This is a genomic window from Streptomyces sp. NPDC037054 (assembly GCF_055606745.1).
In genome coordinates this window covers 621,108-734,864 of sequence record NZ_JBVJSJ010000001.1, presented here as the reverse complement: position 1 = coordinate 734,864, position 113,757 = coordinate 621,108, and the positions used below count along the sequence as shown (strand labels likewise).

The following is a 113,757-nucleotide window of genomic DNA, read 5'->3' as shown; positions in this document are numbered from 1 at the left end:
TCGGCCACCTGCGGCTCGGCACGCGGAAGGGCTGCGTCCGGTGGGGCATGATGGGCGCATGGGGACCGAGGGGGCCGGCGCCCGGATCGTCGCGGGACGGTACCGGCTTGAGGCGAAGCTCGGGCGTGGCGGCATGGGCGTGGTGTGGCGGGCCACCGACCAGTTGCTCGGCCGGCGTGTCGCCGTCAAGGAACTCCCCTTCGACGACACGCTCACCGCGGAGGAGGCCCGGCGGCAGCGGGACCGGACGCTGCGCGAGGCCCGCGCGGTCGCCCAGTTGCACCATCCGCACATCGTCGTCGTGCACGACGTCGTCGAGGACGACGAACGGCCCTACATCGTCATGGAGTTGATCGACGGCCCCACGCTCGCCGACCGCATCGCCGCGCGCGGCCCGGTCGACGCCGCCGAGGCCGCGCGGATCGGCATCGCGCTGCTGAGCGCGTTGCGCACCGCGCACGAGGCGGGCGTGCTGCACCGCGACCTCAAACCGGCGAACGTCCTGCTGGAGGACGGCACCGACCGGGTCGTCCTCTCCGACTTCGGCATCGCCCAGGTGCCGGGCGCCAGCACGCTCACCGAGAGCGGTTCCTTCGTCGGCTCGCCCGAGTACACGCCGCCGGAGCGGATCGCCGGGGCCAGGACCGGGCCCGCGTCCGACCTGTGGTCGCTCGGCGTGCTGCTGTGCGCGGCCCTGAGCGGCGAGTCGCCGTTCCACCGCGACTCGCTGGGCGGGGTGCTGCACGCCGTGGTGTCGGGCGAGATCACCCCGCCCGAGCAGGCCGCGCCGATCCTGCCCGTCGTACGGGGCCTGCTGGAGCGCGATCCGGAACGGCGGCTGGAGGCGGCGCGGGCCGAGTGGATGCTGCGGGCGTTCCGCGAGACGGGCCGGACGCCCGTGCCCCCGGCCGACGGCACGCCCCTGCGGACGCCGGGCCGGGCCGGGCAGCCGCGGCGTTCCGGGCGGCTCGGGCTGTCCGGGCGTACCCGGCGGGGTGTGCTGGTGGCCGCGCTGCTGGTCGCCGCGACGGCCGGGGCGGGCCTGTCGGCGGCGGCGTTGCTGATCCACGGCGACGGCGACGGCGGCGGCGCGCCGACCAGCCCGGCGCCGGGCCCGACCACCCGGCCCGCCACGCCGACGCCGACCTCGACGTCCACTCCGACTGCCACACCCACACCCACACCCACGGCCACGGTGACGGTGACCCGCACGGCGGCCCCGGACACCGGCGCGGGCGGCCCGGCGTCCCCGGTCGCCGGCGACACGCCCCAGGTCGACGGCTCACGGCGCCCGGCGGGGTGACCTGCGCCACGAGCACACGGCACCGCGCGAGGTAGCCCCCGTACGCGCATAAACGGGAGATAAGCCCCAGTCCGCGTCACGACTCCGTGACCACCCGCCGTCCCCGGTGGCTCCGGGGGTGCCCGGCGCGATAAGGATGGAGCCATGAGCAACAACGGGGGAGCCCACCACGGGTCCGACGAGCCCACGAGTTTCGGTCTGCAACCGCCGAACCCGCAGGCGGCCGTGCCGCATCCGAACAACCCGTACGCGGCGCACACCCAGGTCGTCCCGCCCCGTCCGCAGCCCGCGCCCGACCCGGGCACCGGGCGGCTCATCGGCGGGCGCTACCGGCTGCTCGCGAAGCTCGGGCACGGCGGCATGGGCACCGTGTGGCGGGCCAAGGACGAGACCGTGGACCGCGAGGTCGCCGTCAAGGAACCGCGCGTCCCGGACCACCTTCCGGAACGCGAACGCGCCAACGCCTTCGAACGGATGCGGCGCGAGGCGCGGGCCGCGGCCCGTCTCGACCACCCCTCCGTCGTCAACGTGCACGACGTGGCCGTGGTCGACGGCCAGCCGTGGATCGTGATGGAGCTGGTGCAGGGCCGCTCGCTGGGCGACGCGCTCCAGGAGGGCACCCTCAGCGCGCGCGAGGCCGCCCGGATCGGCCTGGAGGTCCTCGGCGCGCTGGAGGCCGCGCACGCGGCGGGCATCCTGCACCGCGACGTGAAGCCGGACAACGTGATGCTCGGCCGCCACGACCGGGTCGTCCTCACCGACTTCGGCATCGCGCAGATCGAGGGCGAGACGAACCTGACGGACACCGGCGGCTTCGTCGGCTCCCCCGAGTACATCGCGCCCGAGCGGGTGCTCGGCCAGCGCCCCGGCCCCGCCTCCGACCTGTGGTCCCTCGGCGTGGTGCTGTACGCGGCGACGGAGGGCGTCTCGCCGTTCCGCCGCACCAACACCCCGGCCACGCTCCAGTCCGTGCTCAACGCCACGCCCGCGGCGCCCGCCGCCGCGCAGGGCCCGCTCGCCGAGGCCATCACCGGCCTGCTGCAGAAGGACCCGGCCCGCCGGCCGGGCGCCGCCCAGGTGCGGGCCCTGCTGGAGGCCGCGGCGAACCCGCCCGCCCCCGTGCCCACGCAGTTCGTGACGGTCGCGGGCCCCGGCGGGGCGTACGGCTCCGGCGGCGCACCCGGTCCAAGTGGCGCGCCCGGCCCCGGGATCCACGTCGGCCGCAGGACGCTGCTCGGACTCGGCGCCGCGGTCGTCGCCGCGGCGGTGGCGGCGTACCTGGTGATCGCGGACCCGTTCGCGGGGCCGCTGCCGGACGACTGGAAGACGCGGCAGGAGAAGGCCCTCGGCGCGACCCTGGCGGTGCCTTCCCACTATGTGCGCCAGGTGCCGGAGGAGCCGAACGACGGCCACTGGGTCCGCTACTCCGACCCGAGCGGCAGCCTCTGGATCGGGCTGAAGCTGGACAAGAAGGCCGAGGACACCGCCGGCAACATCGCGGAGTCCGCCGCCGCCGAGATGTACGAGGACGAGGCCGCCTTCAAGGACCGGGGCGACTACGACCTCGACATGGCCGAGGACCCGAAGACGGCCACCCAGGAGACCACCTACCAGGGCAAGAAGGCCGCTCGGAACACGCTCGAGTACGAGACGGACGACAGCGAGAACCCGTTGCCCCGCGAGCTGCAGATCTTCTACTACAAGGACTCCGGCGGGAACATGTACAAGCTGACCGTCGACTACCCGCGCAAGAGCGACTTCACCGACCGGGGCCGCGAGGTCGCGAGGACGGCCATCGCGAACCTGGACATCGACAAGCTCTGAACCCGTCACGCGGGAAGAACGCGCGTCGACAACCGGGCGTTCCGCGCGGTACTGATGGGGCATGAGCAACGACGGGGACGGGACGGGCGTCCAGGGGCGGCTGGTGGCCGGGCGTTACCGCCTGGTCGAGCGGATCGGCTCCGGAGGCACGGGCACCGTGTGGCGGGCCCGGGACGAACGCGTCGGCCGTGAAGTCGCCGTCAAGGAGCCCCGGTTGCCGGGTGATCCGGAGCAGGAGACCCACCGGCGCGCCGCGCACCGGCTGTACCACGAGGCCCGGGCCGCCGCCCGGGTCGACCACCCCGCCGCCGTCACCATCCACGACGTGGTCGTGGAGGACGGGGACGGGCCGGACGGACTCCCCTGGATCGTCATGGAGTTGGTGCGCGGCGAGTCCCTGGACGAGGTGCTGCGCGGCGGCCCGGTCGACGCGCGGGAGGCCGCCCGCATCGGCCTCGCCGTCCTCGGCGCCCTGCGCGCCGCGCACGCCGTCGGCATCGTGCACCGGGATGTGAAACCGGCCAATGTGCTGCTCGGCCCCGGCCGCCGCGTCGTCCTCACCGACGTCGGCATCGCCCACGTGAACGGCGACGAACCCGCCACCGCCGAGGGGGAGTCCGGCGACGCGCTGGAGTACGTCGCGCCGGAGCGCATGTCCGACCGGACCGCCGGCCCGGCCTCCGACCTGTGGTCCCTGGGCGTCCTGCTCTACGCCGCCGTCGAGGGCGCCTCCCCGTTCCGCCGTACGTCTCCCGAGGCCACGCTCGCCGCGATCCTCGACGGCGACCCGCCCGAGGCGGAGCACGCCGGGCCGCTCGGGCCGCTGATGGCCCGGCTGCTGGCGCGGGAGCCGGAGCAGCGGCCGGACGCGGAGGAGGTCGGCAAGGTCCTGGAGTGGGTGGCCGGACCGGAGGGCGGCAGCGACGTCGGGGCGGCCGAGCCGCGCGGGACGGCGCCCGCGACCGGGCCGGACGAGGGCCCCAGGGCCCCGCGGCCCGCCACCGGCACCCCGCCCGCGCCCGACCTCGCTCCCGACCCCGCGCCGGATCCCGCCCCCGACCCCGCGCCCCCGTCCCTCGGCCGCCGTCTGCTGCGCACGCTGCCCTTCGCCTTCCGGTCGTGACCGTGCCGAGATGGTGAGCGACTGATTTCCGACCGAACAACGCCCTGATCAGCGCGTTTGTTGCCAGCGATCACTGGCGTCGTGTGAGCAGTCCGTGAATGCCTGTTACCGACGGGTACACAAAGCGTTCCGTCCGGCATACTCTGCCGCCCATGACGGACGCGCAGGCCCTCGAAAAGACCGGCACGACGAACCCCATCGCCCCCGCCCCGGCGGGCGCCCGCACCGCGGACGACGTGGTGACGCCCGAGTTGGTCGCCCAACTCGTCAAGGGCGTGGCCGGATCCGGGACCACCGCCAACCACACGCCGTTCACCGGGGAGAAGCTGGCCGACCTGCCCGAGTCGACCCCCGAGGACGTGGCGCAGGCCTTCGAGGCGGCCCGCGCCGCGCAGGCGGTCTGGGAGCGGATCCCGGTGCGGCGGCGCGCGGCCGTCCTGCTGCGCTTCCACGACCTGCTGCTGGAGCGGCAGGCCGAGGTGCTGGACCTCGTCCAGCTGGAGACCGGCAAGGCCCGGCTGCACGCGCACGAGGAGGTCCAGGCCGTCGCGGTCGCCGCCCGGCACTACGGCCGCAAGGCCCCCTCGTACCTGCGGCCCCGGCGGCACACCGGCGCCGTGCCGACCCTCACCAAGGTGACCGAACTGCGCCACCCGCGCGGCGTCGTGGGCCAGATCGCGCCGTGGAACTACCCGCTGGAGCTGTCCGTCGGCGACGCGCTCCCGGCGTTCGTCGCGGGCAACGCGGTCGTGATGAAGCCCGACACCGAGACCTGCCTCACCGCTCTGTGGGCGCGTGACCTGCTGATCGAGGCCGGGCTGCCCGCCGAGGTGTTCCAGGTCGTCATCGGCGACGGCCCCGTCGTCGGCCCCGAGGTCGTCAAGCACGCCGACTACGTGTCCTTCACCGGCTCCACCCGCACCGGCCGCGAGGTCGCCGAGCGAGCCGCCTCCCGCCTGGTCGGCGTCTCCCTCGAACTCGGCGGCAAGAACGCCATGCTGGTGCTGGAGGACGCCGACATCGAGAAGGCCGCGGCCGGCGCCGTGCGCGCCTGCTTCTCCTCCGCCGGCCAGCTGTGCATCTCCATCGAGCGGCTCCTCGTCCACGAGTCGGTCGCCGACGCCTTCCTGGAGCGCTTCGCCGCCCGCACCCGGGCCATGCGGCTCGGCAACTCCCTCGCCTACGGCGCCGAGATGGGCTCCCTCGTCGGCGAGCGGCAACTGGAGACCGTCAAGCGGCACGTCGAGGACGCCGTCGCGCGCGGCGCGCGGATCGTCACCGGTGGCGTCGCCCGCCCGGACATCGGCCCGTACTTCTTCGAGCCCACCATCCTCGACGGCGTCGAGCCCTCCATGTCCGTGTGCGCGGAGGAGACCTTCGGCCCGGTCGTGTCGGTCTACCGCTTCAGCGGCGAGGACGAGGCGGTCGAGCGCGCCAACTCCACGGCGTACGGGCTCAATGCGTCGGTGTGGACGAAGGACGCCCGGCGGGGCAGGGCGGTCGCCGCCCGGCTGCGCACCGGCACCGTCAACATCAACGAGGGCTACGCGCCCGCCTACGGCAGCGTGCAGTCGCCGATGGGCGGCATGAAGGACTCCGGGCTCGGCCGCCGGCACGGGGCGGAGGGCATCCTCAAGTTCACCGAGGCGCAGACCGTCGCCCACCAGCGGCTGCTGCCGATGGCCCCCTCGCTCGGCATGGACGACGAGAAGTACGCGGCGTTCATGAGCGCCAGCCTGCGCCTGATGAAGGCGTTCCGTTTCCGCTAGACCCCCGGCCGTTCGACGTCGACCCCGGCGGTTCTCAACGAGGAGAGCACGTGTCACAGGAGATGTATGACTACGACGTCGTCGTCGTGGGCTCCGGCTTCGGCGGTTCCGTCACCGCCCTGCGCCTGACGGAGAAGGGTTACCGGGTGGGGGTGCTGGAGGCGGGCCGCCGCTTCACCCGCGAGACGCTCCCGAAGAACTCCTGGGACCTGAAGAACTACCTGTGGGCCCCCAGGCTCGGCATGTACGGCATCCAGCGCATCCACCTGCTGGGCAACGTCATGGTCCTCGCCGGCGCCGGCGTCGGCGGCGGTTCGCTCAACTACGCCAACACCCTCTACGTGCCGCCGAAGCCCTTCTTCGAGGACCCCCAGTGGAAGGACATCACCGACTGGGAGGACGAGCTGCGGCCGTACTACGACCAGGCACGGCGCATGCTCGGCGTGCGGCTCAACCCGACCATGACGCCGTCCGACGTGCACCTGAAGGCGGCGGCCGAGCGGATGGGCTGCGGCGACACCTTCCACATGGCGCCGGTCGGCGTGTTCTTCGGCGACGGCGAGGACGCCGGCAAGAGCGTGCGCGCCGAGCCCGGCGAGGAGGTGCCCGACCCGTACTTCGGCGGCGAGGGGCCCTCCCGGCGCGCCTGCAACGAGTGCGGCGAGTGCATGACCGGCTGCCGGCACGGCGCGAAGAACACCCTCAACGAGAACTACCTGTATCTCGCCGAGAAGGCCGGCGCGGTCGTCCACCCCATGACCACGGTCGTCTCGGTCACGGAGGACGCCCGCGGCGGCTACGCCGTCGCCACGCTCCCCACCGACGAGCGCCGCAAGGGCGCAGGCCGCACCTTCACGGCCCGGCAGGTCGTACTGGCCGCCGGCACGTACGGCACGCAGACCCTGCTGCACCGCATGAAGTCGGGCGGCCAACTGCCCCGCCTCTCCGCGAGGCTGGGCGACCTCACCCGCACCAACTCCGAGGCGCTGGTGGGCGCGCAGACCGACGACCGGCGCTACCGCAAGGCCACGGGCGAGCCGAAGGCCGACTTCACCAAGGGCGTCGCCATCACCTCGTCGATCCACCCCGACCCGAACACCCACATCGAGCCGGTCCGCTACGGCAAGGGCTCCAACTCGATGGGCGGCCTGTCCATCCTCCAGGTGCCGTACGCGCCCACCGGCAAGGGCTCGGCGCGCGTCCTCGGCTGGCTGGCGAACGCGGCCCGGCACCCGCTGCTGGTCCTGCGCTCCCTGTCCAACCGCCGCTGGTCGGAGCGGACCATCATCGGCCTGGTGATGCAGTCGCTGGACAACTCCCTGACGACGTACCTGAAGCCGAAGGGCCTCGGCAAGGGCCTGCTCACCGCCCGGCAGGGGCACGGCTCGCCCAACCCCAAGCAGATCAAGGCCGCGACGGACGGCGCGTCGGCGCTGGCCGCCGAGATCAACGGCTTCGCCGGCTCCAACGTCGGTGAGCTGATGGGCACCCCGCTGACCGCCCACTTCCTGGGCGGCTGCCCGATCGGCGCCTCCCCCGAGACCGGCGTCATCGACCCGTACCACCGGCTGTGGGGCCACCCGGGCATCTCGGTCGTCGACGGCGCGGCCGTCTCGGCGAACCTCGGCGTGAACCCGTCCCTGACGATCACGGCACAGGCCGAGCGGGCGATGTCGTACTGGCCCAACAAGGGCGAGACGGACCCGCGTCCCGCGCAGGGCACGGCGTACGAGCGTCTGAAGCCGGTGGAGCCGCGGCACCCGGCGGTCCCGGCGGACGCTTACGGCGCGCTGAAGCTGCCGTTCCTGGGGATGCCGACGGTGCCGCCGAAGGAGGCCTGACCCCCGCGGAGTCCCGGACTCCGATTGGTTGCGGGCACGTCCCGTCTGCAAAGATCGCGGACGAGACGATGCTCAAGTGGGCAGTGCATTACGCCCATTTGTGCCAAAACGGGGAAAGGCGAAAACGCATGCGCAAGTTGTCCCGCGTTGTCCCGGCCGCTCTGGCCGCCGTGGCACTGACGGTGGCCCTGACCGGCTGCAACGACTCGGACTCGGATTCGGACTCGGGCAAGTCCGGCAAGGGCCGCACCGGCTCGTCGTCGGCGGGTTCCGACTCGTCGTCGGGTTCGGAGGAGGCCAAGGAGGACAAGACCAGCTTCGCCCTGGGCGAGGCCAGCCCGCCGCAGAAGAGCGAGAGCACGAAGTCGAAGGGCGCCACGTACACGGTCACGCCCACCGCGGTGGAGACCGGCACGAAGGCCGACATGGACAACTCCGGCCTCAAGAAGGACAAGGGCGACGGACCCCAGGTCCCGGTCTACGTGTGGGCCACCCTCACCCACGAGAGCGGCAAGCCCATGGCGCTCGGCGACATGGACGACGACCTGGTCGTCCGCACCGACCAGGACAAGCGGACCCGGGCCCTCATCGTCCTGCTGGGCGAGGCCAAGTGGCCCAACTGCCCGAAGTTCGACAGCGACAAGGAGCTGAACCCCGGCGAGTCGGAGAAGATCTGCAAGGTCTTCCTCATCGACGAGGGCCAGAAGGCCGCCGCGGTGGAACTGATGCAGGGCTTCACCACGCCGCCGCTGGAGTGGCCGGTCAAGAACTGACCGACGGCACCGACGGCACCACGAACAGAAGGACCTGCGCCCCCCTCCGAGCGCAGGTCCTTCTGTCTGTGCGGTGCTATGTGCTGCGTGCTGCGTGCTCCGTGCTCCGCGTTACGTGCTCCGTACTACGCGACGCCCTCGGCCTTGCGGCGGCGCACGACGAAGATCGCACCCGCACCCGCGACGACCGCGACACCGCCGACGAGGCTGATCACGGGAAGCGCGGAGCTGGAGCCGGTCTCGGCGAGGCTGCCGGTGACCTCGGGGGTGGTGCCGCTGGGCTTCTTGTCGGTGACGGGCGCCTTGCCGCCTTCCTGCGGCTTGGTGCCGTCCGTGTCCGTGCCGGGCGCCACGATCTCGAAGCGGTAGGCGACGTCACCGAAGCCGACGCACTCGTTGTCGGCGTCGCCGTAGATGGTCGCGCCGAGCGTGAAGCCCGCGCCGACCGGGGCGCTCGCCTTGACGTTCAGGCGCATCGGGATGTTGACGACGTAGTCGGGCTCGAGGACGTCGGTGTAGCCGACGTAACCGACCGCGTAGCCGCCCTCGTCCAGGTCGACCCAGGTCTTGCTGTCCGGGTCCCAGGCCTGCAGCTGGACCTGCTTGCTCTCGAACAGCTCGGAGCCGTCCCGGTCGGGGGAGGCGCCGGCGAAGAAGTCGAGGTCCTGGAGGGTGTTGTCCGAGGAGTTGAGCACGTTCAGCGAGAACTTGTGCCAGCCGCTGCCCGCGGAGATCTTGCCCGGCAGACCCGTGATGCTGACGTCGACCTGCGAGTCCTCGCAGACGGACGGCTCGGGGTCTGGGGACTCCGACTCGGACGCGGACGTCGACGGAGCCGGCGAGGTGGCCGGGGCCGAGGTGCTCGGCGAGGTGCTCGGCGACGTGGAGGTGGAGGCGGTGGCGGACGGGCTCGTGGAGGTGTCGCCGCCCGGCTCCTTGTCGCCACCGTCGCCCTCGCCCGTGCCGGTGGACTCCGACGTGGACGGCGACGGGTCGGCCGAGGTGTCGTCCCCGGGCGTCTCGGAGGCGGAGGCACTCGGCGTGCTGTCGGTGCTCTCGGTCGCGTACGCGGCGGGCGCCGCGAGGAGCGCCACCGGGGCGATCACTGCAGTCGCAGCCGCTGCTGCCATGGCGCGGCGAAGCTTCATGAAGACCTCAAGAGTCCGGCGTACCGCGGTGCAGTACGAACGTTGGAGGAGGCCGGCCGCGTGTGGGGCGCGTGGCCATTGATTCGTGAGGTTTGATCACCGAGGCATGCGAATGGTTGTGCCCATATTCACGGAATTCTTATGTGAGCCGGGTCACCCGGCGGAAGTCGCCTCCCGCGCCGGTCGCCGCTTGGCGCATGCGAAGGGCCCCGCGGGACGTCTGCCGCGGGGCCCTTCCACCGTCAGCACCGGCGTCAGGGCAGCGCCGGTGCCCGGGGGAGCGGCGCCGGGGGAGGAGGGTGCGCCGCTGGTCGGTGAGGTCGAGCTGTGTAGGTGTGTGGGGTGGGGGGCGGTGTGGGACGGTCCCGCCGGCCGGCCCCGGGCGTCCCCGGAGCCGGCCGTTCTCTGGGTGACCGGGCTGCTGTCCCCTGCCGTCCGGTCACTTCCCTGGAGCGAGGTCCCACGACACACGGCACGATCCGTACGTCTCATCGCTCCAGCGAGCCACGCGTGGTTCTTTCGGGCCCGCCCCTGGCTGGCACGGACACCGGGACCAACGAAGCGGCCCGCGAGGCGTCACGCGCCGTACGGGTGAGAGGCGATGCGTACGTCTGTCCCGGCGAACGCCCGGTTGCCCCGGCGAACACCCGGTCAGATCCTGCCCCGGCACAGCTCCAGCAGCGTCATCGCGAGGGCCGTGCCCGGCTTGCCCAGGGCGTCGCGGAAGTGGCCGAGGACCTCCATCTCGCGGGACAGGTTCACGCGCCGTCCGCCGGAGGAGATCCGTGCCTCCTGGATGACGGCGGACACGGCCATCCGTTCCTGGATCAGCCCGATGATCCGGTCGTCGAGCGCGTCGATGCGCTCACGGGCTCCGGTGATCAGGCCGGCGGCCTCGTCGGTGCGGGCGCCGGTCTGCTCGGTGGTGGTCTTCTCGGCGACGGCCTTCTCGAAGGCGGCGGTCTGCTCGCTGGTGACGGTCATGTGAGGCTCCTCATCGGGCGGGATGCGGTGCCCCGGGGGAGAGAAGGTCCCGGAAAACGCCAGACGCCCCGGGCCTTGAAGCCCGGGGCGCCTGGGAAGTCGCTTGTCAGTTGCTCAAGCAGCACGACCATGGCAGCCGGCGGGCCGGTTGCCATAGGTAAAGACGAAGGTCTGGTGCGTGAGCATGGCGGCCAGTGTACCCGGTGGACGAGGCCCCGCCGCACTCGGTGCGGAACGGTCACCCGCCCCACCTCGGTAGAATCGGCAAGCACAAGCCCCCGCCCAACCGCCGGAAGGCACCCCGTGTCATCAGCGACTCCCGCTGCCGCCGCCCCCGACACCGTCCTGGTCGTCGACTTCGGCGCGCAGTACGCCCAGCTCATCGCCCGTCGCGTCCGTGAGGCCCGGGTCTACAGCGAGATCGTGCCCAGCACCATGCCGGTCGCCGAGATGCTCGCCAAGAACCCGGCGGCCATCATCCTGTCCGGCGGCCCTTCGTCCGTGTACGAGGAGGGCGCCCCCCGCCTCGACCGCGAGCTGTTCGAGGCCGGCGTCCCCGTCTTCGGCATGTGCTACGGCTTCCAGCTGATGGCGCAGACCCTCGGCGGCACCGTCGACAACACCGGCGCCCGCGAGTACGGCCGTACCGAACTGCACGTCTCCCGGCCGTCGTCCACCCTCTTCGAGGGCACGCCCGCCGAGCAGGCCGTGTGGATGTCGCACGGCGACGCCTGCTCCGCCGCCCCGGAGGGCTTCACGGTCACCGGCTCCACGGACGTCGTCCCGGTCGCCGCCTTCGAGAACGACGAGAAGAAGCTGTACGGCGTGCAGTACCACCCCGAGGTGATGCACTCCACGCACGGCCAGCAGGTGCTGGAGCACTTCCTCTACCGCGGCGCCGGGCTCACCCCCTCCTGGACCACGGGCAACGTGATCGACGAGCAGGTCGCCGCGATCCGCGAGCTGGTCGGCGACAAGCGCGCGATCTGCGGCCTGTCCGGCGGCGTGGACTCCGCCGTCGCCGCCGCCCTCGTCCAGAAGGCCATCGGCTCGCAGCTGACCTGCGTGTACGTCGACCACGGCCTGATGCGCAAGGGCGAGACCGAGCAGGTCGAGAAGGACTTCGTCGCCGCGACCGGCGTGCAGCTGAAGGTCGTCGACGCCGAGGAGCGGTTCCTCAAGGCGCTCGCCGGGGTCAGCGACCCCGAGCAGAAGCGGAAGATCATCGGCCGGGAGTTCATCCGCGTCTTCGAGCAGGCGCAGGCCGAGATCATCGCGGACGAGGGCCCCGAGGTCGCCTTCCTGGTGCAGGGCACCCTCTACCCGGACGTCGTCGAGTCCGGCGGCGGCACCGGCACCGCCAACATCAAGTCCCACCACAACGTCGGCGGGCTCCCCGAAGACCTCGAGTTCCAGCTGATCGAGCCGCTGCGCAAGCTGTTCAAGGACGAGGTCCGCATGGTCGGCCAGGAGCTGGGCCTGCCGGAGGAGATCGTCCAGCGCCAGCCGTTCCCCGGCCCCGGCCTCGGCATCCGCATCGTCGGCGAGGTCACCAAGGAGCGCCTGGACCTGCTGCGCGAGGCCGACGCCATCGCCCGCGAGGAGCTGACGGCGGCCGGCCTCGACCGCGACATCTGGCAGTGCCCGGTGGTCCTCCTGGCGGACGTCCGCAGCGTCGGCGTCCAGGGCGACGGCCGCACCTACGGCCACCCGATCGTGCTGCGCCCGGTCTCCTCCGAGGACGCCATGACGGCCGACTGGTCGCGCCTGCCGTACGAGGTCCTCGCGAAGATCTCCACGCGGATCACCAACGAGGTCAAGGACGTCAACCGCGTCGTCCTCGACGTGACGAGCAAGCCGCCGGGCACCATCGAGTGGGAGTGATCCCCGGCGTCGGGTCGTCCCCGGCGACGGGCGCTTCGGGCCCTGTGCGGGCTATGCGCGCCTGATCGTGCGCAGCGGCTCGCCGGGCTTCCAGACCTGGAGGACGAGGTACTTGTCGTCCTCCACGGAGGTCCGCACGACCTCCGTCAGCTCGGTGCGGAAGAGGTGGAACGGCTCCGGCGGTTCCACCTCTTTCCCGTACCCGGACTTCGTCGCCGCGTCCTCGACCTCGATCGCGCGCCCGCTGATCCGTACGTCTCCGCCGCCCATCGACGTGCCCTCGCCCGGGTTCGCCTGGAGCGCGAAGCGCGGGTCGCGGCGCAGGTCGAGCGCCTTCAGCGAGCCCGGCATCATGCCGAGCCACAATTCGCCGTCCAGGAACCGCACCTCCAGGCCGGTGGTGCGCGGCGACCCGTCCCGGCGCAGGGTCGCGAGGACGTGATGGGTGTGGGCGGCGAACCGCTCCTCGACGGTGCGCGCGAGGTCCGGTTCGGCGGCGCGGAAGAGCGCCCAGTTCTGCTGGCTCATGAGCGCCAGTGTGGTCCCCATACCCGACATCTTCTGTCGGGTATCGACACGACTTGACCCGACTGTGCCCGATCTTCACAGCACGCCTCTGTCCTCACCGGCTCACGGAGGGTAATTTCCGGCCCTGAAACGGAACACCGCTGGAGGACCTATGCACGGGCCCACGCCGCCCCTGCCGCTGCCGACCGACCGGTTGCAGTTCGCGATGCCGCCGATGCACGAGTCGGTCGAGGACGAGCGCCGGCACCGCAAGGAACGGCTCGCGGGCGCCCTGAGGATCTTCGGACGGTACGGATTCGAGGACGGCGTCTCGGGCCACATCACCGCCCGGGACCCGGAGTTCACCGACTGCTTCTGGGTCAACCCGTTCGGCATGCCGTTCAAGCACGTCACCGTCAGCGACCTCGTGCTCGCCAACTCGGACGGCCAGGTCATCCAGGGCCGCCACCACGTCAACCAGGCCGCGTTCACCGTGCACGCCCAGGTCCACGCCGCCCGGCCCGACGTCGTCGCCGTCGCCCACTGCCACTCGGTGCACGGCCGCGCCGTCGCCGCCCTCGGCGAACTCCTCGACCCGATCACGCAGGAGAGCTGCGCCTTCTACGAGGACCACGCCGTGTACGAGGCCTACTCCGGGGTCGCCGTCGACGCCGAGGAGGGCCGCCGCATCGCCGCCGTGCTCGGCAGCCGCAAGGCGCTCGTACTGCGCAACCACGGGCTGCTGACGGTCGGCGACTCGGTCGACGCGGCGGCCTGGTGGTTCCTGTCGATGGAGCGGTCCTGCCAGGTGCAGCTGTCCGCGAAGGCGGCGGGCCGGCCGGTGCTGATCGACCACAAGGCCGCCGTGGCCACCCGCGAACAGGCCGGGGGAGACCTCGTCGCGTGGATCAACTACCAGCCGCTGTGGCAGGACATCAGTCGCAGCGAGCCGGACCTGCTGAGCTGAACACGCGGGGTCGCGGGCGCGGAGATTCCCGCCGTCCCGTCAACCCGGCGCCGCACGGTTCACTCCCCCTGACGGACCTGTCGGACGTGAGCGGGGTGCCGTAGGGCACAATTCGCTGTCGTCACGGGGCAGTTGGCACGGCGGTCGGCGGGGCAATCGGCCGGTCGGCACACACGTCGATCGGCAAGTCAATCGGCAGGGCATCAGGACGGGAAGGCGGGCTTCGGGCGTGGCGGTGCAGGAGGCGAGGCAGGACGGCGCGGGCGCCGGCGCGCACAAGGGCGGCTGCACCTGCGGGGACTGCCCGCACGGGGCGCGAGCCGGGCATCGGCGGGCGGTCGCCGAATTCCTGGTCCGACGCGACGAGTTCGCCGCCGGACAAGGACTTCCGGCCGCCGTCGCCCACTCGGCGTCGGCCTCCCGCCAGTGGGTCTCGGAGGAACTGACCCAGGCCGCGGTACAGGTCGCCGAACGCCGCCGCGCCGAGGGCGAGGCCTGGCTGGCGAGCCTGTGGCGCCGCACCGCCTACGTGGTCTGGGGAGCGGTCGTCCTGCTGCTGCTCGTGCAGGCGCTCACCGCGGTCGGCACGGGCTGGACGGTGGCCCGCACCGCCGGGCTGCTCGCCGCCCTGGTCGTCGCCGGCGGACTGACCGCGGCCTCCTGGTTCCACCGGGCGCGCGGCGGCGCGCTCGCACCGGTGATCGGCGAGGACAACCGCCTCTCCACGTCCCGCGCCGTGGCCGCCGCGTGGGTGCTGTTCCTCGCGTACGCGGTGCTCGTCCTGGTCGGCCGCCTGGCCGCCGCGTCCGGGCCGCGCGAGCGCGACGACCTGCTCGCCGGACTCGAACTCGCCCGCGGCGCCGGAGTGGTGACCGTCCTCGCCGTCGTCTGCGGCATCGCCGTCCTGGTGCGCCGCGTGGTGGGCCTGCGGGTCCTCGGCCAGCGGCTCCAGAAGGTCCGCGCGGACCGGCCGCGCGCCGCCGACCTGCTCACCGACGACTCCGGGCGCGGCACCTTCGCTGACATCCAGTACGTCGTGATCGGCGCCGTCGCCCTCGCCTTCGCCGCCGTACGGCTCGCCCGCCGCCCGGACCAACTGCCCGACCTGCCCTGGGGCCTGGCCGTCCTGGTGCTGGTCTCGGCCGCCACCTACGTCGCCGGCAAGTACGCCGAGGGCGGGCGGCCCGTCATCCTGTCCGTCGTGCGCTCCCGCGAGGCCGGCGATCTGGACGCGCCGATCCGCACCGGCGACGACATCGAGATCCGCGGCGCCGGCTTCGTCCCGCCCGGCGCCCAGACCGCCGACCGCCTGTCCCGCATGGTCGTCCGCATCGGCACGGTCCACGTCCACGTCCCCCTCGTCCCGGTCACCGGCGGCTTCAGCAACCCGACGGACACCCTCCTGACGGTCCCGGTCCCGGCCGACGTGGAACCCGGCCGACTGGAGGTCCAGGTGGTGACGGCGGCGGGGGTGGAGACGAACCGGTACGGGATCGATGTGACGGACTGAAGCGCCCACATCCCACGTCCGCCACGGGGGCAGTCGGCGCGTCCGCCACCGGGGCAGTCGACGTAAGGGGAACCCTCCCCGAGGAAAACCCGGCGCGCGGGACTGAGCGTCGTCGGCCCGGCTTCCGTATCGTCTGATGAGAGGCCCGGCAGGGCGGGTGAGAGGTGGCTGGCAGCGATGACTCACGGTATGCGGACGGACACGCACGACCCCTACCTCGACGGTGGTGGCCGACGCGGCTGGCGGGACACGGCCTCGCACTACGCACTCCTTCCCCTCCGGGTGTTCCTCGGCGTCACGTTCATCTACGCCGGGCTCGACAAGCTGACCGACAGCGCCTTCATGAAGGACTCCGGCCCCGGGTCGGTCGGCGACCTGATGCGCAGCGTCCGGGACTCCTCGGCCATCCCGGCCCTGGTCGACCTGGCCCTGGAGAACCCGCCCGGCTTCGGCTACGCCATCGCCTTCGGTGAACTGGCCGTCGGCATCGGCATCCTGTTCGGCCTGCTCGCCCGCCTCGCGGCCCTCGGCGGCGCCCTGATCTCGCTCAGCCTGTGGCTGACCGTGAGCTGGGCTTCCGACCCGTACTACTACGGCAACGACCTCGCCTACCTGATGGCCTGGACTCCGCTCGTCCTGGCCGGCGCGCCCTACCTGTCGATCGACGCGGCCCTGCGGTCACGGCGACGGCAGCGGGCGGGCCGGTACCAGTAGCCCCGACGGCCGTCCTGCCGACGTCGACGGTCGGCTGCCTGGCCGGCCGGCGGGCCGCCCGGGCCGGTTGGTCCGGCCGGTCGGGGTGCGGGTGCCCGGCCGGTCGGGGTGCGTGGCGTCGGTTGCCGTCCCGTCGCCGGGGACGTGCCCTGCGGGGCATGCCCGCCCGGTCTCGTGTGACCAACGGGCCGGTCGGTCGGTGGTCGGCAGGCGGGCGTCAGCCGGGTGTGCCGGCCTCCTCCGGCCTGCCCCGGCGTGCCCCGCGGCGGCGTCTGCGTATGCCGCCCGCGACCATCGCCGTCACGCCGGCCAGGCACAGGCCGCCCGTGACCAGCGGGATGAGCACGAACCACGGTGTGTCCCAGGCCCCGCCCGCGTCGCCGGCGTAGAGCGCGCCGGCGAGGGTGAGGACGAGACCGGCGACCAGCCTGCCCGGCTGGAACTCATGCCGCAGCACGGGCCACCTCCACCTGTCCGGCGCCGACCTGGAGGTCGAGCACGAGCGTCCCGGTCTTCTTGCCGCCCGTGATCGGGGGCAGGGTGGCTTCCCGGCGCTTGCCCGGTTCCACGTCCACGTCCTGCTGCCGGTCACCCGGCAACTGGATGTCGCCCACGCCCACCTCGATGCTGAGGCGCACGGTCACGTCGCGGGGCACGATCACCTTTATTCGGCCCAGCCCCACGTCGGCGCGCGTGGTGACCGACTTCCCGTCGGGCACGCGCAGTTTCGACAGGTCCAGCGTGCCCACGCCGGTGCCGAGGTCGTAGTGGTCGCGCACCTGCGCCACCGCCGTCGGCTGCCACGTCTCCCGTATCCACTGCGTGCCGATGTCCTTCGGCACCGCCGCCGAACCAGCCAGCAGGCCCGCCGTGACGATCGCCAGGAATATCGACCCCGCTCCCGTCCGCCCGAGGAACGCGCTGACCGCGATGCCGAGGCCGAAGACCACGAGCGCGCAGGACAGGCCGGCCTGGAGGCTGGTGCCCAGCGGGTGGTGGTCCCAGGTGAGGCCCGTGCCGAGGCCGCCCGCGAGGAGGGCCAGGAGGAACACCCAGCCGCCCACCCAGCGGGGGCCGCGTGGTTTCGGCGGCCGGGGCCGTCCCCAAGGGGTGTCCTCGCGGCGGACGTCCTTCGGGAGGCCGCGGCTGATGTTGACGGCAGCCGCGATGTCCGGGTGGACGGAGCCGGGTGGGCCCCACAGGTAGCCCGTACCCCCGACGTGCGTGCCGTCCTTGACTATGGGGTCGCGCCACCACGACGGCCACGTCGTGGCCACCGGTGGGGCTTGGGGCTCGGGAGGGGCGTCCGCGACGGCCTGCGACGCCAGCGGGTCCGGGCCTGGGGTGCCGCGCTGCCGCGACCAGTAACCCGCGCCCGCGAGCAGCAGGGAGAGGATCACGGCGAACGTCAGCACGCCGCCGTTCTTCAGCATGGTCAGGAACACGCCGCAGCCGACCAGCGCGAACAGCACCGCCGCCAGGGCCTGGCCGTCGACGCGGCCCGTGAGCAGCTTGCGCAGTTCGTTCTCCTCCTCGTCGTCGTACGGGACGAAGAGCCAGGCGAAGCCGTAGAAGATGAGGCCGATGCCGCCGGTCGCGGAGAGCACCGCGAGGGTGATGCGGAAGATGACCGGGTCCATGTCGCACTGCCGGCCGAGGCCCGCGCACACGCCGCCGATCAGCTTGTGCGGCCGGTCGCGGCGGAAGCGGTGCGGCGGTCCGAGGCCGTCCGCCGGAGCGGCCGCGTCCGTCCCGGGGTCCGGCGCCCGCTTGCTCCCCTTCTGCCGCGCGCCCGCGTGCCCCTGTGCGCGCGAGCCCGCGCCCGCGTCGCCCGGCGGGGCAGCGCCGGGCCCGCGGGAGGCATCCGCGGCGGGCGCGGCATCCTGCGGCCCGGCGCCCAGCGGGGGGCGCGGGCCGGAGCCGGGTCCCGGACCCGTCGCGGCGTGCTCGTGTTCCGTCATGCGTCCATGGTGACGGCCGAGCCGCCTCGGCGGGAGTCGGAACGACCCTGGCCGGACCCTGATATCGGCCCTGAGCCGGCGCCCGGGAAGCGTTCGAGCACATCCCGGGCCGAAGATCAGGGGTGTCTCGGGGACGGACCCTGATGCCCGGCTCGGCCGGTCGTGTGACCATCAGTGGCATGCCGGAAGCCGCAGCAGCGCCCCTCGCCGAACCGCGGCCGCCGCGCAAGCTCTACCGCAGCAGCGACGGACGCTGGCTCGGTGGTGTGGCGCGGGGGCTCGCCGGGCATCTCGGGCTGCCCGTGATCTGGGTCCGGCTGGTCTTCGTCGGGCTGTTCATGGCGGACGGCCTCGGCGCCCTGCTCTACGCGGCGTTCTGGTTCTTCGTGCCGCTCGGAGTCGGCGGCGTCGACGCGCAGAAGCCGCCCTCCCTCGTCGGCTCGGAGACCTCGCCCGACGGCCGCCGCAGACTCGTCGCCCGCAAGCCCGACCGGGGCCAGATCGTCGCGCTGCTCCTCATGGTCGTGGTGGCCATGGTCTTCGTGGGCAACGTGAATCTGAGCGGCGGGGCCCGCGTCTATCTGTGGCCCATGGTCCTCGTGGGCGCCGGCGTCGCCCTGGTGTGGCGCCAGGCGGACAACGCCCGGCGGGCCCGCTGGGCCGAGGTCGGCCGCCACCGGCGCACGGTCACGCTGCTGCGGGCCGTCGGCGGCGTGCTGCTGGTGACGGTCGGTATCTCCGGCATCTTCGTCCTCCAGGGCTCCGCCGCCCACCTCGGTTCCCTCCTCCAGGCCGCCCTCGCCGTCCTCGTCGGGATAACGCTGCTGGCAGGCCCTTATCTGGTGCGCATGACGCAGGACCTCTCCGAGGAGCGTCTGATGCGCATCCGCGCCCAGGAGCGCGCCGAAGTCGCCGCCCACGTCCACGACTCGGTGCTGCACACCCTGACCCTGATCCAGCGCAACGCGGAGAACGCGAGCGAGGTCCGCCGCCTCGCCCGCGCCCAGGAGCGCGACCTGCGCACCTGGCTCTACAAACCCGAAGGCACCGGCAAGGACGAGGAGGACGAGCCCACGACACTCGCCGACGCGGTGCGGCGCAACGCGGCGGAGGTGGAGGACAAGCACGGCGTCCCCATAGAGGTCGTCGTGGTCGGCGACTGCCCGCTGGACGAGAAGACCTCCGCACAGATGCAGGCCGCGCGGGAAGCAATGGTGAACGCCGCCAAGTACGGTGGCGAGGGCGGCGCCGTTCAGGTCTACGCCGAAGTCGAGGGCAGGACGGTCTTCGTGTCCGTCCGGGACCGCGGCCCCGGCTTCGACCTCGACGCGATACCCGCCGACCGCATGGGCGTCAGAGAATCGATCATCGGCCGCATGGAGCGAAACGGCGGCACGGCCCGGCTGCGGGCGGTGCCGGACGGCGGCACGGAGGTCGAGCTGGAGATGGAGAGGGCGGAGAAGACGTCATGAGTGACCCGACCGAGACGAACGGACCGACCGGAGCGGCCGAAGGGGCGGGGCCGGCGGAGGTCCCCGGCGCCGGCGACGGCACGTCCGCCGGGCGCCACGTCCGCGTGGTCCTCGTCGACGACCACCGCATGTTCCGCACGGGCGTCCAGGCCGAGATCGGCCAGACCGCACAGACCGGCGTGGAGGTCGTCGGCGAGGCCGCCGACGTCGACCAGGCCGTCACGGTCATCACCGCCACCCGCCCCGAGGTCGTCCTCCTCGACGTGCACCTGCCGGGCGGCGGCGGCGTCGAAGTACTGCGCCGCTGCGCCCCGTTGATGGCCGACGCCGAGCAGCCCGTCCGCTTCCTCGCCCTCTCCGTGTCGGACGCCGCGGAGGACGTCATCGGCGTGATCCGGGGCGGCGCGCGCGGCTACGTGACGAAGACGATCACCGGCACGGACCTGATCGACTCGATCTTCCGGGTCCAGGAGGGCGACGCGGTGTTCTCCCCGCGCCTCGCCGGCTTCGTCCTCGACGCGTTCGCCTCCACGGACGCCCCACCGGTGGACGAGGACCTCGACCGCCTCACGCAGAGAGAACGGGAAGTCCTCCGCCTGATCGCCCGCGGCTACGCGTACAAGGAGATCGCCAAGCAACTGTTCATCTCCGTCAAGACGGTCGAGTCCCACGTCTCGGCGGTCCTGAGGAAGCTCCAGCTGTCGAACCGGCACGAGCTGACTCGGTGGGCTACGGCTCGGCGGTTGGTGTGACCGTGCCGTAGGCGTGTCCGCGATCACACCGTTACGCTGTGTGCCACGGGAGGAGGGCCGCATGCTGCTGCGATTCCGTACGGCGAACGTACGGTCCCTGCGCGACGAGCAGGAGCTCTCCTTCGTCGTCCCGCCCGGCGAGGAATCCGACGCGGCGCGTACCGTCCGGCTGTCCGACGGCAAGCAACTGGCGATCTACCCGGTCGTCGGAGTCTTCGGAGCCAACGCCTCGGGCAAGTCCAACGTGATCACGGCGTTGAAGAAGATGCGCAGCGCGGTTCTGGACTCGTACGGATTGTGGACTTCCTACGCGGGCGTTCCCGAACGTGAGCCGTTCGCTCTCGACACCGCGTCGGCCGAAGGCAGTTCCTTCTACGAGGTCGACTTCATCCTGGACGACGGCGTGCGATGGACCTACGGATTCGAGCTGGGCGACCGACGGGTCGAGACGGAGTGGCTTCATGCCTACCCGAAGGGCCGCCGACAGGTCTGGCTCGACCGGGATGCCTCACGCAAGGACGTCTTCGATTTTCCGGCCGACCGTGTGCACGACCGGGCTCGCCTGGCCCGTTCCACGCGTCCCAACGCGCTGCTCCTCAGCCGCGCGGCGAGCGACAACCACCCACAACTGTGGCCCATTTACGACTGGTTCCGGTCGAACCTGTGGGACATCACCCCGGAAACCGAATTGCGGGACCGGGAAAGCTACACCGCTCAGCAGCTCCTCGACGACCGGAACAAGGAGCGGGTCAGGGAGCTGTTGAAGGTCGCGGACCTGGGGATCCAGGGGGCGGAGGTCGAGCGTCGCCCCGGTGACCAAGTCCCCGCCGTGAAACTCCTGCACGGAAGCGATCCCGACACCGCGGTGGCTCTGGAATGGGCGCAGGAGTCGTTCGGTACCCGTTCCTGGTTCGCTCTGATCGGACCGCTGCTGCTGGCGCTCGACAGCGGCGCGGTCCTCCTGATCGACGAGTTGGACGCCAGTCTGCATCCGCGGTTCGCGGCCGAGGTGGTCCGGTTGTTCCAGGCTCCTTGGTCCAATCCGAAGGGCGCCCAGTTGCTCTTCACCTCCCACGACGCGTCCTTGCTCAAGAACCCCAGGGGCGGAAGGCCACTGGAACCGGCGCAGATCTGGCTGACGGAGAAGGACAAGAGCGGAGCGACGGAGCTGTATCCGCTCAGCGACTTCGAGCCCAAGCCGGAAGAAGACCTGGAGGACTCCTATCTGGCCGGTGCCTACGGGGCCGTTCCGAACGTGGATCAGGGGCAGATCGGACGCATGGTGCTCGCGGCACTGGCGGGGGAGGCAGAGCGTTCCTGATGGCGAGGGACAGGGGGCGGGAGAATCCGGCGCGGACCAAGAAGCGTCGGCAGGTGCGCCGCGAGGTGTACGTGTTCACCGAGGGCATGGTCACGGAGCCGGGTTTCGTCACGTTCGTGACGGACAACGGAATCCGTAAGGAGCCCGGTCGTGAGATCGTCTGCAAGGTCGAGAATCGCGGTGCGCCGAGCAAGCGCCGTAAGCCGCTGCCCTTGGTCGAGGACGCCATCGCGAAGTGGCACGAGGTCCGGCGCACGGCGAGCAAGGCGGGCATCAAGCCGGAGGACTGGAACTGGCCCCAGGTGTGGTGCCTGTTCGACCGGGATGAGCACGAGGACATTCCCGCCGCGTTCGCCAAGGCCAAGCGGGAGGAACTCCACATCGCCTACTCCCACCCGTGCTTCGAACTGTGGCGGCTGCTGCACTACCAGAACTACACGGGCACCCTCGGCGGAGTGTGCGGCACGGCCGCGAAACTGCTCAAGCAGCAAGAGGGCTTCGCGCGGACCTACGGTCCCACCATCCGATCCGTGTCCGACGAGCAGGCGAAGCACATCAAGCAGGGACAGTTGAGCGGCCGTTACACAACCGCGCGACGCCACGCGGAGAAACTCGCCGGCCGCCACGAGCGCAGCCCCGACCCGAACCAGTGGGACCCGTACACGAACGTATGGACATTCGTCGAGGACGGCTTGGACGTCATCGACTACTGACGAGTGCAGTGCAGGAAGTACCGGGGAGATTCGTACGTGGCCACGCTCACGCTCGCGCAACTCGAACGTCATCTCTTCACGGCCTCCGACATGCTGCGCGGCACCATGGACCTCGCGGAGTGCCGCGACCTGATCGTGGCATTGCTTTTCCTCAAGCGTGTCAACGACCAGTTCGACGGAGCACGAGGGCCGGATGCCGACCGGGGGGTCTTCGCCGTTCCGCCGGAGGCCACGTGGCAAAGGGTCGCCTCGGCCGAGGACGACGTGGTGGTGGACCGCCTTCGGCAGGCTTTCGCGGCACTCGAATCCCACCAGGACAACCGCGTGTTGCGCGGCCTGTTCGACGACATCGGATGGCACAGATTCGGTCGGGGCAGCTGGGCGGGTGAGCGCGTCGCGGCGCTCGTCGGCTACTTCGGCTCCCTTCGGCTGTGCGACGAGGATCTCGAATCGCCCGATGTGATCGGTGCGGCTCATGAGTACCTGATCAGGGCCATCGCCGATTCCGCCGGCCTCCAGGGCGGCGAGTTCTACACGCCGCGTGCCGTCGTCCGCATGATGGTGGAACTGGCGCGTCCGCACGAAGGCATGAGGGTGTACGACCCTTGCGTGGGATCGGGCGGCATGCTGGTCCACGCCATCGAGTACGTCGACGAGCACGGCGGTGACTCCCGTGGCCTCGGCCTCGCCGGGCAGGACGCCAACGCCGGCTCCTGGCGGCTGGCCATGATGAACCTGCTCTTCCACGGGGCCAGGAACTTCTCCTTGCGGACCGGCGACAGCCTCACCGATCCCCGCCACCCCGAGGGCGGTTTCGACCTCGTCCTCAGCAATCCGCCCTTCTCGATGGACTACTCGAAAGACGCGGTCCCTCGCCTGAAGCAGCGCATGCCGTACGGCGCGACGCCCGAGCGCGGCAAGGCCGACCTGATGTTCCTCCAGCACATGCTGGACATGGTGAAACAGCGGGGCGGCTCGGTCGTCACGGTCATGCCTCACGGGGTCCTCTTCCGAGGCGGTGCGGAGAAGGAAATCCGCGAGGAACTGCTGAAGGCCGACGTGATCGAGGCGGTGATCGGTCTCGCTCCCAACCTGTTCTACGGGACGGGCACACCTGCCTGCGTCGTAGTTCTCAGGGCACCGGGCCGGAAGACGGCCGAGCGCCGGGGCAAGGTGCTGATCGTCAACGCGGACCGTGAGTTCCACCGGGAGCGCGCCCAGAACGTCCTCCTTCCCGCACACGTAGGGAAGATCGTCTCTGTCTTCCATGCCTTCGAGGACGTTGAGGGCTTCGCGAAGGTCGTGTCGGCCGACGAGGTGAGGGCCAACGACTCAAGCCTCGGCATCGGCAGGTATGTCGACAGCTCGCCGCCCCCGGAGTTCCAGGACATCCGGGCGTATGTCGAAGGTGGCGTGCCCCTTGCCGAGATCGAGACGAGCAGACCGCTTCTGGACGCGTACGGGCTCACGGTGGAGGATCTGTTCGCCGTGCGGCCGGGCGATGCCGCGTACGTCGACTTCCGGCCGGAGGACGAGCAGGCGGTCCGGGAGAGATTGACCGAGCTGACTCGTGGGGCCGAGCAGCGGCTGTGGACCGCCTTCGACGAGTGGTGGCAGACGGCGTCGGCGGAGGTCGCGGCGCTCGCTCCGGCCGGGGAGGACGACGGTGCGGGACTCGATGCCGGGACCGGGCTCGCCCGCCTGCGCGGAATCCTGACGGTCTCCTTGGTGGAGCACCTTCTGACGGTGGGGCTCCTGGACCGTCACGCACTCGCAGGTGAGACGGAGGGCTGGTGGCACGAGACGAAGCATGAGTTGAAGGCACTGTCGACCGTCGGGTTCCACGGTGTCGTGGACGGATGGGTCGACACGGTGGAAACACTGTTCGGGCCCGTGGAGGATCCGGTCTCCAGCGGGCGTGCCGCGCACCGGTCGTCGGTACGATCGCAGGCGTTCGAGCACAAGGTGGTCAAGTCCCTCGTGCCGGACTTCCTGGAAGAGCGGGCGTCGGTGGGTGGCCGCCTGGCCGAGCTGACGCAGAAGGTGAAGAAAGCGGAAGCCGCGCTGGCCGGTGCTCAGGAGGCCGCGGAGGCCGACAGGGAGGAAGCGGGGAGCGGCACGACCGACGTGGCCGAGCCGCTCGAAGTGACCGCGGCCAGAGACAGGTTGCGCGCGATCAGGCGGCAGCGGGCCGAAGCCCGAAGGACCCTCGAGGCTCTGGAAACGGGCTTCCTGTCACGGCTTGCACAGGCACGCCGTGAACTGATGGCCACCGCCGGAGAACGTCACCTCGTAGGGGAAATCCTGCGTGCCGGCCTGGCCGGCAGACTTCAACAACTGCTGGTGGCCAGACGTGGGGAGCTCATCCGGACGTACGGCCGCTGGCAGGAGAAGTACCGTCTGTCCTTCCGCGAGATCGAAAAGCAGTTGTACGGCACCTCACAGGGTGCGGCGCAGAACAACCCGTGGTCGCAGCGGCGTGCCTGGAACCTCACCGCGCAGAGCGCGCGGACCGTCTCCGGACGGCGGGAGATGGCAGCCGTCGTCCACGAGCTGATCGACGCCGAGAAGGTGGTCGAAGCCGCCTTGGCCAAGCTCGAGTTCGACGAATTGGTGGAACCACTCGCGTTGCTGGCCCCGGGGGCGTTGGACGAGGACGGTGTGAAGAGTGTGCCGTTGCGCGATCTCCTCGTGTCGGCGCGTTCGGGCAGCGCGGGCGGACCGGCAGACGGCGATGTCCTGCTGTCTGCCGTGAGGACGGACGAGGGCTTCGCCGTCGACCTGTGGCAGGGCAGCCCGGACCGGGGGGCGCCGTCTTCCCACGCCATCCGTCTCAGGTCCCGTACCAATCTGTTGTCCCCGCAGTACCTGGCGGCCTGGCTGAGACTGCCGCATGTACAGGATCGCCTGGTCGACGTGGCCCGGACAGGAACGACCGACAGGGTGGTCCTCAGTCCGGGGCGTCTGCTCGATGTGGAGGTGGAACTGCCGAGCCGAGCGGCTCAGCGGGACTTCGAGCAACGCTATCTGCCGCTGCATGAACAGAAGCTCGTACGGCGGCGGCAGCTGGCCAAGCTACGGCTGATCAGAGGCGTCGTCACGGACGCTCTCACTCGGTGACGTCGCGACGGTGAACCAGACGGTCTTGCCGATGCCGCAGGCGCGGGCTTCGGCTCCCCAGTCGTCCGCCAGAGCCGCCACCAGCGCGAGACCCCGGCCCGAGTCGTCGTCCGGCGTGGCCTCCCTCGGCTTCGGCAGTGTGTCGTCCGCGTCCGTCACCGACACGCGCAGGTGATCCGGGTCCAGCACGCAGCGCGCCCAGATCTCGCGTCCACGGGGCACCTTCGCGTGGCGGTACGCGTTGGTCATCAGCTCGCTGAGCAGCAGTACCGCCGTGTCCGTCACGCCGTCCGGGAGCTTCCAGGCCGTGGCCTGTTCACGCAGCAGCGTCCGTGCGCGGCTGACACTGCGGGGGTGGCGGGGCAGGTGCCACTCGATCTCCAGGTCGATGTCCGACTCGGGCTGCGCGGGAGGCGTCGGCATGTGGGGTTCCTTGCGTGTGATTTCCCGTCAGTTCCGCTGACCAGCCTGGATTTCTGTCCCTACGCTCGCGAGGAGCGGAGCGGGTACACAGTGCGGTTGTACCCGCCGTGTCGGTGCGAGGTGGTGGGTGGCGTGGTGTCCGGGGAGTCCCAACAAGCCCAGCAGAACTGGCGGTACTGCGGCGGCCAGGTCAAGCTCTGGCGCGAGGAAGCGGGCGTGAGCCGCCAGGCGCTGGCCGACGAGGCCGGGTACGACTACGAGTACGTCAAGTCAATGGAGTGCGGGCGCCGCAGGCCGACGTTGCGGTTCTTGCAGGTGGCGGACCAGATGTGTGGGGCGCGGGGGAAGTTGGTCGCCGGTCATGAGTTCCTGAAACCTGAGCCTTACCCCGCTCGGTCGCAGGAATACATGGCCATGGAGGCCGAGGCCATCGCCGTACACGACTACTCGCTCGCGTTGATTCCAGGGCTTCTGCAGACCAGGGAGTACGCCTGGGCGCTGATCAGTGACAGTTGCCCACCGTTGGACGACGAGACGGTGGAAGCGCGCGTGCAGGCGCGGCTCCGCAGACAGGAGGCGCTGGCCCGCCGAGTGAACACGGTGTACGGCTTTGTCATCCACGAGACCGCCCTACGCACGGGCGTGGGCGGGCGGGACGTCATGCGGCAGCAGCTGTGGCAACTTGTGGAGCTCGGCGCCCTGCGCAACGTGTCGATCCAGGTGCTGCCCTTCGGCAAATGTGGCGGGCTTGCCCTCAACGGATCCTTCATCTTGCTGGAGACTGTTGACCACGAGCGTTTCGCATACGTCGAAGGGCCGGAGGCAAGCGTGCTGCACACAGGTGGCGACAAGGTCAGTGATCTGGCCCAGGTGCATGGCATGATCCGCATGCAGGCGTTCGGAGTTGAGGAGTCGGCGGCGTTCATCAGGAAGGCGGCAGAGGAGCTATGACGGAACCGTTGGATTGGTTCAAGTCCAGCTACAGCGACTCCCAAGGCGGCGCATGCCTAGAGGTCGCCTACGCCTGGCGCAAGTCCAGCTACAGCGACGACCAAGGCGGCGAATGCCTCGAAGTCGCCCCCTGCCCCCACGCCGTCCACGTCCGGGACTCGAAGCTCGGGGACGTCGGTCCGACCTTCGCCGTCGCCGGGGGCGCCTGGGACACCTTCGTCGGGCATCTTCGCGCCGGGGCCTGAGCTCCGAGCTTCGCGGTTCGGGATTCGAGCCTCTTTTGTAAGGAATGGGTGGCTGGGTTCAACCCACCACCCACCCTTCCCTCGCCGCTCTGCCAGGCAGGATGACTATTCGTGATCGGGTTGCGACGGCGTGTCGTCACCCTCTAGCGTGCGCAGCAACGAAACAACCCCGGTCGGGTGCGCCAACACCCGCCGGGGTCTCACCCCAAGATCGGAAAAGGCGATCTCGTGGCTTACGAAAACTGTATCGCTGCCCCTCCTGCACACGCAGCCCATCCCATGGCCAAACCCGGGTACGGCAAGCGCTCCGTCCCCGGTCAGTCGCCCTCCCGGCCCGGCGACTTCACTCATCTCCCGCCCCGTGAGGCGTACCTCGCGAGTCTCCTCGACCGGCTCTGCGACAACGCCGCGATGGACGCCAAGACGATCGCCAAGGCCCAGCCGCTCTACGGTCAGCAGGCCGTACGGTCCGCGTTGAACGCGCTGGGCAGGGCCGGCCACCTGCGGCGCGTACGGTGCCGTGTGGAGCCCACCGACGGGGTCACTCACGGCACCCGGTGGGTCTTCCGGACCTTTTGGTCACGGATCGCCCGGCAGGACGACTGGTGGGCGCGATTCCTCGACGGCGACGCGGCGGATGCCGGAGCCGACCTGACTGCTGCGCCCGCCGCGGAACTCAAGGACACCGCCGTCGAATCCCCCGCCCCGGCTGCCGTCGTACCCTCTCCGAGGCCGCACGTTTCCACCCCTTCCACCGCCCACCTCACCCTCGCCCGGCTCGGCCTCAGCGACCCGCGTCTCGCGCTGTCGTCCGACGACTGCGCCGCGCTGGAGCCGCTGGCCGCGGACTGGCTTGCCCGTGACGTGAGTCCGGATCAGCTTCTGCGGATCCTCGTCGCCGGGCTGCCCGAACAGGTCCACTCACCACGGGCGTTCGTCCGGCGCAGACTCGTGGACAAGATGCCTCCGGTGCCGGAAATCCCGGCCGTACAGCCGCGTCGCTTGCTCATGGAGTGCACGGACTGCGGCGTCCCCGGCCGCCCCGAAGCCCTCCCCGGCGGCCTCTGCCGAGCCTGCCGCGACACCAACGCCGCCGCGGGCGCGGGAACCGGCCTACGGAAGGAGCCGACACGCATGGATCCCGCCGCCGTGCACGCCCGGACCGCTCACCTGCGTACCTCGATCCGTTCGCCGAGGCTGGTCACACCACCCGCGTCGCCCCCGCGAACGGCATTTCGCTGATCGGGGACACCCGGACCGTGGACGACGGGTTCGGGGCGTGGATCATTTTGCCGTTGCCGATGTAGAGGCCCACGTGGCTCAGGCCCGAGTAGAAGAAGACCAGGTCGCCCGGGGCCAGTTCGGCGCGGGAGACGCGGCGGCCCGCGTTGATCTGGGTGTACGTCGTGCGGGGCAGGGAGATGCCCGCCGCGCGGTACGCCGCCTGGGTCAGGCCCGAGCAGTCGAAGGCGTTCGGGCCGGTCGCGCCCCAGACGTAGGGGGCGCCGATCTTGCCGTAGGCGTACGCGATGGCCGCCGCCGCGCGGGAGTTGGCCGCGCGCGCCGGTGCGGACGCCGGTGTGGCGGCCTGTTCGCCCGCCGCTGGCGCCGTCGGTGCCGAGGAACGTGACGCCCGTTGCGGGGCCAGTGTCCTGCGGGCCCGTTCCTCCGCCGTGAGGCGGGCCAGGAGGCGGCGCGCCTCGGACAGCTTGCCGGTGACGGTCCTGCGGTGGCGGTTCTGGTCCGCCTGACGGGACTTGAGCGACGCCAGTTCGACGCGCGCCGCGCCGCGCAGCTTCTCCACCTCGCGCACCTGCTCGCGCATCCGGGCGAGTTCCGCCCGCTGCCGGACGCCCACCCGGTCCACGAACTCCGCCCCGTCGAGGTAGCGGTCCGGGTCGGCGGAGAGGGCCAGTTGCAGCGCCGGGTCCAGTCCGCCCGCGCGGTACTGGGCCGCCGCGGCCGAACCCAGCGCCTCCCGCGTCTCGTTGACCCGGTCCTGCTTGCGCGCCGCCTCGTCCCGCAGGTCCCCGAGCCGCCGTTCGGCCGCCTCCGCCTTCTCCTTCGCGCCGTTGTACTTCTCGGTGGCGACCTCCGCCTCCCGGTACAGCCGGTCCACCTCCGCCCTGACCTTCGCCGGCGTCGGCCGCGGCTCGGCGTGCCCGGTCCCGTCGAGGACCGTCGCCGTCGCCGCGCCCGCGAGGGCGATCGTGGCCGCCGTACGGGATCTGCCGCCGCCCGGCGCGCGTTTTCGGGGCTTGCGATGCGCTGCCACCTCGGAATCCACGTCCTTTCGCCGCCCGCCGCGGGGGCGGGTTCCGCGTCCGGCGGCGGCCCGTAAGGGGGGAGCGTGCCGCCGCCGGACTTTCTGGAGGAGGTGTCCGGCCGCCGCCCCCGCCGGGCGGCCTGTGGAGCGCCGGTCACCTGGGACAGGACGCTAGGCGCGGTTGCGCGGTCCGGGCCGGGCGTTGCACGGAACTGGTGGGAGGGGATCGTTCCGTGCCCGGAACCGACCGCAGTACCGTTCCGCCACGGTCGACTTCCCGCAGCGCCGTGACCGATCCGCCCGATTCGGCGGCGGGAGGGCGCGGCGCGGTGTTATGGAGTCCTTCAGCGAGGCTGTGCCGCCGGGGCCGCCCATGGCCCTCGCGACGCCCCGGCTAGGCTCCGGGACCATGGACGTACTCATCCATCTCTTCGTCGGCCTGCACATCATCGGCATCGCCGCCCTGCTCGGCGGCTTCCTCACTCAGATGAAGGCCATGGGGGCGGGCACCGCCCGCTTCACCCCCGCCATGCTGCACGGCGCCGTCACGATGCTGGTCACCGGCATGGTCCTGGTCGGCCTCAACCAGGCCGACGACCAGACCGTCGACAACATCAAGATCGGCGTGAAGCTGGCCCTGCTGATCGTGATCCTCGGCCTGGTCTACGTGAAGCGCGACGAGGAGAAGGCCGACAAGAGCCTCTTCGGTCTCGTCGGCCTTCTGACCACGGCGAACATCTTCATCGCCGTCCTGTGGACCTGAGTCCTGGGGATCCGGTGACGCGGTCGGCGGCTCAGGCCGGCCGCACCACGCTGTGGATCGACGACTCGCCGTCGTAGAAGATCGACTCCTCGCGGACGTACGTGCCCGGCTTCGGCGCGTGGATCATCATGCCGTTGCCGATGTAGATGCCGACGTGGCTGAGGTCGTCGTAGAAGAAGACGAGGTCGCCGGGCTGCGCCTGGGAGACGGGGACCGTCGTGCCGGCGTTGACCTGGTCCCACGTGGTGCGCGGGATGCTGACGCCCGCGGCCTGCCAGGCGTCCTGCGTCAGGCCCGAGCAGTCGTAGGAGTCGGGGCCGGTGGCGCCCCAGACGTACGGCTTGCCGATCTGGGCGCGGGCGAAGGAGACGGCCTTCTCGCCCTTGCTCGCGTACGTCGGGTCGGTCGTGGACGAGTCCGAGCCGCCGGTGCCGGTCTCCGTGGAGCCGCCCGTCGAACCGCCGGTGGAGCCGCTCTCCTGCTCCTGCTCCGCCGCCTCGGCCGCCGCGGCCTTCTCGCGGGCCTCGCGGGCGGCCTCCTCCTGCTGGCGGGCCAGTTCGGCGGCCTTGCGGGCGGCCTCCTCCTGCTTCTTCTTCTCGATCGCCGCGAGCCGCGCCTTCTCCTCGGCGGTCAGCTCGGACAGCAGCTCGCGCGCCTCGGAGAGCTTCTTCTGGACGGTCGCCTTCGCCGTCCTCAGGTCGGTCTGCGAGTCGGTGAGCGTCTCCAGGCTCTTGGTGGCCTCCTGACGCTTCTTCATCGTCGCGGACTGCTGCGTGAAGTACGCGTCGACCGCTTCCTTCTGTCGGCCGGTGAGCCGGTCCATCAGCTGGGAGCGGTCGAAGAAGTCCTGCGGTGTGTCCGCGAGCAGGAAGGTCGCGGTGTCGGGGACGCCGGCGCCGGTGCGGTACTGGGCGGCGGCGTAGGAGCCGAGCTCCTCGCGGGCCTCGTTGAGTTCCTGGGTGCGCTTGGCGATGTCGTCCAGGAGGGTGTCGACCTGCTTGCGCTGCTTGGCGGTCTTCTCCTTGGCCGAGTTGTACTTCTCGGTCGCGGACTCCGCCTGGCGGTAGAGGTCGTCGACCTTCTTCTCGACCTCTTCGAGGCTCGGTCGGTCGTCTGCGGGCGCGGCGTTGGCCGTCTGGGACAGCAGTGCCACGGACGTGAGGGCCGCCGTGGCGAGGGCGGGGGTCCGTATGCCCGCGACGCGCGCCTGGGCGGGACGTGGCTTGCGGTGCGACGCCAAGGGAGGCGACTCCTTCCGTGTTCCGCCTACCGAGTTAGCTGTCGGGTTCGGGCGGTTGGGTCGGAAGGTGTGCCCTACGGCCGGCTCACGAGGGAGCTCGGCCGATTCACCCCAAGGTCGGTGGGTCCCCGGCTCCGGACGCCGTTCGGGCGCGCCGGACTCGGCGGAGGCCGCGCGGCCCGGCGACCTTCGCCGGTGGGGGTCGTGCGGCCTGCCCGGCACGGTAGCCAACCCGTGTGGTGCCTGTGAAGGTTGGTGGGTGATATGCCCGATACATTTTCGTGACCTTCGGTCAGGGCCTTGCGTGGAGTGGTCTATCGGGAGGATTTGCGCGCAGTGGTCTATCTGGAGGGATTTGGGCGGGTTCGGACGTGGTTTGAACGTTACAAGGCGCTTATCCCGTTCCGGGTCGCTACTTTCCAGCCAGCCACGGTGCGGTGCCGTGGCCGCTGAGAGAGGTAGGGCATGTACGGCATGAGAAAACCCAGAACGCGAGCCGCGCTCGTCGTCGCCACGGGCGTCGCGCTCGCCGTCTGCGCGGGCGTCGCACCCGCCGGCGCCGACGGAGGACGTACGGCCGGCGCCGACGGAGGACGTACGGCCGGCAAGCCGGTCGTCAAGGTCGTCGCGACCGGTCTCGACAACCCCCGGCAGCTCTCGTACGACCACGGGAACCTGTACGTCGCCGAGGCGGGACGGGGCGGCAAGAAGTGCATCGGCCAGGGACCCGAGGGCGAGATGTGCATCGGCCTGACCTCCGCCGTCACCAAGGTGCACTGGCACAAGGGCGCGTGGAAGCACCACCGGGTGGTGAAGGGGCTCCCGTCCATCGCGCAGCCGGACGGCGGCTTCGCCACGGGCGTCGACGGCGTCTCCGCCCTGCACGGCCGCCTGTGGGCCGTCGAGACCTACGCCCCGCCCGGCTCCGGCGTCCCCACCACCCCGCCCTGGAACACCCTCGGCAAACTGCTGAAGATCAAGCACGGCAAGGCGAGGATCGCCGCCGACATCACCGCCGTCGAGCTGCGGCACAACCCGCACAAGACGTCCGTCGAGTCCAACCCGTACGCCGTGCTCGCCCTGCCCGACGGGCGCAAGATCGTCGCCGACGCCGCCGGGAACGACCTCGTCGAGGTCTCGAAGTCCGGCAAGGCCCGCCCCTTCACGGTCTTCCCCGACCACGACGGGCGTGAGGCCGTCCCCACCTCCCTCGCCCTCGGCCCCGACGGCAAGCTCTACGTCGGCGAGCTGAACGGCCTCACCGACAAGCCCACCGCGCGCGTGTGGCGCGTCGACGTCCGCACCGGCAAGATCCTCGACTGGAAGTCCGGCTTCGGCCCGATCACCGGCGTCGCCGTCAACCGCAAGGGCGACCTCTACGTCAGCCAGCTGTTCGGCGGCGTCGTGACGAAGGTCTCGCACTACGCGAAGGGCGCCCACACGAAGGGCGCCCACACGAAGGACGCGCGTGTGAAGGACGCGCGCGCCCACGAGCGGCGCACGAACGTGAAGGTGCCGTTCCCGGCCGGCCTCGCCATCGACCCGCACGACGGCAAGCTCTACGTCTCCGCCTGGTCCGTCGCGGACCGTGACGGCACCGTCATGGAGGGCAAGAAGACGCCGGGCGGCCAGCTCTGGAAGATCCTCAACTTCTGAGTCCCGGTCCGCCCGTCCGGTGCGAACCGTGTGATGTTCTCGAGGTGGCGGCGGGCTGTCAGTGGGGCGCCCTAGACTCGTAGAGCGATGAGCAGCCTCTTTGACGACAGTTTCCTGGCGAGCCTCCAGGCCCCGAGGGCCCACGAGGAAGAGCCCCCGCCGCCCCCCGAGGACGACCACGTACCGGAACCGGTTCCGGACGACCTGTTCGGCGGGAAGTTCGACCTGCCCCCGGACCGCGACACCCACTACCGGGACGGCGCCCCCCGCCCGGTGATCGACGCGGCGGCGCTGCTCGAAGGGCTGAACGACAACCAGCGCGCGGCCGTCGTGCACTCCGGCTCCCCCCTGCTCATCGTGGCCGGCGCCGGCTCCGGCAAGACGCGCGTGCTCACGCACCGCATCGCCCACCTCCTCGCCGAGCGGGGCGTCCACCCCGGCCAGATCCTCGCGATCACCTTCACCAACAAGGCCGCCGGTGAGATGAAGGAGCGCGTCGAGCAGCTCGTCGGCCCGCGCGCGAACGCGATGTGGGTGATGACGTTCCACAGCGCGTGCGTGCGCATCCTGCGCCGCGAGAGCAAGAAGCTCGGCTTCACGTCGTCGTTCTCGATCTACGACGCCGCCGACTCCAAGCGTCTGATGGCCCTGGTCTGCCGCGACCTGGACCTCGACCCCAAGCGCTACCCGCCCAAGTCCTTCAGCGCCAAGATCAGCAACTTGAAGAACGAGCTGATCGACGAGGAGGACTTCGCCGCCCAGGCCGCCGACGGTTTCGAGAAAACTCTCGCCCAGGCGTACGCGCTGTACCAGTCGCGCCTGCGCGAGGCCAACGCGCTCGACTTCGACGACCTGATCATGACGACGGTCAACCTGCTGCGCGCCTTCCCGGACGTCGCCGAGCACTACCGCCGCCGCTTCCGGCACGTCCTGGTCGACGAGTACCAGGACACCAACCACGCCCAGTACGCCCTCGTCCGTGAACTCGTCGGCACCGGCGCGCACGACGAGGACGTACCCCCCGGCCCCGACGACCTCGGCCCCGCCGAACTCTGCGTCGTCGGCGACGCCGACCAGTCGATCTACGCCTTCCGCGGCGCGACCATCCGCAACATCCTCCAGTTCGAGGAGGACTACCCCGACGCGACGACGATCCTGCTGGAGCAGAACTACCGCTCCACGCAGACGATCCTGAGCGCCGCCAACGCGGTCATCGAGCGCAACGAGTCCCGCCGCCCGAAGAACCTGTGGACCAACGCCGGTCAGGGCGCCGCCATCACGGGGTACGTCGCCGACACCGAGCACGACGAGGCGCAGTTCGTCGCCGACGAGATAGACCGCCTCACCGACGCCGGCGAGGCCAAGGCCGGGGACGTCGCCGTCTTCTACCGGACCAACGCCCAGTCCCGTGTCTTCGAAGAGGTCTTCATCCGCGTCGGCCTGCCCTACAAGGTCGTCGGCGGCGTCCGCTTCTACGAGCGCAAGGAGGTCCGGGACGTCCTGGCCTACCTGCGGGTGCTGGCCAACCCGGAGGACTCGGTGCCGCTGCGCCGCATCCTCAACGTCCCCAAGCGCGGCATCGGCGAGCGCGCCGAGGCCATGATCGACGCCCTCTCCCAGCGCGAGAAGATCAGCTTCCCGCAGGCGCTGAAGCGCGTGGACGAGGCGTACGGCATGGCCGCGCGCTCCACGAACGCGGTCAAGCGGTTCAACACGCTGATGGAGGACCTCCGCACGATCGTCGAGTCCGGCGCCGGACCGGCCACCGTCCTGGAGGCCGTGCTCGAACGAACCGGGTACCTGGCCGAGTTGCAGGCCTCCACCGACCCGCAGGACGAGACCCGCATCGAGAACCTCCAGGAACTCGCCGCCGTGGCCCTGGAGTTCGAGCAGGAGCGCGCGGAGGGCGAGTCGGCCTCGCTGTCCGACTTCCTGGAGCAGGTCGCGCTGGTCGCCGACTCCGACCAGATCCCGGACGAGGAGGACGGCGACGGCGTCATCACCCTCATGACCCTGCACACCGCCAAGGGTCTCGAATTCCCGGTCGTGTTCCTCACCGGCATGGAGGACGGCGTCTTCCCGCACATGCGCGCCCTCGGCCAGACCAAGGAACTGGAGGAGGAGCGCCGCCTGGCCTACGTCGGCATCACGCGCGCGCGTGAGCGGCTTTACCTGACGCGCTCCACCCTGCGCAGCGCCTGGGGCCAGCCGTCGTACAACCCGCCCTCCCGCTTCCTGGAGGAGATCCCGGGCGCGTACGTGGAGTGGAAGCGGACCGGGGCGACCGCGCCCCTGGCGTCCGGGCCCGCGTCCGGAGTGGCCGCGTCACTGTCCTCGTCCCGCTCCCGCTCGTCGGCGTCCGGTGCCTCCGGCTTCGCCACGCGCCGTACGGCGGACGAGAAGCCGGTCGTGGGGCTCGCGGTCGGGGACCGGGTCACGCACGACCAGTTCGGGCTCGGCACGGTGGTCGCGGTGAAGGGCACGGGAGCGAACGCGGAAGCGACGATCGACTTCGGCGACGCCAAGCCGAAGCGGCTGCTGCTGAGGTACGCGCCGGTCGAGAAGCTGTAGAAGGCAGGCAGGCAGGCAGGCGAGGAGAGGGGCGTCACCCGTCGGGTACGGGGTGGCGTCCCGGAGCTTCCGCTCCGGCGGGTCGTCCCGGGGTTTCCGCTCCGGCGGGTCGTAGCCTACTGCGGGTCGAGGCCGTGGCTGCGGAACCAGCTCAGCGGGTCGATCGCCGAACCGCCGGCCGGGCGGACCTCGAAGTGCAGGTGCGGGCCCGTCGAGTTGCCCGAGTTGCCCGAGTACGCGATCGGGTCGCCGGCCTTCACGGTCGCGCCGGAGGAGACGCGGTAGGTGGAGAGGTGGCAGTACCACGTCTCCGTGCCGTCCTTCGCGGTCACGATCATCATGTTGCCGTACGCGCTGTTCCACTGCGTGCGGACCGTGCCGTCGGTCGCGGCCATCACCGTCGTGCCGTACGAGACGGGGAAGTCGATGCCGCTGTGGACGGACATCCAGTTGATGCCGGCCTGGCCGTAGTAGGCGCTGAGGCCGTGCTGTGCGACCGGCAGGGCGAACTTGGGGCGGAGGCGCTCCTTGCGGGCCGCCTCGGCAGCCGCCGCTTTCCGCTCGGCCTCCTGCTGGGCCTTGAGGTCGATGCGCTCCTGCGTACGGCTGGCCCGGTCGGCGAAGTCGTCGGCGCCGGCGGTGAGGCTCTCGAGCTGGGTGTCCAGCTTGTTGTTCGCGGCGGCGGGCTGCACCGGCTTGGCGTCGGCCGCCGAGGTGTTGGTCTCCTGGGCGCCGTCCTCGGTCAGGCCGCTCACCGAGGCGGCGGCGATACCGGCGACACCCATCACGCAGGCGGAGGGCACGGCGACGGTCATCAGCGCCGAGCGCTTGGCGGGGGAGCGGCGCCGGGAACGGGCACCGGCGCGGGCGGCCGCGCGGCCCGTGACGACGACCTCTTCCTGCTCGTCGAGGAGCGGCTCACCGGTCGAGGCCCCGCCGGCGGCGGTGAACGGCTCGCCACCGTCCGGGCTTTCCGTGTGGTCCGGGAGGTCCCGGGCCGGGTCGTCGTACGGGGAGTGGGCCTGGGCGTCGGTGGCTTCGTCGTACGGCGTCGTCGCGTCGAAGGCCGCGTCGGGCTGCCCGTCGTAGGGCTCGCCGTGCGGCTCGTAGTGCTCGCCGTGGCCGGACGTGTCCGTCTGCTGCTGCGGCGTGCCGTCCGTGTTCCACTGCGTCGCGTCGTACGCGCCGGTGTCGAAGGCCTGCGTGCCCCATTCCCAGTGCTGGGTCTGGTCGGCCGGATTGCCGGACTGGTCGGGCTGCAGCCAGGAGCCCGCCTCCCACTGGCCGGTGGCCTCGGGGGCGGTGGCCTGCTGCGGGACGACGGGCACCTGCTGGTAGCCGGACGTCCAGGCGGTCGCGTCGTAGGCGCCGGTGTCGTACCCGGCGTGCTGGGCGGCCTGCTGCTGGGCGGCGTAGGCGTCGTAGCCCGGTACGTCGTGGCCGCCGGTCGTCCACTGGGTGGCGTCGTAGGTGCCGGTGCCCGTCGTGGTGTCGGCGCCGGGGAGGTCCCCGAAGAGGGGGTCGGCCGCGAAGGTGGTCGTGGCGTGCGCGCCCTGGTCGTAGCCGGGGGCGGCGGCAAAAGCGGTGGCGTCGTAGGCGCCGTACGTGGTGAAGTCGCCGTACTGGGCTTCCGGTGTGCCATAGGACGCGTAATCCGCGGAGGCGGCGTCGGAAGCCGGAGCCGGGGTGGTCATGGTCCCCGACGGGTGACGGTCGTTCACCAACTTCTCTTTCGCCTCGACAACAGGGGCTGCCAGAGCAGTGCGGCGACTGTACCCGGCGGTACGCGGGCGCGACAATCTTCGGCAGGTTTCGCGCTCGCAGGAAACGGGCATTCGGCCGTGTTTCGGCGGACGACGGGCACGACTTTGGTGTTGTGTTCGACGGGCGTTCGATAGTGACCGGCTTCCGGTCTGTTGTGGATCACCTTTGTTCGGAACGCAGTTCGGACGCCGGCGGGCCCGTGAGCGCGCGGGTTTCTGTGGGGGTTCGGGCGTGTTGCGGGGCTTCGAGGTCAGGCCACCGTCCGGCCGTCCTCGTGGGGTGCGGCGCCCGTGTCCGGGCCCGCCTCGTCGAGGGCCCGGCGTATCCCCGTCGCGACCGCCGGGTGGACCGGCAGGGCGAGGTGGCCGATCCCGGTCACCCGGACGTTCTCCACGATCAGGTCCGGATGATCGAGGCAGGCCGCCTCCACCGGGTCCATCACGTGGTCCAGGTCGCTCCAGAAACAGACGAAGCGCGTACGGCAGCCCGGCGCCGGCCCGCTCAGTTCGTCGATCACCGGTGACCCCGGACGCATCTGGCGCACGATCGGGTGCGCGTTCGCCAGCGGCACGGCCCGGGTGCCGGAGTGCGGCGTGCCCAGGGTCACCAGCGTGCGGACGCGGTGGTCACCGCCGAGCCGCTGCACGTAATAGCGCGCGATCAGGCCGCCGAGGCTGTGCCCGACGATGTCGACCCGCGGGCTGCCGGTGCGCTCGCAGATCTCCTCCACGTGCCGGCCCAGCAGTTCGGCGGCGGTGCGGATGTCGCACGTCAGCGGCGAGTAGTTGAGCGACGCGACGCGCTGTCCGCCGTGCCGGGCGAGGCTGCGGCGCAGCAGGACGAAGACCGAGCGGTTGTCGATGAAGCCGTGCAGCAGCACGACCGGGGGCCTGGTGTCCGACGGCAGCCGGGCGGCCGTGCCGTCGCGCTGTCCGGGAAGCGGGGGCCGGGCCGGGGTGCGGCGCTCCTGCGCGATGCCGCTGGGGTACAGCGCGAGGTGCGCGGTCAGGATCGCGACCTCCAGGGCCGTGGCCTTCAGCAGCGCCGCGGACAGGTTCGGCAGCAGCCGCCGGCACAGCGGGAGAAGGGGCAGATCCGACCCGGTGACCTTCATGGCCGACCTCCTGTTGGCGCGCGGAGGGCGGCTCTGTCCCCCGGTGCCCTAGTGGAGAGCCGCGGCGCGTCGCGCGACGGGCGCGGCACCTTCGCCGGACGCGCCGGTCGCGCTGGATGCGCCGTACCGCCACGGCGCGCGGCCTCGGCGTGGCGGTACGGCGACCTCGTGCGGCTCCCGTGAGAGCTTCGTCCCGGTGGTGAGGGCCCCGTGTCGCGGGCGTGCGCGGCGCGTGCCGCGCGTGCGGTGTGGGGCCGTCGGATCCGGGAACGGTGTGCGATGAACGTGTCCCACTGTGTGATTTCCCCCTCCCTCCGCACCGCGAAACGGACGGTTGCGGGATGCTGGAGATAACGTTCGTTCACTTCCCGGCCGGTGTGGGACCGGGTGCCGTAGGTTCCATACGGTTCCTTACCGGATGGTGCAGTCGTTCATGGAGGCAGTGATGGGTGTGGCAGCCGGTCCGATCCGCGTGGTGGTGGCCAAGCCGGGGCTCGACGGCCACGATCGCGGGGCCAAGGTGATCGCGCGTGCGCTGCGCGACGCCGGTATGGAAGTCATCTACACCGGGCTCCACCAGACCCCCGAGCAGATCGTCGACACCGCGATCCAGGAGGACGCCGACGCGATCGGCCTGTCCATCCTCTCCGGTGCGCACAACACGCTCTTCGCGGCCGTGATCGAGCTGCTGAAGGAGCGGGACGCGGAGGACATCCTCGTCTTCGGCGGCGGGATCATCCCCGAGGCGGACATCGCCCCGCTGAAGGAGAAGGGCGTCGCCGAGATCTTCACGCCCGGCGCGACGACCGCGTCGATCGTGGACTGGGTGCGCGCGAACGTGAGGCAGCCGGCGGGGGCCTGATCCGGCCGTGGGGGTGCCGGGGCCCGGCCACGGGTGACCGGGGCCGGCGCCGGGCGGAAGCGCGGCCGGTGCTCGCTGCTCATGGGTGACCGGCGTCGGTGTCGGCGCCGGTCGGCGTCGGCGGGCGGAGTTCGTCCGTCATCGCCGCCCGCAGGCGCAGCGTCGTGACCAGGCGCTGAAAGGCCTCCGCCCAGTAGCCGACGGCGCCCGGCGAGGCGTCCTCCGGTTCGTCCGGGACGGCGAGGAGGCCGTCCAGGCGGCTCGCCTCGGCCGGGTCGAGGCAGCGCTCGGCCAGGCCCATCACACCGCTGAAGCTCCACGGGTAACTGCCCGCGTCCCGCGCGATGTTGAGCGCGTCGACCACGGCCCGGCCGAGCGGCGGGGCCCACGGCACCGCGCACACCCCGAGCAGTTGGAACGCCTCGGACAGCCCGTGCGTCGCGATGAACCCCGCGACCCACTCGGCGCGCTCACCGGGCCCCAGCGTGCCGAGCAGCTTCGCGCGTTCGGCGAGGGAGACCGCGCCCGGGCCGCCCGCCTCCGGCGCCGTCGGCTCCCCGAGGAGGGCCCGCGCCCACGCCGCGTCGCGCTGGCGCACCGCCGCCCGGCACCACGCCGCGTGCAGCTCGCCCTGCCAGCCGTCCGCCACCTCAAGCGCGACGATCTCCCGCGGCGTACGGCCGCCCAGTCTGCGGGGCCACACCCCGAGCGGCGTCGCCTCCACCAACTGGCCGAACCACCACGAGCGTTCACCCCGCCCGGCCGGCGGCTTGGATATCACGCCGTCCCGCTCCATCGCGGCGTCGCACTCGTGGGGCGCCTCGACGCCGATGGTCGGCGTGCTGTGCGTGTGGTCGACGGCCACGCACGCCTCGGCCCTGGCCGCCATCCGCGCGGCGAGCGCCGACTCCGGCAGGGCGGACAGGAGCTCCGCCGCCGTCGCCCGCACGTTCCGGCTGCGGTCGGCCAGCGCCCGCTCCAGGAACGGCTCGTCCCGCGAGGTCAGTCCCGTCCGCAGGGAGTCGAGGAACATCAGCCGGTCCTCGGCCCGCTCCGTCGCCCACGTCGACTCCAGCAGCTCACGCGCGGCGGCCGGGTCGCGGGAGCGCAGCGCGCAGAGCAGGGTGACCCGCTCGGCGAACAGTCCCTCCCGCCACAGGCGGCGTATCCGCTCCGTCTCCTCCGGGTGGGGCAGGGCGGTGCCGCCGCCCGGGGTCGCGCGCAGGGCGAAGCGCCAGTCCGGGTTCAGACGGGCCAGCCACAGGGCTCGCGGCCCCGCGAACGTCAGCGCCGCCGGACGCAGGTCGGTCCTGCCTCGGGCCGCGTCCAGCAGCGCGGGCAGCGCCTCGGGAGGGGCCGCGTAACCGTGGCAGTTGGCGGCCGCCAGCCACTGCGGCAGCAACTCCATCAGATCCGGTGCCGACCCTCTGCGGCCTCCGCCGGACGTGCCCGACCGGTCCGCCAGGAGCATCGCCAGCCGGCGCGCGGCGGCGGGCGGCAGCGACGGACGCGTGTCCTCGGGCGCCGGGGCCGGACGACGCGCGGCACGCGCGGGCCGCAGCCCGGACCGGCGCCGCACGGTCGCCTCGGCCGCCGCGTCCAGCAGCGCCGACGGCGCGTCCGGGCCCGGCGGACACCCGGGCGGAGTCCGGCGCCCGGTCCCGAGCAGCGCCGCGGTGACCAACTCCTCCCAGACGGGGGGCGACGTGGCGGCCGACATGGTGGCCGGCCCGGCGGCCGGCCCGGTGGTCGACGTGGCGGGGGACTGGGCGGCTGGCCCGGTGGTCGACGTGGCGGGGGCGGCTGGCCTGGTGGCCGGTTCGGTGTCTGGTCCGGTGGCGGACGTGGCGGACGTGGCGGACGTGGCGGACGTGGCGGCGGACCGCGTGGCTGGTTCGGTGGCCCGTTCGGTGGCCGATGTGGCGGCTGGTCCGGTGGCTGGTCCGGTGGCGGACGTGGGGGTGGACTCGGTGGCCGGTCTGGTGCCTGGTCCGGCGGCCGACGCGGTGGCGGGTCCGGTGGGCGACGTGGTGGCGGGTCCGGTGGGCGACGTGGTGGTGGTCGGGGTCTTGTTCATCTGCCTCTTCCTCTGTCCTTCCCTCGGCCCGTGCGCGGGGCTGGGCACGCGGCTGCTCATGGGCCCTTCCTTCTCCGCAGCCGGTCAGCACAGGGGGACCGCGGTGCCTCCCTTCTCCGGCCAGGCCGTCAGCGGGGTGAAGCCCTGGTGGCCGCACTCGCCGAAGACCCTGACGGGGGCGCCGCCCGACAGGGCGACCAGACGCCACAGGCCCGGGCGGGCACGGGCGGCCGGGGTCAGTGGCAGCGCCGTGTCCGCGTCGGCGTCGGCCAGTTGCCACGCGTCACCGTCCGGGGTCGGCACGACCCGGTCCAGCGTCACCGGCACCGAGTCCAGCCACGGGTCGTCCCGCAGCGCCGTGCCGTACCGGGCGGCGGCCTGCGGCGTGGAGATGCCCGGCGGGCGTATCTCCGTGGCCGTCGGCGCCGCGAACCGCTCGCCCAGTGCCGCCCGCTGCCGGGCCCCGCCCGGGTACGGCGACACCTCCGCCTCCAGGGTCAGCCCCACCGGCAGCGCCAGCTCGGGGGCGCGGCCGGCGGCGCCGTAGGAGAGGAGGAGCGCGGTGCGGTGCGACTCCGCGCCGTACAGCCAGATGCGGCGGGTCGTCAGGCGACTGTCCGCCGTGTCGTACTGGGCGAGGACCAGCCACCGGTCCCGTATCGGCGGGCCCGACGCCGTGGCGGGCAGGCCCGTGCGCGAGCGGACCGTGGCCGCGAGGCCGTCCGGCAGCGAATCACGACGGAGCCATGCGCGGTTGAGAAGGTGGAGCAGCGCGCACTCCTCCAGCAGCCGCACCGGCCAGTCGGGGCCGGACGACGGGATCGCCCCCAACTCCCGCACCCGCGAGGCCAGCCCGGACGCCTGGGCGTCGACCATGCGGGCCGCCGTCTCCTCCCACATCCCGTATCCCGCCTGTTCGGCGCCCGCCAGGCCGGCGCGCAGCAGGTCCGCCAGCCGCTGCTCCAACTCCAGCGTGCCCGCGGTGATCCGCTCGGCCCTGCGCTCCGCCCTGCGCCGCGCCGCCTCGGGATCGGCCGCACCGGACGCCGAACCGGCCTCGCCCGCCTGCCGTTTGTCCGCCGACCGCTCTCGTCTCGCGGACAGCCACTGCGCCGCCCAGTCCGGCGGCGGCCCCGGCGGCACCGCGTCGGCCGCGCCCGCCCACAGCAGCAGAAGCCCCAGGGCGTGCTTGCACGGGAACTTCCGGCTCGGACAACTGCACCGGTACGCCGGGCCGGCCGGGCCCGACAGGTCGACCACCGTTTGGTACGGCCTGCTGCCGCTGCCCCCGCACAGTCCCCACACCGTCCCCCCGTCCTGCCCGGTCCCCGACCACGGACCGGCCGTGCCGAGCCTGCTCCCCGCCCTGCGTGACGCGTCGTCAGGCGCCAGTGCCAGCACCTGGTCCGCGGTCCAGCGCACCCCCTGCTGAGTCATGCCTCCGAAGGTAGATCCCCCCACTGACAATCGGCCCCGGCGACGGCGTTTGCCCAGGTCGGAACGCGTTGTCAGTGCCGTGGTGCACGGTGGAACCAGATCCGAACCGGCCGAGCTGGAGGGGGACTCAGCCATGCCAGTTTCCGTAGCGACCACATCCGCAGATCCCAGTCGGAACGACTCCTCGCCCGCCGTCGCGGGCCCCGCGGGAGACCCGCCCGCGACGCCCGGACCGGAGGTGCTGCGCCCGCACGCCGAGGACGCCTTCGCCGACGAACTGACCGCGCTGGCCGCGCACGACGACCGGCCGCGCCCCGCCCGCTGGAAGCTCTCCCCGTGGGCCGTCGCGACCTACCTGCTGGGCGGCACCCTGCCGGACGGCACCGTGATCACACCCAAGTACGTGGGCCCGCGCCGCATCGTCGAGGTCGCCGTCACCACGCTCGCCACCGACCGCGCCCTGCTCCTGCTCGGCGTCCCCGGCACCGCCAAGACGTGGGTGTCCGAGCACCTCGCCGCGGCGGTCAGCGGTGACTCGACGCTGCTGGTCCAGGGCACGGCCGGCACCCCGGAGGAGGCGATCCGGTACGGGTGGAACTACGCGCAGCTGCTCGCCCACGGCCCCAGCCGCGACGCGCTCGTGCCCAGCCCGGTCATGCGGGCCATGGCGGAGGGCATGACGGCCCGCGTCGAGGAGCTGACGCGCATCCCGGCCGACGTCCAGGACTCGCTCATCACGATCCTGTCGGAGAAGACGCTGCCCATACCGGAGTTGGGCGGCGAGGTGCAGGCCGTGCGCGGCTTCAACCTCATCGCCACGGCCAACGACCGCGACCGCGGGGTCAACGACCTGTCCAGCGCCCTGCGCCGCCGCTTCAACACGGTCGTCCTGCCGCTGCCCGAGACACCCGAGGCGGAGGTCGACATCGTCTCGCGCCGCGTCGACCAGATCGGCCGATCCCTCGACCTGCCCGCCGTGCCGGAGGGCGTGGAGGAGATCCGCCGTGTCGTGACCGTCTTCCGCGAGCTGCGGGACGGGGTCACGACGGACGGGCGGACGAAGCTGAAGTCGCCCAGCGGCACCCTGTCGACGGCCGAGGCGATCTCGGTCGTCACCAACGGGCTCGCCCTCGCGGCCCACTTCGGCGACGGCGTGCTGCGGGCCGGTGACGTCGCCGCGGGCCTCCTCGGCGCCGTCGTCCGCGACCCGGCGGCCGACCGGCTCGTCTGGCAGGAGTACCTGGAGACGGTCGTCCGGGAGCGGGACGGCTGGACGGACTTCTACCGCGCCTGCCGGGAGGTGAGCGCGTGATCCGTGACCAGAGGACGAGGACGAGGACGACATGGACGGCGGCGGGCTTCCCGGGCGCGTCCGACGACGACTCGTCGTGGCCGCTCACGTCCGTGGCCGACGACGACTCCCGCTGGCCCCGAAGGGGAGGAGGACGGCGTGACGGGCGCTGAACGGCCCGGCGGCGCGCCCCTGTTGCTGGGGGTGCGCCACCACGGGCCGGGATCGGCGCGGGCGGTCCGGGCGGCGCTGGACGCCGCCCGGCCCCGGGTCCTGCTGATCGAGGGCCCGCCCGAGGCCGACGACCTGATCCCGCTCGCCGCCGACGAGGCCATGCGCCCGCCGGTCGCGCTGCTCGCCCACGCCGTGGACGAGCCGGGCAGCTCGGCGTTCTGGCCGCTGGCCGAGTTCTCCCCGGAATGGGTGGCGATCCGCTGGGCCCTGACCCACGAGGTCCCGGCCCGCTTCATCGACCTCCCGGCCGCCCACACGCTGGCCTGGGAGAAGGAACGGAACACTGCGGTCGGGGACGTGCCGGACCGGCCCCGGAGCGAGGACGAGCAGGACCGCCGGGAAACCGTCCGCGTCGACCCCCTCGCCGTACTCGCCGAAACCGCCGGCCACGACGACCCCGAACGCTGGTGGGAGGACGTGGTCGAGCACCGCGGCGGCGCGGACGCCGACCCGCTCGCGCCGTTCACCGCGCTCGAGGAGGCGATGGGCGCGCTGCGGGAGACGTATGGGGACGGCGGCCGCGAGCGGGACGCCGCGCGGGAGGCGGCGCGCGAGGCGCACATGCGGCTCCAGGTCCGGGCGGCGCGGCGGGAGTTCGGCGACGAGGTGGCCGTGGTGTGCGGGGCGTGGCACGTGCCCGCGCTGCGCCGCAGGACCACCGTCGCCGCCGACCGCGCGCTGCTGAAGGGCCTGCCCAAGGTCAAGGCCGACATGACGTGGGTGCCGTGGACGAACCGCAGGCTCGCCAGGTCCAGCGGGTACGGCGCGGGCATCGACTCGCCCGGCTGGTACGGGCATCTGTTCGGCGCCCCGGACCGGCCGGTCGAGCGCTGGATGACCACGGTCGCCGGGCTGCTGCGCGCCGAGGACCGGATCGTTTCCCCGGCGCACGTCATCGAGGCGGTGCGGCTCGCGGAGACGCTCGCCGCGATGCGCGGCCGTCCGCTGCCCGGCCTGGGCGAGACGACCGACGCGGTGCGGGCGGTGATCTGCGACGGCTCGGACGTGCCGCTGGCGCTGGTGCACGACCGGTTGGTCGTGGGGGACGCGATGGGCGAGGTGCCGCCGACGGCGCCCGCGGTGCCGCTCCAGCGGGACCTCGCCCGGGCGCAGCGCAGGCTGCGGCTCAAACCGGAGGCGGCGGAGCGGGAGGTGGAACTCGATCTGCGCAAGGACACCGACGCCGGGCGCAGCAGACTCCTGCACCGGCTGCGGCTGCTCGGCGTGGACTGGGGCGAGTCGGCGGCGTCGCGGGGCAGTACGGGGACGTTCCGGGAGACGTGGCGGCTGCGCTGGGAGCCCGAGTTGGCGGTGCGGGTCGCCGAGGCGGGTGTGTGGGGGACGACCGTGCTCGCCGCGGCGACCGCCAAGGCCGAGGCGGACGCGGCCTCGGCGCCGGGGCTGGCCGACGTGACCGGGCTGGCCGAGCGCTGCCTGCTGGCCGAACTGCCGGACGCGCTTCCCGCGGTGATGCGGATCCTCGCCGACCGGGCGGCGCTCGACACCGACGTCGGGCACCTTGCCCAGGCGCTGCCCGCCCTGGTCCGCGCGCTGAGATACGGCGACGTGCGCGGGACGGGCACCGACGCGCTCGGCGAGGTCGCGGCGGGGCTCGCCGAGCGGGTCTTCGTCGGCCTGCCGCCGGCCTGCGCCGGGCTGGACGCCGACGCCGCCGAGGAAATGCGGCGGCACGTGGACGCGGTGCACGGGGCGGTCGGCCTGCTGGGCGACACCCCGGCGTCCGGGCACGACGACATGCGGGGCCGTTGGCAGGGCGTGCTGCGGACCCTGTCCGTGCGGGACTCGGTGCCGGGCGTCGTCCGGGGGCGTGCCGTGCGGCTGCTGCTGGACGACGGGGAGTTGGGGCAGGACGAGGCGGCCCGGCTGATGAGCCTCGTGCTGTCTCCGGGCACCCCGCCGGCCGACGCCGCTGCGTGGATCGAGGGCTTCGTCGGCGGCGCCTCCGGGGGAGGGATGCTGCTCGTGCACGACGAGCGGCTGCTCGGCCTGGTCGACGCGTGGCTGACCGGCGTGCCGGCGGACGCGTTCACGGACGTACTGCCGCTGCTGCGGCGCACGTTCTCGGCGTACGAGCCCGGGGTGCGGCGCACCCTCGGCGAACTGGTCCGGCGCGGGCCGGGCGCGCGGGGGAGAGCCGGGGCGGCCGGGGCGGCCGGGCTCGGCCTCCCCGGATTCGCCGCCGACCTGGACGCCGACCGCGCGGAAGCGGTGCTGCCGGTCGTGCGGCTGCTGTTGGGCACACCGGGCGCGGCGGAGCAGGGGACGGGCCGCGCCCTGGCGCACAACGACCTCGTGGGGGTGGGACATGACAGTCCGACCGACTGAACCGGGCGGCCCGCCCGGGCCGGGCGATCCGGGCGACCCCGTGGTCGAGCGGCTCAGGCGCTGGCGGCTGGTGTTGGGGGGCGGCGGCGGTGACGGTGCCGATGGCACGCAGTGTGTGCTGTCGGGGCGGGACGCGGCGATGGACGGAGCGCTCGCCGCGCTCTACGGGAAGGCGGAGAAGCCGCGGGCGGGCCGGGACCGTTCGGCGGGCCTCGGGGCGTCGGCGCCGTCGGTGGCGCGCTGGCTCGGCGACATCCGCGCGTACTTCCCGTCGTCCGTCGTGCAGGTCATGCAGCGCGACGCCATCGACCGGCTCGGGCTCGCCACGCTGCTGCTCGAACCGGAGATGCTGGAGGCGGTGGAGGCCGACGTGCACCTCGTCGGCACGCTCCTGTCGCTGAACAAGGCGATGCCGGAGACGACGAAGGAGACGGCACGGGCCGTCGTGCGCAAGGTGGTCGACGACCTGGAGAAGCGACTCGCCACCCGCACCCGGGCCACGCTCACCGGCGCGCTCGACCGCAGCGCCCGCGTCAGCAGACCGCGCCACCACGACATCGACTGGAACCGCACGATCGCCGCCAACCTCAAGCACTACCTGCCGGACCGGCGCACGGTCGTGCCGGAGCGGCTCGTCGGCTACGGGCGGGCCTCGCGGTCCGTGAAGAAGGACGTCGTCCTCTGCGTCGACCAGTCGGGATCCATGGCGGCGTCGGTCGTGTACGCGTCGGTGTTCGGGGCGGTGCTCGCGTCCATGCGGTCGATCAGCACGCGGCTCGTCGTGTTCGACACGGCGGTCGTCGACCTCACCGACCAGCTCGACGACCCCGTCGACGTCCTGTTCGGCACCCAGCTCGGCGGCGGCACGGACATCAACCGGGCGCTGGCGTACTGCCAGTCGCGGATCACGCGGCCCGCGGACACGGTGGTCGTGCTGATCAGCGACCTCTACGAAGGGGGCATCCGCGACGAGATGCTGAAGCGGGTGGCGGCGATGAAGGCGTCCGGGACGCAGTTCGTGACGCTGCTCGCGCTGTCGGACGAGGGGGCTCCGGCGTACGACCGGGAGCACGCGGCGGCGCTCGCCGCACTGGGCGCGCCGGCCTTCGCCTGTACGCCGGATCTGTTCCCGGAGGTGATGGCGGCGGCGATCGAGAAGCGGCCGCTGCCGATACCGGACAGGGAGTTCGGCCCAGCAAATCGGACATGAGCCCCCATCGGTAACGGGGGGCTTGCACAACCTCAGGAGGCGCATGCAAGGATCGGCGCGCGGTCACTGCTCGTGACACCTCAACCGTTTCGCCGTACGGGAGGAAGCTCCCCGTCTTGGTCTGGTCGGCAGCCCTGTCCGGAGCCGTCGCGCGCGTCATGCGCGGGACGGCCGGGCGGCGTGCCCTCCAACTGGCGCTGCTGGTGGGTGCGGTGTTCGCCCTCGGGCTGGTGTGCGGGGAGCGGGCCCAGGCGGCGGAGAGCGTGCCGGTGGTGAGCGGCTCGGTGGCGAAGGCGACCGAGGCCGTTGCCGAGCCCGGCTCCACCGAGACGACCGAGCCCGGCTCCACCGAGACGACCGAGCCCGGCTCCACCGAGACGGCCGAGTCCGGCTCCACCTCCGTCGAGCGGGCCGGTGAGTCGGTCGGCGAGTCGGCCGGTGAGCACGTCGGAAAGGCGACTCAGCGTCTGACCGACGGACTGACCAGTGGCCCCAGTGGCCTGGCGAACGGTCTCACCGGCGGTCTGCGGGACGGTCGTGAGCGGGTCGAGGGCGGTCTCGGGGACGTGCGGGACAAGGTGACGTCGCCGCCCGCCGCGCTGCCGACCCTGCCTCGGTTGCCGCTGCCCGACCTGCCGTCGGCCCCGCAGCCGCCCTCCGTTCCGGTCGCCGGAGTCCCGGAGCCGGCCCCCGCCGACGAGACGTCCGTGGACCGGCACGAGGCCGACGCCTCCGATGCCTCCGACGGCAAGGCGGCGGAGCGCGCCGCGCACGGGCCGGTCCTCCCGGTCGCCCCGGCGCAGAACACCTGGCACACGGCGCGCGACCACAGGTCGGCGCCCACCGCGCACGCCGGCGCCCCCACGCCCCTCCAGCAGCCGCCCGGCGGCGAGCCGGACGGAGTGCTGGGCAACCGCGCCGCCACCGACGGCAGTGGGCCGCGGTACGGCGACGCGCACGCCCTCACCCCCGAAGACCGGGCGCCGCTCGGGCTCGTGCCCGGCGCCGCCGCGCGCGTGGACGCGGCCGAGACCCGGGACCGGTACCGGGACATTCCGGTTTCCCCCGCCTAGGACGGGCCCACCCCCGCCGTAGACCTGCCGCGCGGGGGCGGACACAGGTCTGCCCGTACGTCCGGAAACCGTTCGGAACCCGTCCGGAAAACCCGTAAGGAACCCGTCCGGAACCCGTCCGGAAACCCTTCCCCCGGACAGCAGCCGCAGGGGCCGCGACCGATCGCAACGGTTCGCGGGGCCCCCGGCCCGGAATTGTCCCCAAGCCTTCCAGAGTCCCGGAGTTCCCCTGGAGCTCCGGCACCGTGGACTAAGGATCTGACGCACGCATGAACAAGAACATCCGACGCTCCATCGTCATAGCCGCCGGTGTCACCGGCGCCTGGGCGCTGGGCTCCGCCACCGCGAGCGCCGACGAACTGCCCGCCTCCTCCCTCTCCGTGCCGGACGCCACCACCGAGGCCGGCGCGAGCACCTCGGACGCCGGCGGCCTCCTCGGCGTGGTAGCCGGCACCGTCTCCGACACGGTCGACGGCGTCGTCAGCGACGTGAACGACACCGTGTCCGGCGCGTCCGGCGGCGCGTCCGCCACGGTCGGGAACACCGTCGGGAACACCGCCGACGTGCGGGGCACCCTCGACGGCGCGACCCGCACCGCCGAGCGGACCGCGGACACGCCCACCGACGCCGCCGAGCAGGCCCGCCGTTACGTCGACGCGAAGGTCACCGTCCCGCAGGCGAAGGTCCGCGGCGCCGAGGCCATCCAGGGCGCCAAGGCCGCACGCGCCGCCGCCGAGGCCCAGATCGGCGTGAGCGCCGAGCAGGGCGGGGCCGCCGCCGACCAGGTGACCGGCGCCGTGTCCGACAGCGTCCCGGACGCGCCGCAGGACGCCGTCGACTACCTCTTCGGCCCGCTGGCCGCCTTCGCGCCCGAGCTGGAGCAGGCCCTGGCCGCCGCCGGGACGAAGCTGCACGGCGCCCGCTCCACCGCGCAGGCCCAGGCGCGGGGCGTCGAGGGCGTGCTGCGCACCAAGGCGGCCCAGACCCTCGCGGGCGCGGACCGCACGGTCACCGCCACGACCGGCGCCGCCCGCGCCACGGCCGACGGCGCCGAGTCCCGCGCCACCGGCGCCGCGGGCACCGTCCGGGGCGCGGCGGGCGCGGCCGAGGCGTCCGTCTCCGCCGTCCCGAGCCACGTCACGGGCACGGTCGGCGGGGTGCGGCAGCACGTCGTCGGCACGGTCGCCACCGTCCCCGGCACGGTCACGCCGGTCGTGGAGGAGACCGCCCAGTCGGCCGTGCCGCCGGTGGCGGGCGCCGCCGTGGACGGGGCGCTGCCGGTCGCCGACCGTGCCGTGTCCGGTGCCGTGCCGGCCGCCGAGCACGCCGTCGCCGGGGTCCGCACCGTGGCCGAGGGCACGGTCGCCGACGTGCGGCCCGTCGCCCAGGGCGTCGCCGAGGACGTGCCGTCCTACGCCACCGGGCTGGCCGGTCGGGTCGCCGCCGACGCCACGGGCGCCGCGCTGCCGCCGCTCGCGCACACCGCCGTGCGGGGCGCCGTCCCCGTCGCCGAGCAGGCCGTCGCCGACGCGAGCGGACTGGCGTACGGCGTGACGGGCGAGGTGGGGCCGTTCGCGGGCGACACCGTCGGCTCCGTGGCGCCGCTGGCGTACGGCGTCGCGGGGCAGGCGGGCGGTTTCGCGGAGGGCGTCGCGGGCGAGGTGCCGCCGTTCGCGTACGGCGTCGCCGGGGCCGTGCAGCCCGTGGTGGACACCGTCGCGGACACCGTGCAGCCCTTCGCGTACGGCGTCGGCGACAGCGCCACGACCCTCGCGTACGGCGTCACGGGCCACGCCGAGCCGTTCACCGAGGCCGTCGCGGGACAGGTCGCGCCGGTCGCCGGGCAGGCCGTGCCGTTCGCGCAGGACCTGACCGGCACCGTCCAGCAGGCCGCCGGCCCTCTCGCGCACAACGCCGTGACCGGCGCCGAGGGCCTCACCGACTCGGTCACGCCGGGCTACGCGCAGGACGTCAAGGGCTACGCGCAGGACGTCAAGGGCTACGCGTACGACGCCCAGGGTTACGCGTACGACGCCCAGGGTTACGCGTACGACGTGCGGGGCTACGCCCAGGAAGCGCAGGGCCACGCCCAGGACGTGCCGGGCGGCCACACGACCGACCTCCGGTACGGCAGCCCGTACGGCATCTGACACCTCCGCCACGGCAGCCCGTACGGCATCCGACAGCCGTAGGGCGCACAGGCTCCGCGGGGGTGGCAGGACCCGGACGGCCGAAAGCCGTCGGTCCGTCCGGCCGAAGCCCTCGCGGACGGTGCGCGTCGGCCCCACTGGGGTGGGGTCCGGCCGCACCGCGCTCCGGGGAGCAGGACGTTCGACCGCTCCTCGGGGGAGTTTCGACGGGCCTCACCGGGTCAACCCCAGCCCGGTGAGGCCCCTCACCCGCGGCACGGCGTGCCAGTGATTCCGGCATCATGTGACAGGTATCACCGCTCAGGTGTGAGATGCGATTTAGAGACGTTCCGGTTGCGGCGATAACCTGCGAGACGGACATGCCGCGCGCTCGGACACCGTGTGCGCCCCCCTTGTGACACAGCGGTCGTCACGTTGCCCTTCGCGGCACGCCCACGCATCCAACGAACCGCGAGATCACTGATAGGGACGGAAGCGCGTGGACCTGTTCGAGTACCAGGCGAGGGACCTCTTCGCCAAGCACGATGTACCGGTGCTGGCCGGTGAAGTCATCGACACGCCTGAGGCGGCCCGCGCAGCCACTGAGCGCCTCGGTGGCAAGTCCGTCGTCAAGGCCCAGGTGAAGGTCGGCGGGCGTGGCAAGGCCGGTGGCGTGAAGCTCGCCGGCACCCCGGACGAGGCCGTTGCCCGGGCGACGGACATCCTCGGCATGGACATCAAGGGCCACACGGTCCACAAGGTGATGATCGCCGAGACGGCTCCGGAGATCCTGGAGGAGTACTACGTCTCCTTCCTCCTGGACCGTGCCAACCGCACCTTCCTGTCCATCGCGTCCGTCGAGGGCGGCGTGGACATCGAGGAGGTGGCGGCCACCCGTCCGGAGGCCGTCGCCAAGACGCCGATCGACGCCAACGAGGGCGTGACCCCCGAGAAGGCCCGCGAGATCGTCGAGGCCGCGAAGTTCCCGGCCGAGGTCGCCGACAAGGTCGTGAACGTCCTCGTCAAGCTGTGGGACACCTTCATCAAGGAGGACGCCCTCCTCGTCGAGGTCAACCCGCTGGCCAAGGTCGCCTCGGGTGACGTCATCGCCCTCGACGGCAAGGTGTCGCTGGACGAGAACGCCGACTTCCGCCAGCCGGAGCACGAGGCGCTGGTCGACCACGCGGCGGCGAACCCGCTGGAGGCGGCCGCCAAGGAGAAGAACCTCAACTACGTCAAGCTCGACGGCGAGGTCGGCATCATCGGCAACGGCGCGGGTCTCGTCATGAGCACCCTGGACGTCGTCGCGTACGCCGGTGAGAAGCACGGTGGCGTCAAGCCCGCCAACTTCCTCGACATCGGCGGCGGCGCCTCGGCCGCGGTCATGGCGAACGGCCTGGAGATCATCCTCGGCGACCCGGACGTCAAGTCCGTGTTCGTCAACGTCTTCGGTGGCATCACCGCCTGTGACGAGGTCGCCAACGGCATCGTGCAGGCGCTGCAGCTGCTCAAGGACAAGGGCGAGGAAGTCACCAAGCCGCTGGTCGTCCGGCTGGACGGCAACAACGCCGAGCTGGGTCGCAAGATCCTCTCCGACGCCAACCACCCGCTGGTGCAGCGCGTGGACACCATGGACGGCGCGGCCGACAAGGCCGCCGAGCTCGCGGCTGCGAAGTAAGGAAGAGGGACTCAGACAGCCATGGCTATCTTCCTCAACAAGGACTCCAAGGTCATCGTCCAGGGCATGACCGGCGCCACGGGCATGAAGCACACCAAGCTCATGCTGGCCGACGGCACGAACATCGTCGGTGGCGTGAACCCGCGCAAGGCGGGCACCTCCGTCGACATCGACGGCAACGAGATCCCGGTCTTCGGCACCGTCGCCGAGGCGATGGAGAAGACGGGCGCCAACGTCTCCGTCCTCTTCGTGCCGCCGGCGTTCGCCAAGGCCGCCGTCGTCGAGGCGATCGACGCCGAGATCCCGCTCGCGGTCGTCATCACCGAGGGCATCGCCGTCCACGACTCGGCCGCGTTCTACGCGTACGCCGTGTCCAAGGGCAACAAGACCCGCATCATCGGCCCGAACTGCCCCGGCCTCATCACGCCGGGCCAGTCGAACGCCGGCATCATCCCGGGCGACATCACGAAGCCGGGCCGCATCGGCCTGGTCTCGAAGTCCGGCACGCTGACGTACCAGATGATGTACGAGCTGCGTGACATCGGCTTCTCCTCCGCCGTCGGCATCGGTGGCGACCCGGTCATCGGCACGACGCACATCGACGCGCTCGCCGCGTTCGAGGCCGACCCCGACACCGACCTGATCGTCATGATCGGTGAGATCGGCGGCGACGCCGAGGAGCGGGCCGCGGCCTTCATCAAGGAGAACGTGAAGAAGCCGGTCGTCGGCTACGTCGCGGGCTTCACCGCGCCCGAGGGCAAGACCATGGGCCACGCCGGCGCCATCGTCTCCGGCTCCTCCGGCACGGCCGCCGCGAAGAAGGAGGCCCTGGAGGCCGCCGGTGTGAAGGTCGGCAAGACCCCGACCGAGACCGCCAAGCTGGCCCGCGAGATCCTCGCCGGCTGAACCGGTTCGGCCGTCCAGCGGCCGAGGGGAAACACGGACGGGCCCGTCCCCGGGTGGGGGCGGGCCCGTCGTCGTGTCCGTGGCTTCCGTCGTGTCGGTGACGCCCGTCGTGTCCGTGGCGTCCGTCGTGTGGATGGCGTCCGCCGTGTCCGGGCGGCTCAGCCGGGCAGGGGAGCCAGCCGCTCCGGTCCGCTCGTCAGCTGCGCCCGCAGCTTGCCGCGCAGTTCCCGCTCCGCCTCCGACAGCGGGCCCGGCGCGATCCGCGGCGGGATCCCGCGCACCGTCGAGCCGGGCGGCACCGGCGGCTCGTACCGCGTCGGCGCGGACCTGAGCGTGAGCGCGGTCGTGCCGATCAGGGCGACGGTGAACGCGATGGCGGCCCGCGTCCAGAACTGGGCCCGGCGTTCGCTGGTCCAGCGCACGCGCGGTGGTTTGGCGGCGCGCAGCCGCTCGGCGGAGGCCAGTTCCGCGAGCCGGTGGTGCAGGACGTCCGGGTCCGACAGCTCCGGCAGCCGTGCGGCGACGGTCTCGCGCGCGTGCAGCAGCCGGTTGGCGGCCGCCGGTGTGGTGGCCTCCGTCTCCGCCGCCGTCTCGGGCAGGCCGAGGCCCACCCCGTCGTACAGCAGGAGCGTGCGGCGGTACGGGGGCGGGAGCGTGAGCAGGACGTCCAGGAGGGCGCGGGCCGAGGGGTCGGCGGGCGGCGGCTCGGGGTGCCGGTAGCGGGGGCGGAAGCGGTGCCAGGGGGACAGCGCGTACTCGTACGCCGTCGCGCGCACCCAGCCCGCCGGGTCGCGGTCGCGGGCCACCTCCGGCCAGCGCTCCCAGGCGACCTGGAAGGCCCGCTCGACCGACTCGCGGGCCAGTTCGCGGCGTCCGGTGAGCAGGTAGGCCTGCCGCACGAGGGACGGCGCGCAGAACGCGTAGAGCGCGTCGAAGGCCTGAGCGGGTGTCAGCGGAGGTGCGCCGTCGGCGGCCGCCTCCGGGTGCGCGACGTGGTCCGGGAGGGGCTCGGAGAGCGGTTCGGCCAGGAGCTTCGCCAGGGCCTCCGGCTCGGCGCCGGCCCCGGTGGACGGCGCCTCCTCGGTCGGTACGGCGGTGACGGGCCCGGCGGGCGTCGCCTCCGCCTCGGCGGCCAGGCTGTGCAGCAGCTTCGCGTACGCCTCCCGTTTCCGGCCCCGCGGCGTCGTGCGGCCGGTCTCCCACGCGCGCACCGTCTCGCGGGGGACGCCGAGCCGGGCGGCGAGCTGAGTCCGCGTCAGGGAGGCGGCCTCACGCAGGCGTCGGCGTTCCTTGGGAGGGGGGAGCGGGATGGTGGGGCTCCGCGTCACAGGTCGCCCCTTCGAACGAAAAAGAACATAAACGTATATTGAGCGACACATCCGAGCTTCGCCTGTTACGACGGGAAAGCGCGTGTCGTTGGGAGCATGGCGGGCGTGACCGAGATGACCGCCCGCCGACCGTCGCTGCCGTCCCTGCGCACCCGGCTGCGCGACCGTTCCCCCGGACTCGCCGCGGGCCTGTTCGGCGGCGTGCTCGCCGCGGGCCTGGGGCTCGGCTCGTCCGCCGTGCTCGTGATGGTGCTGTGGATCAGCTCCCCGTACCCCGACAGCGGGCCCGACGGCGCCCTGCACGTCGCCGCCGCGCTGTGGCTGCTGGCGCACGGCGCCGAACTCGTCCGCCTCGACACGCTCTCCGGCACCCCCGCGCCGATGGGCGTCACCCCGCTGCTGCTCCTGGCGCTGCCGGTGTGGCTGGTGCACCGCGCGGCGCGGGACGCCACCGACAGCGGCGACGGCGGCCCCCTGCTGCCCGCCCGCTCGGCCTGGGCCGGTGTCGTGCTCGGCTACCTCGGTGTCGCCGCCGCCACGGCGGTGTACGCGGCCGGGGGCCCGCTGCGGCCGGCGTGGCCCTGGACCTGTGTGTGCCTGCCGCTGCTCGTCGCGGCGTCGGCCGGGGCCGGGGTGTGGACGGCGTACGGCCGGCCCGGCAGGCCGGTGCGACGGGCGCTCGGCGTGCGCGGGCTGCTGCTCGCGTCCGACGGGCGCTTCGGCGTCGCCGCCCGCGCCGCTGCCGCCGGTACGGCGGTCCTGGTCGGCGGCGGGGCACTGCTGCTCGCGGTGTCGCTGGTGTGGCACGGCGGGGCGGCCCGGGTGTCGTTCCTCCAGCTCACGGAGGGGTGGTCGGGGCGGTTCGCGGTCCTGCTGCTGGGGCTCGCGCTGGTACCGAACGCGGCGGTGTGGGCGGCGGCGTACGCACTCGGCCCCGGCTTCCTGCTCGGCACCGGCCACGTCGTGAGCCCGCTCGCCTCGGCCCCGGCGCCCCTGCTGCCGCCGTTCCCGCTCCTGGCCGCCGTGCCGGACGCGGGCCCGGGCACGCCGCTGACCTGGGCGACCTCCGCCGTGCCGGTGCTGGCGGGCGTGACGGTGGGGTGGTTCACGGCGAGGGCGGCGACGGGGGGACGGCCGGGCGACGCCGAGGACGGCCGCACCGGCGCGGACACCGGGACCGGCGTCGGCGCCGGACGCCACGCCGCGCACAGCACGGCGAGCGACGACCCCGGCGACGCCCTCACATCCCGTGGCGCGACCGCCGCCGCTGCCGCCCTGGCCGCCGTGCTGTGCGCGGTCCTGCTCGCCGCGCTCGCCGCACTCGCGGGCGGCGCGCTCGGCGTCGACGCCCTCGCCCGGTTCGGGCCGGTGTGGTGGCAGGCGGGCGGGGCGACGCTGCTGTGGATCACGGCCACCGCCGTGCCGACGGCGGTCGGGGTACGGGCCTGGCGACGCCGGGACCGGTCACCGTCACCCCGAGCCGTACTGCCCCGGCAGGGCACGCACGAGACGGCGGCCGCCGAAACGCCGGCCGGGCGGGAGCGAGGCGGACGACGGCTGTCACCCCGCCGCTGGTTCACGCGCCGCACGAAGCCCGGAGCCGGGGAGCCCGAGCCGCCCTCGGCCGACGTCACCCCGGACGCCCCCTACGACCAGGACGACGCGTACGGACCCCTCGGCACGGACGACGACTTCTTCGAGCCGTACGACTTCCTCCCGGCCGACCCGAGGTCGGAACCGAGGCCGGACCCGAGGCCGGACCCGACGCCCGGCCGGACGCCCGAGCCGATCCCCGGCCCGCAGCCCGCTCTGGCACCCGACCCGCAGCCCGCCTCGGCTCCCGAGCCGCGGCGGGATCCGCGCCGGCAGTCGGACGACGGCGAGGAGTCCTGAACCCCGCCCCCGGCCCCGGCCCCGCCCGTGCCCCCGCCGAACGCGCGCCCGTGCCTCAGTCGCTCGTCCCCAGGAACCCGCGCAGCTCCTCCGGAAGCAGGTCCGTGCAGGCCTCCTTCGCCTGGTTCGTGAGGGCGTCGTTCGTGCACGTGTAGTAGTCGCTGTAGACCATCTGGGCCGTGAACGACGCCGCCACCAGGGCGAGTGCCAGGGACCCCGTGACCAGGCCGCTGATCGCGGCCGTCGTCTGCGGGCGGCCGGACTGCTGCTCCGGCGCCGGGCGGTCCGGGTCCGGCGTGCGCGGCTTGGCGCGCAGGGAGGAGACGCCCCAGTACAGCGCCAGCGCGCCGAGCAGCAGCGCCACGTACGGCCAGCTGAAGAGGGCGAAGAAGAAGGCCCACATGCCGCACAGCAGTGCGTAGCGGGCGCGCCGCTGCACCGGGTCGGTGGGGTCCCAGCGCGGGCCGGCGGCGGGACCGCCGCCCTGGCCGTCCTGGCCGGGCGACGCTCCGGGGCGCTCGCCGAAGCCGCCGCCCGAGCGACCGGGCTGGCGATCGCTCCAGTTCCGGCCCCAGGGGCTGCGGCCGCCGCCGCGGGAGCCGTCGCCCCCCTCGCCGTCGTCCGACGGGCGGCGGGGCTGCCAGGGGCGGTCGGGGGTGCCCTCCGGCGGCGGTGCGAAGGGGTTGTCCTCCTGGGTCCGGCCCCGCTCGTCGCCGTTCTGCCCGCCCGAGGGGGCGTCCGGCGGCGAGGCGGGGCGCTCCCGCAGGAAAACGCCGCTGCGCTCCCCTCCCTGAGCCGACGGCTGGGGGAGCATGAGGAGTCGCGGGCTGCGGTCCGGCATCAAGTGAGCGTCTTCCCCTTGGTGACGTGGTGAACCACGACTGATCGATACGACTGGCGGACGACCGAGCCGGAAGCGGTTCCGCCGGCTCTCCGGGCCGGGGTCGTCACTCCGAGAACGCGTAGCGCTCCGGGCGCGTTCCCGGACCGGCTCCTCCCAGACGCTACCTTCCGGCCATCCCCCCGTCCCGCGGGGGCCGTCCGGTGTGCCGGTATCGTTGCTGACGGTCGGCCGCTTCGTAGGCTTCCCCGTATCCGGGAACCCGAAGCATTCGTATGAATATACAAAGCGCCGTGCGAGCCGACCCGTACGGACGCTCCCCGAGAAAGGGCCCCACCGTGGCCGCCAAGCCCGTGGCCAAGCGCCTCGTCGTGCTGGTCTCCGGATCAGGCTCCAATCTGCAGGCGCTGCTCGACGAGATCGCCGCCGTCGGAGCCGAGGCGTACGGAGCCGAGATCGTCGCCGTCGGAGCCGACCGCACCGGCATCGAGGGGCTCGCCCGCGCCGAGCGCGCCGGGCTGCCGACCTTCGTGTGCCGGGTCAAGGACCACGCGACGCGGGACGAGTGGGACGCGGCGCTCACCGACGCGGTCGCCGCCCACGAGCCGGACCTCGTCGTCTCGGCCGGGTTCATGAAGATCGTGGGGAAGCGGTTCCTCGCGCGCTTCGGCGGGCGGGTCGTCAACACCCACCCCGCCCTGCTGCCCAGTTTTCCGGGAGCCCACGGTGTACGGGACGCGCTCGCGTACGGCGCCAAGGTCACCGGCTGCACCGTCCACTTCGTCGACGACGGCGTCGACACCGGGCCGATCATCGCGCAGGGCGTGGTGGAGGTCCGGGACGAGGACGACGAGAGCGCTCTGCACGAGCGCATCAAGGAAGTCGAGCGAAGGCTGCTCGTCGATGTCGTGGGCCGGCTCGCCCGCCACGGCCATCGCATTGAGGGACGAAAGGTAGTTATCCAGTGACCGCCACCGCCGAGAGCACCCAGCGGCCCATCCGTCGCGCGCTGGTCAGCGTCTACGACAAGACCGGTCTCGAGGACCTCGCGCGCGGGCTCCACGAGGCCGGCGTCGAGCTGGTCTCCACCGGGTCCACCGCCTCCCGCATCGCCGCAGCGGGCGTTCCCGTCACCAAGGTCGAGGAGCTGACCGGCTTCCCCGAGTGCCTGGACGGCCGGGTCAAGACCCTGCACCCGAAGGTGCACGCGGGCATCCTCGCCGACCTGCGCCTCGACAGCCACCGGCAGCAGCTCGACGAGCTGGGCGTGGCGCCGTTCGACCTGGTCGTCGTCAACCTCTACCCGTTCCGCGAGACCGTCGCGTCCGGCGCCTCGCCCGACGAGTGCGTGGAGCAGATCGACATCGGCGGCCCGTCGATGGTGCGCGCCGCGGCCAAGAACCACCCGTCGGTCGCGGTCGTCACCAGCCCGGCCCGCTACGGCGACGTGCTCGGAGCGGTCCGCGCCGGCGGCTTCGACCTGACCACCCGCAAGCGGCTCGCCGCGGAGGCCTTCCAGCACACGGCGGCCTACGACGTGGCCGTGGCGAGCTGGTTCGCCTCGGAGTACGCCCCGGTCGACGAGTCGCGGTTCCCCGACTTCCTCGGCGCCACCTGGGAGCGCGAGCACACCCTGCGCTACGGCGAGAACCCGCACCAGCCGGCGGCGCTGTACGTGTCCGGCACGGGCGGCCTCGCCGAGGCCGATCAGCTGCACGGCAAGGAGATGTCGTACAACAACTACACGGACACGGACGCCGCGCGCCGTGCCGCGTACGACCACGCCGAGCCCTGCGTCGCGATCATCAAGCACGCCAACCCGTGCGGTATCGCGGTCGGTTCGGACGTCGCCGAGGCGCACCGCAAGGCGCACGCGTGCGACCCGCTGTCCGCGTTCGGCGGCGTGATCGCCGTGAACCGGCCGGTGTCGAAGGAGATGGCCGAGCAGGTCGCCGAGATCTTCACCGAGGTCATCGTGGCCCCGGACTACGAGGAGGGCGCGCTGGAGGCCCTCACCAAGAAGAAGAACATCCGCGTGCTGCGCTGCCCGGAGGGCCCGGCCGCGCCGGTCGAGGTCAAGCCGATCGACGGCGGCGCGCTGCTCCAGGTCACCGACCGCCTCCAGGCCGACGGCGACGACCCGGCGAACTGGACGCTCGCGACGGGCGAGGCGCTGTCCGCCGACGAACTGGCCGAGCTGGCCTTCGCCTGGAAGGCCTGCCGGGCCGTCAAGTCCAACGCGATCCTGCTCGCCAAGGACGGCGCCTCGGTCGGCGTCGGCATGGGCCAGGTCAACCGCGTCGACTCCGCGAAACTGGCGGTCGAGCGCGCCGGCGCCGAGCGCGCCCAGGGCTCGTACGCGGCGTCCGACGCGTTCTTCCCGTTCCCCGACGGCCTGGAGATCCTCACGGCGGCCGGCGTCAAGGCCGTGGTCCAGCCGGGCGGTTCGGTCCGCGACGAACTGGTCGTGGAGGCGGCGAAGAAGGCGGGCGTGACGATGTACTTCACGGGGACGCGGCACTTCTTCCACTGATCGTTCCAGGGTGCATGGGGGTCCCCGTCGAGGGGACCCCTTAGCGCATCCCGCTCCTGGCGGTACCTGGATTTCCCTAGGCTCCCCTGTCGCGCAGGGCCTCCTACGGTGGCGAATGCCGCACACCGCAGGCACCGCGCCCGGTGACCACCGGGCCGCGGATTCCGATCAAGTCCGCCGCAAGCGGCGGGCGAGGAAGCAGGGGGAACCAGATTCCATGCGTATGAAGAGCAAGATGTGGCTCATGGCCGCCGCCGGAACCGTGTCCGTCCTGGGCATGACCGGGCAGGCGCTGGCCGCCGCTCCGGCCCAGCAGGGCTTCGCGGCCGAGGCGGCGCGGGCCGGGCTCAGCGGGAGCGAGGCCGCCGCACTTCAGAAGCAGGTCGACGCTCAGCTCACTCGGACGCCCGGCGGGGAGCAGACCGGCGTCAACGAGATCTCCTGGCGGGACGGGCAGACCGTCATGACGCTTCCGCTGCCCGGCGAGAAGCAGGCCCGTGCCGTGGACGAGCCCGTCGGCACCCTCGGAACCGCGAACTGCAGCAAGTACTACACATGCCTGTACGAGCACTCCAACTTCGACGGGCGCCGCCTGTCGTGGAAGGACTGCGCCTTCCACCACCTTTCGGACTACGGGTTCAGCGACAAGACGTCGTCGTACCACAACAACCAGTCCAGCGGCACCAAGACGCACGTCTACAACTGGACGTCGGACGGGTGGACGCTTCTGTGGACGTCGACGGCGCCGTCCTGGAGTTCCTACGTGGGCAGCACCAAGAACGACAAGGCGGACGGCATCACGGTGTGCTGATCGCCTCCGTGGTCCGGTGACCGCGGTGGCCGGGCGCACGCGAGCCCGGCCACCGCGTTTCACGTCGGGGCCGGTTGCCCCGCCGAACGGCCCAGCAGCGCCGACGCGTCCGCGGGACGGTCGGTCCCGGAGCGGGCCAGGCACGCCCGGACGATCTCGCGCCACGCGGCGGGCAGTCGCCGGGACAGCCGCAGTGTGTCGGCACCCAGCGCGTAGCGCGCCACCGCGTCGCGACGGCACTGCGGAGTGCCACCAGGGAACGGAAACGCGCCGGTCAGAAACATGTGCGCGAGCACGCCGAAGGCCCAGACATCGGTGGACGGGCGGATGCGGACGCCCCGTTCGTCGCTCTCGGGCCACAGCATTTCCGGAGGCGTGTAGTCCGGGGTGGCGAACAACGGGGCGTAGGCGTGGCAGCCCTCCAGTGCGGCCACCGTGCCGAAGTCGGCCAGCCGTACCGAACCGTCCGGCATCAGCAGCACGTTGGCCGGCTTCAGATCGCCGTGCACCCAGCCCGCCCGGTGCAGGTGCGCCAGCCCTTCGCAGATCTGCGCGAGTACCGTGCCGGGCGCCGGGACGGGGTGCGGCACGGCGTCCAGGGATCTCTCGGCCTGTTCCAGGACGAGGACGGTGGCGCCGTCGAGTTCCGGGTGGTGCGGGTTGTCGACGGTGAGGGCCTCGTACATGCGGATCAGTCGGGGCGAGTGAACCCGGCACAGGAACTCCGCCTCCCGCTCTGCCAGTTCGCGCAGAACACGCGGTCGGCGCGCGCCCGTGGGAAGGATCTTCAGGGCTGCCCGGCGCGGGACTTCCGGCAGAGCCTCGCCGACGAGCCGCCCCGCGTACACGGTGGCGAAGGCGCCCGAGGCGAGGGGCTCGACCACCTGCCAGCGCCCGATCCGGTAGCCCGATGGGACGGCGACCGCGGGCTGCCGGCCGTCGTTCACACCCGCGCCCCACCCATGGGCGCCGTCAGCACGACGAGGTCGTCCTCGCGGACCAGGTCGAAGCGCAGCGCCAGCGACACGAGGGACTCCTTCTTGCCGTTGAGGCGCCGGCCCGGCTGCCCCGTGTCGGGGCTCGGCCGCAGCCGCACCTTGAGCGCGAGGTAGTCGATGTTCCAGTAGACCGTGGACCGGCTGACCGTCGGCCACACCGGGGCCAGCCGCTCCACGAGTTGGTCGACCGTCGGCAGCGGCGCGTGCGGTTCACCGCGCAGACGGGGTTCGCACAGGGCGGCCAGCACCGCGAAGTACCGCCGGGTGCGGTCGAGCGTGAACGCCGGGGACGTGGCGGTGCCGGACAGCCCGTGCCGGGTCACGCTGCGGAACGTGTGCCGCGGGGCCCAGACGTCGAAGGTCAGCAGGTCGCCCGCGGCGGGCAGGACGACCCGCGCGAACTCGAACGGCACCGGTGCGTCCATCCGGCCGGGCGCGACCTTGATGTGCTCGCCCGCGCCCTCCGGGTTCTCGACGACATAGGTCTGGTCCTCGCTGTGGTTGTTCAGCAGCCAGAAGTTCTGGTGCGCGGTGATCTCCCCGGCGACACGCGGTACACCGTCGTGCGCGATCGTGAGGCCGCCGTCGGCCCTCTCGCCCCTGCCGAACACGAGTTGCTCGCCCGTGGCGAGTCTGATCTGGTCGGCCGGCCGCGCGCAGGCGGGCGGCACGACGATGACGCTGTGCATGGATTCGTTCCCCCTGTCGGATCCATTACGGTCACTCGATCCGACTTTAGGAACGCCCTTCGAGGGCGGCCATGCGCACGGTGCGCAAGTACGGGCGGGCGACTGTTCACGGTGCGCAGTCCGCGATGCGGAACGCGAGGACCAGATCGTGCGTGCCGGGGCCCGGGGCCAGGAGGCCGCGGTTCAGGAGCTGTTCGGCGGCGCACAGGTGCGCGCGGACGGTGGCGCGGCTGATGCCGAGTACGCGGGCCGCCTGCTGCGCGTCGGTGCCGGCGTCGATCCAGGCGCGCAGGGTGGGGTGAACGGTGCGGGCAGGACCGGTCCACAGCGGCTGGAGGAAGGCGCGGGCCCAGGCGACGGCCGCTTCGGTGGACAGCAGGTCCTCCGTCGACGGCGCGTCCGGGGCGGGTTCGCCAGGCGGCGGCAGGGCCGTGATCGCCAGGGCCAGGGCGAGTTCGGCGCGGCTGCGGGGATCGCGCAGGTCGAGACCGAGGGCGCCCTGGACACGTTCTAGGTGGGCGGTGACGGTGTTGCGGCTGACGCCGAGCAGCCGCGCCACACCGGAGCGCGGGAAGTTCAGGGCGAGGCCGGCGATGTCGACCGTGAGGCGGGGCGCCTGCCCGAGCGGTGCCAGGAACGCCCTGGCCCAGGCCAGCGCGGGTTGGCGGGGGAGCAGTCCCGCCAGCGGCGGCCGACCGTGGTGGTCGGCGACCCGTTCGGGCGCGTGGCGGGCGACGGCCAGGGCGTGGCGGGCCTGGTCGTAGGCCCGCGCGGTGTCCGGCAGGGGTGCGGGGGCGCTGATTCCCAGCGCGTAGTGCGGGTTGTCGCGAACCAACTCCCGCAAGAGCGCGGGTGTGTCGCCGTCGGTGCCGGGCTCGTCGTGGTCCGCGGGCAGGAGGCAGATGAGGTGGTCGTCGTAGACGGGGCAGCGCACCAGCAGGCCGCGCCTCCGACGGTCCGGTTCGTCGTGGTGGGCGTCGACGAGCCTGTCGCGGTGCGAGGGCGGGCAGCGCAGCAGGTGGACCCGCAGCCGGTCGGCGTCGAGCAGGGCCGGGACGGCGCCGGTCGTCATACGACGGGCCAGCGTGACGTCCCCGGCCATCAGGGCCATGAAGACCGCCAGGCGCAGTCGTGCCGCCGCCTGCCGGTGGCGGACCGCCAAGTCGTCGGCCCGCCGGGCCCGCAGCGACACCTCCACCAGGGTGCCGACGTGGGACGCCAGCGTCATCGACATCGGCGTGAGCGGCGCGGGACCGGCCACCACCAGCACGGGACGCGGCATGTGCCGTCCCAGCGCCTCGCACCGCACGTGGACCGTGCCCACCTGCGACGCCGCGGCGGCCAGGTGCCCGTCGGACAGCCGCGCCAGCAGCGGCCGGACCTCGGCGAGGACGTCCGGCGCAAGCCCGGCAGTGGACGCCTCCAGGGTGCCCGAGCGGTCGACCAGCGCCACCGAAGCACCGATCTGCCACCCCAGCCAGTCGATCAGCGCCCGCACTTCACCGTCGGTCTGCCGACCACCGCGCGGCCTCAGCGCGCGCAACAACTCGTCGACTTCCGCCGGTGTCGGCACGGCGTCCTCCGTCAGTTCCTCGTCAGCCTTCAGCAAGCCTGGACGGGCCCATTGAGCGCTCGTACAGCTCCTGTTGATGCGTGCCTTCTACGTTCGCCTGAGCCGGCCGTGCCTGACCAGCATGTTGCGCCGGGGAGCAAAAGCTCGGTTCAGAGGGGAAGAACGAGATGCTCCGCATTCACTTCAGCGACGCCGACCTGGGCAGGACCAAAGTCGCCACCGCGCCCGACCCGCTCTCGGAAGTCGCTGCCAGCCTGCACCGATTACAGTCCCGGCGGGGGCGGTGGGCCTACGCCGGGTGGTATCGCGAGGCACGGCAGCGGATCAGGGAGCAGGGGCTGGAGCGCCTCGTCCGCCGTGTGCTCCTGCCGCTGTACCCGCGGGCCGCGTACTTCCCGGACTTCCTGACGCCCGCCCAGGGAGTGGGCGACTGGGACACGGGCGCCGAGGCGCTGCTGGCCACCCCGGCGCCGCGCGTCCGGGAGGAGGTCGTCCTCCTCGACCGGACCGTCGGCGCACCTCCGTGGGCCGCGCAGTTGGCGGGGCTGAAGGAGCGCAGGGAGTTCGTGGGGATGCTGCGCACGTACTACGAGGCCGTCGTCGTCCCGTACGAGGAGCAGGTGCGGGCCCGCATCGAGGGCGAGCGGGCCGCGCGCTGCCGTGGGCTGCTCGACGGGGGAGTCGAGGGCATGCTCGCGGGCCTCGGGCCGATGATGCGCTGGCGTCCCCCGGTCCTGGAGGTCTCCTATCCCCGGCAGGCGGCGGACCGGGACCTGCACCTCAACGGCCGTGGGATCACGCTCGTCCCGTCCTACTTCAACTGGGGCGAGCCCGTCGCCTTCGCGGACCCCGAACTGCCGCCCGTGCTCTGGTACTCGCTGCTCCACGAACCCGCCGCGCCGGACGGTCCCGGTGATGCCGACGGCCCGGCACGGTCCTTGTCGAACCTCCTCGGGCGCGCCCGCGCCATCGCCCTGCACGCCGCGTCCACCGGCGCCACGACCGGCGAGATCGCCCGCGCCGCCGGCGTCTCGGCGTCCGCCGCGAGCCGCCACGCCACCGCCCTGCGCGACGCGGGCCTCCTCGCCACCGTCCGGCACGGGCCGTCCGTACTGCACACCCTCACCCCGACGGGTGCGGCGGTGCTCCGGGCCGCCACCTCGGCGCCGGACGCGCGCTGAACAGGTCACACCTCGCACCAGACCGTCTTGCCGTCCCGCGTCAGCCACACGCCCCAGCGCCGCGCCACCGCGTCGAGGAGCAGCAGACCCCGGCCGTGCTCGTCGTCGTCACCGGGGTGACGTGCGACGAGCCAGGCGTGCGGGTCGGGGTCGGTGACCTCCACCCGGACGCCGTCGTCCCGGCCGGGGGCCAGACGGACCGTCACCGGCGTGCCCTCCCCGACGTGGGCGATCACGTTGGCCAGCAATTCGCTGACGCACAGCTGCACTTCGGGACACGGCGTGCCCAGGCGCTCGCGGACCGCGCGACGTACGTCGGGTACGGCCTTGGGGAGCGCGAGCAGTTCGAGGGTGAGGAGGGGCTCGGTCACTGGTCCGCCGCCTTGCGGAGAGCGGCGGTCAGGGCGCGGGCGGTCGCCGTGTTGCAGTTGCCGAGCGACACCAGGGGCGCGGTGGCGTAGGAGGAGGCGAAGGTCGGCAGGTCGGTGCCGAGGGAGGGGAGCGTGATGCCGTTCGCCGCCAGGGCGGTGCGGAGTTCTTCGACGCAGGCGTCGGTGTCGTCGTGGGGGTGCATGAGGGCGCGTCTCCGTCGTGTGCGTTCCGTGATGAAGTGCTCACAGCGTGACGTCGGGACGCGTACCGTGGAAGGTGTTCGTGGTGCGCACGGGCAAGTAGGAAACGGCGGTGGTGAGTTGTGCCCGCGAAGAAGGATCCGGACGCGTCGGTGAGCGTTCCTTGTTTCTACGGGGCGGAGTTGCGCTACCGGAGGGAGCAGGCGGGGCTGACGCTGGAGCAGTTGGTGGAGGGGAGTTTCCGGGGCGTCTCGTTCCTGAGCCAGATCGAGCGCGGCGAGCGGGGGATGCCGATCGACTTCGCCAAGCATGTGGACGTGCGGCTGGGGACGGACGGGTTCTTCGAGCGGCGGTGTGAAGACGCGGCGCGGGCGCGGCGGTCGGGGCACGCGTGGTACTCGGCCGACGTACCGGATTTGGAGAAGCAGGCGCTGACGCTTGAGGAGTGGTCGCCCGCTGCCGTCCCGGGGCTGTTGCAGACAGAGGCGTACTTTCGAGGGCAGGTCCGGTACCAGGACCCGGAGGTGCCTCTGGAAGCGGTTGAGGAACGCCTGCGTGCTCGCTTGGCGCGCGCGGAGCTGTGGAACCGCCAGGACCGGCCCACCTATTGGGCCATTCTGAGCGAGTCGACCATCCGGAGGACGCCGCTTCCTCCGGCCGTGATGGCCGAGCAGGTGGAGCACATCCTCAACGTGATCCGGTCCACGGGGAGTGTTCTGCAGATCGTTCCGGAAACCACCCCGTGGCACCCGCTCACGTACGGCTTCGCCAAGATCATGACCTTCGCCGACGCCCCGCCGCTGGTGTACGTCGAGGGCGACATGACCGGCCAGATCATCGATTTCCCGGCCCAAGTGAAGGAGTACCGTCGTAGATACGATTGGGTCCGGGCCGTCGCTCTGTCACCCGAGGCGTCCCTGACCTTGATGGACGACGCAGCGAGGACCTACAGACATGAAGCGAAGCAAGGGAATTGATCTGAGCTCCGTGGCGTGGCGCAGGAGCAGCTACAGCAACGGCAACGGGGGCGACTGCGTAGAAGTCGGCGACAACCTCCCCGGCGTCATATCCGTCCGCGACTCCAAGCGCCCCGAGGGTCCCGCCCTCGTGTTCCCGGCCGGGGCCTGGGCCCGGTTCGTCACGTCGCTTCCGTTCGGAGCATCCGGTTCCTCCTCGTAGACCTGGGCTTTTGCGGCTGAGGTCAACACCGTGGCCGGTCCCGGCCCGGCCGCGGGATGCTCAGGTCGCCCGGTGACTACGGGAGTTCCCGGGTGAATCGGAGGGGAATCACATGCGCGTTTCACGGACGGCCGCAGGACTGACCGCCCTCGTCACCGCCGCCCTCGGGCTGAGCCTGGCGGGCGCCGGGTCCGCCTCGGCCGTCGAGGCCGGCAGCTGGCGTGCCTACGGCAACACGAACCCGATCACCTCCAGCTCCGCGACGTGGCGTTGCGCGAGCACCAAGGCGCTCGCCACCAACGTGGGCGCGCAGGTCTGCGCGATCAGGTCGGCGAGCGGGGCCTCCGTCCAGGCGGCGGTGATCGTCCGGAACAACCGCTCCACTCTCTACTCCGTCCAGGCGGCGATGGACCTCTACAACGCGTCCGGCACCAAGCTCGGCGACTGGGTGTGCTCGTCGTCGGGCGTCGGGGCCAACTCGTGGTCGGTGTGCTTCGGACGGACCCTGTCCCACAGCGGGTCGGTGGACTCGGTCGGGGCCGCCAACGGCGTGAACCTCGGTATCTCGCCGCGGGTGTGAAACACCAGGGCCGTGTCCCCCCGAGTGGGTGGGACACGGCCCGTGGTCGTGAGGTGTGCCGTCGTGGGTCAGTAGCGGGGGCGGCTGAACCAGGCGGACGCGGCGCTGTTCACCATCGAGGCCAGGATGATGCCGGCCATGGCGAGGGAGATCAGACCGCCGAAGGTGGCGGAGCCGTTCGCGCCGTTCACGATGTTGAGGATGCCGCCGAGGATCATCAGCGACGCGTACACGATCGTCGTGACGCGGATGCCGCTGCCGCCGTTCTTGAGCTTCACGCCCAGGAAGAGGGACAGGGCGCCGAACGCCAGCATCAGCACGGCGACCAGGAAGCCGACACCGGCCAGCCCGTCGGTGGCGTCACCGGCCCCGACGCCGTTCGAGACGTCCTGCGCGGCGCCGACCGCGACACCGATGATCAGGCCGAAGAGGATCTGAAGGCCGGACAGGATGAACAGCAGGACGCGGGCCGTCTTCATCAGGCCCGGCATCTCCATCGGCATCATGGCCCCGCCGGGGTAACCGGGGTACGCAGGCTGGCCCTGGGGGTAGCCGTAACCGGGCGGCTGCTGCGGAGCGCCCTGCGGGTATCCGTAGCCGGGCTGACCCTGAGGCGGGTAGCCGGGCTGGCCCTGGGGAGGCGGGCCGTAAGGGTTGTTCGGGTCGCCGAAACTCATGGCGGTCTTTCCTCCGTTGGTCCGAGTGCGGGGACGCGCGGCACGGTTCGGAGGAAGGTGTTCGTTTTGCGGATCGTCCCCCCCGGTACTGCCCGCGGCACTGCCCTCACATCGTTCTTCAGTCCGCTCTTCCTTGTCCAGCCTTGTCCAGTCGCATTCACCATGTGTTGTGCAAGTGCAACATCGCTGATCATGAGCGGACACGGGCGGAGGGACCCCGCGGCGTCCGCTTTGTGGGCGGATTGGAACCAGGGGGCGGTCATCCGCGAGGATGGGGCCATGACCGCCCAGATTCTCGATGGCAAGGCCACCGCAGCCGCGATCAAGTCCGATCTGACCGCCCGCGTGGCGGCGCTGAAGGAGAAGGGCGTCACGCCCGGCCTCGGCACGATCCTGGTCGGCGACGACCCCGGCAGCCAGAAGTACGTCGCCGGAAAGCACCGCGACTGCGCCCAGGTCGGCATCGCGTCCATCCAGCGCGAGCTGCCCGCCACCGCCACGCAGGAGGAGATCGAGGCGGTCGTCCGCGAGCTGAACGAGGACCCGGCCTGCACCGGTTACATCGTCCAGCTGCCGCTGCCCAAGGGCATCGACGAGAACCGCATCCTCGAACTGATGGACCCGGACAAGGACGCCGACGGCCTGCACCCGATGAACCTGGGCCGCCTGGTCCTCAACGAGCCGGCCCCGCTGCCCTGCACCCCGAACGGCGTCCTCACCCTGCTGCGCGCCCACGGCGTCGAGATCAAGGGCGCCGAGGTCGTGGTCGTCGGCCGCGGCGTCACCATCGGCCGGCCGATGCCGCTGCTGCTGACCCGGCGCAGCGAGAACGCCACCGTGACCCAGTGCCACACCGGCACCCGCGACCTGGCGGCGCACCTGCGGCGCGCGGACATCGTCGTCGCCGCCGCCGGATCCGCCCACCTGATCCGGCCCGAGGACGTGAAGCCGGGCGCGGCCGTCCTCGACGTCGGCGTCTCCCGCAACGCCGAGGGCAAGATCGTGGGCGACGTCCACCCGGGCGTCGCCGAGGTGGCCGGCTGGATCTCCCCGAACCCCGGCGGCGTGGGCCCGATGACGCGGGCGCAGCTGCTGGTCAACGTGGTCGAGGCGGCGGAGCGCAGTGTCGGCTGAGCGCGGCACCGGGAGCACCGACCACGCCGGAAAGCCCGACGGTGCCGAGGCGGAAGGCGTCGGGGCAGAAGGTGTCGGGGCAGACGGTGCCGCGACGGCCGGTGTCGAGGAAGGCACCGTGCCGGACGCCGTCAGCGCGCCCGACGCCCAGGGCCGGCCCCGGCGCACCACCCGGCGCTTCCCGCTGTTCACCAAGGACACCGCGCGCCCCGAGGGCGGTGGCCGCGCGGCGCCCGGCGACGCCCCGGCCCCGGCCCGGCAGTGGCCGATCCTCGCGGTGCTGACCCTCGTGGGCATCGGCCTGCTGCTGACCGCCCTCGACGTCTTCCGCTACGGCACGCTCCTGATCGGCGCCGCGCTGCTGACCGGCGCCGTCCTGCGCTGGCTGCTGCCCGGCGTCGGCATGCTCGCCGTGCGGTCCCGCTTCACGGACATCGCCACGTACGGCGTGCTCGGCCTGGTGATCGTGCTGCTGGCGATGATGGCCCAGCCCGACCCCTGGCTGGAGATCCCGTTCCTGAAGGACACCCTGCACTTCACGGTCAGCTGACGCCGGTCGGCCGACGCGGTCCGGGGTCCTCGCGCTCAACGGCGGCCCGTCCTCTCCCCCGAGTAAGGGCGGGCCGCCGTCGCGCTCCACACTCGTGCACCGGGAAGTGCCTGTTCAACGCCTGTCTGCGCGCTGTGGCACGGAGGTGACCGTTCCGCTACGTCCCGCACACGCCCGTTTCCCGGGGTCACGGGTGGTGCGCCCCCGCCCCCGGAACTGAGATCCTGACCGGGGAACGACCAGCACGACCGGGGGGAAGAGGGGGAGCAATGCCTCGTTGGAAGGCCTTGCCTGAGGAACTCGATCCACAGATCAGGGAGTTCACGAGCCAGCTGCGGCGGCTCGTGGACCGCAGCGAGCTGAGCATCGCGTCGGTCGCCGACCAGACGGGCTACAGCAAGACGTCCTGGGAGCGTTACCTGAACGGCCGGCTGCTGGCGCCCAAGGGCGCCGTCGTGGCACTGGCCGAGGTCACCGGCACCCATCCCATTCACCTGACCACGATGTGGGAGCTCGCCGAACGCGCCTGGAGCCGGTCGGAGATGCGCCACGACATGACCATGGAGGCCATCCGGATCTCGCAGGCGCGGGCCGCGCTCGGCGAGTTCGGCGGGCCTCCCGTGGGCGGCGGGACCGGGTCCGCGTCCGGGGCGGCGTCCGCGTCGGGCTCCGGGTCCGGGAGCGGCAGGTCGGCCCGCAAGAACGGCGGGGCTTCGGCCGCGTCGGCCGGGGTGGCTCCGACCGTGCCGCCGCAGCCGACGGCCGCCGACAGCCGCGACGCGCGGGGCGACGTCGCCGACGCCCGCCCCACCAACTCCTGGGGTGTCTCCGACGGATACCGGCCCCCGTCCGGCCGCCGCGCCCCGGGTGGCGTGCCCGTCGGCGCGCCCGGTGCGGCACCCGGGGGCAGGCCCCTGCCGGGCGGGCCCGCCACGACCCCGGTGACGGCGGGACCGTACGGCGCACCGCCGCGTGGGCCCCGGCCGGGCCCTGACCGTTCCGCCGGCGGCGGCAAGCGGCGGCTGACGACGCTGCTCGCGGGCGCCGTCGGCGTCCTCGTCGTGATCGCCGGGGCGTTCTTCTTCCTCGGCGGCGGCGACAAGGGGAACGAGGGCGCCGACCCGGCCCCGTCGCCCTCCGCGACCAAGGCCGAGCTGCCGCCCGGCGTGAAGTGCAGCGGCGCCGAGTGCACCGGCAAGGACGCGGAGAACATGGGGTGCAGCGGCGAGTTCGTGACCACCGCCCAGTCCGCGACCGTCGGCACGACCGTCGTCGAGGTCCGCTACAGCAAGACCTGCGACGCCGCGTGGGGCCGCATCACGCAGGCCGCCCAGGGCGACGAGGTCAGCGTGACGGCGGGCAAGGCGGAGGAGTCGGACAGCATCACGCAGGCCGGCGACGCCAGCGCGTACACCCCGATGGTCGCCGTACGGGATGCGTCCCAGGCCAAGGCCTGCGTGACCCTGGCGGCGACGGGCGAGAAGGCCTGCACCCGGTAGGCGCGCAAAGAATTCCCGTTCGGCAGGAATGGTCGTGCCGATCCCGGGCACGCGAACCGTACCCCCCACGGGAGTCCGGCACGATCGGTTCCCCCCTCTGGCGGCCGCCCCTGTCCCCCTCTCCCGGACGGGCGGCCGCCGCTTGACGTCGGGGCGCGTACCGGCCCGGTGACTCTGTGGGACGGGCCACACCGACCCGGCCGTGCGTCGTGGCGGATGCGCGATAGCCTGACCGCTGGATCTCTCTTGACGCCAAGAGATCGATCATTCGTACCGGTGATCGATCATCGCGGCCGAGGGCGCCGACCCCCGCGAACCGGGCGGCCGGCGGCGGGGATCCCGCAAACCCCGGGGCAGGGACGCCCCACCGCCAGCTGTCATACGGAGAACGCCATGACCCGCACTCCCGTGAACGTCACCGTCACCGGCGCGGCCGGCCAGATCGGTTACGCCCTGCTCTTCCGCATCGCCTCCGGCCAGCTGCTCGGCGCGGACGTGCCGGTCAAGCTGCGGCTCCTTGAGATCACCCCCGCGCTCAAGGCCGCCGAGGGCACCGCCATGGAGCTCGACGACTGCGCGTTCCCGCTGCTCCAGGGCATCGACATCACCGACGACCCGAACGTCGCGTTCGACGGTGCCAACGTCGCCCTCCTCGTCGGCGCCCGCCCCCGCACCAAGGGCATGGAGCGCGGTGACCTCCTGGAGGCCAACGGCGGCATCTTCAAGCCGCAGGGCAAGGCCATCAACGACCACGCCGCGGACGACGTCAAGGTCCTGGTCGTCGGCAACCCGGCGAACACCAATGCCCTGATCGCCCAGGCCGCCGCCCCCGACGTACCGGCCGAGCGGTTCACCGCGATGACCCGCCTCGACCACAACCGCGCGCTGACCCAGCTCGCGAAGAAGACCGGCTCGACCGTCGCCGACATCAAGCGGCTCACCATCTGGGGCAACCACTCCGCCACCCAGTACCCGGACATCTTCCACGCCACGGTCGCCGGCAAGAACGCCGCCGAGGTCGTCAACGACGAGAAGTGGCTGGCCGAGGACTTCATCCCGACCGTCGCCAAGCGCGGCGCCGCCATCATCGAGGCCCGCGGCGCCTCGTCGGCCGCCTCCGCCGCCAACGCCGCCATCGACCACGTCCACTCCTGGGTCAACGGCACCCCGGAGGGCGACTGGGTCTCCATGGGCATCCCGTCCGACGGCTCCTACGGCGTCCCGGAGGGCCTGATCTCGTCCTTCCCGGTCACCTGCAAGGACGGCACGTACGAGATCGTCCAGGGCCTGGAGATCAACGAGTTCTCCCGCGCCCGCATCGACGCCTCCGTCCAGGAGCTCGCCGAGGAGCGCGAGGCGGTCCGCGGTCTCGGCCTGATCTGAGCCGGCCGACACGCCGAGCGACGGGCCGACCGCGTCCGCCGATCTTCCGTGGGGCCCCGCACCGGTTCGTCCGGCGCGGGGCCCCACGCGTGTCCCGTGACAAATCGGGTTCTGCCGGGACAGTCGCTCCCCTATGCTGATGGGTCATCAACTCGCCTTTCGGCAGCGGCAATTCGAACACCGGGGGAGTGGCGTGAGCACCGCACACGTGCCGCAACAACCACCGCACACGGGCGCACCGCCGCCCGACGTCCCGCCCACGCCGCCGCACGCCAGCGAGGCCACCCGGCTGCTGTGCGCGGGCGCCTACCTCGACTCCGACTACCGCGACCGCGTGATCGAACAGCTCTACCTCAACGAGCAGCGCGTCGTCGCCCCGTCGCTCGGCTTCGACGCCGCCCGCGTCCTCGCCCACGCCCTGCGCGCACGGCGCCAGGAACTGGCCTGGTCGGCGGCGATCCTGGGCCTGTGGATCGTGGGCGTCGCGCTCAGCGGGGGCTTGCTCGCCTTCATCCTGGGGCCCAGCCTGCTGCTCGCCGTGGTGCCCCTGCTCCGCGGGCGTGCCGCCCATCCGCCCTGGTACCGGCGGCTGCTCGCGTTCCTGGCGCGCTGGACCGGCCGCTTCTCCTTCGCGTTCGCCCTGCTGGTCCTGGTTTCGGTCCTGTTCGGCGGCGGCTCGGACGACTCGGGTTACGGGTCGTACGACTCCGGCTACGGGTCGTCGTACGACTCCTCCGACCCGCTGGAGCTGCTCACCGGCGAACTCGCGGGAGTCGCCGAGCCGTGGCAGGCCTGGCTCGGGGTGGGCGTGCTCGCCGTCATCGGCCTGTGCGCGTCCGCTCAGCGCGGCCAGTTCGCCCGCGCCCTCGCCCACGAACTGTCCCCGCAGCGCTTCCCGGACGCCGCGAGCGATCCCGCCGAGCAGGTCGACAGCGCGCGGTTCCAGCGGCTGAGGCAGCGCATCCGGCTGGAGCAGCACGCGCCGCTGATCATGTACCACGAGGCGCGGCCGTTCTGCGGGGCGGGCGCCGAGTACGAGACCTGGGTGCTCGCCGTCGAACTCCGGCCGGACGAGGAGGCGAAGCAGCAGCCGCTCAGCAACCGCGTGATCCTGGACCGGATCCGGCCGCTGATCGAGCAGTTGCGGGTGCCCGCCGAGTACGCGGGGCCCGGCGTGCGCGACCGGCTGCGCCGCCTGGAGATCGACGAGTGCGTGTTCCTGCCCGTCGAAGGGCTGCTCTCCCGCGACCAGGCGCCGTACAGCGCCGCCGCGTTCGAGCAGCACCGGGCGCGCGCGGTCGAGGAAGGCGGCGAAAAGCGCCGGCACTTCCTGCGCATCCGCGTCGGCGGCTGGGAGGAGGAGCTGGTCGTCACCGTCTTCGTCCGGCTGCACACGCAGGGCCGGATGCTCATGCTGGAGATCGCGCCGCACGTGCTGACCCCGGTCCGCGCGGACTTCAAGGACGCCGACCGCGCCTCGCACCGGTTCCGCGCCAGCAACCTCTTCGGCAAGGTGGCCGGCGCGGCCGTCCTGGTGCCCGGGGCCGCGGGCCGCTCCCTGGTCTCGCTCGGGCGGGGCGCGGTGTACGGGTGGCGGCTGCTGACCGGCGGTCACGCGAACGCGCTGCCGGACGGTCCCGCGCTGTCGGTGCGGGAGCTGGGCGCCGCGCCCGTCGGGTCGACGTTCCAGGAGATGGACGTCGTCCGGTACCTGCGCAGCATCCAGGACCGCATCGGGCGCGGGGTGCGTCTGGCGCTGGCCGAAGCGGGTTACGAGACCGGCGAGTTCGTGCAGAAGATCGTCAACATCAGCAACGGCGCCGTCCACATCGGGCGCGCCGACAACTCCTCCTTCGCCTTCGGCGACCACGCCCGCGCCGAGACCACGACCGGCGGCTCCGAGCCGCAGAAGGGATCCGACTAGCGATGGCACCCGACGAGCCCAACGTCCACATCGGCCGGGCCGACAACTCCTCGTTCGCCTTCGGGGCGAACGCCCGCGCCGAGACCCGCAACGTGACCGGCGGGCGCGACGAGGCCGCCGAGGAACTCCTGACCGCCGTACGGGAGTTGCGCGCCGACCTGACCCGGCTCCAGCAGAACGAGCAGACCGCGCGGCTCGACGAGGCCCTCGCGGACACCGAGGGCGAGATCACCCGGACCGGCACGGCGGGGGAGGGGCGCCTCGCGCGACTGCGGGAGGCCCTCACGGACGCGCAGAACATCGTGACGCTGTTCGCCTCGGCCGGGGCCGTCGCCGGACTGCTGGGGATGTGAGGGCGACGCGATGAACGGGGGACCGCGGTACTGGAACGAGGACACCCAGCGCTGGGAGGACGGCACCGAGGGCGCCGCACCGGTCACCCCGCCGCCCCCACCCCGTCCGGAGTTCCTGCCATCGGCGCGGGACGGACACGACACGGTGATCTCCACACCGGACGCGCCGCCCCCGACCTGGCCTCCGGCGCCGACACCGGACGTGTCGGAACCCGGTGGCTGGTCCGGGCCCGAGTTGCCGGGCGGCGGGTGGCCGTCCGGTGAGCCGCCCGCGGCGCCCGTCGGCCGTGGGCCCGGCCGTCGGCTCGTGTGGGGCGTGCTGGGCGGCGCCGCCGCAGTCGGGGTCGCCGTGGCCCTGGTGCTGACGCCGCTCGTCGGGGACGACGGCGACGGCGGAACCCCGGACGGCAAGGCGGCGTCCACGGCGGCCTCGGGCACCGGTGACGCCACGGCACCGACGGACACCGGCGACCCGACCGACGGCGCGCCCACCGGCGACACCCCCGGATCCCCGTCCGACCCCGCGTCCGGTCCGGCGTCCGAACTCCCCGCCGACTACGAGCTGTACACCGACACCGAGGGCTTCACCATCGCCCGCCCCGAGGGCTGGACCCGCGAGGCGGCGGCCTCCCAGCACGGCATGGACGTCGTCAACTACCGCAGTGCGGACGGGTTCCGCCGCCTCCAGGTGTACGAGGTCGCCGAGGCCTCGCCCGAGGAGTCCTTCGACCTGTTCCTCTCCGACGAGACGCCGAAGGCCAAGGGCTTCGAGAAGGTCGCCCTGGAGCCGCTCGACGAGGGCGACGTCACCGGCATGCGGCTGGAGTACCGCGCCGACTCCTTCCGGGGCGAACCGGACGTCGGCAGCTGGCACGTCCAGGACGTGCGCTTCCGCTCGCCCGGCGACGGCAGGCTGTACGCCATCGCCGCCTACGGCCCGCCCACCGACGGCATCGACCCCGAGCTCGACCTCGTGCTCACGGCGCTGACCCACTTCTGCCCGCCGGCCACGACCTGCGACGCGACGCCTTCCGGCCAGGACTGATCCGCGTACGTCCCCCATACGACGCGTACGACGCCGCACGGAAGGCATTTCGTGGCGGCGGCCACACCTTCTACGCCCCTTTTGTCCACCTTTGCCGCAGTCCGCCGTGACCCCGCGCACTTTCGCCATCCGAACGCGCATGCAATCGAGGGCCGGGGGCAGGCGCACTCGGTCCCGTGAGTGACACACGTGTGACACACGGGTGCTGAACAGGAACGGAAGGCAATGACGACCATGGCGGACAGTACGGAACACCACGTGCCCGGAGCGCGCAGGACCATTCACGCGGGGGGCGAGTGGCTGGAGGCGGTCTCCGGTGCCACGCGCGAGATCATCGACCCCGCGGACGCCGTGCCGTTCGCCGTGGTCGCCGAGGGCGACGAGAAGGACGCCGACCTCGCGATCGCCGCCGCCCGGCGCGCCTTCGACGAGGGGCCCTGGCCGCGGACGCCCGTCGCCGAGCGCGCCGCCCTGCTGCGCCGCGTCGCCGACCTCCTCGTGCGCGACCGGGAGGAGATCGGGCTGCTGGAGAGCCGCGACGCCGGGAAGACCGTCGAGGAAGGGCGCGTCGACGTCGACTGCGTCGCCGACGCCTTCCGGTACTTCGCCGACCTCGTCGCCGCCGAGGCGCCCGGCCGGGTCGTCGACGCCGGGTCGCCCGGCATCCACAGCGTCGTCGTGCACGAACCCGTCGGCGTCTGCGCGATGATCACGCCCTGGAACTACCCGCTGCTCCAGGCAAGTTGGAAGATCGCGCCCGCGCTCGCCGCCGGCAACACCTTCGTGATCAAGCCCAGCGAGGTCACCCCGCTCACGACCGTCGCCCTCATCCGGCTGCTGGTCGAGGCGGGCCTGCCCGACGGCGTCGCCAACCTCGTCACCGGCCCCGGCCACACCGTCGGCGCCCGCTTCGCCGAGCACCCCGATGTCGACCTGGTGTCCTTCACCGGCGGTCTCGTCAGCGGCGTCAAGGTCGCCCAGGCCGCCGCCCCGAGCGTGAAGAAGGTCGCCCTCGAACTCGGCGGCAAGAACCCCAACGTCGTCTTCGCCGACGCCTGCGCCACCGACGAGGGCTTCGACACCGCCGTCGACCAGGCCCTCAACGCCGCGTTCATCCACAGCGGCCAGGTCTGCTCGGCCGGTTCCCGCCTCATCGTCGAGGAGAGCGTCCGCGACCGCTTCGTCGCCGAACTCGCCCGCCGCGCCGAGCGGATCCGCCTCGGCCGGGGCACCGCCGACGGCGTCGAGTGCGGCCCCCTCGTCTCCGAGCAGCAGCGCGCGAAGACCGAGGAGTACGTCGCCTCCGCACTGAACGAGGGTGCCGTGCTGCGCTGCGGCGGCAGGCGCCCCGAGCCGTCCGCCGACCGGCCCGCCACCGGCTACTTCTACGAGCCGACCGTCCTCGACCACTGCCACCGCGAGATGCGCGTCGTCCGCGAGGAGGTCTTCGGCCCGGTCCTCACCGTCGAGACCTTCCGCACCGAGGACGAGGCCGTCGCCCTCGCCAACGACACCGAGTACGGCCTCGCCGGCGCCGTCTGGACCGCCGACGCGGGACGCGCCCGCCGGGTCGCCGGCCGGCTGCGGCACGGCACCGTCTGGATCAACGACTTCCACCCCTACCTGCCGCAGGCGGAGTGGGGCGGCTTCGGCAAGAGCGGGACGGGCCGCGAACTCGGCCCGGCCGGACTCGCCGAGTACCGCGAGACCAAGCACGTCTACCAGAACCTCGCGCCCAAGCCGGTGCGGTGGTTCCGGGGCTGAGAGCGCGCCGCCGAGAGTGCCCCCACGTGGTGTCCGGCGTCCGCGGCGCCGTCGTGGCCGGTCGCGCAGTTCCCCGCGCCCCCTCGGGACGCGCCCCTCACGCCCCTTGAGACTGAACCCCTGGAGTAACCCCCCATGTCCCAGAACCCCCTTGTCTACGACTACGTCATCGTCGGCGGCGGCACCGCGGGCTCCGTCATAGCCTCCCGGCTGACGGAGAACCCCGACGTCACCGTCGCCGTCATCGAGGGCGGCCCGAGCGACGTCGACCGCGACGACGTCCTCACACTGCGCCGCTGGATGGGCCTGCTCGGCGGCGAACTGGACTACGACTACCCCACCACCGAGCAGCCACGCGGCAATTCGCACATCCGGCACAGCCGCGCCCGCGTGCTCGGCGGCTGCTCCTCCCACAACACGCTCATCGCGTTCAAGCCGCTGCCGTCCGACTGGGACGAGTGGGAGGCCGCGGGCGCCAAGGGCTGGGGCGCGGTCCCGATGGAGGCGTACTACGCCCGCCTGAAGAACAACATCGTCCCGGTCGACGAGAAGGACCGGAACGCCATCGCCCGCGACTTCGTCGACGCCGCCCAGGGCGCGCTCGGCGTGCCGCGCGTCGAGGGCTTCAACAAGAAGCCGTTCACGGAGGGCGTCGGCTTCTTCGACCTCGCCTACCACCCGGAGAACAACAAGCGGTCGTCGGCGTCCGTCGCCTACCTGCACCCGGTGATGGACGAGCGCACCAACCTCACGCTCCACCTGGAGACCTGGGCGTACAGGCTGGAGCTGGACGGCACCCGCGCCGAGGGCGTGCACGTGCGCGACAAGGACGGCTCCGAGTTCCTGGTCCGCGCCCGCAACGAGGTGGTGCTGTGCGCCGGCGCCGTCGACTCGCCCCGGCTGCTGCTGCACTCCGGCATCGGGCCCAGGGAGCAGCTGGAGGCGCTCGGCATCCCCGTCGTCCTCGACCTGCCGGGCGTCGGCGAGAACCTGCTCGACCACCCCGAGTCGGTCATCGTCTGGGAGACCCACGGGCCGATCCCGGAGAACTCCGCGATGGACTCCGACGCGGGCCTGTTCGTGCGCCGCGACCCCGAACACCAGGGCCCCGACCTGATGTTCCACTTCTACCAGATCCCCTTCACGGACAACCCGGAGCGACTGGGCTACGAGCGGCCGGAGTTCGGCGTCTCCATGACCCCGAACATCCCCAAGCCCAGGAGCCGCGGCCGGCTCTACCTGACCAGCGCCGACCCGTCCGTGAAGCCCGCCCTCGACTTCCGGTACTTCACCGACGAGGACGACTACGACGGCCGCACCCTGGTCGACGGAATCAGGATCGCGCGCGAGATCGCGAAGACCGAGCCGCTCGCCCACTGGCTCAAGCGCGAGGTCTGCCCCGGCCCGGACGTCACCGGCGACGAGGAACTCGGCGAGTACGCCCGCAAGGTCGCGCACACCGTGTACCACCCCGCCGGCACCTGCCGGATGGGCGCCGCCAACGACGAACAGGCCGTCGTCGACCCCGAGTTGCGCATCCGCGGCCTCGAAGGCATCCGCATCGCCGACGCCTCCGTGTTCCCGACCATGACCGCGGTGAACCCCATGATCGGCGTGCTCATGGTCGGTGAGCGGGCCGTCGACCTGATCGGAGGTGGTGCGTGATGAGTACGACGACCAAGAAGACCGCGACGACCGACGCCCGCGAGAACGCCGAGAACCCCGTCTTCTCCGTCGAGGGCCTGTGGAAGGTGTTCGGCCCCAAGGCCGGCCGCATACCCACGAACCCCGAACTGACCGGCCTGGACGCCGCCGAACTGCGCGCCCGCACCGGCTGCACGGCCGCCGTCCGTGACGTCACCTTCGACGTCCGCAAGGGCGAGGTCTTCGTCGTCATGGGCCTGTCCGGCTCCGGCAAGTCCACGCTGGTGCGCTGCCTGACCCGGCTCGTCGAGCCGACGGCCGGGCGGATCGCCATCGACGGCGAGGACGTCCGCGCCATGGACAAGTCCCGCCTGCGCGCCCTGCGCCGGCACCGCGCCGCGATGGTCTTCCAGCACTTCGGTCTGCTCCCGCACCGCACCGTCCTCGACAACGTCGCCTACGGCCTGGAGATCCAGGGCCTCGGCCGCGCCGAGCGGCGCGCCAAGGCCGCCGAGGTCGTCGCCAAGGTCGGCCTGGAGGGCCTGGAGCAGCGCAGGCCCGCCCAGCTGTCCGGCGGTCAGCGCCAGCGCGTCGGCCTGGCCCGCGCGCTCGCCGTCGACCCCGAAGTCCTGCTGTTCGACGAGCCGTTCAGCGCGCTCGACCCGCTGATCCGGCGCGACATGCAGGAGGAGGTGATCCGGCTGCACAAGGAGGAGGGCCGCACGATGGTCTTCATCACCCACGACCTCAACGAGGCGCTCCGCCTCGGCGACCGCATCGCCCTGATGCGCGACGGCCGGATCGTGCAGCTCGGCACGCCCGAGCAGATCGTCGGCTCGCCCGCCGACGACTACGTCCGCGAGTTCGTCCGCGACGTCCCGCGCGAGCAGGTCATGACGGTCCGCACGGCGATGCGGCCGGTCGCCGCCGGGGAAGCGGGCAACGGCCCGGCCGTCGCCCCGGACGCGACGGTCTCGGAGGCGATCGAGGCGGTGGCGCGGGCCGGCGCCCCCGCCCGGGTCATGGACGGCGGCCGGTGCGTCGGCGTCGTCGACTCCGACGCCCTGCTGGACGTCGTGGCGGGCGACGCCGCCGCCGCCCGTACGGCCGCGCCCGCGACCCCCGAGGCACCGGTGCCGCTGCCGCGCAGGGAACGCAAGCGCCCGGCCGGCGCCACCGAGGAGCCGGTGTAATGGCGACGATCACCGCGACCACGCAGAAGGCGTCGCCGCCGGGCGTCCTCACGAGCCGCGCCGCGCGCAAGCTCCTCGCCCTCGCCGCCCTCGCCGCCGTCCTCGTCCCGCTGGCCACCGCCAAGTGGGGCGGCGCCACCTGGCCCGCCGCCCTCACCGTCGACCTCACCGAGCCGCTCGGCACGGTCAGCGACTGGATCATCGACAACCGCGACAGCCACCCGCTGTTCCTGTACTTCTTCGGCCACGTCAGCAACGCGGTCGTCATCTCGGTCCGCGCCGTCTACCTCGGCCTGCTCGCCGTGGGCTGGGCCGGCGTCACCGCGCTCGGCGCCCTGATCGCCTGGCGCGTCGCGGGCGTCCGGCCGGCCGTCGGCACGGCCCTCGCCTTCCTGGCGTGCGGGGCGCTCGGCATGTGGGTGCCGACCATGCAGACCCTCGCGCTCATGGTCGTCGCCGTCGCCACGTCCGTCGTCGTCGGCGCCCTCCTCGGGCTCGCCGCCGGACTGTCCGACCGGATGGACCGCGTGCTGCGCCCGGTGCTCGACACCATGCAGGTGCTGCCCGCGTTCGCCTACCTCCTGCCCGTCGTGCTGGTCTTCGGCATCGGCGTCCCGGCGGCCGTCCTCGCGACCGTCGTCTACGCCGCCCCGCCCATGGCCCGGCTCACCTCCCTCGGGCTGCGCGGCGCCGACAAGGAGGTGCTGGAGGCCGTCGAGTCCCTCGGCTCCACCGCCCGGCAGCGCCTGCTGACCGCGCGCATCCCGCTGGCCCGCAAGGAACTCCTGCTCGGCGTCAACCAGACGATCATGATGGCGCTGTCCATGGCCGTCATCGCCTCCGTGATCGGCGCCGGCGGCCTCGGCGACCGCGTCTACCAGGCGCTGGCCTCCGTCGACGTCGGCGCGGCGCTCGCCGCCGGCATTCCCATCGTGCTGCTGGCCGTCGTCCTGGACCGCGTCACCGCGGCGGCCGGCGCCGGGCTCGGGGACGACCCGAAGCCCCGCGCCCACTGGCTGTACGTCCTGGCCGGCGCCGCGGCCGTCGCGGTCGCCGGGCGGCTCACGGGCCGCCTGGAGTGGCCCGGCACGTGGAGCGTGAACATCGCGGAGCCCGTCAACCGGGCCGTCGACTGGATGACCGACCACCTGTACTCCGGCGTGCCCGTCGTCGGCGGCACCGCCGACTGGGCCGGCCGCTTCACCACCTGGGTGCTCGACCCGCTGCGGGACGGCCTGCAGTGGCTGCCCTGGTGGTCCGTGCTGCTCGCCGTCGCCGCCCTGGCCTGGCTGATCGGCACCTGGCGCACCGCGCTGACCGCCGTCCTCGCCATGGCCGCGATCGGCGTGCTCGGCGTGTGGAAGCCGTCCCTGGACACCCTGTCCCAGGTGCTGGCCGCCGTCGCCGTCACCCTCGTCCTCGGCTTCGCGACCGGTGTCGCCGCCGCCCGCAGCGACCGCTTCGAGCGGCTGCTGCGGCCCGTGCTCGACGTGTTCCAGACCATGCCGCAGTTCGTGTACCTGATCCCGGTCGTCGCCCTGTTCGGCGTCGGCCGCGCCCCGGCCGTCGCGGCGGCCGTCGTCTACGCGCTGCCCGCCGTCGTCCGCATCACCGCCCAAGGGCTGCGCCAGGTCGACCCGGCCGCCCTGGAGTCGGCCCGCTCGCTCGGTGCGACCAGCGGCCAGCAGCTCCGGCAGGTGCAACTGCCGCTGGCCCGCCCGGCGCTGCTGCTCGCCGTGAACCAGGGCGTCGTCCTGGTCCTCGCCGTCGTCATCATCGGCGGCCTCGTCGGCGGCGGAGCCCTCGGCTACGACGTCGTCTTCGGCCTCGCGCAGGGCGACCTCGCGACCGGCCTCGTGGCCGGCGCCGCCATCGTCTGCCTCGGCCTGATGCTGGACCGGGTGACGCAGCCCACCGGACGCCGCGCCAAGAAGGGAGCGTGACATGCGACTTCGTACGACTGCCGTAGCGGGCTCCCTGGTGCTGCTCACCGGCTGCGGCGCCGCCGACATGACCCGGCAGGCCTCGCCCTTCGCGAACGCCGAGGGCGCCAGGACGGTCACCCTGTCCGTGCAGTCCTGGGTGGGCGCGCAGTCCAACGTGGCCGTCGCCCAGTACCTGCTGGAGCACGAGCTGGGCTACCGCGTCGACACCGTCCAGGTCGACGAGGTCCCCGCGTGGGACGCGCTCAGCCAGGGCCGCGTCGACGCGCTCCTGGAGGACTGGGGCCATCCCGAGCAGGAGAAGCGGTACGTCCAGGACAAGAAGACCATCACGCGCGGCGGCGACCTCGGCGTCACCGGGCACATCGGCTGGTACGTCCCGACGTACTTCGCGAAGCAGCACCCGGACGTCACCGACTGGAAGAACCTCAACAAGTACGCCGACCGGTTCCGCACCCCGGAGAGCGGCGGCAAGGGCCAGCTGATGGACGGCTCGCCGTCCTACGTCACCAACGACAAGGCGCTGGTGAAGAACCTGAAGCTGGACTACGAGGTGGTGTTCGCGGGGTCCGAGGCGGCGCAGATCACGCAGATCCAGCGGTTCGCCAAGGAGAAGAAGCCCTTCCTCACCTACTGGTACGAGCCGCAGTGGCTGTTCGAGAAGGTCCCGATGACCGAGGTGAAGCTGCCCGCGTACAAGGAGGGCTGCGACGCCGACCCGGAGAAGGTCGCCTGCGCCTACCCGCACACGCCGCTGCAGAAGTACCTCAACGCGGACTTCGCGAAGAACGGCGGCGAGGCGGCGGACTTCCTGCGGAAGTTCAAGTGGACCACCGAGGACCAGAACGCGGTGTCGCTGATGATCGCCGAGCAGAAGCTGTCGCCCGAGGAGGCGGCGAAGAAGTGGGTGGACAGCCACGAGTCCACGTGGAAGGCGTGGCTGTCCTGACCACCGCGTCCGTCAGGGCTTGGGCAGCTCCGCCGCGATGTCGCGGAGCGCAAGGGCGGCACGCCGTTGCAGGCCCGGCCCGAACGTGACCCTGGTGGCCCCTCGCTCGCCCAGTTCGGCGGGGGAGGGGCCGCCGCCGTCCACCGTGCCGTTGATGTTGACGGGCCCCTCGATGCCGGCCCGCAGCAGCGGCAGCACCTCGACCGGGGCGCCGATCGGGTACACGCAGTCCGCGCCCGCCGCGACGTACAGCGCGGCCCGCGCGACGGCCTGCGCCGGGTCGGCGATCCCGCGCAGGAACGTGTCCACGCGCGCGTTGACGAACAGCAGCCCGCCGGCCTCCGCGCACACCTCGGCGAGCCAGTCGGCGTGCCGGCGCGGGTCCTTGAGGACGCCGTTCTCCGAGTCCTCCAGATTGCAGCCCACGGCGCCCGCCTCCAGCAGCCGCCCGACCAGCTCCCGGGGCGGCAGCCCGTAACCGCCCTCGACGTCCGCCGAGACGGGCACGTCCACGGCCCGCGTGATCCGCGCGACCGCCGCGAACATCTCGTCGGCTGGGGTCCGCCCGTCCTCGTACCCGAGGCAGGCGGCGACGCCCGCGCTCGGTGTCGCGAGGGCCGGGAACCCGGCGTCGGCGAACACGCGGGCGCTCGCCGCGTCCCACGGGCCCGGCAGCACCAGCGGCTTCTCCGGCAGGCGGCCGTGGTGCAGGGCGCGGAACGTCTCCGCCCCGCTCACCACCGCGTGCTCCCCGGCGGGATCCGCCGGGCGACCATCAGCCGGTTCCAGCCGTTGACGACGGTGATCACCGCGAGGAGATGGGCGAGCCGGCGCTCGTCGAAGTGCTTGGCGGCGTTCTCGTACACCTCGTCCGGCACGAAGCCCTCGGTGAGGACCGTCACCGCCTCGGTGAGCGCGAGGGCCGCCCGCTCGCGCTCGTCGAAGACGTCACCGCCCTCCCACACCGTCAGCAGGTCCAACTGCCGCTGGGTCACCCCGCTTTCGCGGGCGAGCGGCAGGTGCATGTCGAGGCAGAACGCGCACCGGTTGAGCTGGGAGGCGCGGAGCTGGACCAGCTCGGCGAGGGCCGGGTCGCCGAGCCCCCGCTTCGCCGCGGCGCTCAGTTCCCGCATCGCGGAGCGCACCCCGGCGTCCAACAGCGTGGTGCGTTCCGTCACTTGTGCTGCCCCGGACGGTAGTGGCCCGGCGTCCGGCGGCAGGTCACGCCGAAGCGGTTCCAGGCGTTGATCGCGGCGATCGCGGCGATCAGCTGGGCCAGTTCGGCCTCCTCGAAGTGCTTGGCGACCCGCTCGTACACCTCGTCCGGCACGAAACCGTCGGTCAACACGGTGACGGCCTCCGTCAGTTCGAGGGCCGCCAGCTCCTTCTCGGTGTAGAAGTGCCGCGACTCCGCCCAGGAGTTGAGCTGGACGATCCGCTCGACGCTCTCGCCCGCCGCGAGTGCGTCCTTGCTGTGCATGTCGATGCACAGGGCGCAGCGGTTGATCTGGGAGGCGCGGATCTTCACCAGCTCGTGCAGCGTGGGGTCGAGGCCCTTCCCGGCGGCCGTGTCCAGCCGGACCATCGCCTTGAACACCTCGGGCGCGAGCGCGGCCCAGTCCAGCCGCGGGGGGTGTTCGGGAGCGTACCGCGCGGGGGCGTTCGTGTGCGTCGTGCCAGGGGTGCCGGTCGCGCCTGTGGTACCAGTCGTGCCTGTGGTGCCGGTCGTGCCGGTCGTTTCCGTCGTCATGCCCTCGACCCTATGAGCCAAGCAGCCCAGGAGTATGGTCCATTTCCATGGCGGAACGCTGGGCCACTTTGGGCATCGACCTGCACCTCGAACCGACCGGCCCCGGGCTGCGCCGGGGCCTGACCGACGCCCTGCGCGAGGCGGTGCGCACCGGCCGCCTCGCCCCCGGCACCCGCCTGCCCTCGTCCCGCGCGCTCGCCGCCGACCTGGGCATCGCCCGCAACACGGTCGCCGACGCCTACGCCGACCTCGTCGCCGAGGGCTGGCTGACGGCCCGGCAGGGCTCGGGCACGCGGGTCGCGGAACGCCGGGTGGTCGCGCCCGCCGGCCCGGCCCGCTCCGCGCGACGCCCGGCCCGCCCGGCGTACGACCTGCGGCCCGGCTCGCCCGACCTGTCGGCGTTCCCCCGCACGGCCTGGCTCAGGGCGGCCCGCCGCGCGCTGGCGGCGGCGCCGTACGACGTCCTCGACTACGGCGACCCGCGGGGCCGGCCGGAACTGCGGTCGGCGCTCGCCGACTACCTCGCCCGGGCCCGGGGCGTGCGCGCCCACCCGGACCGGATCGTGGTGTGCGGCGGCTCCGTCCACGGGCTGAGCCTGCTCGGCCAGGTGCTCCGGGCGCGCGGCGCCGACGCCGTCGCCGTCGAGTCGTACGGCCTGGACGCCCACTGGTCGCTGCTGCGCCGGGCGGGCCTGCGCACCGAACCGCTGCCGTTCGACGCGCGGGGCACCGACCCGTCGGGCCTGAGCACGCAGGGCGCGGTGCTGCTGACACCGGCCCACCAGTTCCCGATGGGCGTCCCGCTCCACCCCGACCGGCGGGCGGCCGTCGTGGACTGGGCCCGCCGCACCGGGGGACTGGTCCTGGAGGACGACTACGACGGCGAGTTCCGCTACGACCGCCAGCCTGTCGGAGCCCTCCAGGGCCTGGACCCCGACCACGTCGTCTACGTCGGCACCGCCAGCAAGTCGCTCGCCCCCGGGCTGCGCCTGGCGTGGCTGGTGCTGCCGCCGGACCTGGTGGACGAGGTCACGCGGGCGAAGGGCCACGTCGACCTGTGCGGGGCACCGGACCAGCTCACGCTCGCGGAGTTCCTCACCTCGGGCGCCTACGACCGCCACGTGCGCGCGTCCCGCCTGCGCTACCGGCGCCGCCGGGACGCCCTGGTCGCGGGCCTCGCGGCGCACGCCCCGGACGTCACGGTCACCGGCATCGCGGCGGGCCTGCACGCCGTGCTCCGCCTGCCGCCCGGCACCGAGCGGGCGGCGCTCCGGTCGGCGGCCTGGCACAACCTGGCCCTGCACGGACTGACCACCTACCGCCACGAGTCCGCCCGCGCGGAGCGGCTGGACGCGCTGGTGGTGGGCTACGGGACGACGCCGGGGCACGCGTGGAAGGCGACGCTGGAGACGCTGTACCGGGTCCTGCCGTGAGGACCCGGCAGCCGCCCGGGCGTCAGCTCGCCCAGACCTCGGCGTCCTCGGCCGGAACCGTGGTCGCGAGGCCCAGCTCCTTGCGCGCGGCGACCGACTCGTTCGGGTCGATGCCGGTGAACGCCGGGTCGTAGGCGGTGTAGAACGCGTCGACGTCGGCGGCGTTGGCGGCCTTCTCCCAGTGCCCGGCCGCCTTCGACAGCGCGGCGCGGAGCTTGCCGACCTCGGTGCCCTCGATGCCGTTCATGCCCTCGACGTGGGTGTCGAGGGCCGCCGCGACGGCCTTGGCCATCGCCTTGTAGCCGGCCAGGTCGTCCTCGACGTTCTCCTTCTCCGGCTGGTTCGCCCACAGGGCCTCGTAGACCGCGTTCGACCCCTTGAGGTACGTGGCCTGTTCGGGCTTCAGGGACTTCGCCGTGTCCAGCGAGCCCTTGAAGGTGCCCTTCTCCATGGTGTAGGTGCAGCTCACCGCGCGGTCACCCGTCGCCCAGCTCTCGCTGGTCGGGGTGTAGTAGAAGAGCGCGACGCCCTTGGGGAGCGCCCAGGTGTCCGGGGAGTACGCCTGCGCCTCGACCGGGCAGCGGGTGTCCGCGACGGCCGAGACCTCGTCGTCGCCCGGGTACGCCGTGCCCTTGTCGATCGCGAACTCGCCGACGACCTGGCCCTCGTGTGCCTCGTCGCAGGGCACGATCTCGACGGCGTACGCCGTCCCCTCGGCCTTGCCGTGCGGGTTGTAGCAGTCGCCGACGTCCAGCGAGAAGACCGAGCGCTGGCGCGCCACCTTCTTCGCGCCGTCCTTGGCGCTGTCGACGGCGTCGGAGACGTCCGAGCATCCCGCCGCGCCGATCGCGAGCAGGGCGGCGACGGCGGATATGCCGCGAAGGGGGCGATGCCGGAAACGGGCTGACATGACGTGCACATCCTCTTATGTGATCTTTATGAAGGGTGTGCGCATCGTAGGCCATCCCTGTGGCACTGCTGTGCGAAGACCCTCCCCACCACGGCGTTCTGACTCACGACGGGCGGGGAGGGTTGTACGGGAGTTGTGAGGATTGACGGGCAAACCGCCCCAAGTCCCCGCCCCCCGGCCCTCATAACCCCCGGCCGCCTGGGCACCGCCGACCGCCGAACCCTAGGCTTGCGGCCGTGAACCGGGCGTTCGGCAGGAGCCGGGCGGGCACGACTGGGGGAGACGAACACATGGCTCAAACACGGCGTCGGCTGCGGTCGAGCACGGTGGTACTCGGCGGCATGGGAGTCGTCGCGGCGGCCCTGACGTCCTGCGGCTCGGAACCCGACCGCCGCTGCGTGGACCGCGACAGCTACGACGTCTACCAGGGCTACCGGATCGTCGCGGACGACAAGTGCGAGGGGTACGCGTCCGACAGCGACTGGTACTACGACGGGGACAGCGACGGGAGTTACGTCTCGTCCGGCACCTTCAGCCGCAGCGAGGCCGTCGACCGCGGCGGCCTCGGCTGCTCGGCGTCCGGCACCGGCGGCGGCTGAGCGGACCGGACATGGAACGCCGCACCGTCGAGCCCCGCCCCGGCTGGCAGCAGACCGTCGAGGAACAGGGCCTGATCTACCCGCTCACCCGCTACCCCGACGGCTCGCTGCGCCCCTACTGGGACGAGAGCGCGTACTACGTCTTCTCGCTCGACGAGGTCGAGGCGCTGGAGGAGGTCGTCGAGGAACTGCACCGCATGTGCCTCGCCGCGGCGGCCCACATCGTGGCCGAGGACCGGTTCGCCGACCTCGGCATCACCGACCCGCGACTGGCCCGCGCGGTCGCCGAGTCCTGGCACCGCCGCGCCGAACTCCCGTCCGTCTACGGCCGCTTCGACCTGCGCTACGACGGCACGGGCCCCGCCAAGCTGCTGGAGTACAACGCCGACACGCCCACCTCCCTGGTGGAGGCCGCCTCCCCGCAGTGGTTCTGGATGGAGGAACGCTTCCCCGGCGCCGACCAGTGGAACTCCCTCCACGAACGCCTCGTCGACGCCTGGAAGAAGCAGGCCGCCCTGCTGCCGCCCGGCAGCCCGCTGTACTTCGCGCACTCCAGGGCCGACGAGTACGGCGAGGACCTGATGACGGTCGCCTACCTCAAGGAGACCGCCGAACAGGCCGGCCTCGACACCGCCTGGATCGAGATGGAGGAGATCGGCTGGGACCGGCTGTCCCGCCGCTTCGTCGACCACCGCCTCCGCTTCATCCGCAGCTGCTTCAAGCTCTACCCCTGGGAGTGGCTCACCACCGACCGGTTCGCCGGCCACGTCCTCGACACCCTCGACAACGGCGGCGGCACCGGCAGCACCCTGTGGATCGAACCGGCCTGGAAGATGCTGCTCAGCAACAAGGCCCTGCTGGCCGTCCTCTGGGAGCTCAACCCCGGCCACCCCAACCTGCTGCCGGCCTACCTCGACGGCCCCCGCGAACTCGCCGCCACCACCGGCTACGTCGCCAAGCCCCTGCTCGGCAGGGAAGGCGCCGGCGTCACCGTCCACGAGCCCGGCGCCGCCCCCGTCGTCCGCGACGAGCCCTGCTGCTACCAGGAACTCGCCCCCCTGCCGTCCTTCGACGGCAACCGCGTCGTCCTCGGCACCTGGGTCGTCGAGAACGAGTCGGCCGGCCTCGGCATCCGCGAGTCCTCCGGCCTGATCACCGACGAGTACGCCCGCTTCCTGCCCCACGTCATCCTCTGACCGGCGTCGGGGCCGGTCCGGCCGCGTCCACGCCGTCGCCCGGATGGTGGACGCGCGAAACGGGCCGGACCGGGCGGCCGGTAGGCTGGCGGCGGGCCGTGACTGGCGTGCTGGGATGGGACAACCATCGGGGAGCGGCTCCGGAGACCCGGTGACGGGTCTGCCGCGCTAGTGCCGTGCGCCTGGGCCGAACCGTGAACCGTGACCGCCGAAAAGCCACGCCATCCGGAGGCCGACATGCCCGACCAGCAGCCCCTCTCCACCGAGTCCACCGCCTTCCGCGCCGCGCTCGACGTGGTCCGCGCCGTCGAGCCGCGCGTCGCCGACGCCATCGGCCAGGAGGTCGCCGACCAGCGGGAGATGCTCAAGCTGATCGCCTCCGAGAACTACGCCTCCCCGGCGACCCTCCTCGCGATGGGCAACTGGTTCAGCGACAAGTACGCCGAGGGCACCGTCGGCCGCCGCTTCTACGCCGGCTGCCGCAACGTCGACACCGTCGAGTCCCTCGCCGCCGAGCACGCCCGCGAACTGTTCGGCGCCCGCCACGCCTACGTCCAGCCGCACTCCGGCATCGACGCCAACCTCGTCGCCTTCTGGGCCGTCCTCGCCGACCGCGTCGAGGCGCCCTTCCTGGCGAAGACCGGCGTCCGCCAGATCAACGAGCTGACCGACGCCGACTGGGCCGAGCTGCGCCAGGCCTTCGGCAACCAGCGCATGCTCGGCATGAGCCTCGACGCCGGCGGCCACCTCACCCACGGCTTCCGCCCGAACATCTCCGGCAAGATGTTCGACCAGCGCTCCTACGGCACCGACCCGGCCACCGGCCTCATCGACTACGACGCCCTGCGCGCCCAGGCCCGCGCGTTCAAGCCGCTGATCATCGTCGCCGGCTACTCCGCCTACCCGCGCCTGGTGAACTTCCGGATCATGCGCGAGATCGCCGACGAGGTCGGCGCCACGCTCATGGTCGACATGGCGCACTTCGCGGGCCTCGTCGCCGGCAAGGTCCTCACCGGCGACTTCGACCCGGTCCCGCACGCCCAGATCGTCACCACGACCACCCACAAGTCGCTGCGCGGCCCGCGCGGCGGCATGGTCCTGTGCGACGACTCCCTCAAGGACCAGGTGGACCGCGGCTGCCCGATGGTCCTCGGCGGCCCGCTCCCGCACGTCATGGCCGCCAAGGCCGTCGCCCTCGCCGAGGCCCGCCGGCCCTCCTTCCAGGACTACGCCCGGCGCATCGTCGACAACTCCCGTGCCCTCGCCGAGGGCCTGATGCGGCGCGGCGCCACCCTCGTCACCGGCGGCACCGACAACCACCTCAACCTCATCGACGTCGCCACGTCCTACGGCCTCACCGGCCGCCAGGCCGAGGCCGCCCTGCTCGACTCGGGCATCGTCACCAACCGCAACGCCATCCCGGCCGACCCCAACGGCGCCTGGTACACCTCCGGCATCCGCATCGGCACGCCCGCGCTGACCACGCGCGGCCTGGGCACGGCGGAGATGGACGAGGTCGCGGGCCTCATCGACCGCGTCCTGACGACGACGGAGGCGGGCACGACGAAGTCGGGCGCCCCGTCGAAGGCGTCGCACGTCCTGGACGAGAAGGTGGCCCGGGAAATCGCCCAGCGGGCCACGGACCTGGTGGCGGCCTTCCCCCTGTACCCGGAAATCGACCTGGGCTGAGCCCACCCAGGGGCGCGGGGCTCTGTCGATGTGCGGCTACCGCCGCGTGGGCGCTCGGCCCGGGCGGCGGTGGCCGTTCCCCACGCACGGAACCCCCCGCGCTCTCTGCGAGAATGGTGGGCATGGCGAATGACCGACCCCGCGTGCTCTCCGGAATCCAGCCCACCGCAGGCTCGTTCCACCTCGGCAACTACCTCGGCGCCGTCCGCCAGTGGGTGGCCCTCCAGGAGACCCACGACGCCTTCTACATGGTCGTCGACCTGCACGCGATCACGGTCCCGCAGGATCCGAAGGACCTGCGCGCCAACACCCGCCTGGCCGCCGCCCAGCTCCTCGCCGCCGGCCTCGACCCGGACCGTTGCACGCTCTTCGTCCAGAGCCACGTCCCCGAGCACGCCCAGCTCGCCTGGATCATGAACTGCCTCACCGGCTTCGGCGAGGCCTCCCGCATGACCCAGTTCAAGGACAAGTCCGCCAAGCAGGGCGCCGACCGCGCGAGCGTCGGCCTCTTCACGTACCCCATCCTCCAGGTCGCGGACATCCTGCTCTACCAGGCGAACGAGGTCCCGGTCGGCGAGGACCAGCGCCAGCACATCGAGCTGACCCGCGACCTCGCCGAGCGCTTCAACGGCCGCTTCGGCGACATCTTCACCCTCCCCAAGGCGTACATCCTCAAGGAGACCGCGAAGATCTACGACCTCCAGGACCCGTCGATCAAGATGAGCAAGTCGGCGTCCACGCCGAAGGGCCTCATCAACCTGCTCGACGACCCGAAGGCCACCGCGAAGAAGGTCAAGAGCGCCGTCACCGACACCGACACGGTCATCCGCTACGACGTGGCCGAGAAGCCCGGCGTCAGCAACCTCCTCAGCATCTACTCGACCCTCACGGGGACGGGTGTCGCCGAACTGGAGGAGAAGTACGCCGGCAAGGGCTACGGTGCGCTGAAGACGGACCTCGCCGAGGTCATGACCGAGTTCGTGGCCCCGTTCCGGGAGCGCACCCAGCAGTACCTGGACGACCCGGAGACGCTGGACTCGATCCTGGCCAAGGGCGCGGAGAAGGCGCGCGCCGTCGCCGCGGAGACCCTCTCCCAGGCGTACGACAAGGTGGGCTTCCTGCCCGCCAAGCACTGATCCGCACCCCGGCACACGCCCGTACCACCGGACAGCGCTGCACATCACGTCGGCCGCGCCTGCCCGCGGCACGGTCGTGGCCGTACAGTCGATAGCCGGGCGGTCGCACGGGTGGCCGCTCCCGCCCGCCGAGCACGGCGGGCACCCGACGAGGACGACAGGAGACGACGTGGGGACCGTAACGATCGGTGTGTCGATCGCGGTCCCGGAGCCTCACGGCAGCGAGCTCCAGCAGCTGCGCGCGGGCTTCGGCGACGCCGCTGCTCACGGGATCCCCACGCACGTCACCCTGCTGCCGCCGACGGAGGTCGACGCCGCCGCCCTCCCGGCGATCGAGGCGCACCTGGCCGAGGTCGCGGCGGCAGGCCGGCCGTTCCCGATGCGGCTGTCCGGGACCGGCACCTTCCGCCCGCTGTCGCCGGTGGTGTTCGTGTGCGTCGTGGAGGGCGCCGAGGCGTGCTCCTGGCTGCAGAAGCAGGTCCGGGACGCCTCCGGCCCCGTGGCCCGCGAGCTGCAGTTCCCGTACCACCCGCACGTCACCGTGGCGCACGGCATCGACGAGGCCGCGATGGACCGCGCCTACGAGGAGCTGGCCGGCTACGAGGCCCACTGGCCCTGCACCGGCTTCGCGCTCTACGAGCAGGGCGCCGACGGCGTCTGGCGCAAGCTCCGCGAGTTCGCCTTCGGCGCCGCGACGGTGCCCCCGCAGGCGGGCCGCACCGAGCGCGGCACCCTGCCCACCCGCTAGCCCCGCGCCGACAGCCCCTAGACCGGCAGGCGGCGGAACAGCGCGCGCGGCAGGTGGCGCACGGCCGCCATCACCACGCGCAGCGCCCCCGGCACCCACACCGTCTCCGAGCGGCGCCTCAGGCCCAGCTCGATCGCCGTCGCGACCGCCTCCGGCGTCGTCGCGAGCGGCGCCTCGGGCAGCCCGGTGGTCATCTTCGAGCGGACGAACCCGGGACGTACGACCATGACGTGCACGCCCGTGCCGTACAGCGCGTCGCCCAGCCCCTGCGTGAAGGTGTCCAGGCCCGCCTTGCTGGAGCCGTAGATGAAGTTGGCGCGCCGGGCCCGCTCGCCGGCGACCGACGACAGCACCACGAGGGAGCCGTGGCCCTGCGCCTGGAGCGCGCCCGCGCACACCAGGCCCGCCGACACCGCGCCCGTGTAGTTGGTCTGCGCGACCCGCACCGCGTTCACCGGCTGCCGCTCGTCCTGCGCCTGGTCGCCGAGGACGCCGAAGGCGAGCAGCACCATGTCGATGTCGTCCTCGGCGAAGATCTTGCCGAGCACCGCCTCGTGCGACTCGGGGTCGAGCGCGTCGAACGCGACGGTGTGCACCCGGGCGCCCAGGCTCCGCAGGTGCGCCGCGGCCTCCTCCAGGGCGGGCGTCGGACGGCCCGCCAGCCAGACGGTGCGGGTGCGGCGGGCGATCAGGCGGCGAGCGGTGGCCAGCGCGATCTCGGACGTACCGCCGAGGACGAGCAGGGACTGGGGGAGGCCGAAGGCGTCCTTCACGACAGCTCCTAGAGGTTGAGGCGGCGGGACAGGTCCGAGGCGAACACCCCGTCCGGGTCGAGCTCCGCGCGCAGCGCCCGGAACTCGCGCAGCCGCGGATACATGACGTCGAGCAGTTCGGGCCGCAGCCGGGCGTCCTTGGCGAGGTACACGCGCCCGCCCGCGCCGGCCACCTCCTCGTCGAGCTCGTCGAGGAACGAGGCGAGGCCCGGCAGCCCGGCCGGGATGTCCAGCGCCAGCGTCCAGCCGGGCACCGGGAAGGACAGCCAGCCCGGGTCGGCCTCCCCGAACCGCTTGAGGACGGCGAGGAACGACGGGCAACGACGCCCGGAGATCAGGTGGACGATGCGGCGCAGGGCGTCCTCGTGGCCGTGGCCGACGACGAACTGGTACTGCACGAAGCCGCCGCGGCCGTAGACCCGGTTCCAGTGCGGCACCCCGTCCAGGGGGTGGAAGAACGTCGACAGGCGCTGGAGCTCGCCGGTCCGCGCGCGGGGCGCCTTGCGGTACCAGAACTCGTTGAACAGGCCCACGGTGGTCCGGCTGAGCAGGCCCTCCGGCACGAACGCGGGAGCGGCCGGGAAGCGCGAGGTGCGGAACGCCAGCGGGGACCTGCGGGCGCGGGAGCGGGCCGGCAGGGCGTCCAGCGGCGCGTGGTCGCCGCGGGTGAGGACCGCGCGGCCGGTCGCCGCGCCGCGCGCCAGCAGGTCGATCCAGGCGACCGAGTAGCGGTAGCGGTGGTCGTCGGCCGTGAGGCGCGCCATCAGGTCGTCGAGGTCGGTGGCACGCTCGGTGTCGACGCTCATGAGGGCCGTCTCGACCGGCAGGAGCCCCACCGTGGCGGTGAGGACCACGCCGGTCAGGCCCATGCCGCCGGCCGTCGCGTCGAACAGGGGCGTGCCGCGGCCCACGGTGCGGATCTCGCCGTCGGCGGTGAGCAGCTCGAAGGACAGCACGTGCCGCGAGAAGGAGCCCGAGACGTGGTGGTTCTTGCCGTGGATGTCCGCGCCGATCGCGCCGCCGACGGTCACGTAGCGGGTGCCGGGGGTGACCGGCACGAACCAGCCCAGCGGCAGCAGGACCTCCATCAGGCGGTGCAGGGAGACGCCCGCGTCGCACAGCACGGTGCCGCCGTCGGCGTCGATGGCGTGGACCCGGTCCAGGCCGGTCATGTCGAGCACGGCCCCGCCGGCGTTCTGCGCCGCGTCCCCGTAGGCCCGCCCCAGGCCCCGCGGGATGCCGCCGCGCGCCCCGCGCCAGCCCCGGACGGCCGCGGCGGCCTCCTCGTACGTCCGGGGGCGCACGAGACGGGCGGTGGTGGGGGCGGTGCGGCCCCACCCCGTGAGGGGGACGGTGTCGGCGGACATGTCGGCGACCGTATCGCCGGGTGGAGAGTGATCCGTCCAGTGACGTCCGTGCTCTACCCGAAATGGGTGATTAATGGTATGTCGCTCAATATTGCCGGACTTCCGGCGAGGGCGGCGTGAACAGTGGATCGTCATGGACGATCAGCACGACGACCTCCACGACTGGGACCGGCGGATCGTCGCGGCGCTCCACGCGCGCGGCACGGACCCCGCGGTGGCCGCCGCCGCACGGGCCCTGTCCCGGGCGGGCGAGCACGGGGCGCTGTGGCTGACCGCGGGCCTGATCGGCGCCGCGGTGGACCGCCCCCGGCGTGGCGCCTGGCTGCGCGGCGCCGCGCTCACCGCGGGCGCGCACCTCGCCAGCATGGCCGTGAAGCGGGTCGTACGCCGTCCCCGCCCCGCCCACGTCGTGCCCCTGGTGCGCACCGCGGGCCGGCACTCCTTCCCCAGCTCGCACGCCACCTCCGCGGCGGCAGCCGCGGTCGCCTACGGCGCGCTCGGCGCGTACGCGGTGCCGCCGCTCGCCGCCGCGATGTGCCTGTCCCGGCTGGTCGTCGGCGTGCACTACGTCTCCGACGTCGCCGCGGGCGCGGCCCTCGGGGCGCTCACGGCACGGGCCGGGGCGCGCTGGATGCACGGCCCGGACTCCCGCCCGGCCGAGGGGAGTCGCCGTGGCTGAGATCGCGCGCATGGCCGGCATCGCGCGTGCCGCGAGACCGGCGCTCCGGGGACGCCGGACCGCCCGGCGGGACTCCGGTCCGCCGCCCGGCCCCAAGGGCGGCCTCCTCCGGGGGCTGCTGAGGACCGCGCGCCCCAAGCAGTGGGTCAAGAACGTCCTCGTCGTCGCCGCCCCGGCGGCCGCCGGCCAGTTGTTCACCCGGCACGCCCTGAGCCAAGTCGCCCTCGTCTTCGTCCTCTTCACCGCCTGCGCCGCCGCCGTCTACCTCGTCAACGACGCCCGCGACGCGGAGGCCGACCGCGCCCACCCCATCAAACGGCACCGCCCCGTCGCCGCCGGACAGGTCCCCGTCCCCGTCGCCTACGCCGTCGGCGGCGCCCTGGCCGTCCTCGCGCCCGTGGCCGCGGCCCGGCTGACCTCACCCGCCGTGGCCGCCCTGCTGACCGCGTACCTCGCCATGCAACTGGCCTACTGCGTCAGCCTGAAGCACGTCCTCGTCATGGACCTCGTCGTCGTCACGACCGGCTTCCTGATGCGGGCCGTCGCCGGGGGACTCGCCCTCGGCATCCCGCTCTCGCGCTGGTTCCTGATCACGACCGGGTTCGGGGCGCTGTTCATGGTGTCGGCCAAGCGGTACTCCGAGGCCGTGCAGATGGGCGAAAAGGCGGGCGCCACACGCGCGTTGCTCACCGAGTACACCACCGGCTACCTGCGCTTCGTGTGGCAGCTCGCGGCCGGTGTCGCCGTCCTCGGCTACTGCCTGTGGGCGCTGGAGGAGGGCGGTGTCCCGCACACCAGCGTGCTGCCCTGGCGGCAGCTGTCCATGGTCGCCTTCGTCCTCGCCGTCCTCAGATACGCCGTCTTCGCCGACCGCGGCACCGCGGGCGAGCCCGAGGACGTCGTGCTCCGCGACCGCGCCCTCGCCCTCATCGGCGTCCTGTGGCTGGCCATGTACGCGCTGGCCGTGGTGAATTGGTGACCCGGCCCCCGGTCGGCCGCCGCCGCGAACTCCTCGGCTTCGCCGCCGCCGGACTCCTCGCCTACGCCACCGACCTCGCCCTCTTCACGTATCTGCGCGGCCCCGCCGGACTCGGCCCGCTCACCGCCAAGGCGCTGTCCTTCGTGGCCGGCTGCACGGTCGCCTACGCGGGCAACGCCTTCGGCACCTACCGGCACATCCGGCCCCGCGGACTGCGCCCGTACGCCGCGTTCTTCCTGGTCAACATCGCGGGCGCGGTCGTCCAGCTGCTGTGCCTGGGCGTCAGCCACTACGGGCTCGGGTTCACCTCCCAGCGCGCCGACACGATCTCCGGAGCCGGGGTCGGGATGGTGCTCGCGACGATCCTGCGGTTCTGGGGCACCCGGACCTGGGTATTCGGCACCCCGGGACGAGTCGCGGCGCCACCGGGGGGCAGAAGCAGATCATGGACTGGCTGAAAACGCTCCCCGTCGTCGGACCGCTCTTCGTGCGTGCGATGCGCACGCACGCGTGGCGGTCGTTCGAGCGGCTGGACCGCGTGAAGTGGACACGGCTGGCCGCGGCGATGACGTTCACCAGTTTCGTCGCGCTCTTCCCGCTGCTGACCGTCGCCGCCTCCATCGCCGCCGCCACCCTGAGCGGCGACCAGCAGGACACCCTCCAGGACAAGCTCGCCGAGCAGGTGCCCGGCATCTCCGACCAGCTGAACATCGACGGCCTGGTGGACAACGCCGGCACCGTCGGCCTCATCGCCGCCGCCGCGCTGCTGTTCACCGGCATCGGCTGGGCCGGCTCCACGCACGAGTGCCTGCGCGCCGTGTGGGAACTGCCCGAGGAGGAGGAGAACCCGGTCCTGCGCAAGGCCAAGGATGCGGGCATCCTCGTCGGACTCGGCGGCGCCGTTCTCGTCACCATCGGCGCCTCCACCGTCGCCTCCGCGATGGTCGGCTGGATCACCCGGCAGCTCGGCATCGACGAGGGCGGCCTCGGCAGCGTCCTGCTCTACCTCGCCGCCTTCTCCGTCGCCGTCCTCGCCGACTTCCTGCTCCTGCTGTACGTGCTGACGCTGCTGCCCGGCGTCGAACCGCCGCGCCGCCGGCTGGTGGTGGCGGCGCTGACCGGCGCGATCGGCTTCGAACTGCTCAAGCTGCTGCTGAGCGGCTACATGCAGGGCGTGGCCGCGAAGAGCATGTACGGCGCCTTCGGCGTGCCCGTCGCCCTGCTGCTGTGGATCAACTTCACCGCGAAGCTCGTGCTGTTCTGCGCCGCCTGGACCGCGACGGGCGAGGCCGCGGAGACCGAGGCGGACGACGTCACGGACGGGACCGGCGACGGACCAGATCCGGCAGCGGCCAGCGCCGGTTGACGAGGAACGCGGCCCCCGCCAGCAGCACCAGCAGCCCGCCGGCGATGCCCAGCGCGACACCGATGCCGCTGGAGCCGCCCTGCGGGGCGCTCGCCACCGGCTCGGTGCCCACGGCGCCCTTGCCCGCCCCGCCGGCCTCGCCCGAGGCACTGGTGCCCGGCTGCGGACTGGCCTGCGCGCTCCTGGGCGGCACCAGCTCACCCACCGGCTGCACCTTGCCGGCTGCCGCGAAGCCCCAGTCGAGCAGGCTCGCGGTCTCCTTGTAGACCTGGTTGTGCCCGTCCTTCTCCGGGTGCATCACCGTCACCAGCAGCACCTTGCCGTCGCGCTCGGCGACGCCCGTGAAGGTGGCGCCCGCGTTGGTGGTGTTGCCGTTCTTCACGCCCGCGATGCCCGTGTACTGCTCGAGGTCGTAGTCGCCGGTCAGCAGCCGGTTGGTGTTCTGGATCTCGAAGGTCCCGCGGACCTTCTTGCCCTTCTTGTTCTTCTTCGTCTCGCCGGGGAACTTCGCCCGCAGCGTCGAGCTGTACTCCCGGAAGTCCTTCTTCTGCAGCCCCGACCGGGCGATCAGCGTCAGGTCGTACGCGGAGGACACCTGGCCCTTCGCGTCGTAGCCGTCCGGGGAGACCACGTGCGTGTCGAGGGCCTGGAGCTCCTCGGCGTGCTCGTTCATCTCCTCGACGGTGGTCTCGATGCCGCCGTTCATCGCGGACAGCACGCGCACGGCGTCGTTGCCGGAGCGCAGGAACACCCCGAGCCACAGGTCGTGGACGGTGTACGTCTCGTCCTCCTTGATGCCGACCATGCTGGAGCCGGCGCCGATGCCCGCCAGGTCGGTCGGCACGACCTTGTGCTTGTCCGTCTTCGGGAACTTCGGCAGCAGCGTGTCCGCGAACAGCATCTTCAGCGTGCTCGCCGGGGCCAGCCGCCAGTGCGCGTTGTGCGCTGCGAGCACCTCGCCGGACTCGGCGTCGGCGACTATCCAGGAGCGGGCGGACAGGTCCTTCGGCAGGACCGGCGCGTCACCCGCCAGGTTCACCTGCGGGCCGGGCTGCCCGAGCCGGGTCCCTCCGACGCTCGACATGGTCGCCGGGGGAGTGGCCGACGGGCTCACCGACGGGCTCGCCGACGGCGAGGGTTTCGGGGCCGCCGAGACGGCGGGCGCGGTCAGCGCGGTGGACACGACGACGGCGGAAGCGACCAGCAACGACCGGCTGATGCTCATCTTGGGTGCGGGCACGACCGAGAACGTACATGCACCTGCCAGGGATGTCCCGTCCCCCTTCCCACCCCGGCCACGGATCCGGACAGACGGCGGCGATACTGGACGCATGAAGCTCAGCCGCCCCGTCTCCTGGTTCCTGCTCGCCTTCGGGGTGTGGAGCTGGGTCATCTGGGTCACTTTCGTCAAGAACCTGATCAAGGACAGCAGCGGACTCGCGTTCGACGACGGGGACCCGACGGCGTACTTCTGGGTCCATCTCCTGCTGGCCGTCGTGTCCTTCGTATGGGGGACGGCCGTCGGGGTCATCGGGTTGCGCGGAATCCGCGCACTGCGCCGCACGTCATAGCGGCTGAGGGGACACAACAGCGTGGTCATCGTCTTCCTGCTCGTCGCGGTGCTGGTGCTGGGCGCCGTCGCGGCCGGCAACTGGTACGTGTGGCGGCGCCTGTTCCGCGACACCACCCGCGGTCCGGGCCCGGTGCGCCGGGCCGGCGCGGTGCTCGTCGCGGGCGGCTGGCTCCTCACCGTCGCGGCGTTCGTCGCCGAGCGCTCCGGTGCGCCGTTCTGGCTCCAGCGGGTGCTCGCCTGGCCGGGCTTCCTGTGGCTGGCCCTGTCGATGTACCTGGTGCTCGCGGTGCTGGCGGGCGAGCTCGTACGGCCGCTGCTGCGGCGGTACCTGGAGCGGCGCGCGTCCGCCGCCGAGCCGGAGGCCCCGGCGGCCCGGGAGACCCGCGAGGCGGCGCCGGTGCCCGCGTCGGCGGGCGCGCCGGTCCCGGCGGGCCGCGGCGCGACCGACGCCGCCGCACCGCCGCCCGCCGAGCCCGGGGACCGGCCGGTGGACGGCCCCGACGCCTCCCGGCCGCTCGCCGTGCCCTCCCGCCGGCTGTTCGTCTCCCGCGTCGTCGGCGGCGCGGCGGCAGCGGCGGCCGTCGGCACCGTCGGCTACGGCACGTACGGCGTGCTGCGCGGCCCGAAGGTCAAGCGGCTGACCGTCCCGCTCGCCAAGCTGCCGCGGGCGGCGCACGGCTACCGCATCGCGGTGGTCAGCGACATCCACCTCGGCCCGGTGCTCGGCCGGGGCTTCGCCCAGAAGGTCGTCGACACGATCAACTCGACGCAGCCCGACCTGATCGCCGTCGTCGGCGACCTCGTGGACGGCACGGTCGAGGACCTCCGCCCCGCCGCCGCCCCCCTCGCCCAGCTGAAGGCGCGGCACGGCGCGTACTTCGTCACCGGCAACCACGAGTACTTCTCCGGCGCCGAGGCGTGGGTCGAGGAAGTGCGCCGCCTCGGCCTGGTGCCGCTGGAGAACGCCCGACGCGAGCTGGCCCACTTCGACCTGGCGGGCGTGAACGACGTACGCGGCGAGGACGAGGGCCAGGGCCCCGACTACGCCAGGGCGCTCGGCGACCGGGACCGGGCACGCGCGTGCGTGCTGCTCGCCCACCAGCCGGTCCAGATCCACGAGGCCGTCGACCACGGCGTCGACCTCCAGCTGTCCGGTCACACCCACGGCGGCCAGCTCTGGCCCGGCAACCTGGTCGCCGCCGCCGCCAACCCGACCCTCGCGGGCCTGGAACGCTACGGCGACACGCAGCTGTACGTCAGCCGGGGCGCGGGAGCCTGGGGCCCGCCGACCCGCGTGGGCGCGCCGTCCGACATCACGGTGATCGAGCTGGCGTCGCGTCAGGCCTGAGAGGGCTCCCGGCCGGGGCCCCGTCAGGCCTGACGGGGCTTCTTGCCGGGGTCGGGCAGTGCCTTCGTCATCCCCGGCAGGAAGTCGTTGAACAGCTCGTGCACGTCCCGCACCAGCGGGCGCAGCACCCGGAAGCGGGCCAGCGCGACGCCGCGCGCGGTGAGCCGGGCGCCGCGCTCGGCGAGCCGGTAGCTGCGCTCACGGCCCTCGGTCCGGTCGAAGATCCAGTACAGGACGAGCCCCATCTGGGACAGCCACATCAACTCGGGCAGGACGTCCCGCAGTTCGTCGGGCACCTTGGTCTTCGCCCCGGCCAGTACCTCGCGGTGGACGCTGATGGCCTCCTCGCGCGCGTGCTCCGACTCCGGGGAGAACGGGCTGAGCGGGCTGTCGGGGTCGGCCGCGTTCTTGAAGAACTGCACCGCGAACTCGTGGTAGGGCGTGGCGATGTCCAGCCACGCCCGCAGCACGCCCGCGAGCCGGGCCTCCAGGTCGGTCTCCCGGTCCAGGACCTCCCGCACGGCCGCCTGGTGCTCGGTGGCGATCCGGTCGTAGAAACCCTGGATCAGGTGCTCCTTGCCCGCGAAGTAGTAGTAGGCGTTGCCGACGGAGACGCCGGCCTCCTGGGCGATGGCCCGCATGGTGGTCCGGTCGTAACCGCGCTCCTGGAACAGCCGCATGGCCGTCTCCAGGATCAGGGCGCGGGTCTGCTCGGACTTGCTGGGCGGGGCGGCGCCGTCGGGGCCTTCGTTCTTCGCGGGCACGGGAACAGAGCCTAACGTCAGGACGAGCCGGGCCGACGCGGGCCGCAGCTACCGGAACCACAGCCCGCCGGGTCGTAACTCCAGCCGTCGCGCGGGTCGTACACCCAGCCGTCGCCCCGCCGGTAGACCTGTCCGCCCCACTGGCCGCCGCCCCGCCGGCCGCCGGCCCACTGGCTGCCGCGCCACTTGGCGGCGGCCAGCACCGCGCCCCGGGCGAGCCGCGCGCCGGCCGGGGTGCTCAGGCGGTGGGCGAGCGGGCGGTGCTCGCGCAGCGCCCACAGCGTCACGACCCAGGCGGCGGCGCCCCGGTAGACCTGGCCGGTGTCGCCGACGACGGTGATCTCGTCGAGGGTGGCCGCGTGGTCCAGGCCCGGGAAGCGCCGCCGGGCGTCCTCGGAGCCGGCCGGTACGAGGTCCAGCGGCACGAGCTGGGACTGCCGGCCCAGCCAGTCGCGCAGATGCGTGCACAGGGAGCACTCGGCGTCGTAGAGCACGGTCAGCCCGCGGACCGGGACGCGCGGGGCGCCCCGGTCCGCGGTGGCCCGGCCGGTGTTCACGCGCCCGCGCCCGGCGCGACCCAGCCCTGCGGCGCGACCGGCGGCACCTGCTCGCGCTCCATGGCCCCGCGCCGCCGGATGCGGTTCAGGACGTACACGTTGGCCAGGTGCATGACGCCGAGGACCAGCAGGACCACGCCGAGCTTGGTCGACAGGGCCTCGAAGATGCCGCGGGTGTCGGCGATCGTCTCGTCGTCGCTGAGGTAGAGGGCGACGAAGCCGAGGTTGACGAGGTAGAAGCCGACCACCAGGAGGTGGTTCACCGCGTCGGCGAGCTTCTCGTTGCCCCGCAGCACGTCCGCGAGGAAGACGCGGCCGTTGCGGCTGAGCGTCCGGGCCACCCACACGGTCAGCGCGATGCTGACCACGAGGTAGATGACGTAGGCGATGACTGTGCGGTCCATGGCCGCCCCCACCTTCTGTTGAACACGTTCAAAAACGCTGTCGAGATGACTGTAGACCTGTTTTTGAACACGTTCAACCGGCGGGGGTGTGGCCTGGGTTACGGTCGCCGGCCCAGCTCCGGGCGGCGTGAGTAGTCCGTGAAGCCGACGACATTGCCCCACGGGTCGGCGATCTCCACGGTCCAGCCGGTGGCGGTGGAGAACGGCTCGTCGAGCGGCACGACGCCCGCCTCGCGCAGCGCGCGGGAGGCCGCACGCGCGTCCGGCACCTCCAGCCACACGCGTGTGGCGGGCCACGGCGGCGGACGGTGCCCGAACTCCTCCTCGGCCCGCAGCAGGATGCCCGGTGTCTCTCCGCCCACCTTGAGCAGCGCGATCCCGGCCTCGTCGAGCCGGAAGGCCACCGGGAACCCGGCCCGCTCGTAGAACTCCACGGCCCGGGCGAGGTCCCCGACGGGCAGCAGTACGTTGTCGAACCCGAGCAGTTCGTACGACTCGTCATCTGACATACCGTCAGAATAGGTCGGTGATCCCCGCGAACCGGTGATTGCCGCCGCCCTCGGCGGCGCCGGGCCGACACGCGAACGCCCGGGGCCCCGCCTGCGAACAGGCGGGGCCCCGGGCGGGCGTGCGGGCGGGAGGCTCAGAAGCGGCGCGTGATCAGCGCCCGCTTCACCTCCGCGATCGCCTTCGTGACCTCGATACCGCGCGGGCAGGCGTCCGTGCAGTTGAAGGTCGTGCGGCAGCGCCACACGCCGTCGCGGTCGTTGAGGATCTCCAGGCGCTGCTCGCCGGCCTCGTCACGCGAGTCGAAGATGAAGCGGTGCGCGTTGACGATGGCCGCCGGGCCGAAGTACTGCCCGTCGTTCCAGAACACCGGGCACGAGGACGTGCACGCGGCGCACAGGATGCACTTCGTCGTGTCGTCGAAGCGCTCGCGGTCCTCGGCCGTCTGGAGCCGCTCGCGCGTCGGCTCGTTGGTGTCCTTCGTGATCAGGAAGGGCATCACGTCCCGGTACGCCTGGAAGAACGGCTCCATGTCGACCACGAGGTCCTTCAGGACCGTCAGGCCCTTGATGGGCTCGACCGTGATCGGCTTCTCCGGGTTGATGTCCTTGATCAGCGTCTTGCAGGCCAGACGGTTCTTGCCGTTGATCCGCATGGCGTCCGAACCGCAGATGCCGTGGGCGCAGGAGCGGCGGAAGGTCAGCGAGCCGTCCAGGTCCCACTTGATCTTGTGGAGACCGTCGAGGACGCGCTCCTTGGGGTCGATCTCCAGCTGGAAGTCTTCCCAGGTCGCCTCCGCTGAGACCTCCGGGTTGAAGCGGCGGACCCGGAAGGTGACGGTGATGTACGGGGAGGCCGCGGACGCGGAGTCCGGGGTCTCGGCCTTGTCCAGAACAGGGGTTGCCATCAGTACTTACGCTCCATCGGCTGGTAGCGGGTCTGGACGACCGGCTTGTAGTCGAGTCGGACGGTCTCGGTGCCGTCGTCGCCCACCTCGCGGTACGCCATGGTGTGGCGCATGAAGTTGACGTCGTCGCGGTTCGGGTAGTCCTCGCGGTAGTGGCCGCCGCGGGACTCCTTGCGGGCCAGCGCGGAGACGGCCATGACCTCGGCCAGGTCGAGCAGGTTGCCCAGCTCGATGGCCTCCAGGAGGTCCGTGTTGAACCGCTTGCCCTTGTCCTGGATCGCCACGTTCTTGTACCGCTCGCGCAGCTCGGCGATCTTCTCGACCGCCGTCTTGATGGTCTGCTCGGTGCGGAACACCATGACGTTGGCGTCCATGGTCTCCTGCAGCTCGCGGCGCAGGGTGGCCACCCGCTCGTTGCCGGTGGACGTGCGCAGCCGCTCGATCTGCTCCAGCACGAAGGACTCGGGGGCCTCGGGAAGCTCCACGAAGTCCGCGCCCTGCGCGTACTCGGCGGCGGCGATGCCCGCGCGCTTGCCGAACACGTTGATGTCCAGCAGCGAGTTGGTGCCGAGGCGGTTGGCGCCGTGCACGGACACGCAGGCGACCTCGCCGGCGGCGTACAGACCCGGCACGACGGTGGTGTTGTCCGCCAGGACCTCGCCCTCGACGTTGGTCGGGATGCCGCCCATGGCGTAGTGCGCGGTGGGCTGGATCGGGATCGGGTCCGTGTAGGGCTCGATGCCGAGGTAGGTCCGCGCGAACTCCGTGATGTCGGGCAGCTTGGCGTCCAGCTGCTCCGGCGGGAGGTGGGTGAGGTCCAGGAAGACGTGGTCGCCCTCGGGACCGCAGCCGCGGCCCTCGCGGATCTCGGTGTAGATGGAGCGCGAGACGACGTCACGGGACGCGAGGTCCTTCATGACCGGCGCGTACTTCTCCATGAAGCGCTCGCCGTCCTTGTTGCGCAGGATGCCGCCCTCACCGCGGGCGCCCTCCGTCAGCAGGATGCCCATGCGCCAGATGCCGGTCGGGTGGAACTGGAAGAACTCCATGTCCTCCAGCGGGATTCCCCGGCGGTAGACGGCGGCCTGGCCGTCACCGGTCAGCGTGTGCGCGTTGGACGTCACCTTGAAGAACTTGCCGCAGCCGCCGGACGCGTAGATCACGGCCTTCGCCTGGAAGACGTGGATCTCGCCGGTCGCCAGCTCGTACGCCACGACACCGGCCGACCGCTTGACGCCGTCGACCTCGGTGATCAGCTGGTCCAGGACGTAGAACTCGTTGAAGAACTCCACGCCCTCCTTGACGCAGTTCTGGTACAGCGTCTGGAGGATCATGTGGCCGGTGCGGTCCGCGGCGTAGCAGGACCGGCGGACCGGGGCCTCGCCGTGGTTGCGGGAGTGCCCGCCGAAGCGGCGCTGGTCGATGGTGCCGTTCGGGGTGCGGTTGAACGGCAGGCCCATCTTCTCCAGGTCGAGGACGGAGTCGATGGCCTCCTTCGCCAGGATCTCGGCGGCGTCCTGGTCGACCAGGTAGTCACCGCCCTTGACCGTGTCGAAGGTGTGCCACTCCCAGTTGTCCTCCTCCACGTTGGCCAGCGCGGCGGCCATGCCGCCCTGCGCGGCGCCCGTGTGGGAGCGGGTGGGGTAGAGCTTGGTCAGCACGGCGGTGCGGCTGCGCTTCGTCGACTCGATGGCGGCGCGCATACCGGCGCCACCGGCGCCGACGATGACGGTGTCGTACTTGTGGATCTTCATGATTCTCGCAGCCCCGTGCCTAGCGGATGTTCGGGTCGAAGGTGAAGATCACCAGCGTGCCCAGCAGGATGGTGAACACCGTGGCGGTGTAGAGCAGGCCCTTGAGCCACAGCCGGGTGTTCGCGCGCTCCGCGTAGTCGTTGATGACCGTGCGCAGGCCGATGGTGCCGTGCAGCATCGCGAGCCACAGCATCAGCAGGTCCCAGACCTGCCAGAAGGGGGACGCCCAGCGGCCGGCCACGAAGGCGAAGCCGATCTTGGAGACGCCGCCGTCCAGCACGAGCTGGATCAGCAGGTGACCGAGGACCAGGACGACCAGCACCACGCCGGACAGCCGCATGAACAGCCAGCCGTAGAGCTCGAAGTTGCCGCGGGTGGCCTTCGGCGTCTTCTTGGTGCGCTTGCGCGGGGCCTCGATGAGGGGCGCGGGGTTGTCGACGTTGTAGAGGGACGCGCCCTCCACGGGGCCGACACCGGAAGCGGTGGTTTCAGTGGTGGACATGGGCGTCAGCTCCCGAAGAGTTCACGAGCGGCGTGGCCGAGTACGGGGTAGATCGCCCCGATCATCAGCACGGCCCACAGGCCGACGACGGACCAGAGCAGCTGCTTCTGGTAGCGCGCGCCCTTCGACCAGAAGTCGACGGCGATGACACGCAGACCGTTGAGCGCGTGGAAGAGGATGGCGGCGACGAGGCCGTACTCCAGCAGCGCGACGATCGGCGTCTTGTACGTGGCCACGACCTTGTCGTAGGCCTCGGGGGAGACACGGACGAGAGCGGTGTCCAGGACGTGGACGAACAGGAAGAAGAAGATGAGGACGCCGGTGACTCGGTGAGCCACCCAGGACCACATTCCTTCCCGGCCGCGGTACAGCGTTCCAGCCGGCACGGAAGTTTCCTCCGGGAGCGGGGATTGGGGCCGCGCCGGCTTCTGGTGTCGGTCGGGCCCGGCCGGGTACGGTCCACCGGCCCCCAGCATCGTAGCCATGCGCCGCCGCCGGGCTGACGGGGGGCCTACCGGTGTGATCAATGTGGCACGCGTTCGGGTGACCGTCCGCGGCTTCTGCGGTGGAGTGCCCCGTTATCTCCCGAGGGTGTCCAGCAGGCGTTTCTTGGACAGGCGCCGCAGGTGTTCCGCCGCCACGATCCGCTCCTCCTCGGGATCGTTCGCCAACCGTGACCGCAGGCCCTCCAGGATCCGGTCCAGTATTTCGCCGACGGGCGTGTCGCCCAGGTAGATGACGAACACGTGCCCGAATCTGGCCTCGTAGGCGGCGTGCGCGGCGCTCAGCGCGGTGTGCGCGGCCGAGTACGTGCCGGCGGGCAGGGCGGGCAGCGACTCGGCGGCCAGCGCCTCGGCGAGATCCGCCGGCGTCAGGTCGTAGGCCGCCTCGTCCGCGGCGGCGAGCAGCGCGCCCAGGTCGGGGTACGGGCGGTGGGCCGCGATGCGGCCGGCCCAGCCGGGGCTGGCGAGGCAGGCGAGGAGCGCGCGCCGTACGGTGTCGGCCGGTGCCGTGTTGAAGTGCGCCAGCGAGGAGGACGTGCCGCGCTGTTGCTCCGGTACGGCGACCCGGCCGGGGAGGTCTGGGAGACGGTGCGCAGGCAGCGTGAATCCTCGTGGGCGTCGCGTGTGTATCGGCAGGGGATGGTGGGGGAGATGTGCCGTCACGTTATCGACAGCGGTCACGGCGTGTCCGACGGATGCCCGAATTTCACCCGGACGGGAGAGTTTAAGAACGTGTGGTGGACGGTTCTCTGCTTACGGTGGGCGAGATGAGCCAGCACAGGCGCCGCGAACCGGCGCGAACGGTGAAGCAGCGGCGGGTCGTGGCGGCGGCGGTCGTCGGAGTCCTCGCCGTCGCCGGGCTGGGCGTCGGCCTCTGGGCGGCCACCGGCGACGACGGCGACCCGGCGGACCGGGCGACCGGCGCCGCCCCCACCCGCGCCGAACCCACCCCGAGCCCGACGCGCTCCTACCCGCTGTCCGAGGCGCCCCGCACCATCCCCGCCGTGCGCGAGCACACCCCGGCGCGCGGCCCCGGCTGGCGCCCCGAGCGCGGCAACCGCGTGGTCGTCGCCGACGCCGACCTGGCCGACGAGGGCCGGCTGGTGGCCAAGGAGCTGGGGCTCGCCTACGCGGGCCGCGAGGACGACGTCCGCGAGGGCGACCTGCGGCTGGCGCTCAACGACGACGAGGGCGCGAACCCGGAGTCGTACACCATGACCGTGCGCGGCGGGCGGGTCACCATCAGCGGACCGGCCGACGCGGGCGTCTTCTACGGCACCCGCACCCTCAAGCAGGCGGTGGCCGGCGACCGCGCGGCACCCGAGGGCGTCGTGCGGGACGAACCGGCCAAGCCGCGCCGCGGGTTCATGCTCGACATCGCCCGCAAGCACTTCACCGCCGACTGGATCGAGGACCGGGTCCGCGAGCTCGGCGACCTGAAGTTCAACGAGCTGGGCCTGCACTTCTCCGACGACCAGGCCTTCCGCATCGAGTCCGACTCGCACCCCGAGGTGGTCTCGCGGGAGCACCTCACCAAGGCGCAGGTGAAGAAGATCGTCGCCCTCGCGGCGGAACGGCACATCACCGTCGTGCCCGAGATCGACTCGCCCGGCCACCTCGGCGCCGTCCTCGCCGCCCACCCCGAACTCCAGCTGCGCAACGTGAACGGCGTGCCGACCCGCGGCGCCATCGACATCTCCAAGGGCGCCGCCGCCGACATCGTCGACGACCTGCTGAACGAGTACGCCGGACTGTTCCCCGGCAGCCGCTGGCACCTCGGTGCCGACGAGTACCAGGCGCTCGTGGTCTCCGACCCCGAGGCGTCCTACCCGCAGGTCGCCGCCGCCGCGCGCGAGGCCCACGGCTCCGGCGCCGGCGTCGCCGACCTCGCGACCAGCTGGCTCAACGACCGCGCCGACACCGTCCGCGGCCACGACCGCACGCCGCGCGCCTGGAACGACGGCTTCTTCCGGGACACCTCGGTGCAGGCCGACAAGGACATCGAGGTCGCCTACTGGACCGGCAAGGAGATCGGAGCCCGGCAGCCCGCCGAGTACCTGAGCGCCGGCCGCAAGGTCCTCAACTACAACGACGAGTACCTCTACTACGTCCTCGGCGAGCCGCAGACCTTCGTCTACCCCACCGGCGAGCGCATCTACGAGCAGTGGACGCCGCGCGTGCTGCGCGGCAGCACCGCCGTGCCCGCCCGCTACGACGACCAGATCCTCGGCGGCAGCCTCGCCGTCTGGTGCGACCTCGCGAACTCCCAGACGCAGGACCAGGTCGCCGCCGGGATCCGGATGCCGCTGCGGGCCACCGTGCAGAAGCTGTGGGACCCGGACCGGCCCGAGCTGTCGTGGACCGAGTTCACGTCCCTGGCGGACCGGCTCGGCTGACGCCCCCGCACCCCGGCGGCTCCGCCAACTCCGGCGAACTCCTTGACGTGGGGGCCGCTGGGCCCGACCCTTTGGCCGAAAACATCTTCCTCCGGCTGCTCGACCGGTCCGGCGTGGTCCCTGTGACACTCCCGGGCCGTCGCACGCAGTAGGGGGAAGTGCGGGCTCCGTGAAAAAAAGGTGCCCGGTGAGGGCCTGTGGAGGCCGGTGGAGTCCCCGACGGACCCCGCAGAGGGAGGCGTTGCATGAGCCTGGTGGAACTGATCGCACAGGCCGACGAACGCGGCTTGGCCGCGAGCGGGCTGGCTTGTTTGGATCGGTGCGTCCCCCTGCTGGGCGGTGACGACGAGGTGCTGCGCCCGCTGTGGGCGAGCCTCACCGACGACGCCGGCGACGACTGGGCCGACTGCCTTCAGCAGATCCGCGGCAAGCTGGAGACACCGCCGGAGGGCGAGGACGCCGACGAGGACGAGGCCGTGCTGCTGGCCCGCCGCATGCTCGCCCACGCCCCCGTCGACCGGGGCACCGCCGACGTGCGGACCTGGGCCGACGCCTGCTCGGTCGCCTCGCTGCAGATCCACCGGCTGCTCGACCCCGCCGACGACGAGGACTCGGTCGACGCGCGCCGCGAGGGCCGTACGGAGGGCATGTCGCCGCTCGTCGCCGCCGAACTGCGCCGCCAGGTCGCCGTCCTGGAACTGCTCGCCGGACACGGCGGCGCCGGGCTGCGGCCCGCGCTGGAGGTCTGCGTCGAGGGGCGGCGCGTGCTGCGCGCGGTGGTCTCGCGCCGGGCCCGCGGCCGGGTCTGAGCGGTCGGCGGGGGCGGTCGGCGGGGCGGTAAACCCCGCCCCGTGGGGGAGTTGTGTGACCTTCCTGGGGTGGCGTACGAAGGATGGGGGCGCGCTGGGGCGGTCCTGCACCGGTCCGGCGGATCCGGCCGGATCCGGGTGACGTTTCCCGTTGCTGCCGCGCTTCTCCCCATGTGACGACTGCGACGACTGTGACGACACAGCACGAATCCAGGCCCTCCGCCGCGGCGAAGCCGACGCGCTGGGCGGCCGACGTGGTGGCGATGATGCGGGAAGGGGCGCGGCTGCGGCTCGACTACTCGGCGCAGAGTCTGTGGAGCGTCGACCGCGTGATCGACGAGATCCGCAAGGAGGCCCCGCCCGCCGCCGCGCTGGACGTGGTGCTCCGCGGATTCGGGGCGTACGCGGGTGAGGTGATCGTCCGGCAGACCGGTGGCGAGTGGTGGACGTCGGGCGGCGACCACTGGGTGCGGACGCCGGACGGCCGGCTGTGGGACCCGATCGACGAGGCCCGCCGGTGCTTCACCGGCGACGGGTCGCTGCGGCTCATGTGCCGGGACGCCACGGTCGCGGTGCGGGCCGGCTGACCGCGCCGGAGGCGCCGCGACCTGCGGACGGACGGCGGACGGCCGGGGCCCCGTGATGGGGACCCCGGCCGCTTCGGTCGAGCGCCGTCGGGTTACGGCGTCAGGGTCTGGCCCAGGCGGGCGTCCGTCGGGGTGCCGAGGGTCGTCTTGCTGTAGATGACCGCCTCGGAGTAGCCGAGGCCCGTGCTGTTGCTGGGCAGGTGCAGCAGGATGCCGTCCGTGCCGTCCTCGCCGTCCGCGCCGAAGGTGAGGTCCGCGCGGCCGTAGCCGGACAGGTCGGCCAGGGTCACCGACGAGCCGAACCGGTCGCCCGACTCGGTGGAGCCGGGGACGCCCGACGTGTCCTGCGAGATGCCGGTCGAGCCCGAGCCGGTCAGGCCGGACGACGTGCCCTTGAACAGGATCGCGTTGCCCGCGTCGGAGCGGTTCACGCCGTCCCGCGTCAGGTCCTCGCCGGGCGCGCCCGCGAGGGCGTCCGCGTAGCCGTCGGCGTTGTAGTCGCCGACCGACACCCAGGTGCCGAGGGCGTCACCGGACTCGTTGCCGCCCGGCACGGACGTCGTGTCCTGGTGCAGGACCTTCATGCCGGTCGTGGTGAAGCCGGTCGACGAGCCGTACACCATGGTGATCCGGCCGCCCGAACCCGTCGCGCCCGCCTCGGCGGCGACCGGCTGGCCGATGACGATGTCGTCGTAGCCGTTGTTGTTGATGTCGCCCGCGGCGATCGAGCGGCCGCCCTTGACGGAGATGACGCCGGCCTTCGTCAGGCCCGTCGCCGAACCCGCGAAGCGGAGCACGCGGCCGACGCCGCCGGTGTCGCGGTAGTTGAGGGCGACGTCCGCGTAGCCGTCCCGGTTGAAGTCGCCGGTCGCGGCGTCCAGGTAGGCGACGGAGCCGGTGGCGGTCGTGAGCCTGGCCGCTGTGGTGGAGCCGTCGGTGTGCCGGACGTTCCAGCTGCCGCCGGTGCCGGTGCCCGCCGAGAAGACGTCCGCCTTGCCGTCGCCGTTGAAGTCGCCGACGGCGACCGTCGCGCCGAGCTTCGCGCCGGCCCGCGTCACGGTCGACGTCGTGTACGAGAAGCCGGTGGTGAACGCCGGTCCGTACATCACCGTGACCGCGCCGCGGTCGGCGTTGCCGCTGGTGTCGTCCTCGCCGGGGGCGCCGATCGCGAGGTCCGCGTGGCCGTCGCCGTTGACGTCGCCCCAGGCGGTCGACGCGCCGAACTCGTCACCGGTCTCGGAGGAGCCGGGCACGCCCGTGCTGCTCTGCGTGAGCGACACCTTGGAGGCGGTCGCCGGGCCGTTGACACTGCCGGGCACGATCTTGACCGCGTTGGCCTTCGGGACGCCCGCGACCAGGTCGTTCACGCCGTCCCGGTTGTAGTCGGAGGTGGCGAGGGCGTGCGAGATGCCCGGAGTCTTCGCGGTGGCCGCGATCCGGGACAGCTTCGGGTAGAGGTTGGCGCCCGGGCAGGCCGTGTAGTTGGTGTCCTTGTGGCCGAACACCCGCGGCAGCGTGACCGACTGGCCCTTGGGGATCTTGTTGCCGTCGACGCCCGCGTCCACGCCCGACGTCAGCGTGACCTTGCCGGTCGGGTCGATGCCGTACATGCCGAACTTCCAGGCCACGATCCGGGAGATCGCGTCCAGCGCGGCCCGGCTGGGCTGTGCCTTCTCGAAGTTGCCGAGGTAGGAGATGCCGACCGTGTTGGTGTTGAAGCCGACGTCGTGCGCGCCGACCACGGGCAGGTCCATGCCGCCGCTGCGGCCCTCGAAGATCTGGCCGCACTTGTCGACCATGAAGTTGTAGCCGATGTCGTAGTAGCCGCGGGAGAAGTGCTCCTGCTGGATGGAGCGCAGCCGGGCCCTCGACTGGGCGCAGGACAGCGTGTTGTCGCTGTCGATGCCGGTGTGGTGGACGACGGCGGCCTTGATCTCGGTGCCGTAGCTCGGCGTGCCGTCGTAGTCCGTGGACGCGCCCCACTCGGCCTGCGTGATCACCGGCGGCTTCACGACCGTGGAGGGCCGCGGCTCGGGGACCGTCGGGGTCGGCGACGGGGACGCGGTGTCCGTGGGCGTCCCGGTGGGGGTGCCAGGGTCGGTCGTCGGCGGCTCGGAGGTCGGCGTCGTGGGCGTCGGTTCCGTCGTCGGCGGGGCGGTCGTGGTCTCCGTCGCCGATTCCGTGGGCGTCGGGGTGGCGGTCGCCGGGGCCGTCGTCTCCGCCGCGAACGCCGCCGGCTTCAGGGCGCCCTTCGGGTCGGTGCCCGGGTCGAGCAGCTTGACGTCCATGCCGGCCGGCTGGCCGCCCGCCTCGGTGCCGTCGGCGTTCACGACGCGCACCTCGACGCCGTCGGAGTCGCCGGT

Annotated in this window: 100 protein-coding genes, 1 pseudogene and 1 riboswitch (1 of these 102 cut by a window edge); of the genes and pseudogenes, 64 read left to right on the top strand and 37 right to left on the bottom strand. The window is 72.5% G+C overall.

Going from position 1 to position 113,757, the window contains the following annotated elements; all coding sequences use genetic code 11:
• Positions 1-58: 58 nt before the first annotated feature.
• The 6 genes and pseudogenes from ACZ7D7_RS03280 (at position 59) to ACZ7D7_RS03255 (ending at position 8,633) form a co-directional block, all read left to right on the top strand.
• Positions 59-1,303: a serine/threonine-protein kinase gene (locus tag ACZ7D7_RS03280; protein ID WP_470821924.1), complete on the top strand. Its 1,245-nt coding sequence runs from the start codon at positions 59-61 to the stop codon at positions 1,301-1,303.
• 144 nt (positions 1,304-1,447) lie between these two features.
• The gene (locus ACZ7D7_RS03275; protein ID WP_470821922.1) at positions 1,448-3,127 is read left to right on the top strand and encodes a serine/threonine-protein kinase; all 1,680 of its coding nucleotides are present in this window, start codon (positions 1,448-1,450) and stop codon (positions 3,125-3,127) included.
• A 61-nt stretch (positions 3,128-3,188) separates the two neighbouring features.
• Positions 3,189-4,220: pseudogene (locus tag ACZ7D7_RS03270) on the top strand (serine/threonine-protein kinase); the annotation flags it as partial.
• A 182-nt stretch (positions 4,221-4,402) separates the two neighbouring features.
• Positions 4,403-6,019 carry a succinic semialdehyde dehydrogenase gene (locus tag ACZ7D7_RS03265; RefSeq protein ID WP_470821921.1) on the top strand — a complete coding sequence of 539 codons (1,617 nt, stop codon included), beginning with the start codon at positions 4,403-4,405 and terminating at the stop codon, positions 6,017-6,019.
• Between the two features lie 62 nt (positions 6,020-6,081).
• On the top strand, positions 6,082-7,860 hold the full coding sequence (locus tag ACZ7D7_RS03260) for a GMC oxidoreductase (RefSeq protein ID WP_470822446.1): 1,779 nt from the start codon (positions 6,082-6,084) through the stop codon (positions 7,858-7,860).
• Positions 7,861-7,988: 128 nt separating this feature from the next.
• Positions 7,989-8,633, top strand: a complete 645-nt coding sequence (locus ACZ7D7_RS03255) for a hypothetical protein (protein ID WP_470821920.1) — start codon at positions 7,989-7,991, stop codon at positions 8,631-8,633.
• A 125-nt stretch (positions 8,634-8,758) separates the two neighbouring features.
• Here the strand turns inward: ACZ7D7_RS03255 and ACZ7D7_RS03250 are convergent, their stop codons facing one another.
• Positions 8,759-9,763, bottom strand: coding sequence for an LAETG motif-containing sortase-dependent surface protein (locus ACZ7D7_RS03250; RefSeq protein ID WP_470821919.1), 1,005 nt, complete (start codon positions 9,761-9,763; stop codon positions 8,759-8,761).
• Positions 9,764-10,432: 669 nt separating this feature from the next.
• The gene (locus ACZ7D7_RS03245) at positions 10,433-10,765 is read right to left on the bottom strand and encodes a chorismate mutase (protein ID WP_470821917.1); all 333 of its coding nucleotides are present in this window, start codon (positions 10,763-10,765) and stop codon (positions 10,433-10,435) included.
• Between the two features lie 303 nt (positions 10,766-11,068).
• On the opposite strand from ACZ7D7_RS03245, the gene guaA reads away from it, so the two are divergent.
• Complete coding sequence (gene guaA / locus ACZ7D7_RS03240; protein ID WP_470821916.1) at positions 11,069-12,649, top strand: glutamine-hydrolyzing GMP synthase; 1,581 nt, start codon at positions 11,069-11,071, stop codon at positions 12,647-12,649.
• Between the two features lie 51 nt (positions 12,650-12,700).
• Here the strand turns inward: guaA and ACZ7D7_RS03235 are convergent, their stop codons facing one another.
• Positions 12,701-13,177 (bottom strand): pyridoxamine 5'-phosphate oxidase family protein, encoded by a 477-nt coding sequence (locus tag ACZ7D7_RS03235; RefSeq protein ID WP_470821915.1) that lies wholly within the window; start codon positions 13,175-13,177, stop codon positions 12,701-12,703.
• A gap of 151 nt (positions 13,178-13,328) precedes the next feature.
• Here ACZ7D7_RS03235 and ACZ7D7_RS03230 point away from each other — a divergent pair, with 151 nt between their 5' ends.
• The 3 genes from ACZ7D7_RS03230 (at position 13,329) to ACZ7D7_RS03220 (ending at position 16,347) form a co-directional block, all read left to right on the top strand.
• The gene (locus ACZ7D7_RS03230) at positions 13,329-14,123 is read left to right on the top strand and encodes a class II aldolase/adducin family protein (protein WP_470821914.1); all 795 of its coding nucleotides are present in this window, start codon (positions 13,329-13,331) and stop codon (positions 14,121-14,123) included.
• A gap of 229 nt (positions 14,124-14,352) precedes the next feature.
• A complete protein-coding gene (locus ACZ7D7_RS03225; protein WP_470821913.1) occupies positions 14,353-15,633 on the top strand; it encodes a hypothetical protein in 1,281 nt (426 codons plus the stop codon).
• 177 nt (positions 15,634-15,810) lie between these two features.
• Positions 15,811-16,347 carry a DoxX family protein gene (locus tag ACZ7D7_RS03220; protein ID WP_470821912.1) on the top strand — a complete coding sequence of 179 codons (537 nt, stop codon included), beginning with the start codon at positions 15,811-15,813 and terminating at the stop codon, positions 16,345-16,347.
• Positions 16,348-16,564: 217 nt separating this feature from the next.
• Here the strand turns inward: ACZ7D7_RS03220 and ACZ7D7_RS03215 are convergent, their stop codons facing one another.
• Together ACZ7D7_RS03215 and ACZ7D7_RS03210 are read right to left on the bottom strand one after the other, a co-directional pair.
• Positions 16,565-16,804 carry a hypothetical protein gene (locus ACZ7D7_RS03215; protein ID WP_470821911.1) on the bottom strand — a complete coding sequence of 80 codons (240 nt, stop codon included), beginning with the start codon at positions 16,802-16,804 and terminating at the stop codon, positions 16,565-16,567.
• A complete protein-coding gene (locus ACZ7D7_RS03210; RefSeq protein ID WP_470821910.1) occupies positions 16,791-18,308 on the bottom strand; it encodes a PspC domain-containing protein in 1,518 nt (505 codons plus the stop codon). Before ACZ7D7_RS03210 ends, ACZ7D7_RS03215 begins: the two co-directional genes overlap by 14 nt.
• A gap of 179 nt (positions 18,309-18,487) precedes the next feature.
• Between ACZ7D7_RS03210 and ACZ7D7_RS03205 the strand changes: the two genes are divergently transcribed.
• The 5 genes from ACZ7D7_RS03205 (at position 18,488) to ACZ7D7_RS03185 (ending at position 25,686) form a co-directional block, all read left to right on the top strand.
• Positions 18,488-19,780 carry an ATP-binding protein gene (locus tag ACZ7D7_RS03205; protein WP_470821908.1) on the top strand — a complete coding sequence of 431 codons (1,293 nt, stop codon included), beginning with the start codon at positions 18,488-18,490 and terminating at the stop codon, positions 19,778-19,780.
• On the top strand, positions 19,777-20,532 hold the full coding sequence (locus ACZ7D7_RS03200; protein WP_470821907.1) for a LuxR C-terminal-related transcriptional regulator: 756 nt from the start codon (positions 19,777-19,779) through the stop codon (positions 20,530-20,532). The genes ACZ7D7_RS03205 and ACZ7D7_RS03200 overlap by 4 nt, the downstream gene beginning before the upstream one ends.
• 61 nt (positions 20,533-20,593) lie before the next feature.
• Positions 20,594-21,853, top strand: a complete 1,260-nt coding sequence (locus tag ACZ7D7_RS03195; protein WP_470821905.1) for an AAA family ATPase — start codon at positions 20,594-20,596, stop codon at positions 21,851-21,853.
• A complete protein-coding gene (locus ACZ7D7_RS03190) occupies positions 21,853-22,566 on the top strand; it encodes an RloB family protein (RefSeq protein ID WP_470821904.1) in 714 nt (237 codons plus the stop codon). Before ACZ7D7_RS03195 ends, ACZ7D7_RS03190 begins: the two co-directional genes overlap by 1 nt.
• Positions 22,567-22,602: 36 nt before the next feature.
• On the top strand, positions 22,603-25,686 hold the full coding sequence (locus tag ACZ7D7_RS03185; RefSeq protein ID WP_470821902.1) for an N-6 DNA methylase: 3,084 nt from the start codon (positions 22,603-22,605) through the stop codon (positions 25,684-25,686).
• Here the strand turns inward: ACZ7D7_RS03185 and ACZ7D7_RS03180 are convergent.
• Positions 25,642-26,109: an ATP-binding protein gene (locus tag ACZ7D7_RS03180; RefSeq protein ID WP_470821900.1), complete on the bottom strand. Its 468-nt coding sequence runs from the start codon at positions 26,107-26,109 to the stop codon at positions 25,642-25,644. The two genes, ACZ7D7_RS03185 and ACZ7D7_RS03180, sit on opposite strands and share 45 nt — an antisense overlap.
• Before the next feature lie 132 nt (positions 26,110-26,241).
• Here ACZ7D7_RS03180 and ACZ7D7_RS03175 point away from each other — a divergent pair, with 132 nt between their 5' ends.
• From ACZ7D7_RS03175 to ACZ7D7_RS03165, 3 genes are all read left to right on the top strand, one after another.
• Positions 26,242-27,060, top strand: coding sequence for a helix-turn-helix domain-containing protein (locus ACZ7D7_RS03175; protein WP_470821899.1), 819 nt, complete (start codon positions 26,242-26,244; stop codon positions 27,058-27,060).
• Positions 27,057-27,305, top strand: coding sequence for a DUF397 domain-containing protein (locus ACZ7D7_RS03170; protein WP_470821897.1), 249 nt, complete (start codon positions 27,057-27,059; stop codon positions 27,303-27,305). Before ACZ7D7_RS03175 ends, ACZ7D7_RS03170 begins: the two co-directional genes overlap by 4 nt.
• 279 nt (positions 27,306-27,584) lie before the next feature.
• Positions 27,585-28,547 carry a hypothetical protein gene (locus ACZ7D7_RS03165; protein ID WP_470821895.1) on the top strand — a complete coding sequence of 321 codons (963 nt, stop codon included), beginning with the start codon at positions 27,585-27,587 and terminating at the stop codon, positions 28,545-28,547.
• Here ACZ7D7_RS03165 and ACZ7D7_RS03160 read toward each other — a convergent pair.
• A complete protein-coding gene (locus ACZ7D7_RS03160; RefSeq protein ID WP_470821894.1) occupies positions 28,507-29,580 on the bottom strand; it encodes a C40 family peptidase in 1,074 nt (357 codons plus the stop codon). The genes ACZ7D7_RS03165 and ACZ7D7_RS03160 overlap by 41 nt on opposite strands.
• A 400-nt stretch (positions 29,581-29,980) precedes the next feature.
• On the opposite strand from ACZ7D7_RS03160, the gene ACZ7D7_RS03155 reads away from it, so the two are divergent.
• Positions 29,981-30,334: a hypothetical protein gene (locus ACZ7D7_RS03155; protein WP_470821892.1), complete on the top strand. Its 354-nt coding sequence runs from the start codon at positions 29,981-29,983 to the stop codon at positions 30,332-30,334.
• A gap of 31 nt (positions 30,335-30,365) precedes the next feature.
• Here ACZ7D7_RS03155 and ACZ7D7_RS03150 read toward each other — a convergent pair whose 3' ends face one another.
• Positions 30,366-31,574 (bottom strand): C40 family peptidase, encoded by a 1,209-nt coding sequence (locus tag ACZ7D7_RS03150; protein WP_470821891.1) that lies wholly within the window; start codon positions 31,572-31,574, stop codon positions 30,366-30,368.
• 8 nt (positions 31,575-31,582) lie between these two features.
• A riboswitch (cyclic di-AMP (ydaO/yuaA leader) is annotated at positions 31,583-31,750 on the bottom strand.
• Positions 31,751-32,048: 298 nt separating this feature from the next.
• On the opposite strand from ACZ7D7_RS03150, the gene ACZ7D7_RS03145 reads away from it, so the two are divergent.
• Positions 32,049-33,230 (top strand): ScyD/ScyE family protein, encoded by a 1,182-nt coding sequence (locus ACZ7D7_RS03145; RefSeq protein WP_470821890.1) that lies wholly within the window; start codon positions 32,049-32,051, stop codon positions 33,228-33,230.
• A gap of 87 nt (positions 33,231-33,317) precedes the next feature.
• On the top strand, positions 33,318-35,801 hold the full coding sequence (gene pcrA / locus ACZ7D7_RS03140; protein WP_470821888.1) for a DNA helicase PcrA: 2,484 nt from the start codon (positions 33,318-33,320) through the stop codon (positions 35,799-35,801).
• A 116-nt stretch (positions 35,802-35,917) separates the two neighbouring features.
• On the opposite strand, the gene ACZ7D7_RS03135 is transcribed toward pcrA, so the two are convergent.
• Positions 35,918-37,636: a M23 family metallopeptidase gene (locus ACZ7D7_RS03135; protein WP_470821887.1), complete on the bottom strand. Its 1,719-nt coding sequence runs from the start codon at positions 37,634-37,636 to the stop codon at positions 35,918-35,920.
• A 179-nt stretch (positions 37,637-37,815) separates the two neighbouring features.
• Positions 37,816-38,679, bottom strand: a complete 864-nt coding sequence (locus ACZ7D7_RS03130; RefSeq protein ID WP_470821885.1) for an esterase/lipase family protein — start codon at positions 38,677-38,679, stop codon at positions 37,816-37,818.
• Positions 38,680-39,124: 445 nt separating this feature from the next.
• Here ACZ7D7_RS03130 and ACZ7D7_RS03125 point away from each other — a divergent pair, with 445 nt between their 5' ends.
• A complete protein-coding gene (locus ACZ7D7_RS03125) occupies positions 39,125-39,541 on the top strand; it encodes a cobalamin B12-binding domain-containing protein (protein WP_468100080.1) in 417 nt (138 codons plus the stop codon).
• Positions 39,542-39,620: 79 nt separating this feature from the next.
• Here the strand turns inward: ACZ7D7_RS03125 and ACZ7D7_RS03120 are convergent, their stop codons facing one another.
• Positions 39,621-41,261, bottom strand: a complete 1,641-nt coding sequence (locus ACZ7D7_RS03120; protein WP_470822444.1) for a DUF5691 domain-containing protein — start codon at positions 41,259-41,261, stop codon at positions 39,621-39,623.
• A gap of 441 nt (positions 41,262-41,702) precedes the next feature.
• Entirely contained in the window at positions 41,703-43,055 is a 1,353-nt protein-coding gene (locus tag ACZ7D7_RS03115; RefSeq protein ID WP_470821883.1) for an SWIM zinc finger family protein, read from the bottom strand.
• A gap of 133 nt (positions 43,056-43,188) precedes the next feature.
• Between ACZ7D7_RS03115 and ACZ7D7_RS03110 the strand changes: the two genes are divergently transcribed.
• The 7 genes from ACZ7D7_RS03110 to sucD all read left to right on the top strand — a co-directional run bounded on the left by ACZ7D7_RS03110 (position 43,189) and on the right by sucD (position 53,922).
• Positions 43,189-44,367: an AAA family ATPase gene (locus tag ACZ7D7_RS03110; RefSeq protein WP_470821882.1), complete on the top strand. Its 1,179-nt coding sequence runs from the start codon at positions 43,189-43,191 to the stop codon at positions 44,365-44,367.
• Between the two features lie 138 nt (positions 44,368-44,505).
• Complete coding sequence (locus ACZ7D7_RS03105; RefSeq protein ID WP_470821880.1) at positions 44,506-46,926, top strand: DUF5682 family protein; 2,421 nt, start codon at positions 44,506-44,508, stop codon at positions 46,924-46,926.
• Positions 46,907-48,136, top strand: a complete 1,230-nt coding sequence (locus tag ACZ7D7_RS03100; protein ID WP_470821878.1) for a VWA domain-containing protein — start codon at positions 46,907-46,909, stop codon at positions 48,134-48,136. Before ACZ7D7_RS03105 ends, ACZ7D7_RS03100 begins: the two co-directional genes overlap by 20 nt.
• 116 nt (positions 48,137-48,252) lie before the next feature.
• Complete coding sequence (locus tag ACZ7D7_RS03095) at positions 48,253-49,209, top strand: hypothetical protein (protein ID WP_470821877.1); 957 nt, start codon at positions 48,253-48,255, stop codon at positions 49,207-49,209.
• A 269-nt stretch (positions 49,210-49,478) separates the two neighbouring features.
• Entirely contained in the window at positions 49,479-51,359 is a 1,881-nt protein-coding gene (locus tag ACZ7D7_RS03090; protein ID WP_470821876.1) for a serine/threonine-protein kinase, read from the top strand.
• A 478-nt stretch (positions 51,360-51,837) separates the two neighbouring features.
• A complete protein-coding gene (sucC, locus tag ACZ7D7_RS03085; RefSeq protein WP_470821874.1) occupies positions 51,838-53,016 on the top strand; it encodes an ADP-forming succinate--CoA ligase subunit beta in 1,179 nt (392 codons plus the stop codon).
• 21 nt (positions 53,017-53,037) lie between these two features.
• Positions 53,038-53,922 carry a succinate--CoA ligase subunit alpha gene (sucD, locus tag ACZ7D7_RS03080; RefSeq protein ID WP_470821872.1) on the top strand — a complete coding sequence of 295 codons (885 nt, stop codon included), beginning with the start codon at positions 53,038-53,040 and terminating at the stop codon, positions 53,920-53,922.
• Between the two features lie 158 nt (positions 53,923-54,080).
• On the opposite strand, the gene ACZ7D7_RS03075 is transcribed toward sucD, so the two are convergent.
• Positions 54,081-55,250 (bottom strand): helix-turn-helix domain-containing protein, encoded by a 1,170-nt coding sequence (locus tag ACZ7D7_RS03075; protein WP_470821871.1) that lies wholly within the window; start codon positions 55,248-55,250, stop codon positions 54,081-54,083.
• A 96-nt stretch (positions 55,251-55,346) separates the two neighbouring features.
• Between ACZ7D7_RS03075 and ACZ7D7_RS03070 the strand changes: the two genes are divergently transcribed.
• Positions 55,347-57,143 (top strand): cell division protein PerM, encoded by a 1,797-nt coding sequence (locus tag ACZ7D7_RS03070; RefSeq protein ID WP_470821869.1) that lies wholly within the window; start codon positions 55,347-55,349, stop codon positions 57,141-57,143.
• Positions 57,144-57,198: 55 nt separating this feature from the next.
• Here ACZ7D7_RS03070 and ACZ7D7_RS03065 read toward each other — a convergent pair whose 3' ends face one another.
• Entirely contained in the window at positions 57,199-57,984 is a 786-nt protein-coding gene (locus ACZ7D7_RS03065; protein ID WP_470821868.1) for a hypothetical protein, read from the bottom strand.
• Between the two features lie 338 nt (positions 57,985-58,322).
• Between ACZ7D7_RS03065 and purN the strand changes: the two genes are divergently transcribed.
• The 3 genes from purN (at position 58,323) to ACZ7D7_RS03050 (ending at position 61,328) form a co-directional block, all read left to right on the top strand.
• Positions 58,323-58,952 carry a phosphoribosylglycinamide formyltransferase gene (gene purN, locus ACZ7D7_RS03060; protein WP_470821866.1) on the top strand — a complete coding sequence of 210 codons (630 nt, stop codon included), beginning with the start codon at positions 58,323-58,325 and terminating at the stop codon, positions 58,950-58,952.
• The gene (gene purH / locus ACZ7D7_RS03055; protein ID WP_470821865.1) at positions 58,949-60,517 is read left to right on the top strand and encodes a bifunctional phosphoribosylaminoimidazolecarboxamide formyltransferase/IMP cyclohydrolase; all 1,569 of its coding nucleotides are present in this window, start codon (positions 58,949-58,951) and stop codon (positions 60,515-60,517) included. The genes purN and purH overlap by 4 nt, the downstream gene beginning before the upstream one ends.
• Positions 60,518-60,734: 217 nt before the next feature.
• Positions 60,735-61,328: a peptidase inhibitor family I36 protein gene (locus ACZ7D7_RS03050; RefSeq protein ID WP_470821864.1), complete on the top strand. Its 594-nt coding sequence runs from the start codon at positions 60,735-60,737 to the stop codon at positions 61,326-61,328.
• A 59-nt stretch (positions 61,329-61,387) separates the two neighbouring features.
• Here ACZ7D7_RS03050 and ACZ7D7_RS03045 read toward each other — a convergent pair whose 3' ends face one another.
• The 3 genes from ACZ7D7_RS03045 to ACZ7D7_RS03035 all read right to left on the bottom strand — a co-directional run bounded on the left by ACZ7D7_RS03045 (position 61,388) and on the right by ACZ7D7_RS03035 (position 64,624).
• Positions 61,388-62,275: a serine/threonine-protein kinase gene (locus ACZ7D7_RS03045; protein WP_470821863.1), complete on the bottom strand. Its 888-nt coding sequence runs from the start codon at positions 62,273-62,275 to the stop codon at positions 61,388-61,390.
• A complete protein-coding gene (locus ACZ7D7_RS03040; protein ID WP_470821861.1) occupies positions 62,272-63,015 on the bottom strand; it encodes an FHA domain-containing protein in 744 nt (247 codons plus the stop codon). Before ACZ7D7_RS03040 ends, ACZ7D7_RS03045 begins: the two co-directional genes overlap by 4 nt.
• 106 nt (positions 63,016-63,121) lie before the next feature.
• On the bottom strand, positions 63,122-64,624 hold the full coding sequence (locus tag ACZ7D7_RS03035) for a helix-turn-helix domain-containing protein (protein ID WP_470821860.1): 1,503 nt from the start codon (positions 64,622-64,624) through the stop codon (positions 63,122-63,124).
• Between the two features lie 131 nt (positions 64,625-64,755).
• On the opposite strand from ACZ7D7_RS03035, the gene ACZ7D7_RS03030 reads away from it, so the two are divergent.
• The gene (locus ACZ7D7_RS03030; protein ID WP_470821859.1) at positions 64,756-65,769 is read left to right on the top strand and encodes an ArsR family transcriptional regulator; all 1,014 of its coding nucleotides are present in this window, start codon (positions 64,756-64,758) and stop codon (positions 65,767-65,769) included.
• Between the two features lie 5 nt (positions 65,770-65,774).
• Here the strand turns inward: ACZ7D7_RS03030 and ACZ7D7_RS03025 are convergent, their stop codons facing one another.
• Entirely contained in the window at positions 65,775-66,140 is a 366-nt protein-coding gene (locus tag ACZ7D7_RS03025; RefSeq protein WP_470821857.1) for an ATP-binding protein, read from the bottom strand.
• Complete coding sequence (locus tag ACZ7D7_RS03020; protein WP_470821855.1) at positions 66,137-66,343, bottom strand: hypothetical protein; 207 nt, start codon at positions 66,341-66,343, stop codon at positions 66,137-66,139. Before ACZ7D7_RS03020 ends, ACZ7D7_RS03025 begins: the two co-directional genes overlap by 4 nt.
• 120 nt (positions 66,344-66,463) lie before the next feature.
• Between ACZ7D7_RS03020 and ACZ7D7_RS03015 the strand changes: the two genes are divergently transcribed.
• The 3 genes from ACZ7D7_RS03015 (at position 66,464) to ACZ7D7_RS03005 (ending at position 68,100) form a co-directional block, all read left to right on the top strand.
• Positions 66,464-67,318: a helix-turn-helix domain-containing protein gene (locus ACZ7D7_RS03015; protein ID WP_470821854.1), complete on the top strand. Its 855-nt coding sequence runs from the start codon at positions 66,464-66,466 to the stop codon at positions 67,316-67,318.
• Complete coding sequence (locus ACZ7D7_RS03010) at positions 67,296-67,520, top strand: DUF397 domain-containing protein (protein WP_470821852.1); 225 nt, start codon at positions 67,296-67,298, stop codon at positions 67,518-67,520. Before ACZ7D7_RS03015 ends, ACZ7D7_RS03010 begins: the two co-directional genes overlap by 23 nt.
• 112 nt (positions 67,521-67,632) lie before the next feature.
• On the top strand, positions 67,633-68,100 hold the full coding sequence (locus ACZ7D7_RS03005) for a hypothetical protein (protein WP_470821850.1): 468 nt from the start codon (positions 67,633-67,635) through the stop codon (positions 68,098-68,100).
• Positions 68,101-68,168: 68 nt separating this feature from the next.
• On the opposite strand, the gene ACZ7D7_RS03000 is transcribed toward ACZ7D7_RS03005, so the two are convergent.
• Positions 68,169-68,777 carry a hypothetical protein gene (locus ACZ7D7_RS03000; protein ID WP_470821849.1) on the bottom strand — a complete coding sequence of 203 codons (609 nt, stop codon included), beginning with the start codon at positions 68,775-68,777 and terminating at the stop codon, positions 68,169-68,171.
• A 279-nt stretch (positions 68,778-69,056) separates the two neighbouring features.
• Between ACZ7D7_RS03000 and ACZ7D7_RS02995 the strand changes: the two genes are divergently transcribed.
• The 12 genes from ACZ7D7_RS02995 (at position 69,057) to ACZ7D7_RS02940 (ending at position 84,158) form a co-directional block, all read left to right on the top strand.
• Complete coding sequence (locus ACZ7D7_RS02995) at positions 69,057-69,911, top strand: bifunctional methylenetetrahydrofolate dehydrogenase/methenyltetrahydrofolate cyclohydrolase (RefSeq protein WP_470821847.1); 855 nt, start codon at positions 69,057-69,059, stop codon at positions 69,909-69,911.
• Between the two features lie 118 nt (positions 69,912-70,029).
• Positions 70,030-70,461: a DUF3017 domain-containing protein gene (locus ACZ7D7_RS02990; RefSeq protein WP_470821846.1), complete on the top strand. Its 432-nt coding sequence runs from the start codon at positions 70,030-70,032 to the stop codon at positions 70,459-70,461.
• 287 nt (positions 70,462-70,748) lie between these two features.
• Complete coding sequence (locus ACZ7D7_RS02985) at positions 70,749-71,960, top strand: DUF2690 domain-containing protein (protein ID WP_470821845.1); 1,212 nt, start codon at positions 70,749-70,751, stop codon at positions 71,958-71,960.
• 393 nt (positions 71,961-72,353) lie between these two features.
• Entirely contained in the window at positions 72,354-73,343 is a 990-nt protein-coding gene (locus ACZ7D7_RS02980; RefSeq protein ID WP_470821843.1) for a malate dehydrogenase, read from the top strand.
• A gap of 193 nt (positions 73,344-73,536) precedes the next feature.
• Positions 73,537-75,267 carry a hypothetical protein gene (locus ACZ7D7_RS02975; RefSeq protein ID WP_470821842.1) on the top strand — a complete coding sequence of 577 codons (1,731 nt, stop codon included), beginning with the start codon at positions 73,537-73,539 and terminating at the stop codon, positions 75,265-75,267.
• Positions 75,268-75,269: 2 nt separating this feature from the next.
• The gene (locus ACZ7D7_RS02970; protein WP_470821841.1) at positions 75,270-75,620 is read left to right on the top strand and encodes a hypothetical protein; all 351 of its coding nucleotides are present in this window, start codon (positions 75,270-75,272) and stop codon (positions 75,618-75,620) included.
• Between the two features lie 10 nt (positions 75,621-75,630).
• Entirely contained in the window at positions 75,631-76,665 is a 1,035-nt protein-coding gene (locus ACZ7D7_RS02965; RefSeq protein WP_470821840.1) for a hypothetical protein, read from the top strand.
• A gap of 234 nt (positions 76,666-76,899) precedes the next feature.
• Complete coding sequence (locus tag ACZ7D7_RS02960; protein ID WP_470821838.1) at positions 76,900-78,429, top strand: aldehyde dehydrogenase family protein; 1,530 nt, start codon at positions 76,900-76,902, stop codon at positions 78,427-78,429.
• Between the two features lie 135 nt (positions 78,430-78,564).
• Positions 78,565-80,094: a GMC family oxidoreductase gene (locus ACZ7D7_RS02955; protein ID WP_470821836.1), complete on the top strand. Its 1,530-nt coding sequence runs from the start codon at positions 78,565-78,567 to the stop codon at positions 80,092-80,094.
• Positions 80,094-81,266: a quaternary amine ABC transporter ATP-binding protein gene (locus ACZ7D7_RS02950; protein WP_470821835.1), complete on the top strand. Its 1,173-nt coding sequence runs from the start codon at positions 80,094-80,096 to the stop codon at positions 81,264-81,266. The genes ACZ7D7_RS02955 and ACZ7D7_RS02950 overlap by 1 nt, the downstream gene beginning before the upstream one ends.
• Positions 81,266-83,209 (top strand): ABC transporter permease, encoded by a 1,944-nt coding sequence (locus tag ACZ7D7_RS02945; protein WP_470821833.1) that lies wholly within the window; start codon positions 81,266-81,268, stop codon positions 83,207-83,209. Before ACZ7D7_RS02950 ends, ACZ7D7_RS02945 begins: the two co-directional genes overlap by 1 nt.
• Position 83,210: 1 nt before the next feature.
• Complete coding sequence (locus ACZ7D7_RS02940) at positions 83,211-84,158, top strand: ABC transporter substrate-binding protein (RefSeq protein WP_470821832.1); 948 nt, start codon at positions 83,211-83,213, stop codon at positions 84,156-84,158.
• A 12-nt stretch (positions 84,159-84,170) separates the two neighbouring features.
• Here ACZ7D7_RS02940 and ACZ7D7_RS02935 read toward each other — a convergent pair whose 3' ends face one another.
• The 3 genes from ACZ7D7_RS02935 to ACZ7D7_RS02925 are packed head-to-tail and all read right to left on the bottom strand — an operon-like array spanning position 84,171 to position 85,908.
• On the bottom strand, positions 84,171-84,896 hold the full coding sequence (locus ACZ7D7_RS02935) for an isocitrate lyase/PEP mutase family protein (RefSeq protein ID WP_470822443.1): 726 nt from the start codon (positions 84,894-84,896) through the stop codon (positions 84,171-84,173).
• Positions 84,893-85,336: a carboxymuconolactone decarboxylase family protein gene (locus ACZ7D7_RS02930; protein ID WP_470821830.1), complete on the bottom strand. Its 444-nt coding sequence runs from the start codon at positions 85,334-85,336 to the stop codon at positions 84,893-84,895. The genes ACZ7D7_RS02935 and ACZ7D7_RS02930 overlap by 4 nt, the downstream gene beginning before the upstream one ends.
• Positions 85,333-85,908: a carboxymuconolactone decarboxylase family protein gene (locus ACZ7D7_RS02925; RefSeq protein ID WP_470821828.1), complete on the bottom strand. Its 576-nt coding sequence runs from the start codon at positions 85,906-85,908 to the stop codon at positions 85,333-85,335. The genes ACZ7D7_RS02930 and ACZ7D7_RS02925 overlap by 4 nt, the downstream gene beginning before the upstream one ends.
• 47 nt (positions 85,909-85,955) lie before the next feature.
• Between ACZ7D7_RS02925 and pdxR the strand changes: the two genes are divergently transcribed.
• Complete coding sequence (gene pdxR, locus ACZ7D7_RS02920; RefSeq protein ID WP_470821827.1) at positions 85,956-87,341, top strand: MocR-like pyridoxine biosynthesis transcription factor PdxR; 1,386 nt, start codon at positions 85,956-85,958, stop codon at positions 87,339-87,341.
• 22 nt (positions 87,342-87,363) lie between these two features.
• On the opposite strand, the gene ACZ7D7_RS02915 is transcribed toward pdxR, so the two are convergent.
• Positions 87,364-88,251: a septum formation family protein gene (locus ACZ7D7_RS02915; protein WP_470821825.1), complete on the bottom strand. Its 888-nt coding sequence runs from the start codon at positions 88,249-88,251 to the stop codon at positions 87,364-87,366.
• A 290-nt stretch (positions 88,252-88,541) separates the two neighbouring features.
• Here ACZ7D7_RS02915 and ACZ7D7_RS02910 point away from each other — a divergent pair, with 290 nt between their 5' ends.
• The 5 genes from ACZ7D7_RS02910 (at position 88,542) to ACZ7D7_RS02890 (ending at position 93,619) form a co-directional block, all read left to right on the top strand.
• A complete protein-coding gene (locus ACZ7D7_RS02910) occupies positions 88,542-88,850 on the top strand; it encodes a hypothetical protein (protein WP_470821823.1) in 309 nt (102 codons plus the stop codon).
• Between the two features lie 11 nt (positions 88,851-88,861).
• Positions 88,862-90,046, top strand: a complete 1,185-nt coding sequence (locus tag ACZ7D7_RS02905; protein ID WP_470821822.1) for a glutathionylspermidine synthase family protein — start codon at positions 88,862-88,864, stop codon at positions 90,044-90,046.
• Between the two features lie 237 nt (positions 90,047-90,283).
• Positions 90,284-91,735, top strand: a complete 1,452-nt coding sequence (locus tag ACZ7D7_RS02900) for a glycine hydroxymethyltransferase (RefSeq protein WP_470821820.1) — start codon at positions 90,284-90,286, stop codon at positions 91,733-91,735.
• Between the two features lie 122 nt (positions 91,736-91,857).
• On the top strand, positions 91,858-92,871 hold the full coding sequence (gene trpS / locus ACZ7D7_RS02895; protein ID WP_470821819.1) for a tryptophan--tRNA ligase: 1,014 nt from the start codon (positions 91,858-91,860) through the stop codon (positions 92,869-92,871).
• 169 nt (positions 92,872-93,040) lie between these two features.
• Entirely contained in the window at positions 93,041-93,619 is a 579-nt protein-coding gene (locus ACZ7D7_RS02890) for a 2'-5' RNA ligase family protein (RefSeq protein ID WP_470821817.1), read from the top strand.
• Positions 93,620-93,636: 17 nt separating this feature from the next.
• On the opposite strand, the gene ACZ7D7_RS02885 is transcribed toward ACZ7D7_RS02890, so the two are convergent.
• The gene (locus tag ACZ7D7_RS02885) at positions 93,637-94,392 is read right to left on the bottom strand and encodes a decaprenylphospho-beta-D-erythro-pentofuranosid-2-ulose 2-reductase (RefSeq protein WP_470821816.1); all 756 of its coding nucleotides are present in this window, start codon (positions 94,390-94,392) and stop codon (positions 93,637-93,639) included.
• Positions 94,393-94,400: 8 nt separating this feature from the next.
• Complete coding sequence (locus ACZ7D7_RS02880) at positions 94,401-95,759, bottom strand: FAD-binding protein (protein ID WP_470821815.1); 1,359 nt, start codon at positions 95,757-95,759, stop codon at positions 94,401-94,403.
• Positions 95,760-95,892: 133 nt separating this feature from the next.
• On the opposite strand from ACZ7D7_RS02880, the gene ACZ7D7_RS02875 reads away from it, so the two are divergent.
• The 4 genes from ACZ7D7_RS02875 to ACZ7D7_RS02860 are packed head-to-tail and all read left to right on the top strand — an operon-like array spanning position 95,893 to position 98,783.
• Positions 95,893-96,438, top strand: coding sequence for a phosphatase PAP2 family protein (locus ACZ7D7_RS02875; RefSeq protein ID WP_470821813.1), 546 nt, complete (start codon positions 95,893-95,895; stop codon positions 96,436-96,438).
• Positions 96,439-96,448: 10 nt separating this feature from the next.
• Positions 96,449-97,417, top strand: a complete 969-nt coding sequence (locus ACZ7D7_RS02870; protein WP_470822442.1) for a decaprenyl-phosphate phosphoribosyltransferase — start codon at positions 96,449-96,451, stop codon at positions 97,415-97,417.
• A complete protein-coding gene (locus tag ACZ7D7_RS02865; protein ID WP_470821812.1) occupies positions 97,411-97,875 on the top strand; it encodes a GtrA family protein in 465 nt (154 codons plus the stop codon). Before ACZ7D7_RS02870 ends, ACZ7D7_RS02865 begins: the two co-directional genes overlap by 7 nt.
• Positions 97,863-98,783, top strand: coding sequence for a YihY/virulence factor BrkB family protein (locus tag ACZ7D7_RS02860; RefSeq protein WP_470821810.1), 921 nt, complete (start codon positions 97,863-97,865; stop codon positions 98,781-98,783). The genes ACZ7D7_RS02865 and ACZ7D7_RS02860 overlap by 13 nt, the downstream gene beginning before the upstream one ends.
• On the opposite strand, the gene ACZ7D7_RS02855 is transcribed toward ACZ7D7_RS02860, so the two are convergent.
• The gene (locus ACZ7D7_RS02855) at positions 98,731-100,008 is read right to left on the bottom strand and encodes a D-alanyl-D-alanine carboxypeptidase family protein (RefSeq protein WP_470822440.1); all 1,278 of its coding nucleotides are present in this window, start codon (positions 100,006-100,008) and stop codon (positions 98,731-98,733) included. The genes ACZ7D7_RS02860 and ACZ7D7_RS02855 overlap by 53 nt on opposite strands.
• A 106-nt stretch (positions 100,009-100,114) precedes the next feature.
• Here ACZ7D7_RS02855 and ACZ7D7_RS02850 point away from each other — a divergent pair, with 106 nt between their 5' ends.
• Complete coding sequence (locus tag ACZ7D7_RS02850; protein ID WP_470821809.1) at positions 100,115-100,354, top strand: SCO4848 family membrane protein; 240 nt, start codon at positions 100,115-100,117, stop codon at positions 100,352-100,354.
• 21 nt (positions 100,355-100,375) lie between these two features.
• Positions 100,376-101,704, top strand: coding sequence for a metallophosphoesterase (locus ACZ7D7_RS02845; RefSeq protein ID WP_470821807.1), 1,329 nt, complete (start codon positions 100,376-100,378; stop codon positions 101,702-101,704).
• Between the two features lie 23 nt (positions 101,705-101,727).
• Here ACZ7D7_RS02845 and ACZ7D7_RS02840 read toward each other — a convergent pair whose 3' ends face one another.
• From ACZ7D7_RS02840 to ACZ7D7_RS02800, 9 genes are all read right to left on the bottom strand, one after another.
• Complete coding sequence (locus ACZ7D7_RS02840; protein ID WP_470821805.1) at positions 101,728-102,468, bottom strand: TetR/AcrR family transcriptional regulator; 741 nt, start codon at positions 102,466-102,468, stop codon at positions 101,728-101,730.
• 17 nt (positions 102,469-102,485) lie between these two features.
• Positions 102,486-103,025, bottom strand: a complete 540-nt coding sequence (locus tag ACZ7D7_RS02835; RefSeq protein WP_470821803.1) for a thiol-disulfide oxidoreductase DCC family protein — start codon at positions 103,023-103,025, stop codon at positions 102,486-102,488.
• Positions 103,022-103,429, bottom strand: a complete 408-nt coding sequence (locus ACZ7D7_RS02830) for a hypothetical protein (protein WP_470821801.1) — start codon at positions 103,427-103,429, stop codon at positions 103,022-103,024. Before ACZ7D7_RS02830 ends, ACZ7D7_RS02835 begins: the two co-directional genes overlap by 4 nt.
• A gap of 98 nt (positions 103,430-103,527) precedes the next feature.
• Positions 103,528-103,938 (bottom strand): VOC family protein, encoded by a 411-nt coding sequence (locus tag ACZ7D7_RS02825; RefSeq protein WP_470821800.1) that lies wholly within the window; start codon positions 103,936-103,938, stop codon positions 103,528-103,530.
• Positions 103,939-104,072: 134 nt separating this feature from the next.
• Complete coding sequence (locus ACZ7D7_RS02820; protein ID WP_470821798.1) at positions 104,073-104,843, bottom strand: succinate dehydrogenase iron-sulfur subunit; 771 nt, start codon at positions 104,841-104,843, stop codon at positions 104,073-104,075.
• Positions 104,843-106,597: a succinate dehydrogenase flavoprotein subunit gene (gene sdhA / locus ACZ7D7_RS02815; RefSeq protein WP_470821796.1), complete on the bottom strand. Its 1,755-nt coding sequence runs from the start codon at positions 106,595-106,597 to the stop codon at positions 104,843-104,845. Before sdhA ends, ACZ7D7_RS02820 begins: the two co-directional genes overlap by 1 nt.
• A gap of 19 nt (positions 106,598-106,616) precedes the next feature.
• A complete protein-coding gene (gene sdhD, locus ACZ7D7_RS02810; protein ID WP_470821794.1) occupies positions 106,617-107,099 on the bottom strand; it encodes a succinate dehydrogenase, hydrophobic membrane anchor protein in 483 nt (160 codons plus the stop codon).
• 5 nt (positions 107,100-107,104) lie between these two features.
• Positions 107,105-107,485, bottom strand: coding sequence for a succinate dehydrogenase, cytochrome b556 subunit (gene sdhC, locus ACZ7D7_RS02805; RefSeq protein ID WP_470821793.1), 381 nt, complete (start codon positions 107,483-107,485; stop codon positions 107,105-107,107).
• Between the two features lie 192 nt (positions 107,486-107,677).
• Positions 107,678-108,265, bottom strand: a complete 588-nt coding sequence (locus tag ACZ7D7_RS02800; RefSeq protein ID WP_470822438.1) for a 2-oxo-4-hydroxy-4-carboxy-5-ureidoimidazoline decarboxylase — start codon at positions 108,263-108,265, stop codon at positions 107,678-107,680.
• A gap of 104 nt (positions 108,266-108,369) precedes the next feature.
• Between ACZ7D7_RS02800 and ACZ7D7_RS02795 the strand changes: the two genes are divergently transcribed.
• The 3 genes from ACZ7D7_RS02795 to ACZ7D7_RS02785 all read left to right on the top strand — a co-directional run bounded on the left by ACZ7D7_RS02795 (position 108,370) and on the right by ACZ7D7_RS02785 (position 111,394).
• Positions 108,370-109,998 carry a beta-N-acetylhexosaminidase gene (locus tag ACZ7D7_RS02795; protein ID WP_470821791.1) on the top strand — a complete coding sequence of 543 codons (1,629 nt, stop codon included), beginning with the start codon at positions 108,370-108,372 and terminating at the stop codon, positions 109,996-109,998.
• Between the two features lie 245 nt (positions 109,999-110,243).
• A complete protein-coding gene (locus ACZ7D7_RS02790) occupies positions 110,244-110,807 on the top strand; it encodes a hypothetical protein (protein WP_470821789.1) in 564 nt (187 codons plus the stop codon).
• Between the two features lie 191 nt (positions 110,808-110,998).
• A complete protein-coding gene (locus tag ACZ7D7_RS02785) occupies positions 110,999-111,394 on the top strand; it encodes a hypothetical protein (RefSeq protein WP_470821787.1) in 396 nt (131 codons plus the stop codon).
• A gap of 92 nt (positions 111,395-111,486) precedes the next feature.
• On the opposite strand, the gene ACZ7D7_RS02780 is transcribed toward ACZ7D7_RS02785, so the two are convergent.
• Positions 111,487-113,757, bottom strand: partial view of an FG-GAP-like repeat-containing protein gene (locus ACZ7D7_RS02780; RefSeq protein WP_470821786.1) — the 3' portion only. It continues 345 nt past the right edge of the window; the window shows 2,271 of its 2,616 coding nt (coding positions 346-2,616); its start codon lies beyond the right edge, outside the window; it ends in the stop codon at positions 111,487-111,489.

Bases quoted from the DNA above. Each gene is read 5' to 3' on its own strand.
- ACZ7D7_RS03255 (WP_470821920.1), top strand. From the start codon at position 7,989: ATGCGCAAGTTGTCCCGCGTTGTCCCGGCCGCTCTGGCCGCCGTGGCA.
- ACZ7D7_RS03100 (WP_470821878.1), top strand. From the start codon at position 46,907: ATGACAGTCCGACCGACTGAACCGGGCGGCCCGCCCGGGCCGGGCGAT.
- ACZ7D7_RS03090 (WP_470821876.1), top strand. From the start codon at position 49,479: ATGAACAAGAACATCCGACGCTCCATCGTCATAGCCGCCGGTGTCACC.
- ACZ7D7_RS03200 (WP_470821907.1), top strand. From the start codon at position 19,777: ATGAGTGACCCGACCGAGACGAACGGACCGACCGGAGCGGCCGAAGGG.
- ACZ7D7_RS02790 (WP_470821789.1), top strand. From the start codon at position 110,244: ATGAGCCTGGTGGAACTGATCGCACAGGCCGACGAACGCGGCTTGGCC.
- ACZ7D7_RS02910 (WP_470821823.1), top strand. From the start codon at position 88,542: ATGGCTCAAACACGGCGTCGGCTGCGGTCGAGCACGGTGGTACTCGGC.
- ACZ7D7_RS02965 (WP_470821840.1), top strand. From the start codon at position 75,631: ATGAACGGGGGACCGCGGTACTGGAACGAGGACACCCAGCGCTGGGAG.
- ACZ7D7_RS02980 (WP_470821843.1), top strand. From the start codon at position 72,354: ATGACCCGCACTCCCGTGAACGTCACCGTCACCGGCGCGGCCGGCCAG.
- ACZ7D7_RS02900 (WP_470821820.1), top strand. From the start codon at position 90,284: ATGCCCGACCAGCAGCCCCTCTCCACCGAGTCCACCGCCTTCCGCGCC.
- ACZ7D7_RS02945 (WP_470821833.1), top strand. From the start codon at position 81,266: ATGGCGACGATCACCGCGACCACGCAGAAGGCGTCGCCGCCGGGCGTC.
- ACZ7D7_RS03070 (WP_470821869.1), top strand. From the start codon at position 55,347: ATGGCGGGCGTGACCGAGATGACCGCCCGCCGACCGTCGCTGCCGTCC.
- ACZ7D7_RS03220 (WP_470821912.1), top strand. From the start codon at position 15,811: ATGACTCACGGTATGCGGACGGACACGCACGACCCCTACCTCGACGGT.
- ACZ7D7_RS02875 (WP_470821813.1), top strand. From the start codon at position 95,893: ATGGACGATCAGCACGACGACCTCCACGACTGGGACCGGCGGATCGTC.
- ACZ7D7_RS02830 (WP_470821801.1), bottom strand. From the start codon at position 103,429: ATGGACCGCACAGTCATCGCCTACGTCATCTACCTCGTGGTCAGCATC.
- ACZ7D7_RS03120 (WP_470822444.1), bottom strand. From the start codon at position 41,261: ATGTCGGCCGCCACGTCGCCCCCCGTCTGGGAGGAGTTGGTCACCGCG.
- ACZ7D7_RS02960 (WP_470821838.1), top strand. From the start codon at position 76,900: ATGGCGGACAGTACGGAACACCACGTGCCCGGAGCGCGCAGGACCATT.
- trpS (WP_470821819.1), top strand. From the start codon at position 91,858: ATGGCGAATGACCGACCCCGCGTGCTCTCCGGAATCCAGCCCACCGCA.
- ACZ7D7_RS03110 (WP_470821882.1), top strand. From the start codon at position 43,189: ATGCCAGTTTCCGTAGCGACCACATCCGCAGATCCCAGTCGGAACGAC.
- ACZ7D7_RS02940 (WP_470821832.1), top strand. From the start codon at position 83,211: ATGCGACTTCGTACGACTGCCGTAGCGGGCTCCCTGGTGCTGCTCACC.
- ACZ7D7_RS03250 (WP_470821919.1), bottom strand. From the start codon at position 9,763: ATGGCAGCAGCGGCTGCGACTGCAGTGATCGCCCCGGTGGCGCTCCTC.
- ACZ7D7_RS02970 (WP_470821841.1), top strand. From the start codon at position 75,270: ATGGCACCCGACGAGCCCAACGTCCACATCGGCCGGGCCGACAACTCC.
- ACZ7D7_RS03235 (WP_470821915.1), bottom strand. From the start codon at position 13,177: ATGAGCCAGCAGAACTGGGCGCTCTTCCGCGCCGCCGAACCGGACCTC.
- ACZ7D7_RS02820 (WP_470821798.1), bottom strand. From the start codon at position 104,843: ATGGCAACCCCTGTTCTGGACAAGGCCGAGACCCCGGACTCCGCGTCC.
- ACZ7D7_RS03065 (WP_470821868.1), bottom strand. From the start codon at position 57,984: ATGCCGGACCGCAGCCCGCGACTCCTCATGCTCCCCCAGCCGTCGGCT.
- ACZ7D7_RS02850 (WP_470821809.1), top strand. From the start codon at position 100,115: ATGAAGCTCAGCCGCCCCGTCTCCTGGTTCCTGCTCGCCTTCGGGGTG.
- ACZ7D7_RS03000 (WP_470821849.1), bottom strand. From the start codon at position 68,777: ATGAGTTTCGGCGACCCGAACAACCCTTACGGCCCGCCTCCCCAGGGC.
- ACZ7D7_RS02955 (WP_470821836.1), top strand. From the start codon at position 78,565: ATGTCCCAGAACCCCCTTGTCTACGACTACGTCATCGTCGGCGGCGGC.
- ACZ7D7_RS03005 (WP_470821850.1), top strand. From the start codon at position 67,633: ATGCGCGTTTCACGGACGGCCGCAGGACTGACCGCCCTCGTCACCGCC.
- pdxR (WP_470821827.1), top strand. From the start codon at position 85,956: ATGGCGGAACGCTGGGCCACTTTGGGCATCGACCTGCACCTCGAACCG.
- ACZ7D7_RS02905 (WP_470821822.1), top strand. From the start codon at position 88,862: ATGGAACGCCGCACCGTCGAGCCCCGCCCCGGCTGGCAGCAGACCGTC.
- pcrA (WP_470821888.1), top strand. From the start codon at position 33,318: ATGAGCAGCCTCTTTGACGACAGTTTCCTGGCGAGCCTCCAGGCCCCG.
- ACZ7D7_RS03020 (WP_470821855.1), bottom strand. From the start codon at position 66,343: ATGCACCCCCACGACGACACCGACGCCTGCGTCGAAGAACTCCGCACC.
- ACZ7D7_RS03265 (WP_470821921.1), top strand. From the start codon at position 4,403: ATGACGGACGCGCAGGCCCTCGAAAAGACCGGCACGACGAACCCCATC.
- ACZ7D7_RS02855 (WP_470822440.1), bottom strand. From the start codon at position 100,008: ATGAGCATCAGCCGGTCGTTGCTGGTCGCTTCCGCCGTCGTCGTGTCC.
- ACZ7D7_RS03230 (WP_470821914.1), top strand. From the start codon at position 13,329: ATGCACGGGCCCACGCCGCCCCTGCCGCTGCCGACCGACCGGTTGCAG.
- ACZ7D7_RS03190 (WP_470821904.1), top strand. From the start codon at position 21,853: ATGGCGAGGGACAGGGGGCGGGAGAATCCGGCGCGGACCAAGAAGCGT.
- ACZ7D7_RS03115 (WP_470821883.1), bottom strand. From the start codon at position 43,055: ATGACTCAGCAGGGGGTGCGCTGGACCGCGGACCAGGTGCTGGCACTG.
- sdhA (WP_470821796.1), bottom strand. From the start codon at position 106,597: ATGAAGATCCACAAGTACGACACCGTCATCGTCGGCGCCGGTGGCGCC.
- ACZ7D7_RS03165 (WP_470821895.1), top strand. From the start codon at position 27,585: ATGGCCAAACCCGGGTACGGCAAGCGCTCCGTCCCCGGTCAGTCGCCC.
- ACZ7D7_RS03205 (WP_470821908.1), top strand. From the start codon at position 18,488: ATGCCGGAAGCCGCAGCAGCGCCCCTCGCCGAACCGCGGCCGCCGCGC.
- ACZ7D7_RS03210 (WP_470821910.1), bottom strand. From the start codon at position 18,308: ATGACGGAACACGAGCACGCCGCGACGGGTCCGGGACCCGGCTCCGGC.
- ACZ7D7_RS03170 (WP_470821897.1), top strand. From the start codon at position 27,057: ATGACGGAACCGTTGGATTGGTTCAAGTCCAGCTACAGCGACTCCCAA.
- ACZ7D7_RS02995 (WP_470821847.1), top strand. From the start codon at position 69,057: ATGACCGCCCAGATTCTCGATGGCAAGGCCACCGCAGCCGCGATCAAG.
- ACZ7D7_RS03280 (WP_470821924.1), top strand. From the start codon at position 59: ATGGGGACCGAGGGGGCCGGCGCCCGGATCGTCGCGGGACGGTACCGG.
- ACZ7D7_RS03195 (WP_470821905.1), top strand. From the start codon at position 20,594: ATGCTGCTGCGATTCCGTACGGCGAACGTACGGTCCCTGCGCGACGAG.
- sucD (WP_470821872.1), top strand. From the start codon at position 53,038: ATGGCTATCTTCCTCAACAAGGACTCCAAGGTCATCGTCCAGGGCATG.
- ACZ7D7_RS03010 (WP_470821852.1), top strand. From the start codon at position 67,296: ATGAAGCGAAGCAAGGGAATTGATCTGAGCTCCGTGGCGTGGCGCAGG.
- ACZ7D7_RS02860 (WP_470821810.1), top strand. From the start codon at position 97,863: ATGGACTGGCTGAAAACGCTCCCCGTCGTCGGACCGCTCTTCGTGCGT.
- ACZ7D7_RS03130 (WP_470821885.1), bottom strand. From the start codon at position 38,679: ATGAAGGTCACCGGGTCGGATCTGCCCCTTCTCCCGCTGTGCCGGCGG.
- ACZ7D7_RS03260 (WP_470822446.1), top strand. From the start codon at position 6,082: ATGTATGACTACGACGTCGTCGTCGTGGGCTCCGGCTTCGGCGGTTCC.
- sdhD (WP_470821794.1), bottom strand. From the start codon at position 107,099: ATGTCCACCACTGAAACCACCGCTTCCGGTGTCGGCCCCGTGGAGGGC.
- ACZ7D7_RS03135 (WP_470821887.1), bottom strand. From the start codon at position 37,636: ATGCCCGTTTCCTGCGAGCGCGAAACCTGCCGAAGATTGTCGCGCCCG.
- ACZ7D7_RS02870 (WP_470822442.1), top strand. From the start codon at position 96,449: ATGGCCGGCATCGCGCGTGCCGCGAGACCGGCGCTCCGGGGACGCCGG.
- ACZ7D7_RS02880 (WP_470821815.1), bottom strand. From the start codon at position 95,759: ATGTCCGCCGACACCGTCCCCCTCACGGGGTGGGGCCGCACCGCCCCC.
- ACZ7D7_RS02825 (WP_470821800.1), bottom strand. From the start codon at position 103,938: ATGTCAGATGACGAGTCGTACGAACTGCTCGGGTTCGACAACGTACTG.
- ACZ7D7_RS02795 (WP_470821791.1), top strand. From the start codon at position 108,370: ATGAGCCAGCACAGGCGCCGCGAACCGGCGCGAACGGTGAAGCAGCGG.
- ACZ7D7_RS03050 (WP_470821864.1), top strand. From the start codon at position 60,735: ATGCGTATGAAGAGCAAGATGTGGCTCATGGCCGCCGCCGGAACCGTG.
- ACZ7D7_RS03155 (WP_470821892.1), top strand. From the start codon at position 29,981: ATGGACGTACTCATCCATCTCTTCGTCGGCCTGCACATCATCGGCATC.
- ACZ7D7_RS03125 (WP_468100080.1), top strand. From the start codon at position 39,125: ATGGGTGTGGCAGCCGGTCCGATCCGCGTGGTGGTGGCCAAGCCGGGG.
- ACZ7D7_RS03180 (WP_470821900.1), bottom strand. From the start codon at position 26,109: ATGCCGACGCCTCCCGCGCAGCCCGAGTCGGACATCGACCTGGAGATC.
- ACZ7D7_RS03245 (WP_470821917.1), bottom strand. From the start codon at position 10,765: ATGACCGTCACCAGCGAGCAGACCGCCGCCTTCGAGAAGGCCGTCGCC.
- ACZ7D7_RS02925 (WP_470821828.1), bottom strand. From the start codon at position 85,908: ATGACGACGGAAACGACCGGCACGACCGGCACCACAGGCACGACTGGT.
- ACZ7D7_RS03145 (WP_470821890.1), top strand. From the start codon at position 32,049: ATGAGAAAACCCAGAACGCGAGCCGCGCTCGTCGTCGCCACGGGCGTC.
- ACZ7D7_RS02915 (WP_470821825.1), bottom strand. From the start codon at position 88,251: ATGTCAGCCCGTTTCCGGCATCGCCCCCTTCGCGGCATATCCGCCGTC.
- ACZ7D7_RS03275 (WP_470821922.1), top strand. From the start codon at position 1,448: ATGAGCAACAACGGGGGAGCCCACCACGGGTCCGACGAGCCCACGAGT.
- ACZ7D7_RS02950 (WP_470821835.1), top strand. From the start codon at position 80,094: ATGAGTACGACGACCAAGAAGACCGCGACGACCGACGCCCGCGAGAAC.
- ACZ7D7_RS03030 (WP_470821859.1), top strand. From the start codon at position 64,756: ATGCTCCGCATTCACTTCAGCGACGCCGACCTGGGCAGGACCAAAGTC.
- ACZ7D7_RS03040 (WP_470821861.1), bottom strand. From the start codon at position 63,015: ATGCACAGCGTCATCGTCGTGCCGCCCGCCTGCGCGCGGCCGGCCGAC.